General features: G+C 50.8%; 101 protein-coding genes, 2 tRNA genes and 14 pseudogenes (1 of these 117 running past the window's edge). 66 read left to right on the top strand and 51 right to left on the bottom strand.

The features are described 5' to 3' along the window. The first annotated feature begins 80 nt into the window (after positions 1 to 80). Positions 81 to 156 (top strand) — tRNA-Gly (locus tag ATN88_RS20160). Between the two features lie 181 nt (positions 157 to 337). Continuing rightward, positions 338 to 413: transfer RNA gene (locus tag ATN88_RS20165), tRNA-Gly, on the top strand. Positions 414 to 988: 575 nt separating this feature from the next. Here ATN88_RS20165 and queG read toward each other — a convergent pair. Next, on the bottom strand, positions 989 to 2,143 hold the full coding sequence (gene queG / locus ATN88_RS20170; protein ID WP_067419435.1) for a tRNA epoxyqueuosine(34) reductase QueG: 1,155 nt from the start codon (positions 2,141 to 2,143) through the stop codon (positions 989 to 991). Positions 2,144 to 2,166: 23 nt separating this feature from the next. On the opposite strand from queG, the gene ATN88_RS20175 reads away from it, so the two are divergent. The 15 genes and pseudogenes from ATN88_RS20175 to ATN88_RS20240 all read left to right on the top strand — a co-directional run bounded on the left by ATN88_RS20175 (position 2,167) and on the right by ATN88_RS20240 (position 17,258). Further along, positions 2,167 to 3,315, top strand: coding sequence for an NAD(P)H-hydrate epimerase (locus tag ATN88_RS20175; RefSeq protein ID WP_269748214.1), 1,149 nt, complete (start codon positions 2,167 to 2,169; stop codon positions 3,313 to 3,315). Positions 3,316 to 3,377: 62 nt separating this feature from the next. After that, on the top strand, positions 3,378 to 3,659 hold the full coding sequence (locus ATN88_RS28420) for an NAD(P)H-hydrate dehydratase (RefSeq protein ID WP_269748215.1): 282 nt from the start codon (positions 3,378 to 3,380) through the stop codon (positions 3,657 to 3,659). 36 nt (positions 3,660 to 3,695) lie between these two features. Then, positions 3,696 to 4,163, top strand: coding sequence for a tRNA (adenosine(37)-N6)-threonylcarbamoyltransferase complex ATPase subunit type 1 TsaE (gene tsaE / locus ATN88_RS20180; protein ID WP_067419436.1), 468 nt, complete (start codon positions 3,696 to 3,698; stop codon positions 4,161 to 4,163). A 4-nt stretch (positions 4,164 to 4,167) separates the two neighbouring features. Then, positions 4,168 to 5,880 carry an N-acetylmuramoyl-L-alanine amidase gene (locus ATN88_RS20185; RefSeq protein ID WP_198158429.1) on the top strand — a complete coding sequence of 571 codons (1,713 nt, stop codon included), beginning with the start codon at positions 4,168 to 4,170 and terminating at the stop codon, positions 5,878 to 5,880. A 2-nt stretch (positions 5,881 to 5,882) separates the two neighbouring features. Then, a pseudogene (gene mutL / locus ATN88_RS20190) lies at positions 5,883 to 7,987 on the top strand (DNA mismatch repair endonuclease MutL). Further along, on the top strand, positions 7,980 to 8,906 hold the full coding sequence (gene miaA / locus ATN88_RS20195; RefSeq protein WP_067419438.1) for a tRNA (adenosine(37)-N6)-dimethylallyltransferase MiaA: 927 nt from the start codon (positions 7,980 to 7,982) through the stop codon (positions 8,904 to 8,906). Before mutL ends, miaA begins: the two are co-directional and overlap by 8 nt. Before the next feature lie 96 nt (positions 8,907 to 9,002). Beyond that, positions 9,003 to 9,269, top strand: coding sequence for an RNA chaperone Hfq (hfq, locus tag ATN88_RS20200; RefSeq protein ID WP_067419439.1), 267 nt, complete (start codon positions 9,003 to 9,005; stop codon positions 9,267 to 9,269). Positions 9,270 to 9,295: 26 nt separating this feature from the next. Continuing rightward, complete coding sequence (hflX, locus tag ATN88_RS20205; RefSeq protein WP_067419440.1) at positions 9,296 to 10,585, top strand: ribosome rescue GTPase HflX; 1,290 nt, start codon at positions 9,296 to 9,298, stop codon at positions 10,583 to 10,585. Between the two features lie 53 nt (positions 10,586 to 10,638). Further along, a pseudogene (gene hflK / locus ATN88_RS20210) lies at positions 10,639 to 11,797 on the top strand (FtsH protease activity modulator HflK). Positions 11,798 to 11,799: 2 nt separating this feature from the next. Further along, entirely contained in the window at positions 11,800 to 12,687 is an 888-nt protein-coding gene (gene hflC, locus ATN88_RS20215; RefSeq protein WP_067419441.1) for a protease modulator HflC, read from the top strand. Between the two features lie 70 nt (positions 12,688 to 12,757). After that, a complete protein-coding gene (locus tag ATN88_RS20220) occupies positions 12,758 to 12,952 on the top strand; it encodes a DUF2065 domain-containing protein (RefSeq protein WP_067419590.1) in 195 nt (64 codons plus the stop codon). A gap of 122 nt (positions 12,953 to 13,074) precedes the next feature. Next, entirely contained in the window at positions 13,075 to 14,391 is a 1,317-nt protein-coding gene (locus tag ATN88_RS20225; RefSeq protein ID WP_067419442.1) for an adenylosuccinate synthase, read from the top strand. Positions 14,392 to 14,576: 185 nt separating this feature from the next. Then, a complete protein-coding gene (gene motX / locus ATN88_RS20230; RefSeq protein ID WP_067419443.1) occupies positions 14,577 to 15,197 on the top strand; it encodes a flagellar protein MotX in 621 nt (206 codons plus the stop codon). A 244-nt stretch (positions 15,198 to 15,441) separates the two neighbouring features. Further along, positions 15,442 to 15,999, top strand: a complete 558-nt coding sequence (locus tag ATN88_RS20235) for an NAD(P)H-dependent oxidoreductase (protein WP_067419444.1) — start codon at positions 15,442 to 15,444, stop codon at positions 15,997 to 15,999. A gap of 14 nt (positions 16,000 to 16,013) precedes the next feature. After that, entirely contained in the window at positions 16,014 to 17,258 is a 1,245-nt protein-coding gene (locus tag ATN88_RS20240) for a NupC/NupG family nucleoside CNT transporter (protein ID WP_067419445.1), read from the top strand. 63 nt (positions 17,259 to 17,321) lie between these two features. On the opposite strand, the gene hmpA is transcribed toward ATN88_RS20240, so the two are convergent. Further along, positions 17,322 to 18,512 (bottom strand): NO-inducible flavohemoprotein, encoded by a 1,191-nt coding sequence (gene hmpA, locus ATN88_RS20245; RefSeq protein ID WP_067419446.1) that lies wholly within the window; start codon positions 18,510 to 18,512, stop codon positions 17,322 to 17,324. Positions 18,513 to 18,781: 269 nt separating this feature from the next. Between hmpA and nsrR the strand changes: the two genes are divergently transcribed. The 3 genes and pseudogenes from nsrR to rlmB all read left to right on the top strand — a co-directional run bounded on the left by nsrR (position 18,782) and on the right by rlmB (position 22,574). Continuing rightward, the gene (gene nsrR / locus ATN88_RS20250) at positions 18,782 to 19,216 is read left to right on the top strand and encodes a nitric oxide-sensing transcriptional repressor NsrR (RefSeq protein ID WP_067419447.1); all 435 of its coding nucleotides are present in this window, start codon (positions 18,782 to 18,784) and stop codon (positions 19,214 to 19,216) included. Positions 19,217 to 19,329: 113 nt separating this feature from the next. After that, positions 19,330 to 21,833 (top strand): annotated as a pseudogene (gene rnr / locus ATN88_RS20255) (ribonuclease R). Between the two features lie 3 nt (positions 21,834 to 21,836). Further along, positions 21,837 to 22,574, top strand: coding sequence for a 23S rRNA (guanosine(2251)-2'-O)-methyltransferase RlmB (gene rlmB / locus ATN88_RS20260; protein ID WP_067419448.1), 738 nt, complete (start codon positions 21,837 to 21,839; stop codon positions 22,572 to 22,574). Between the two features lie 57 nt (positions 22,575 to 22,631). On the opposite strand, the gene ATN88_RS27790 is transcribed toward rlmB, so the two are convergent. The 10 genes from ATN88_RS27790 to ATN88_RS20305 form a co-directional block, all read right to left on the bottom strand. Beyond that, positions 22,632 to 23,219 (bottom strand): PTS sugar transporter subunit IIA, encoded by a 588-nt coding sequence (locus ATN88_RS27790; protein ID WP_232313443.1) that lies wholly within the window; start codon positions 23,217 to 23,219, stop codon positions 22,632 to 22,634. A 29-nt stretch (positions 23,220 to 23,248) separates the two neighbouring features. Next, on the bottom strand, positions 23,249 to 24,535 hold the full coding sequence (locus ATN88_RS20265; RefSeq protein WP_232313444.1) for a BglG family transcription antiterminator: 1,287 nt from the start codon (positions 24,533 to 24,535) through the stop codon (positions 23,249 to 23,251). A 126-nt stretch (positions 24,536 to 24,661) separates the two neighbouring features. Then, the gene (gene dagF / locus ATN88_RS20270) at positions 24,662 to 25,405 is read right to left on the bottom strand and encodes a 2-dehydro-3-deoxy-phosphogluconate aldolase (RefSeq protein WP_067419449.1); all 744 of its coding nucleotides are present in this window, start codon (positions 25,403 to 25,405) and stop codon (positions 24,662 to 24,664) included. Between the two features lie 6 nt (positions 25,406 to 25,411). Further along, the gene (locus tag ATN88_RS20275; RefSeq protein ID WP_067419450.1) at positions 25,412 to 26,521 is read right to left on the bottom strand and encodes a DgaE family pyridoxal phosphate-dependent ammonia lyase; all 1,110 of its coding nucleotides are present in this window, start codon (positions 26,519 to 26,521) and stop codon (positions 25,412 to 25,414) included. Next, positions 26,505 to 27,641, bottom strand: coding sequence for an amidohydrolase/deacetylase family metallohydrolase (locus ATN88_RS20280; protein ID WP_067419451.1), 1,137 nt, complete (start codon positions 27,639 to 27,641; stop codon positions 26,505 to 26,507). The genes ATN88_RS20275 and ATN88_RS20280 overlap by 17 nt, the downstream gene beginning before the upstream one ends. A 42-nt stretch (positions 27,642 to 27,683) precedes the next feature. After that, the gene (locus ATN88_RS20285; RefSeq protein ID WP_067419452.1) at positions 27,684 to 28,331 is read right to left on the bottom strand and encodes a DUF4310 family protein; all 648 of its coding nucleotides are present in this window, start codon (positions 28,329 to 28,331) and stop codon (positions 27,684 to 27,686) included. A gap of 11 nt (positions 28,332 to 28,342) precedes the next feature. Continuing rightward, a complete protein-coding gene (locus ATN88_RS20290; protein ID WP_067419453.1) occupies positions 28,343 to 29,119 on the bottom strand; it encodes a DUF4311 domain-containing protein in 777 nt (258 codons plus the stop codon). A 19-nt stretch (positions 29,120 to 29,138) separates the two neighbouring features. Next, complete coding sequence (locus tag ATN88_RS20295; RefSeq protein ID WP_067419454.1) at positions 29,139 to 29,438, bottom strand: DUF4312 family protein; 300 nt, start codon at positions 29,436 to 29,438, stop codon at positions 29,139 to 29,141. Continuing rightward, the gene (locus ATN88_RS20300) at positions 29,435 to 29,803 is read right to left on the bottom strand and encodes an SFCGS family glycine-rich protein (protein WP_067419455.1); all 369 of its coding nucleotides are present in this window, start codon (positions 29,801 to 29,803) and stop codon (positions 29,435 to 29,437) included. The genes ATN88_RS20295 and ATN88_RS20300 overlap by 4 nt, the downstream gene beginning before the upstream one ends. A gap of 2 nt (positions 29,804 to 29,805) precedes the next feature. Further along, a complete protein-coding gene (locus tag ATN88_RS20305; protein ID WP_067419456.1) occupies positions 29,806 to 30,156 on the bottom strand; it encodes a transcriptional regulator in 351 nt (116 codons plus the stop codon). A 436-nt stretch (positions 30,157 to 30,592) separates the two neighbouring features. Here ATN88_RS20305 and rpsF point away from each other — a divergent pair, with 436 nt between their 5' ends. From rpsF to rplI, 4 genes and pseudogenes are all read left to right on the top strand, one after another. After that, complete coding sequence (gene rpsF, locus ATN88_RS20310; RefSeq protein WP_017012404.1) at positions 30,593 to 30,979, top strand: 30S ribosomal protein S6; 387 nt, start codon at positions 30,593 to 30,595, stop codon at positions 30,977 to 30,979. A 9-nt stretch (positions 30,980 to 30,988) separates the two neighbouring features. Then, a complete protein-coding gene (priB, locus tag ATN88_RS20315; protein WP_067419457.1) occupies positions 30,989 to 31,291 on the top strand; it encodes a primosomal replication protein N in 303 nt (100 codons plus the stop codon). A gap of 16 nt (positions 31,292 to 31,307) precedes the next feature. After that, on the top strand, positions 31,308 to 31,535 hold the full coding sequence (rpsR, locus tag ATN88_RS20320) for a 30S ribosomal protein S18 (protein WP_002539422.1): 228 nt from the start codon (positions 31,308 to 31,310) through the stop codon (positions 31,533 to 31,535). A 33-nt stretch (positions 31,536 to 31,568) separates the two neighbouring features. Then, positions 31,569 to 32,017, top strand: a pseudogene (rplI, locus tag ATN88_RS20325) (50S ribosomal protein L9). 105 nt (positions 32,018 to 32,122) lie between these two features. Here rplI and ATN88_RS20330 read toward each other — a convergent pair. Further along, entirely contained in the window at positions 32,123 to 32,866 is a 744-nt protein-coding gene (locus ATN88_RS20330; protein ID WP_067419458.1) for a DUF481 domain-containing protein, read from the bottom strand. Between the two features lie 165 nt (positions 32,867 to 33,031). On the opposite strand from ATN88_RS20330, the gene ATN88_RS20335 reads away from it, so the two are divergent. From ATN88_RS20335 to ATN88_RS20345, 3 genes and pseudogenes are all read left to right on the top strand, one after another. After that, positions 33,032 to 34,441, top strand: coding sequence for a replicative DNA helicase (locus ATN88_RS20335; protein ID WP_067419459.1), 1,410 nt, complete (start codon positions 33,032 to 33,034; stop codon positions 34,439 to 34,441). Between the two features lie 12 nt (positions 34,442 to 34,453). After that, positions 34,454 to 35,529, top strand: a pseudogene (alr, locus tag ATN88_RS20340) (alanine racemase). A gap of 48 nt (positions 35,530 to 35,577) precedes the next feature. Then, positions 35,578 to 36,797: pseudogene (locus tag ATN88_RS20345) on the top strand (BamA/TamA family outer membrane protein). Positions 36,798 to 36,839: 42 nt separating this feature from the next. Here ATN88_RS20345 and ATN88_RS20350 read toward each other — a convergent pair. Together ATN88_RS20350 and ATN88_RS20355 are read right to left on the bottom strand one after the other, a co-directional pair. After that, positions 36,840 to 38,603, bottom strand: coding sequence for a diguanylate cyclase domain-containing protein (locus ATN88_RS20350; RefSeq protein ID WP_067419460.1), 1,764 nt, complete (start codon positions 38,601 to 38,603; stop codon positions 36,840 to 36,842). 113 nt (positions 38,604 to 38,716) lie between these two features. Further along, the gene (locus ATN88_RS20355; RefSeq protein ID WP_067419461.1) at positions 38,717 to 39,136 is read right to left on the bottom strand and encodes a secondary thiamine-phosphate synthase enzyme YjbQ; all 420 of its coding nucleotides are present in this window, start codon (positions 39,134 to 39,136) and stop codon (positions 38,717 to 38,719) included. Between the two features lie 319 nt (positions 39,137 to 39,455). On the opposite strand from ATN88_RS20355, the gene pgi reads away from it, so the two are divergent. Beyond that, positions 39,456 to 41,108, top strand: a complete 1,653-nt coding sequence (gene pgi / locus ATN88_RS20360; protein WP_067419462.1) for a glucose-6-phosphate isomerase — start codon at positions 39,456 to 39,458, stop codon at positions 41,106 to 41,108. A gap of 72 nt (positions 41,109 to 41,180) precedes the next feature. Here pgi and ATN88_RS20365 read toward each other — a convergent pair whose 3' ends face one another. The 11 genes and pseudogenes from ATN88_RS20365 to nhaC form a co-directional block, all read right to left on the bottom strand. After that, positions 41,181 to 41,642 carry a chemotaxis protein CheX gene (locus ATN88_RS20365; protein ID WP_067419463.1) on the bottom strand — a complete coding sequence of 154 codons (462 nt, stop codon included), beginning with the start codon at positions 41,640 to 41,642 and terminating at the stop codon, positions 41,181 to 41,183. Positions 41,643 to 41,659: 17 nt separating this feature from the next. After that, on the bottom strand, positions 41,660 to 42,118 hold the full coding sequence (gene zur, locus ATN88_RS20370; RefSeq protein WP_067419464.1) for a zinc uptake transcriptional repressor Zur: 459 nt from the start codon (positions 42,116 to 42,118) through the stop codon (positions 41,660 to 41,662). A 227-nt stretch (positions 42,119 to 42,345) separates the two neighbouring features. After that, positions 42,346 to 43,200 (bottom strand): tagatose bisphosphate family class II aldolase, encoded by an 855-nt coding sequence (locus ATN88_RS20375; protein ID WP_067419591.1) that lies wholly within the window; start codon positions 43,198 to 43,200, stop codon positions 42,346 to 42,348. A gap of 134 nt (positions 43,201 to 43,334) precedes the next feature. Continuing rightward, the gene (gene agaF, locus ATN88_RS20380; protein ID WP_067419465.1) at positions 43,335 to 43,772 is read right to left on the bottom strand and encodes a PTS galactosamine/N-acetylgalactosamine transporter subunit IIA; all 438 of its coding nucleotides are present in this window, start codon (positions 43,770 to 43,772) and stop codon (positions 43,335 to 43,337) included. Positions 43,773 to 43,866: 94 nt separating this feature from the next. Continuing rightward, on the bottom strand, positions 43,867 to 44,751 hold the full coding sequence (gene agaE, locus ATN88_RS20385) for a PTS N-acetylgalactosamine transporter subunit IID (protein ID WP_067419466.1): 885 nt from the start codon (positions 44,749 to 44,751) through the stop codon (positions 43,867 to 43,869). Beyond that, complete coding sequence (agaW, locus tag ATN88_RS20390; RefSeq protein WP_067419467.1) at positions 44,741 to 45,511, bottom strand: PTS N-acetylgalactosamine transporter subunit IIC; 771 nt, start codon at positions 45,509 to 45,511, stop codon at positions 44,741 to 44,743. The genes agaE and agaW overlap by 11 nt, the downstream gene beginning before the upstream one ends. A 12-nt stretch (positions 45,512 to 45,523) precedes the next feature. Continuing rightward, on the bottom strand, positions 45,524 to 45,997 hold the full coding sequence (agaV, locus tag ATN88_RS20395) for a PTS N-acetylgalactosamine transporter subunit IIB (RefSeq protein WP_067419468.1): 474 nt from the start codon (positions 45,995 to 45,997) through the stop codon (positions 45,524 to 45,526). Between the two features lie 23 nt (positions 45,998 to 46,020). Beyond that, positions 46,021 to 47,223: an SIS domain-containing protein gene (locus ATN88_RS20400; protein ID WP_067419592.1), complete on the bottom strand. Its 1,203-nt coding sequence runs from the start codon at positions 47,221 to 47,223 to the stop codon at positions 46,021 to 46,023. Between the two features lie 219 nt (positions 47,224 to 47,442). Then, a complete protein-coding gene (agaR, locus tag ATN88_RS20405; protein ID WP_067419469.1) occupies positions 47,443 to 48,216 on the bottom strand; it encodes a transcriptional repressor AgaR in 774 nt (257 codons plus the stop codon). 486 nt (positions 48,217 to 48,702) lie between these two features. Continuing rightward, the gene (locus ATN88_RS20410; protein ID WP_067419470.1) at positions 48,703 to 49,872 is read right to left on the bottom strand and encodes a MalY/PatB family protein; all 1,170 of its coding nucleotides are present in this window, start codon (positions 49,870 to 49,872) and stop codon (positions 48,703 to 48,705) included. A 72-nt stretch (positions 49,873 to 49,944) separates the two neighbouring features. After that, positions 49,945 to 51,388, bottom strand: a pseudogene (gene nhaC, locus ATN88_RS20415) (Na+/H+ antiporter NhaC). Between the two features lie 178 nt (positions 51,389 to 51,566). On the opposite strand from nhaC, the gene ATN88_RS20420 reads away from it, so the two are divergent. After that, positions 51,567 to 52,553: a LacI family DNA-binding transcriptional regulator gene (locus ATN88_RS20420; RefSeq protein ID WP_067419471.1), complete on the top strand. Its 987-nt coding sequence runs from the start codon at positions 51,567 to 51,569 to the stop codon at positions 52,551 to 52,553. On the opposite strand, the gene ATN88_RS20425 is transcribed toward ATN88_RS20420, so the two are convergent. Then, a complete protein-coding gene (locus tag ATN88_RS20425) occupies positions 52,554 to 53,009 on the bottom strand; it encodes a hypothetical protein (RefSeq protein ID WP_067419472.1) in 456 nt (151 codons plus the stop codon). It abuts the gene before it with no gap. A gap of 272 nt (positions 53,010 to 53,281) precedes the next feature. On the opposite strand from ATN88_RS20425, the gene ATN88_RS20430 reads away from it, so the two are divergent. Beyond that, a complete protein-coding gene (locus ATN88_RS20430; protein WP_067419473.1) occupies positions 53,282 to 54,430 on the top strand; it encodes an iron-containing alcohol dehydrogenase in 1,149 nt (382 codons plus the stop codon). A 56-nt stretch (positions 54,431 to 54,486) separates the two neighbouring features. On the opposite strand, the gene ATN88_RS20435 is transcribed toward ATN88_RS20430, so the two are convergent. Continuing rightward, positions 54,487 to 55,059 (bottom strand): MarR family winged helix-turn-helix transcriptional regulator, encoded by a 573-nt coding sequence (locus tag ATN88_RS20435; protein WP_067419474.1) that lies wholly within the window; start codon positions 55,057 to 55,059, stop codon positions 54,487 to 54,489. 133 nt (positions 55,060 to 55,192) lie between these two features. On the opposite strand from ATN88_RS20435, the gene ATN88_RS20440 reads away from it, so the two are divergent. Beyond that, positions 55,193 to 55,927: a hypothetical protein gene (locus ATN88_RS20440; RefSeq protein WP_067419475.1), complete on the top strand. Its 735-nt coding sequence runs from the start codon at positions 55,193 to 55,195 to the stop codon at positions 55,925 to 55,927. 8 nt (positions 55,928 to 55,935) lie between these two features. Further along, positions 55,936 to 56,190, top strand: coding sequence for a DUF2024 family protein (locus tag ATN88_RS20445; protein WP_067419476.1), 255 nt, complete (start codon positions 55,936 to 55,938; stop codon positions 56,188 to 56,190). Between the two features lie 610 nt (positions 56,191 to 56,800). Here ATN88_RS20445 and ATN88_RS25910 read toward each other — a convergent pair. After that, positions 56,801 to 56,962, bottom strand: coding sequence for a hypothetical protein (locus ATN88_RS25910; RefSeq protein WP_157490781.1), 162 nt, complete (start codon positions 56,960 to 56,962; stop codon positions 56,801 to 56,803). A 674-nt stretch (positions 56,963 to 57,636) separates the two neighbouring features. Here ATN88_RS25910 and dusA point away from each other — a divergent pair. The 3 genes from dusA to ATN88_RS20460 all read left to right on the top strand — a co-directional run bounded on the left by dusA (position 57,637) and on the right by ATN88_RS20460 (position 59,856). Then, on the top strand, positions 57,637 to 58,617 hold the full coding sequence (gene dusA, locus ATN88_RS20450; protein ID WP_408607725.1) for a tRNA dihydrouridine(20/20a) synthase DusA: 981 nt from the start codon (positions 57,637 to 57,639) through the stop codon (positions 58,615 to 58,617). 193 nt (positions 58,618 to 58,810) lie between these two features. Then, positions 58,811 to 59,077, top strand: coding sequence for an envelope stress response protein PspG (gene pspG, locus ATN88_RS20455; RefSeq protein WP_067419478.1), 267 nt, complete (start codon positions 58,811 to 58,813; stop codon positions 59,075 to 59,077). A 137-nt stretch (positions 59,078 to 59,214) separates the two neighbouring features. Then, the gene (locus ATN88_RS20460; RefSeq protein WP_067419479.1) at positions 59,215 to 59,856 is read left to right on the top strand and encodes a TIGR04219 family outer membrane beta-barrel protein; all 642 of its coding nucleotides are present in this window, start codon (positions 59,215 to 59,217) and stop codon (positions 59,854 to 59,856) included. 71 nt (positions 59,857 to 59,927) lie between these two features. Here ATN88_RS20460 and ATN88_RS20465 read toward each other — a convergent pair whose 3' ends face one another. The 5 genes from ATN88_RS20465 to ATN88_RS20480 are packed head-to-tail and all read right to left on the bottom strand — an operon-like array spanning position 59,928 to position 63,665. After that, positions 59,928 to 60,716 (bottom strand): ABC transporter permease, encoded by a 789-nt coding sequence (locus ATN88_RS20465; RefSeq protein WP_067419593.1) that lies wholly within the window; start codon positions 60,714 to 60,716, stop codon positions 59,928 to 59,930. Beyond that, complete coding sequence (locus ATN88_RS27795; RefSeq protein WP_232313445.1) at positions 60,716 to 60,880, bottom strand: hypothetical protein; 165 nt, start codon at positions 60,878 to 60,880, stop codon at positions 60,716 to 60,718. Before ATN88_RS27795 ends, ATN88_RS20465 begins: the two co-directional genes overlap by 1 nt. Beyond that, positions 60,877 to 61,440 (bottom strand): ATP-binding cassette domain-containing protein, encoded by a 564-nt coding sequence (locus ATN88_RS20470; protein WP_232313446.1) that lies wholly within the window; start codon positions 61,438 to 61,440, stop codon positions 60,877 to 60,879. Before ATN88_RS20470 ends, ATN88_RS27795 begins: the two co-directional genes overlap by 4 nt. A 9-nt stretch (positions 61,441 to 61,449) precedes the next feature. Then, positions 61,450 to 62,442, bottom strand: coding sequence for a YVTN family beta-propeller repeat protein (locus ATN88_RS20475; protein WP_067419480.1), 993 nt, complete (start codon positions 62,440 to 62,442; stop codon positions 61,450 to 61,452). Positions 62,443 to 62,453: 11 nt separating this feature from the next. Next, positions 62,454 to 63,665, bottom strand: coding sequence for an ABC transporter substrate-binding protein (locus ATN88_RS20480; protein ID WP_083539556.1), 1,212 nt, complete (start codon positions 63,663 to 63,665; stop codon positions 62,454 to 62,456). Positions 63,666 to 63,857: 192 nt separating this feature from the next. Between ATN88_RS20480 and pedF the strand changes: the two genes are divergently transcribed. From pedF to ATN88_RS27800, 13 genes and pseudogenes are all read left to right on the top strand, one after another. Continuing rightward, entirely contained in the window at positions 63,858 to 64,310 is a 453-nt protein-coding gene (pedF, locus tag ATN88_RS20485) for a cytochrome c-550 PedF (RefSeq protein WP_067419481.1), read from the top strand. A 250-nt stretch (positions 64,311 to 64,560) separates the two neighbouring features. Then, a complete protein-coding gene (locus ATN88_RS20490; protein WP_232313447.1) occupies positions 64,561 to 65,304 on the top strand; it encodes an amino acid ABC transporter substrate-binding protein in 744 nt (247 codons plus the stop codon). 129 nt (positions 65,305 to 65,433) lie between these two features. Further along, positions 65,434 to 67,202 (top strand): annotated as a pseudogene (locus ATN88_RS20495) (PQQ-dependent methanol/ethanol family dehydrogenase). A gap of 63 nt (positions 67,203 to 67,265) precedes the next feature. Further along, positions 67,266 to 67,928: an MOSC domain-containing protein gene (locus tag ATN88_RS20500; protein ID WP_067419482.1), complete on the top strand. Its 663-nt coding sequence runs from the start codon at positions 67,266 to 67,268 to the stop codon at positions 67,926 to 67,928. A 202-nt stretch (positions 67,929 to 68,130) separates the two neighbouring features. Further along, positions 68,131 to 69,639, top strand: coding sequence for an acetaldehyde dehydrogenase ExaC (gene exaC / locus ATN88_RS20505; RefSeq protein ID WP_067419483.1), 1,509 nt, complete (start codon positions 68,131 to 68,133; stop codon positions 69,637 to 69,639). A 153-nt stretch (positions 69,640 to 69,792) separates the two neighbouring features. Continuing rightward, positions 69,793 to 71,884, top strand: a pseudogene (locus ATN88_RS20510) (4Fe-4S binding protein). Between the two features lie 147 nt (positions 71,885 to 72,031). Next, on the top strand, positions 72,032 to 72,103 hold the full coding sequence (gene pqqA / locus ATN88_RS25665) for a pyrroloquinoline quinone precursor peptide PqqA (RefSeq protein ID WP_081796241.1): 72 nt from the start codon (positions 72,032 to 72,034) through the stop codon (positions 72,101 to 72,103). 110 nt (positions 72,104 to 72,213) lie between these two features. Continuing rightward, positions 72,214 to 73,131 (top strand): pyrroloquinoline quinone biosynthesis protein PqqB, encoded by a 918-nt coding sequence (gene pqqB / locus ATN88_RS20515; RefSeq protein WP_067419484.1) that lies wholly within the window; start codon positions 72,214 to 72,216, stop codon positions 73,129 to 73,131. An 8-nt stretch (positions 73,132 to 73,139) separates the two neighbouring features. Then, the gene (gene pqqC / locus ATN88_RS20520; protein ID WP_067419485.1) at positions 73,140 to 73,898 is read left to right on the top strand and encodes a pyrroloquinoline-quinone synthase PqqC; all 759 of its coding nucleotides are present in this window, start codon (positions 73,140 to 73,142) and stop codon (positions 73,896 to 73,898) included. 12 nt (positions 73,899 to 73,910) lie between these two features. Further along, positions 73,911 to 74,174 carry a pyrroloquinoline quinone biosynthesis peptide chaperone PqqD gene (gene pqqD, locus ATN88_RS20525; protein ID WP_067419486.1) on the top strand — a complete coding sequence of 88 codons (264 nt, stop codon included), beginning with the start codon at positions 73,911 to 73,913 and terminating at the stop codon, positions 74,172 to 74,174. Continuing rightward, positions 74,146 to 75,276, top strand: a complete 1,131-nt coding sequence (pqqE, locus tag ATN88_RS20530; RefSeq protein WP_067419487.1) for a pyrroloquinoline quinone biosynthesis protein PqqE — start codon at positions 74,146 to 74,148, stop codon at positions 75,274 to 75,276. The genes pqqD and pqqE overlap by 29 nt, the downstream gene beginning before the upstream one ends. Positions 75,277 to 75,285: 9 nt before the next feature. Then, positions 75,286 to 76,884, top strand: coding sequence for an insulinase family protein (locus ATN88_RS20535; protein ID WP_232313448.1), 1,599 nt, complete (start codon positions 75,286 to 75,288; stop codon positions 76,882 to 76,884). Between the two features lie 73 nt (positions 76,885 to 76,957). Further along, positions 76,958 to 77,320 (top strand): hypothetical protein, encoded by a 363-nt coding sequence (locus tag ATN88_RS27800; RefSeq protein ID WP_232313449.1) that lies wholly within the window; start codon positions 76,958 to 76,960, stop codon positions 77,318 to 77,320. A gap of 20 nt (positions 77,321 to 77,340) precedes the next feature. On the opposite strand, the gene ATN88_RS20540 is transcribed toward ATN88_RS27800, so the two are convergent. Then, complete coding sequence (locus ATN88_RS20540; protein WP_067419488.1) at positions 77,341 to 78,006, bottom strand: response regulator; 666 nt, start codon at positions 78,004 to 78,006, stop codon at positions 77,341 to 77,343. Between the two features lie 306 nt (positions 78,007 to 78,312). Here ATN88_RS20540 and nosP point away from each other — a divergent pair, with 306 nt between their 5' ends. From nosP to ATN88_RS20570, 7 genes are all read left to right on the top strand, one after another. Further along, positions 78,313 to 79,533, top strand: a complete 1,221-nt coding sequence (nosP, locus tag ATN88_RS20545) for a nitric oxide-sensing protein NosP (RefSeq protein WP_067419489.1) — start codon at positions 78,313 to 78,315, stop codon at positions 79,531 to 79,533. 1 nt (position 79,534) lies between these two features. After that, positions 79,535 to 80,770: a PAS domain S-box protein gene (locus ATN88_RS27805; RefSeq protein ID WP_232313450.1), complete on the top strand. Its 1,236-nt coding sequence runs from the start codon at positions 79,535 to 79,537 to the stop codon at positions 80,768 to 80,770. Further along, entirely contained in the window at positions 80,767 to 82,170 is a 1,404-nt protein-coding gene (locus ATN88_RS27810; RefSeq protein WP_232313451.1) for an ATP-binding response regulator, read from the top strand. The genes ATN88_RS27805 and ATN88_RS27810 overlap by 4 nt, the downstream gene beginning before the upstream one ends. Positions 82,171 to 82,271: 101 nt before the next feature. Beyond that, positions 82,272 to 82,502 (top strand): thymidylate kinase, encoded by a 231-nt coding sequence (locus tag ATN88_RS20555; RefSeq protein WP_067419490.1) that lies wholly within the window; start codon positions 82,272 to 82,274, stop codon positions 82,500 to 82,502. Between the two features lie 222 nt (positions 82,503 to 82,724). Next, on the top strand, positions 82,725 to 84,548 hold the full coding sequence (locus ATN88_RS20560) for an assimilatory sulfite reductase (NADPH) flavoprotein subunit (RefSeq protein ID WP_067419491.1): 1,824 nt from the start codon (positions 82,725 to 82,727) through the stop codon (positions 84,546 to 84,548). Then, entirely contained in the window at positions 84,548 to 86,266 is a 1,719-nt protein-coding gene (gene cysI, locus ATN88_RS20565; protein WP_067419492.1) for an assimilatory sulfite reductase (NADPH) hemoprotein subunit, read from the top strand. Before ATN88_RS20560 ends, cysI begins: the two co-directional genes overlap by 1 nt. Next, positions 86,259 to 87,020, top strand: a complete 762-nt coding sequence (locus tag ATN88_RS20570; RefSeq protein WP_067419493.1) for a phosphoadenylyl-sulfate reductase — start codon at positions 86,259 to 86,261, stop codon at positions 87,018 to 87,020. The genes cysI and ATN88_RS20570 overlap by 8 nt, the downstream gene beginning before the upstream one ends. 78 nt (positions 87,021 to 87,098) lie before the next feature. On the opposite strand, the gene ATN88_RS26245 is transcribed toward ATN88_RS20570, so the two are convergent. From ATN88_RS26245 to ATN88_RS20610, 9 genes and pseudogenes are all read right to left on the bottom strand, one after another. Beyond that, positions 87,099 to 87,260 carry a hypothetical protein gene (locus ATN88_RS26245; RefSeq protein ID WP_198158431.1) on the bottom strand — a complete coding sequence of 54 codons (162 nt, stop codon included), beginning with the start codon at positions 87,258 to 87,260 and terminating at the stop codon, positions 87,099 to 87,101. An 85-nt stretch (positions 87,261 to 87,345) separates the two neighbouring features. After that, positions 87,346 to 87,861, bottom strand: coding sequence for a DUF2380 domain-containing protein (locus ATN88_RS20575; protein ID WP_067419494.1), 516 nt, complete (start codon positions 87,859 to 87,861; stop codon positions 87,346 to 87,348). 48 nt (positions 87,862 to 87,909) lie between these two features. Further along, positions 87,910 to 88,739 (bottom strand): annotated as a pseudogene (locus tag ATN88_RS28665) (quinoprotein dehydrogenase-associated putative ABC transporter substrate-binding protein). A gap of 48 nt (positions 88,740 to 88,787) precedes the next feature. Beyond that, on the bottom strand, positions 88,788 to 89,162 hold the full coding sequence (locus ATN88_RS20585; RefSeq protein WP_067419495.1) for a hypothetical protein: 375 nt from the start codon (positions 89,160 to 89,162) through the stop codon (positions 88,788 to 88,790). Between the two features lie 18 nt (positions 89,163 to 89,180). Next, positions 89,181 to 89,633, bottom strand: coding sequence for a plastocyanin/azurin family copper-binding protein (locus ATN88_RS20590; protein WP_067419496.1), 453 nt, complete (start codon positions 89,631 to 89,633; stop codon positions 89,181 to 89,183). 119 nt (positions 89,634 to 89,752) lie between these two features. Beyond that, positions 89,753 to 91,500, bottom strand: a pseudogene (locus ATN88_RS20595) (methanol/ethanol family PQQ-dependent dehydrogenase). Positions 91,501 to 92,079: 579 nt separating this feature from the next. Continuing rightward, positions 92,080 to 92,862 carry a quinoprotein dehydrogenase-associated SoxYZ-like carrier gene (locus tag ATN88_RS20600; protein WP_067419497.1) on the bottom strand — a complete coding sequence of 261 codons (783 nt, stop codon included), beginning with the start codon at positions 92,860 to 92,862 and terminating at the stop codon, positions 92,080 to 92,082. Positions 92,863 to 92,878: 16 nt separating this feature from the next. Further along, positions 92,879 to 93,682, bottom strand: coding sequence for a quinoprotein relay system zinc metallohydrolase 2 (locus ATN88_RS20605; RefSeq protein WP_232313454.1), 804 nt, complete (start codon positions 93,680 to 93,682; stop codon positions 92,879 to 92,881). Between the two features lie 112 nt (positions 93,683 to 93,794). Continuing rightward, positions 93,795 to 94,325: a rhodanese-like domain-containing protein gene (locus ATN88_RS20610; RefSeq protein ID WP_332308949.1), complete on the bottom strand. Its 531-nt coding sequence runs from the start codon at positions 94,323 to 94,325 to the stop codon at positions 93,795 to 93,797. 166 nt (positions 94,326 to 94,491) lie between these two features. Here ATN88_RS20610 and ATN88_RS20615 point away from each other — a divergent pair, with 166 nt between their 5' ends. Continuing rightward, a complete protein-coding gene (locus tag ATN88_RS20615) occupies positions 94,492 to 95,436 on the top strand; it encodes a LysR family transcriptional regulator (RefSeq protein WP_067419498.1) in 945 nt (314 codons plus the stop codon). Between the two features lie 69 nt (positions 95,437 to 95,505). Here ATN88_RS20615 and ATN88_RS20620 read toward each other — a convergent pair whose 3' ends face one another. Continuing rightward, positions 95,506 to 96,126 carry an FKBP-type peptidyl-prolyl cis-trans isomerase gene (locus ATN88_RS20620; protein ID WP_067419499.1) on the bottom strand — a complete coding sequence of 207 codons (621 nt, stop codon included), beginning with the start codon at positions 96,124 to 96,126 and terminating at the stop codon, positions 95,506 to 95,508. 224 nt (positions 96,127 to 96,350) lie between these two features. On the opposite strand from ATN88_RS20620, the gene ATN88_RS20625 reads away from it, so the two are divergent. After that, positions 96,351 to 96,974: an OapA family protein gene (locus ATN88_RS20625; protein WP_067419500.1), complete on the top strand. Its 624-nt coding sequence runs from the start codon at positions 96,351 to 96,353 to the stop codon at positions 96,972 to 96,974. Positions 96,975 to 96,995: 21 nt separating this feature from the next. Here the strand turns inward: ATN88_RS20625 and ATN88_RS20630 are convergent, their stop codons facing one another. Both ATN88_RS20630 and cpdB read right to left on the bottom strand, forming a co-directional pair. Continuing rightward, on the bottom strand, positions 96,996 to 97,448 hold the full coding sequence (locus ATN88_RS20630; protein ID WP_067419501.1) for a GNAT family N-acetyltransferase: 453 nt from the start codon (positions 97,446 to 97,448) through the stop codon (positions 96,996 to 96,998). 153 nt (positions 97,449 to 97,601) lie between these two features. After that, a pseudogene (gene cpdB / locus ATN88_RS20635) lies at positions 97,602 to 99,553 on the bottom strand (2',3'-cyclic-nucleotide 2'-phosphodiesterase). 286 nt (positions 99,554 to 99,839) lie between these two features. Here cpdB and cysG point away from each other — a divergent pair. From cysG to cysC, 5 genes and pseudogenes are all read left to right on the top strand, one after another. After that, positions 99,840 to 101,260 (top strand): annotated as a pseudogene (cysG, locus tag ATN88_RS20640) (siroheme synthase CysG). A 14-nt stretch (positions 101,261 to 101,274) separates the two neighbouring features. After that, complete coding sequence (cysD, locus tag ATN88_RS20645; protein ID WP_067419502.1) at positions 101,275 to 102,183, top strand: sulfate adenylyltransferase subunit CysD; 909 nt, start codon at positions 101,275 to 101,277, stop codon at positions 102,181 to 102,183. A gap of 10 nt (positions 102,184 to 102,193) precedes the next feature. Further along, positions 102,194 to 103,627, top strand: a complete 1,434-nt coding sequence (cysN, locus tag ATN88_RS20650; protein ID WP_067419503.1) for a sulfate adenylyltransferase subunit CysN — start codon at positions 102,194 to 102,196, stop codon at positions 103,625 to 103,627. Between the two features lie 6 nt (positions 103,628 to 103,633). Next, entirely contained in the window at positions 103,634 to 105,361 is a 1,728-nt protein-coding gene (locus ATN88_RS20655; RefSeq protein WP_067419504.1) for an SLC13 family permease, read from the top strand. Positions 105,362 to 105,378: 17 nt separating this feature from the next. Beyond that, complete coding sequence (gene cysC / locus ATN88_RS20660; RefSeq protein ID WP_067419505.1) at positions 105,379 to 105,999, top strand: adenylyl-sulfate kinase; 621 nt, start codon at positions 105,379 to 105,381, stop codon at positions 105,997 to 105,999. 27 nt (positions 106,000 to 106,026) lie between these two features. On the opposite strand, the gene ATN88_RS20665 is transcribed toward cysC, so the two are convergent. Both ATN88_RS20665 and ATN88_RS20670 read right to left on the bottom strand, forming a co-directional pair. Then, on the bottom strand, positions 106,027 to 106,938 hold the full coding sequence (locus ATN88_RS20665) for a TIGR03899 family protein (RefSeq protein ID WP_067419506.1): 912 nt from the start codon (positions 106,936 to 106,938) through the stop codon (positions 106,027 to 106,029). A 289-nt stretch (positions 106,939 to 107,227) separates the two neighbouring features. After that, positions 107,228 to 107,781, bottom strand: a pseudogene (locus tag ATN88_RS20670) (YtfJ family protein). Positions 107,782 to 108,180: 399 nt separating this feature from the next. On the opposite strand from ATN88_RS20670, the gene ATN88_RS20675 reads away from it, so the two are divergent. Beyond that, positions 108,181 to 108,390, top strand: coding sequence for a DUF1107 domain-containing protein (locus ATN88_RS20675; RefSeq protein WP_067419507.1), 210 nt, complete (start codon positions 108,181 to 108,183; stop codon positions 108,388 to 108,390). Positions 108,391 to 108,471: 81 nt separating this feature from the next. Here the strand turns inward: ATN88_RS20675 and msrA are convergent, their stop codons facing one another. Further along, positions 108,472 to 109,113, bottom strand: coding sequence for a peptide-methionine (S)-S-oxide reductase MsrA (msrA, locus tag ATN88_RS20680; protein ID WP_067419508.1), 642 nt, complete (start codon positions 109,111 to 109,113; stop codon positions 108,472 to 108,474). A gap of 153 nt (positions 109,114 to 109,266) precedes the next feature. Here msrA and tamA point away from each other — a divergent pair, with 153 nt between their 5' ends. Genes tamA through ATN88_RS27825 form a run of 3 tightly spaced genes read left to right on the top strand, consistent with a single transcriptional unit; the run spans position 109,267 to position 114,709 of the window. Beyond that, positions 109,267 to 110,988, top strand: coding sequence for an autotransporter assembly complex protein TamA (gene tamA / locus ATN88_RS20685; RefSeq protein ID WP_408607726.1), 1,722 nt, complete (start codon positions 109,267 to 109,269; stop codon positions 110,986 to 110,988). After that, entirely contained in the window at positions 110,985 to 113,834 is a 2,850-nt protein-coding gene (gene tamB, locus ATN88_RS20690) for an autotransporter assembly complex protein TamB (protein WP_232313455.1), read from the top strand. Before tamA ends, tamB begins: the two co-directional genes overlap by 4 nt. Next, positions 113,750 to 114,709: a translocation/assembly module TamB domain-containing protein gene (locus tag ATN88_RS27825; RefSeq protein ID WP_232313456.1), complete on the top strand. Its 960-nt coding sequence runs from the start codon at positions 113,750 to 113,752 to the stop codon at positions 114,707 to 114,709. Before tamB ends, ATN88_RS27825 begins: the two co-directional genes overlap by 85 nt. A gap of 46 nt (positions 114,710 to 114,755) precedes the next feature. On the opposite strand, the gene fbp is transcribed toward ATN88_RS27825, so the two are convergent. Continuing rightward, positions 114,756 to 115,343: the 3' portion of a class 1 fructose-bisphosphatase gene (fbp, locus tag ATN88_RS20695; protein ID WP_067419596.1), read on the bottom strand. Its footprint extends 429 nt past the window's final position; 588 of the gene's 1,017 nt are visible here — the last part of the coding sequence; its start codon lies off the right edge, out of view; it ends in the stop codon at positions 114,756 to 114,758.

Below are 115,343 nucleotides of genomic sequence, written 5' to 3' on the forward strand. Positions count from 1 at the left end.
GCTCCCTTTTGGGAATCGCAGTACAGGCAATGCCTAAGCTGCTAAAAACAATAAAAAATCCAACACTGTTGGAATACAATGCGACACTAGCTCAGCTGGTAGAGCGCAACCTTGCCAAGGTTGAGGTCACGAGTTCGAACCTCGTGTGTCGCTCCAATTTTACTTCCTTTAGGAAGTGCGAAACGCAAGGAACCTTGCCAAGGTTGAGGTCACGCCTAAGCCTTGAAGATCGGGAACCTCGTGTGTCGCTCCAAATTTTCTTTCGATAAGAAAGCTCGAATGGCGAACATCGCTGTTTGATTCAAGTTTACCGAAGCATTTCGGACGCTCTTTGAATGCGACACTAGCTCAGCTGGTAGAGCGCAACCTTGCCAAGGTTGAGGTCACGAGTTCGAACCTCGTGTGTCGCTCCAATTTCCTTACAGGGAATCACCTGTAAGCACCAACACTTCGCAATAAACGTATCAGTTGATTTACAGGATACGGCGAGTCGTTGTCTTTAATGCTGTGAAGCATTATCTCTGGGCAAGGTCTAGCCCACTACAATCAGTCAATCTTCTTTGTCGCCGTCTGCTAACTTAGCGTCAAAGCACCATTATTTCGTGTTTCTCAACAGAGTTATCCACACAGGGCTACCTGTGGGTAAAGTCGTTGATTAATATTTAATGAAGTGGTTTTATCCGGTGTGTTTTGAGCGGAAGTTGATCAGATCACTGCGCACGCATGTGTGTAACTTTTTCTGTAACTATATGTTTATAATGAGCTTTATTCTAGAGTTTGTTCGCTTTTCAAACTGATATCCCCAGCTTCTTCATTATCCGTGACGTGCGTCATTAACTACCCACAGCGTGTGTTTAACTTTATCGATATGCACCTGATTACGGTGTACTGAAAAGGTTTTCCACATTGCGCAGCAGAACTGAATATGTGTCTTATTTTTGGAAAAATGTCTCTGGAAAATTGAGTTAGCTATCAAGGTTTGAATGGATTAGGCATCTCGCGGCAATCCCTTTTTGACTATGCGGACCAATCGTTTTGTTGAGGCTGGCAGCACATCAATGGCCAGTGCTTCCTTACTTTTCAATTGTTGGGTGATAGCCCAATCAATATGCTGATCAAGCATAGCAGAGGATCCCTGCGCCGATTGTAAAAGCGCAACAATTTCTGGATCATAGGGGGCATTACCCATAGCGACAGACAGGTTCCTGCGCCACTTTTCATGGCCTATGCGACGAATGGCAGAACCTTCAGTTTCTTTTAAAAATGTGACTTCATCCCATGAGAAAAGCGTTTTGAGAGATTGCTGGGCAAGACTCGGGCGCGCATAAAAATCCGATTCTTTTGTCAGATCAGATTCCCGGTTGAAAGGACACACCAATTGGCAGTCATCGCAGCCATAAATGCGATTCCCCATGGGTTTACGAAACGCTTCAGGGATAGGACCGTCAAGTTCGATCGTGAGGTAAGAGATACAGCGTCTGGCATCCACAATGGTTTCGCCCACGATGGCACCTGTGGGGCATGACGTCATACAAGCAACGCACTTGCCGCATTGGTTTTCAACGGGCTGATCAACAGGAAGTGGCAAATCAATCAGCAGCTCACCAAGGAAAAACCACGAGCCCGCATTTTTATCTAGCAGCAGAGAATGTTTGCCTGTCCAGCCAAGTCCGGCTTTTTCAGCCAGTGGACGTTCCAATACGGGCGCAGAGTCAACGAAAGGGCGGTAGCCAAACTTGCCGACTTCTTCTTCAATACGCTCCCCTAATTTTTTCAGGCGATTACGCACCAACTTATGATAGTCGCGTCCCAGCGCATAACGACTGATGTAAGCGATGTCTGGGTTACCGAGCGTTTTGGCAAAACCTGCGTGCGGTGGTAAATAATCCATACGCGCACTGATCACACGAACGGTGCCTTCGACTAACTCTTGTGGCCTTGCACGCATCATCCCGTGGCGTGCCATCCAATCCATATCGCCATGATATCCCTCATCAAGCCAACGCTGTAAAAGGGCTTCATGCTGACGGAGATCAACATCAGCAATACCAATATGCTGAAAACCTAGTTCATGCCCCCACTGCCTGATATTTTCAACAAGGTGGTTTAGGTTGAACGACGATGTGGATCGAGAGTCGGACATAAGATCAGAATGGAAAGCTGAAGATGACGGCAAGTTTACCATACTCACTCTACCGAACGGATCAGGTTCGAGACGGAGAGCGCAAGATCGCAGCAGATCTTGGCGTGGAAATGTACACCTTGATGGATCGAGCGGGACAAGCCGCCTTTCAGACTCTACAAGAACGTTGGCCTGAGGCGAAAACGATCCTGATTGCATGTGGTGGCGGAAACAATGGTGGCGATGGCTACGTGGTCGCAAAGTTAGCCATTGAAGCGGGCTTTAACGTGCAGGTGTGGGCCGCAGTGGATCCTTCTTTGCTGCAAGGCGATGCCGAACTGGCATTCAAAGCGTTTGTAGCCGCGGGCGGAAAGGCAGAGCGAGGATCGTTTCCCGATATAGCGTGTGATCTTCTCGTCGATGCGCTTCTCGGCACGGGATTGAATCGACCTGTCTCCCCTGACTATGCTGAAGCGATTACCGCGATAAATCAGTGTCCTTGTCCTGTGCTTTCCATTGATGTCCCGAGTGGCTTGGATGCCAATAAAGGCGTGGTGCTCGGCAAGGCGGTGCGCGCCACGGCGACCATCACCTTCGTTGCCCTCAAACAGGGCATGTTTACTGGCGTCGCCAGAGATTATTGTGGTGATATCGTCTTTGATGGATTGGGTATCTTTGCAGCTTTTGAAGCAAACATCGCGCCTTCTGCCACGCTCCTTCTTGCAGACAATGTTCAACACCTAGAGCCTCAGCGAAAACGCAGCGCACATAAAGGCCAGCTCGGTCGCTTGATTTGCATCGGCGGTCAAAAAGGCATGGGCGGTGCCATCATTTTGTGTGGCCAAGCCGCCCTTCGCACTGGTGCCGGTTTGGTCTCTTTGCTGACAGCAGAAGTGAACATGCCCGCGATACTGGCTCGCCAACCGGAGTTGATGACCATGTTTTGGCGGGAGAGACAAGGCGGAGAAATACTCGAACATACTCTGTCTTGGGGTGACGTTATCGCGATTGGTCCAGGTCTAGGATTGTCGAGCTGGTCGCGTCATCTGTTCGATGGGGCATTGGCGATGAACGTGCCAATGGTGCTCGATGCCGATGCATTAAACCTGCTTGCGCAGTATCCGTGTCGCTACGGAAATTGGGTGCTCACACCACACCCGGGAGAAGCAGCTCGGCTATTGAGTAAAGCGTAAGAGAAATTGAACGGGATCGGTTTTCTGCCGTCAAAGAGTTACATAACGTTTACGGTGGTGTTGTGGTGCTTAAAGGTGCAGGCACAATCGTTTATGATGGCACCACTTTTTCGGTCGTGAACGCAGGCAACCCCGCGATGGCGTCCGGAGGCATGGGAGATGTGCTGACTGGCTGCATTGCCGCGCTCATCGCCCAAACAAAAGATATAAGCAGATCAGCGGTTTATGGCGCGTACTTACATAGCCATGCCGCTGATGTCGTTGCACAGCAAGGGGAGCGAGGTTTACTCGCGGGTGATTTACTGCCGTTGCTGGGAAAAAAGATAAATCAAATGCCGACTTGATGGAAGGTCCCATCAGGCGAAAAAGCAGTGAGAAACATGACCAAGATTTTTAATACTGCGCTTGCAGATGAGCAGGCGACTGTCGCTTTTGGCGCGGCCATCGCCGCGGCATGTAACCAACAAACAACCATGTACCTTCACGGTGACTTGGGCGCAGGTAAAACCACCTTCTCTCGCGGTTTTATCCAATCTCTGGGTCACGCGGGAAATGTAAAAAGCCCAACGTATACCTTGGTAGAGCCTTACCAACTGGCAGACTGGCAAGTTTATCACTTCGACCTTTACCGTCTTGCCGATCCTGAAGAGCTCGAGTTTATGGGGATCCGTGACTACTTCACACCTGACGCATTATGTCTGGTCGAATGGCCAGAAAAAGGCCAGGGTTTGTTGCCTGAGCCGGATCTTGATATCACACTGAAATATAACGGTGAAACACGCACTGTGCAGGTAGTGGCGAACACATCTGCCGGGGAAGCGTTGCTAGATAAACTGGAGTGGAACTGACGATATGCTTTGGCGGGGCGCGCTGGCAGGAGTATTGTGTTGGGTAGGGTCGATGTCCCTTGCGTGGGCGAACGCATTGGAAAACGTTCGAGTCTGGCCTGCACCGGATGAAACACGAGTTGTGATGGACATGGCCGATGTGCCTGCCTATTCCTTCTTCACACTGACCAAACCTAATCGCCTGGTGGTGGATCTCAAAGACACGTCTTTGGGGATGAAACTGCCGCATGCGGTCTCTGGCAGTAAAATCCTGACCAAGATCCGCAAAAGCAGTCCGCCAGAAAAAGGCACTTACCGTCTGGTTTTTGAACTCAAAGACAAAAGCTTGCCGCGTATTTTCACGCTGGCACCGGGTGGCGAATACGGTCACCGTCTGGTGATTGACTTGCCGCATGGCAAAGCTGCAACGCCACCTCCTGTGGCGAAAAAGCCAACGCCGACTGAAACGCAGGCCGCCCTGCCATTTGGTACCGATGACATCATCGTTGCCATTGACCCTGGCCACGGCGGTAACGATCCAGGCGCTATCGGTCCTCGCAGAAAATACGAAAAACACGTCACGCTTTCTATCGCTCGACGTGTCGCTGCGAAAATCAATGCTGTGCCGGGGATGAAAGCAGTACTCACGCGAAATGGCGACTATTTCGTTGACCTTAACAAGCGCTCAGAGATTGCCCGCAGGCAAGGTGCGCACCTGTTGGTGTCCATCCATGCAGATGGTTTTCATAAACCGCAACCAAACGGCGCATCGGTGTGGGTCCTGTCGCGTAAGCGTGCGAACAGTGAAATCGGTCGTTGGATTGAGAAGCACGAAGAGCAGTCAAACCTGTTGGGCGGTGGTGCGCTGCTTGATGACAACCAAGACGAATACTTAAGCCGAGCGGTACTGGACTTGCAGTTCAGTAACTCGCAAAAAGAAGGCTATGACGTGGCAGTGCGCGTTTTGAAAGAAATGGGCAAGGTCACCAAGCTACACAAAGCGAACCCTGAGCACGCAAGTCTTGCCGTACTGAAATCGCCAGACATTCCATCGCTCTTGGTAGAAGCAGGGTTTATCACGAACCCGCAAGAAGAGAAGCTGCTGTTGAGCGCGAGTCACCAGCAGAAAATCGCGAATGCTGTGTACAAAGGTGTCTTGGGTTACTTCGAAGAATTCCCGCCAGATGGCACCTTGATGGCTGCAAGAAAGAACGGCATCAAACACAAAGTGACCTCGGGTCAGTCGCTGTCGGTGATTGCGAGCAAATACGGCAGTTCAGTGTCTGCAATCAAAGCGGCGAACGGATTGAAATCAAACTCGCTTCGCATTGGTCAGGTGCTGACCGTGCCAAACGTGAACCTTGATGCCTTGTCGAGTTCATCTCGCTCAAAACCATCCAGCAGCAAGGCGATTTCGTCCGTATCAACGGCGACAACCTCCGCGGTACACACGGTTAAACGTGGTGAGTTCCTTGGCAAGATTGCCGCGAAATACGATGTGTCAGTAGCAAGTATTCGCAGTGCCAACAAGTTGCGTTCGGATGAATTGGCGATCGGGCAGAAGCTCAAAATCGTTGGCATTAAGCCGAAAGACAAAAAGCACAAAGTGAAACGTGGCGAGTATCTGGGTAAGATTGCATCAAATTACGGCGTTTCCGTCGACAGCATCCGACAAGCCAACAAGCTGCGTTCGGATGAGTTGGCGATTGGCCAGACCTTGATCATCCCCGGGAGTTAGTCATGGCAATTCAGATATTACCTGCGCGTCTGGCCAACCAGATAGCGGCAGGCGAAGTGGTTGAACGCCCTGCCTCGGTGGTAAAAGAGCTGGTAGAAAACAGCATCGATGCGGGCGCAACCCGCATCGATGTCGACATCGAAAAAGGCGGCAGTAAACTTATTCGCATTCGCGATAACGGCTCCGGTATTCCTAAAGAGGAGCTGGAGCTAGCATTAAGCCGCCACGCCACGTCCAAAATCTCCTGTCTTGACGATCTTGAAGCCATCATGAGCCTCGGCTTTCGCGGGGAAGCATTGGCGAGTATCAGTTCGGTTTCCCGTTTAACCATGACCTCACGTACTGTGGCGCAGGCCGAAGCTGGTCTGCGTATGCGGAAGGTCGTGATATGGCGGTGCAAGTCAAACCCGCTGCACACCCTGTTGGCACAACGGTTGAAGTGGTGGATTTATTCTTTAATACACCCGCCCGTCGCAAGTTTCTTCGCACAGACAAAACAGAATTTGGCCACATTGATGAGCTGTTAAAGCGCATTGCGCTGAGCCGATTCGACGTTGCCATTACGCTTCGTCATAACGGCACTGTGGTGCGCCAATATCGCGCTGCGTCCAATGCGGTGCAAAAAGAACGTCGATTGGCGGCCATTTGCGGCAACCAGTTTGTAAAAACGGCCGTAGAGGTGAGCCTTGAACACCAAGGTTTGACGCTACACGGCTGGATTTGTACGCCGGAAGGTGCTCGCGCGCAAAACGATATTCAGCATTGTTTTGTCAATCAGCGCATGATGAAAGACAAACTCATCAACCATGCCATTCGCCAAGGCTACGAGGCGTCGCTGCGCCCTGATCAGTTTGCGGCCTACGTGCTTTATATAGACATTGACCCGCACCAAGTGGATGTTAACGTTCATCCAGCCAAGCATGAAGTGCGTTTCCATCAAGCCCGTCTCGTTCACGACTTTATCTATCAGGCCGTTGCTGATGCACTGATGCAAGTGATGGCGGAGCAACAAGCCGAGCTGGCAGGTATGGCGTCGGAAGACGCGCAGCAGCCAGAGAAGCAAGACGCGTCTGACTACACGTCTTCAAACGAAGGGTATGAAGAGGCAAACTATACCGCTTCGCATCATGTGGCTGAAGTGGCAGAGGCGTCATACTCTGCGACAAACCAAGAAGCAGTTTGGCGTCCACAAACGCCGTCATCTGCGACTCGCGGCGCGGCAAGCTACAGCACAAGTGAGCGTTCAAGCTATGGTGCGAACAGCGACAGCTATGCGGGCCGTGATAGCTATGCGGGCAGTGGTGCTTCACAAGGGTATTCGTCAGGCGGTCAATCATCAGGAAACCGCGCGTCAGGCAGTCACTCTTCCCCTCGTCAGGAACGCTTTGGTGAAAGTGCGCCGTCCAAGCACGAGCAGCGCGTTTACCGGGAACTGATGACAACGCCCGTTGTGCCGCATGAGGCGGCGGAACAGACAGCGCCAAAAGAGACAACCCCAGCGTCCGACGGCTTTGCGCCTGTTTCTGTGGGGCATGCTGACAAAGGATTGGGCAAGGCACTGACCATCATGTCCTCCAAATACCTGCTGCTCCAGCGTCAGGATGGGTTGGCACTGCTGGATCTGGATGCGGCAACTGAGCTCAATATGCTCGGGCAGTTTCGCGCGGGGGAGCAAGAGGGACTGAAAGCCCAGCCGCTTTTGATCCCGCAAGCGATCCCATCATCTTCTGAAGAGATCGCGTTATTGACGAAATGTGATGGCTTACTGGCACAGTTTGGTATCATAATTCGCCAAAAATCCACCAATCAAATCATGGTGATGGCAGTGTGTCAGGCGTTTCGCCGACACAATCTGCAGCAGTTTGTACCGGCATTGTTGGCGCAGCTAAAGCAGTTGGACGAGCAAGAGATGTTGTCGAGTGGCAACCTCGCCCAGTGGTTGGCAAGCCAAGCGACGCAAAAAACAGACGCCTATGGGCTATCGCAAGCCGTTACACTGATCACGGAATTGGAAAACTGTTGGCAAGGTGAGCTGGCAGCACATTTTTCACTGTTGTTGCGTCCGGTTGACGTGGCGGCAGCAATAGAAGCTTTTAAACATGAGTAACGCATTGCCGAAGGCAATCTTCCTGATGGGGCCGACCGCATCAGGCAAAACAGATTTAGCAATCGCACTGAGAAAGCAGTTTCCAGTGGAGATCATCAGTGTCGACAGTGCGCTGATCTACAAAGGTATGGACATAGGTACGGCCAAACCAACGGCAGAAGAGTTGGCATTGGCACCGCACCGCCTGATCGACATTAAAGATCCGTCAGAGGCCTATTCCGCCGCAGATTTTCGTGCGGACGCCCTGCGAGAAATGGAAGAGATTGTCGCAAAAGGGAGAATTCCTCTTTTGGTTGGTGGTACCATGCTTTATTTCAAAGCATTGTTGGAAGGATTATCTCCTTTACCATCAGCGGATCCGGTGATCCGAGCTAAAATTGAGCAAGAGGCTAAAGAACAGGGTTGGCAAGCCTTACACGACGAGCTTTGCCGTATTGACCCTGTCGCAGGCGCGAGGATCCATCCAAATGATCCGCAACGCCTGTCTAGAGCGCTGGAAGTTTTTCGTATTTCGGGTAAAACTCTGACTGAGTTGACCGAAACCAAGGGTGAACCGTTGCCATATGAGGTTCACCAATTTGCAATAGCCCCTAAGGAAAGGGGAGAACTGCATCGCCGAATTGAGCTGCGTTTCGACAAGATGATCGAAGCCGGTTTTGAGGAGGAGGTTCGTGCGCTTTACGATCGAGGTGATCTCAACCCTGACATGCCTTCGATCCGATGCGTGGGATACCGACAGATGTGGGACCATTTGGCGGGTAGCTGCTCACTTGAAGATGCAGTTTATCGCGGAGTTTGCGCCACTCGTCAGTTGGCCAAGCGGCAGATCACCTGGCTACGTAGCTGGGAGAATTTGACTTGGCTTGATAGCGACGACGCTCAGCTATCGTTACAAACAGTCACAAAGAGTTTGACCTGATCGTTGTTTGAGCAGGGTATACTCGGCTGGTTGTTGGCAGCGTTGTTGAATTTTTTGTTGCTTTATACAACTACAAACCAATAAGGAAAATTAAAAATGGCTAAGGGGCAATCTCTACAAGACCCATTCCTGAACGCACTGCGTCGTGAACGTGTACCTGTTTCTATCTACTTGGTAAACGGAATTAAACTTCAAGGCCAGATTGAATCTTTTGACCAATTCGTGATCCTGCTGAAAAATACTGTTAACCAAATGGTTTACAAGCACGCCATTTCAACAGTGGTCCCTGCTCGCCCAGTGAATCACCATCACAACAATACAGATCGTCCACAAGGCGATCGCCCAGAAAAGACAGAGGAGTAAACATCCTTTGGTAAGGAGTTGATTGCTTGTTTGACCGTTATGAAGCCGGTGAACAGGCTGTTTTAGTTCATATCAACTTCACCCAAGAAGGCGAATGGGAAGACCTCAGCGAGTTTGAAATGCTGGTGTCGTCTGCGGGGGTTACGAAGCTGCAAACTATTACTGGCAGCCGTCAAGCCCCGCATTCCAAATACTTCGTCGGTGAAGGTAAAGCCCTTGAAATCGCTGATGCAGTTCGAATGACCGGTGCCGAGATTGTCATATTCAATCACGCACTGTCTCCTGCACAGGAACGAAACCTGGAACGTCTGGTCAAATGTCGTGTACTCGATCGTACAGGCTTGATCTTGGATATCTTTGCCCAGCGTGCGCGCACACACGAGGGTAAGCTTCAGGTTGAACTTGCACAGCTGCGTCACCTTTCTACCCGTCTTGTTCGTGGTTGGACGCACCTTGAGCGCCAAAAAGGCGGTATCGGTCTTCGTGGCCCGGGTGAAACCCAGCTTGAAACAGACCGTCGTTTACTGCGTGATCGCGTTAAAGCGATTTTGCGTAGACTTGATAAGGTTGCAAAACAGCGAGAACAAGGCCGACGCGCTCGAAACCGCGCAGAAGTACCTACAGTATCATTGGTTGGATACACCAACGCCGGTAAATCAACACTCTTTAACCGTATCACCCAAGCGGGTGTTTATGCCGCTGACCAGCTGTTTGCGACACTGGATCCGACGCTGCGTAAAATCGATGTTGAAGACGTGGGTGATGTTATTCTGGCGGACACCGTGGGATTTATCCGCCACTTGCCACACGACTTGGTTGCTGCATTTAAAGCAACGTTGAAAGAGACACAAGAAGCACAACTGCTGCTACATGTTGTCGATGCAAGTGATGAGAGATTTCGCGAAAACATTGATGCGGTAAACGTTGTACTCGAAGAGATCGAAGCAAACGAAGTGCCTGTCTTGTTGGTCATGAACAAGATCGACAATATGGAAGATGCTCAGCCACGTATTGAACGTGACGACGAAGGCGTTCCACGTGTTGTATGGGTTTCTGCACTTGCAGATCGGGGCATAGATCTTCTTTTTGAGGCACTGACCGAGAGGCTGTCGGGGACTATGGTAAACTATCGTTTACGTATCCCACCTGCAGCTATTGGCAGAATGCACAGTAAATTCTGTCAGTTGCGTTGTATTTTGCATGAAGAATACGAGCAAGACGGACATTTGCTGATCGATGTGCGGTTACCTCAAACCGATTGGTTGAGGTTAAAAAAACGGGAAGGCAGCGAGTTAGGCGACTTTATCGTCAGCTAGTAGGCTGTTAAAGTATAAAAACTATCGTCATATCATACTGATGGAGTGCTCTAATGGCGTGGAATGAGCAGGAAATAATGGCGGTCAGGACAAAGATCCGTGGGGTAACAATAACCGCGGTGGTCGTGACCAAGGACCGCCTGACCTCGATGAGGTGTTTGGCAAGCTCAGCCGCAAGCTGAGTGGTTTGTTTGGCGGCAAGGGTCCGTCTTTCGGTGGCAGCAGTGCCGCTGGTTTGGGCGCAATTGCCGTTGTGGGTTTGGTTGTATGGGGTGTGTCAGGTTTCTACACCATCGGTGAAGCAGAGCGTGGCGTTGTTCTTCGCTTTGGTGAATACGACCGCATTGTCCAGCCGGGTCTGAACTGGAAACCAAACTTCGTTGACGAGGTTATCCCAGTTAACGTTGAAGCGATTCGTTCGCTGCGTGGTTCGGGTCAGATGCTGACCAAAGATGAAAACATGGTCAACGTCGAAATGGATGTTCAGTACCGTGTTTCGAATCCGGAAAAATACCTGTTCTCGGTGACAAATGCTGATGACAGCCTTCGTCAAGCGACCGACTCTGCGCTGCGTGCGGTGATCGGTGACGCAGAAATGGATGAAATCCTGACGACGGGTCGTCAACAAATCCGTGAACGTACTCAGGTGGAAATCAACCGCATTATTGACCGCTACGACATGGGTCTGTTGGTTGTTGACGTGAACTTCGATGCTGCACGTCCACCAGAGCAAGTTAAAGATGCATTCGATGACGCGATTGCTGCGCGAGAGATGAAGAGCGTTTCATCCGTGAAGCGGAAGCATACCGCAACGACATCCTGCCAAAAGCAACGGGTCGTGCTGAGCGTCTGAAGAAAGAAGCATTGGGTTACAAAGAGAAAATCGTTAACGAGGCAGAGGGTGACGTTGCTCAGTTCGACAAGCTGCTGCCAGAGTATCAGGCTGCACCGCAAGTAACGCGTAACCGCCTGTACTTGGAAACGATGGAAAACGTCTTTGGTAACACAAGTAAAGTGATGATCGATTCGTCAGAAGGCGGCAGCAACCTGCTGTACCTGCCTTTGGACAAGTTGATGTCTCAATCGCCTCAACAGCGTACGGCGGTAGATAACACGGCAAGTGACTACGGTATTGAGCTGGAAAGCTCACAGCCAGTTGCGCCAGTGAATAACAATTCCCGTCAGTCGACAACGCGTCAGGGGAGATATTAATTATGCGTAAACTATTAATTCCTCTCATTATCGTCTCGATTGTCGTGGGCTTGATGTCTGTGTTCGTCGTGGATGAAGGTGACCGTGGTATCGTGATCCGTTTCGGTCGAGTACTGAAAACCGATGACGATCTGGCGAAGATCTATCAACCAGGTCTGCACTTTAAAGTGCCATTGTTTGACCGTGTTCAGGTACTGGACGCGCGTATTCAAACCATGGATGACCAATCTGACCGTTTCGTAACGTCAGAGAAAAAAGACGTGATCATCGACTCCTACGTGAAGTGGAAGATCCAAGACTTTGGCCAATACTACCTGTCTACAGGTGGTGGTAACCGTCTGACTGCAGAAGCGTTGTTGCAACGTAAAGTGGCGGATGGTCTACGTGCAGAAATCGGTTCTAAGACCATCAAAGAGATCGTGTCTGAGAAGCGTGAGCAGGTTATGGCTGACGTTCTGACTGAAGTTCAGGCAAGTGCGAACGACATTGGTATCGAAGTGATTGACCTTCGTATCAAGAAGATCAACCTGCCAGAAGAGATCAGTGAATCTATTTACGCACGTATGCGTGCAGAGCGTGAAACAGTAGCGCGTCGTCACCGTTCACAAGGTCGTGAGAAAGCGGAAGTTATCCGTGCTCAGGCTGAACTGGAAGTGGCAACTGTGCTGGCAGAAGCGGAAAAAACGGCGCGTGTAACACGCGGTGAAGCAGACGCAGAAGTTGCACGTATCTACGCAGACTCTTTCAACCAAGAGCCTGAGTTCTACAACTTCCTGCGCTCTTTGCAAGCGTATGAGAAGAGCTTTAACAACAAGGGCGACATTTTGGTTGTTGACCCTAACAGTGAGTTCTTCCAGTACATGAAAGAGCCAAACGCAAGCCTCAACTAAGACGCTGCGATGACAAGAAAGACAAGGCACAATGCCTTGTCTTTTTTTTTGCCTGAACATTGAGGGTGATATGAATAATACGCTGTTAGTTGCACTCGGATTAGTGCTGGTGGTTGAAGGTTTGGGGCCGATGTTAGTGCCGAAAAAGTGGCGTGAGATGGTCAGCGAAATGAGTGCGTTACCTGATACCACATTACGCCGAATTGGTGGCTGTTTGGTCGTGGCTGGGGCGGTGATCGCATATATGATGTGGCCGTCTAAGTAAATGAATACTGGAAAGAAATGTGACAGTCGGATGCTCGAGAACGGGACGACGGTTAAAAAATGACTGCATCGTTTAATCGAAGGTGCTAGAATCCCGTTTTAATCATCAACTGACTGGAAAAGATGAGTAATAACGTAGTCGTTCTCGGCACCCAATGGGGTGACGAAGGTAAGGGTAAAATCGTCGATCTGTTGACTGAAGACGCTCAGTACGTGGTTCGCTACCAAGGCGGTCACAACGCAGGTCACACTCTTGTCATTGACGGTGAAAAAACCGTTCTGCACTTGATTCCTTCTGGCATTCTTCGCAACAACGTGAAATGTATCATCGGTAACGGTGTTGTACTTTCTCCTGACGCACTGATGAAAGAAATGGGTGGCCTTGAAGAACGCGGTATCCCGGTTCGTGAGCGCCTGTTCCTGTCAGAAGCTTGTCCGCTAATTCTTCCTTATCATGTTGCTTTGGACATGGCTCGTGAGAAAGCGCGTGGTTCGAAAGCAATCGGTACTACCGGTCGTGGTATCGGTCCTGCGTACGAAGACAAAGTTGCACGTCGCGGTCTGCGCGTTGGCGACCTGTTCGATAAAGAAGCGTTTGCCGAGAAGCTTAAAGAAGTGATGGATCTGCACAACTTCCAGTTGGAGCATTTCTACAAAGCTGAGCCAGTGAGCTACGAAGAGACTCTGGCGAAAGTGATGGAACAAGCAGACATCCTGACCAGCATGGTTATCGATGTAACTCAAGAGCTTGACGACGCACGTCAACGTGGCGACAAGATCATGTTCGAAGGCGCACAAGGTACGCTTCTGGACATCGACCACGGTACTTACCCATACGTTACTTCTTCTAACACCACTGCTGGCGGCGTTGCTTCTGGTTCTGGTTTTGGTCCTCGCCACCTGGGTTACATCCTGGGTATCGCGAAAGCATACTGCACCCGCGTAGGTTCTGGTCCTTTCCCGACTGAGCTGTACGATGGTCAGGAAAAACAAGATCCAGTTGGTAAGCACCTGGGTACTGTTGGCCACGAGTTTGGTGCGACTACCGGTCGTCTGCGCCGTACTGGTTGGTTTGACGCCGTTGCTATGCGCCGTGCAATCCAGATCAACTCTATCTCAGGCTTCTGTCTGACTAAGATGGACGTTCTGGACGGTCTGGAAGAAATCAAGATTTGTACTGGCTACCAAAAAGCTGACGGTACTATCCTGAACGTTTCTCCAATGGCGGCAGACGAGTACGAAAACATCACTCCGATCTACGAAACCGTTCCTGGTTGGAGCGAGAAGACTTTCGGTGCTAAGTCTATCGAAGAACTGCCACAAGCAGCTCTGGACTACATCAAGCGCATCGAAGAGCTGACTGGCGTGCCTGTAGACATCATTTCTACTGGCCCAGACCGCAACGAGACCATCATCAAGGTTCATCCGTTCGCGTCTTAATCGGTTCGAGATTGAGAAAAACCAGCCTTCACGGCTGGTTTTTTTTTATCCAGCTGGTTCTATACTTTTGAAACAAGCAGCACGAAAAAAATTGTCATTAAAGGTAAAGTTGCTCTGACTGGTGCCGATACAAGTTAGGTAAGACGAACAGTCTCAAATAACATCACCGTCAAAAGTGGGAATGCATGAAACTGCGAACACTCTTTTTATCAATCATATTAGCCAGTGGCACGGCACGCGCGGAAGTGGGGCCTGCTTTACCTGTGTATGATGATTCGCAGTTGATTAGACTGTTTGAAACCAATACCCACCTCAATAAAGTGAAAGACGACGACTGTCAGCTTTTACAAGATATCGAAGCACGTGCGCTGCGTGTCGAATCCCCTGCGTATCAGTTCCTGTACGGCGACATGCTGGCTTGGGGCGTGTGTGTGGATCGTGATGTGGAAAACGGTATCTACTATATGCAGTTGGCCGCTCAGCAAGGCTTGCCAGCCGCATTAGAGCAGCTTGGCCGTTATTACTCTCGTGGCACCTTGGTGCAGCAAGACAGAGAACGCGCGATTCCGTATTTCCGTGAAGCGGCTTCTTTGGGGGATACCCGCGCAAGGCTGCAACTTGCCGAGCTTCTGGTGAACGATTACGGCAGTCCACTCGATTACGAAGATGCCTATCGCTGGCTCTATCACACTATCACTGCAGACCAATCCACGCACAACCGTATTTCCTCGTTGCGAAAAGCACTCGAAGACAAAATGCCGCGTAATGTGATCGCTCGCGCAAAACGCCGTGACACCTACTGGTAAGCCAGTAACCCTTTCTATTTTCAGCTAAAAATCTAACTCGTTGTTTCTCAAAAGAACGCCGATTTTCGGTGTGATTTCACCGACATTTCGCGACAAATTCGTTATTTGATTGTCCGCTTTTGACATATTCTCTCGCCGATTTTGAGTGGGTCAGAAAGATGACGATGTACACGCACGTCATGAACAGGATGTTCGCGATCTCCAAGGAACGTCCCAGAGTGTTTATGTACGGAGTGTAGTTACAGTGAGTCGTATTTTGTTGGTTTCAGGTCACCCGGATCTGAAAGCTTCTCACGCTAATATTGCGATCCTTAATGCGCTGAGCAACGTCTCTGATCTGAGCGTGCGTAAGCTGGATGTGCTTTATCCTTCTTTTGATATTGATGTGGCCGCCGAGCAACAGGCTTTGGTGGACGCTGAGTTGGTCATTTTTCAATTCCCACTTTACTGGTCAACCTACCCAGCCATCATGAAGCAGTGGTTTGACGCTGTGTTTACCTATAACTTTGCCTTTGGCCCAGAAGGGGACAAGCTGAAAGGCAAAAAGGTGATCCTGTCTATCACCTGTGGCGCGACCGAGAACTCTTATGCGGAAGGCGAATTTAACTTCTTCGCACTAGAGCGTTACCTGGATGCGGCGATGCACCCAGCTAACGCGGCACAAATGGATATCGTCGATGAGGTGATCACCTTCGAAATGAACGCGATCGTCGAAGAAGGTGGCGATAAATCTCTGGTTAACACCTTGTCACTGGCACACGCAGAAAAACTGAAAGCGGCCATTCAACAACACATTTCTTAACGGGTAGTTTCTCCATGCTTCAATCTCTTTTGGGTGTAGCGATCCTTATCGCTATCGCTTTCGCGTGCTCGTCGGCGAGAGACCGCGTCAATTGGCGTACCGTAGGTGGTGCACTGGTTATTCAGCTTGTGGTGGCAGGCTTTGTACTCTCTACTTCGTTTGGTGCAGATGTGCTGCTGTCGATTTCAAACGGCGTGTCGAACGTGCTGGGATTTGCGTCGAAAGGTATCGCGTTTGTATTCGGTAACCTGGTGACGTTTCAGGTGGAAAACCTCGGCTTCGTCTTTGCTTTCCAAGTGCTGCCTGCCATCATTTTCACAGGCGCATTGGTCAGCCTGCTGCACTACCTTGGCATCATGCAGATCTTCGTTCGTATCTTTGGTGGTGCGCTGCAAAAGCTGCTGGGTACCTCAAAAGCAGAGTCAATGAATGCCATTGCCAACACGGTATGTGGTCAAACGGAAGCCCCGCTTTTTGTTAAACCTTGGCACCCTTATCTGACCAAATCAGAAATCTTCGCCATCATGGTGGGTGGTCTGGCATCTATCGCAGGCTCCATTCTGGCCGGTCTTGCGGGCATGGGCGTAGAAATCAAATACTTGGTCATGGCGTGCTTTATGAGTGCACCAGCAGGCCTTTTATTTGCCAAACTAATGATGCCGGAAGTCGACACACCAGTGAACGACGTGCCAGAGCTGCCGGATGATGAAAAGCCGTCAAACTTCATTGATGCGGTGGCAAAAGGCGCGATTGCGGGCCTGCAAATTGCGGCGGTAGTGGGCGCGATTTTGATTGCCTGTATCGGCCTGATTGAGATGTTTAACGGTCTCTTAGGTTGGGTTGGCCTGCAAGTTGGTATCGAAGGTCTAACCCTTGAGCGCATTCTGGGCGTGCTGTTTGCACCTGTGGCGTGGGTGATTGGTGTGCCGTGGGCGGAAGCGCAAATTGCAGGCTCATTCATTGCGCAGAAACTGGTACTGAACGAGTTTGTGGCATACGCAGGCTTTGCGCCTTACATCAGCGGCGAAATCGTAGAAGCGACAGGTCAGGCGATGTCGGCGAAATCTGTGGCTATCGTGACTGTGGCACTGTGTGGCTTTGCCAACCTTGGCTCGGTGTCGATGGTCGTTGCCGCTCTCAGCACTATGATCCCGAAAATGTCAGGCTTCATTGCCAAAGTCGGTATGCGTGTGCTGCTGGCAGCGACGCTGGCAAACCTGCTGTCGGCCACCGTCGTAGGTATTTTCGTGTCTTTGTAAGCGCAAACCCATACCCAAAGAAAAGCCCACTTAGGTGGGCTTTTTTGTGTCTGTTAATCGGGCTTAGCCAATCACTTTATGTGGGCCGAAGCACTCGTAGAAGATGCGATCTGCGGCGACACCTGCATCGGTAAGCTGCTTGGCGACATACTGCATAAAGCCAACAGGGCCACACAGATAGAAATGACGGGTCGTTGAGTCCAAAAGGCCTTCTACTTGCGTCAGAACCATGTTTCCTGAGTGGTCAAAGTGCTCACCCGGTTGGTCGTTATCTTGCGGCTCACGGTACCACACGGCGCGTTGTACATTGGTGTCTTGGTGCATTAGTTCACCAATGCGGTGTGAAAACGCATGGTGCTGACCGTTCTCGGCAGCGTGCAGCCAATGGATGCCGGCTTGGTGATTACCTGTCAGGGTCTCAATCATCGACAACATAGGGGTTTGTCCAACGCCACCTGAAATCAGCGCGACAGGTGTGTCACTTGTCGATTGGAAGAAGAAGTCGCCTGTTGGCGGCGCAAGTTCAACTACATCACCTTCTTGAACATGGTCGTGCAGGTAGTTGGATACCGTGCCTTGTGGGTCGCGTTTGACCGAGATGCGATAGGTCTTGCCGTTTGGTTTATCGGACAAGCTGTACTGACGAATTTCGCGGTTCTCAAATACCTCTGGCTCGAGGTAAATACCAATGTATTGACCCGGTTTGAATGACGCGACTGGCTTGTCATCTTCAGGGGCGAACACAAAGCTGGTGATTACATCGCTCTCTTTTCGCTTTTCAATCACGCGGAAGCGACGCGTACCACGCCAGCCGCCGTTCTCGTTTTCTTTCTCTTGGTAAATTTCTTCTTCACGGGTAATGAAGACGTTGGCAAGCACACCGTAGGCTTCCGCCCATGCATCCAGCACCTCTTGACCAGGTGAGAACATCTCATCAATGGTCGCCAACAGGTTTTCACCCACAATGGCGTACATTTCTGGTGTGATGGCGAAACTTGCGTGTTTCTGGGCGATTTTCTCCACCACTGGCAGCAGGGCTTCGAGGTTATCAATGTTTGCTGCATAGCCATGAACGGCGTTAAACAACGCTTCTCGTTGGGCACCCGTGAATTGGTTGCTCATGTTGAAGATGTCTTTGAGCTCTGGGTGACGGCTGAACATGCGGTCATAGAAATGCGCGGTCAGTTTTGGGCCAGTAGCAGCAAGTAAAGGGGCAGTAGATTTTACGATCTCGATAGTTTTCGCGTTGAGCATATGAAGACCTTTTTATATTTTTAAAGTGACATTTAAAATGCATCTTTAAGGTTGTATCTGAAATGAATGTTTAGATCAACCGTTAAAAGTAAGGTTTGAAAAACAACGCCAGAAGACGTGAGCCAAAAGAGATAGTTGTTGAGTAAGGATGTTTTGATTGCGGTGGTTGTGCTCTAATTCAGTGGTAGGGTAAGCAATTGAAAAAAATGTGAGCGCACGCGCCTTTTGCTTCAGATCAGAGTACAATGGCGCCGAGGAGATTTGAAAACGTGCAATTAACCAGTTTTACAGATTATGGCCTGAGGGCGCTCATGTATCTGGCTATGCTTCCTCCCGATGAGTTGACCAGTATTACTGTGGTCACAGAGAAATATGGGGTGTCACGAAACCATATGGTGAAAATCATTCATCGTATGAGTCAGGCCGGCTACGTTGAGGCTGTTCGTGGCAAGAACGGGGGGATTCGGCTTGGTAAGCCAGCGGAAGAGATCATTATTGGTGAGGTGATCCGATCGTTGGAGCCACTGCAAATCGTTAATTGTGGTGCCGATAATTGCCATATCACACCTGCCTGTCGCCTGAAAAAAGCGATTGCCGATGCCGCAAACGCATTTTTGGCTGAAATGGACAAACACACTCTTCATGACATGGTGGCGGGCAACGATGACCTGCGCCATCTTCTAATCCCGGTTCGCCCGTCCTAAAACACAGAAATTGAGACGACTAGAGAGTTTTTTGTCGCAATCGTGGCGGGCACCCATTTTCTTTAACACAAAGCGATATACTGAGTAACACATATCGCTAACGGGAATCATATATGTCTAAGGACAAACATCTACATAGCAACGATCCGTTTAGCGGTCGTGAAGCAGAAAAATACGAAAACCCAGTTCCTAGCCGCGAGCATTTGCTTGAGGTGATTAAAGGGTTCACGACACCTGTAAACAGAGACCAACTTTTCGAAGTGTTGGGCCTGAAAAGCGACGAAGAATACGAAGCTTACGCCGCCGTCTGCGTGCCATGGAGCGCGATGGACAACTGATTTTTACCCGCCGTCAGTGTTATGCGCTGCCTGAGCGTCTAGACCTCGTAAAAGGTACTGTTATTGGCCACCGTGATGGGTTTGGCTTCCTGCGTCCAGAAGGTAAAGGCAACCGTGAAGACTGGCTGCTGCCGCATCACCAAATGAAGCAAGTGATGCATGGCGATTTTATCCTAGCGCAACCTGCGGGCACTGACAAACGTGGTCGCAAAGAAGCGCGCGTGGTGCGTGTGCTAGAAGAGCGCAAAGGCCAGATTGTTGGCCGTTACTTCGTTGAAAACGGCATGGGCTTTGTCGTGCCGGATGACTCGCGCCTAAGCCAAGACATCGTGATCCCTCAAGAGGATCGCAAGGGCGCACGCATGGGTAACGTTGTGGTGGTGGAAATCTTCCAACGCCCAACCCGTCAACACAACCCTGTTGGTCGCGTGGTAGAAGTGCTGGGTGAGAACATGGCACCGGGCATGGAAATCGAGATTGCCGTGCGTACCCACAACATCCCACACGAGTGGCCACAGGACGTTGAAAAACAAATTAAAGGCTTCACCGAACAAGTCCCAGAAGAGGCGAAGCAAGGTCGTGTAGACCTGCGCGAACTGCCGCTGGTCACCATTGATGGTGAAGACGCACGTGACTTCGATGATGCCGTGTTCTGTGAGAAGAAAAAATCTGGCGGCTGGCGCCTATGGGTCGCGATTGCTGACGTCAGCTACTATGTGCGCCCAGACTCAGCGTTGGACAAAGAAGCAATTAACCGTGGTAACTCGGTGTACTTCCCGTCTCAGGTCATTCCAATGCTGCCGGAAGTGCTGTCGAATGGTCTTTGTTCGCTGAACCCGCAGGTTGATCGCCTGTGTATGGTGTGTGAGATGACCATTTCTGAAGCGGGCAAGCTGTCTGGCTTCAAGCACTACGAAGCGGTAATGAACTCCCATGCTCGTCTGACTTACACCAAAGTAGCGGCGATGCTGGAAGGTGATGAAGAACTGCGTGAGCGTTATGCGCCGCTGGTTCCGCACCTTGAAGAGCTGAGTAACATGTACAAAGCGCTTCGTGCATCTCGTGAACAGCGTGGTGCAATTGAATTTGAAACGGTAGAAACCAAGTTCATTTTCAATGCGATGCGCAAGATTGAACGCATTGTGCCGCTTGAGCGTAACGATGCGCACAAGATCATCGAAGAATGTATGATTTTGGCCAACATCGCGTCTGCGCGTTACGTGGAAAAGGCCAACGAGCCTGCACTGTACCGCGTACACGAAGCGCCGGGCGAAGAGCGCCTGACGGGCTTCAAAGACTTCCTGAAAGAGCTGGGTTTGGCACTGGAAGGTGGTTTGGAGCCATCGCCAACCGATTACGCAAAACTGGCGCACGCGATTGCAGGTCGTCCGGATCAAGAGCTGATCCAGACCATGTTGCTGCGCTCAATGAAGCAAGCGGTATATCAAGCGGATAACTCGGGCCACTTTGGTCTGGCGTTGAAGCAATACGCGCACTTTACGTCGCCAATTCGTCGCTATCCAGACTTGTTGTTGCACCGCGCCATCAAGTATCTGATCGCGAAAGAAGAAGGCCGGAATACGGACCGTTGGACCCCAACCGGTGGCTTCCACTACTCCATGGATGACATGGACGTAATGGGCGAGCAGTGTTCAATGACTGAGCGCCGTGCGGATGACGCGACCCGTGACGTGTCAGACTGGCTGAAGTGTGAATACATGCAAGACCACGTGGGCGAAGTGATGGAAGGGACCATTGCTAACGTGACGGGTTTTGGCTTCTTCGTGCGTTTGAACGAATTGCACATTGATGGTCTGGTGCACATCTCGAATCTGGATAACGACTACTACAACTACGACATGGTGGGTCAGAAGTTGGTGGGCGAAAGCTCGGGTCGTATTTTCAGACTTGGCGATCAGGTCACAGTCAAAGTATTATCCGTCAACCTTGATGAAAGGATGATCGATTTCGAACTTGAAGGAACCACGCGCAAGGCACGAGGAGCAGGTAAAACCGCTCGTCAACATGCCAAGAAAGGTCGTGCTGAGTCAGGCAAAAATGCCGAGGCCAGCAAAGAGCGACTGTCAGTGCGTCAGCAACTGAAGCGTGGCGCGATTCCAAAAGTGGATGGCGATAAGGCTCCGGAAGGTAAGCGCGGCGGCAAAGGTAAGAAACCAAAAGCTGCGAATCCGGCTAGAAAGAAAACCAAGGCTGAAAAGGTGCGCAAGAAAAAAGCGCAAAAAGGCAAAGCTGCCAAAGCAGATAAAAGTAAGAAGTAATCCATGAGCAATGAAATGATTTACGGCATCCACGCCGTCAAAGCCGTACTGGAGTCTGATCCGTCTCGCTTTATCGAAGTCTTCGTGCTGAAAGGCCGCCAAGACGATCGTGTATTGCCTGTGTTGAACGAACTGACTCGCCTTGGTATCACCATGCAGGAAATGGGTCGTAAAGCGCTGGATGACAAAGCGAAAGGTGCGTCTCACCAAGGTCTGATTGCCCGCGTGAAGCCGGGTCGTCAGTACAACGAGAACGATCTGGACATCATTCTGGATGGTAAAGAAAACCCATTGCTGTTGGTACTGGACGGTGTGACCGACCCGCACAACCTAGGCGCATGTCTGCGTAACGCAGATGCCGCAGGTGTGTGTGCGGTTATCGTACCAAAAGACAAATCGGCACAACTGAACGCAACCGCGCGCAAAGTGGCTGTGGGTGCAGCAGAAGTCGTGCCTTTGGTTCGCGTAACTAATCTGGCGCGCACCATGCGTGCTCTACAGGAAAAAGGCGTGTGGTTTGTAGGTACCGCTGGTGAAGCGACGCACGATGTGTACGACGCGAAACTGACTGGTCCTCTGGCTATTGTTATGGGTGCTGAGGGTGACGGTATGCGTCGTCTGACGCGTGAAACCTGTGACGATCTGATCAGCATCCCAATGGCGGGCAGCGTATCAAGCCTGAACGTGTCGGTAGCCACCGGTATTTGTTTGTTTGAAGCCGTGCGTCAGCGCCGCGGATAATACGCCAAGCAATGAAAAAGGAGCCTCATGGCTCCTTTTTTGTTTCTGGCGTTCTGCTTAAACCAACTCTTGATGCGCCAGGGTTTTAAAGCATTGGAACTCACTGCACTGTGACAGGTTTTTCCCCGCCTTGTTGTTCACCAGGGTCAGGAAGAGATCGTAAAGTCCCATCGCTTCTTCATAGTCGTTTTTACTCAGTGCCATAAAGAACACTAAGTAGGCTTTCTCTCCATTGCCCCAATCGATGCCCTTTGGTGCCGCCACCGTATAAACCAAGGAACGTTTTGCAAACAGCTCAATCGAGTGAGGCAAGGCAATGTGCTCGCCCATCATGGTCGAGACAATCACTTCGCGCTCCTTGAGCGAGTCGCCGTAGCCTGCTTCCACCAAGCCTTCTGTTTCCAATTGCTCGCACACCATGTCGAACAAAGAAGTCTGGTCGATAGGCTCGTCGATATAAAGGAACTGATCGGCAGAGAAGTATTTCTCCAGCATGTAAGGACCGGTACGGTCGACCAGCACCAGCTTACCCAGCTCTTCAAGTTGATGCTGAGTCGGGAAAGGATCGAGTACAAACACCGGCACAGAAACACCGTCAGGCACGTTAGTCGTGATGATCATGTCCACCTGTGGTTGCTGCGCCATCCGCAGTAGCTCGGCAGAGTGCACCGTCTCTAACTCCAATTGCGGGTAATGGCGGCGAATAATGGCTTCCAGCCACGTGAAATGGCATTACCCGCATCGCAGTACAGCATGGCTTTGGGCGCGCGATGACCGAGGTAGTGGTTTCGCTCAAGCCCGACGCCGACATGGATAACCAAATAGCCAATCTCATGCTGCGTCATGCAATAACCCGTTTCGCGAATCCAGTCTGCAATGGCCGCAAGGGTAATGTCGTAGGCTAGCGGGTAGTGCTGTTTGATGTGTTCGGCGAGCGGGTTCACGGTTGCCACGTGATGCTTCACGCGCACAATCATCTTGCTGATGTGGCATTGCAAATCGCGGCGAAGTTGCATGTCTTGGCGAATGTCGTATGGGTAGTGCCTGTGCACGTAATCCAGAATGTGATTAACGAGCTTTTCCGCCTCGATCTGACCGCGAATGGTCTGGGCGTGTTGGCTGGCGGAGATACGCGCCTGAATATTGATGGCAAGGGCTGCTATCTCATGTTCATTTGCGGGCAGCAGTGTCGGCAGCGCATCAAACATGACTCTCGCGACAGGAAGGATTTCATTCACTACATCATCCGATGGGAAGTCTTCGAGTGCTTGTCCGCTGGCAAGGCGCTGAAGGGCGACAGCCGCGTACACGGAAAGCCAGTGTAGGCCATCATCGTTGATGTAGAGCTTGTTCGCCGAGAGGATTTCACGAAAGCGGGCGGCGAAGACTTCTTGGGATTTGCTTGGAAAAAGAGTGCCAATCAGGCCGCGAGCGCGCTGGGCTTCTTTGTGTTCGGAATAGATGATTTGTGACAGCCTTGCACGAATGGCGGTTTCACTGCCTTTAAGGCGCATGCCGAGGCGCGGCTTGCTGTCGATACTAATACCAAACGGGGAGAGCTGTGCGCGCACATCCGCCATGTCACCTTGCACCGCGGCCCGGCTTAAATTCCACGTATCGGCCAAGTCTTCCAGTTTCACCCAATCATCGGCGGTCAGCAGCAGCACCTGAATTTGAACGATACGTTCTTTACTGGTGCGTGGCGCTGGGTCGGAATCGCGCGCGGCCAATTGAAACGCATCAAAGGCTTCTTGGTTATAAATTTTGAGTTGATAGCCAGAGCCGCGCTGGTGGATAAGGTGCGCGCCGTGGTTGACCATGACATTGTTTAAGGTCGCGACGTCAGTGCGAACGGTTCGGGTTGATACGTTCAGACGCTGAGCAATTTCTTCTTGGGTTAAAGGTGAGTTGGAGACGGCGTCAAGCAGACGAATAAGGCGAGGATGCGGTAATTTCGGCATTGCGTATTCCTGTTGCTGCACTGCCAGTTTGCCGGGGAGGTCCAACGTAAAGGGGGAGAAGGAGTGCTGTCCCGGCAAAGCTAAAATCTTTAATGCACGCAGCTTATGCTGCGTGCCGACACATGCTTAGCGAGCAAGCAGGCGTTTAGAGATTTCTAACAGTGTTTTTACATCTTCTGGGCGGGTCTCGCCAGTCGAAGAATCGATGATAGAGCTGTACACGTGAGGTATAACTTTCTCAACGCCAGCATCCAAAGCAATTCGCAAAATCTCTTCGAAATTTGCTAGGTCTATCCCACCCGTTGGTTCCAGCCAGAAACCGTTGCGTGCACAGGCCTTTGCCACTTCTTCAAATTCGTCGCGGCTGTCCAGTCCACCCATCGGGAAATACTTAACAGAGCTGCAACCCATGTCTTGCAACATGGCAATAGCGGTATCAACTGGGACGATGGCATCTTGCATCTCTGCGCTCTTAGGACCGGTAGAGATTTTCACCATGCCAACAGTGCCTGTTGGTGAAATCAGACCGTTTACTACGGTCTCATTTTGACCCAGTGCGTTGCGGCTTTTGCCCACGCCAGTGAACACTTGGTTCACGTGCTGAGGCTGAAGAATACCCGCCAGCTCAGTCACCATGTCAGATTGTTTTGGATCGCCAGCACCCAGACCGATAGACAGGGCGTTGTTGATTTTTTCCGCACACGCTTTCATGTCTTCCACTGCGCTTGGTACGTCTGGGTAGTTCTTTGACAGCATGCCAACCAGCACGTGGCCTTCTGCCGCTTCATAAACATCCACAGCGTTTTGGTGAGAGCCAGCCAGAACGTTAAGACAAACGCGGTCAGCGATATATTTTGGGCTTAAAGACATGGTTAATTACTCCTGAGTCAGCTTGGTCATGGCAGCGAGAATTTGTTCAAGTTCTTCTTTTGAAACGCTGCGGACGTCAAATTCAATGGTGCCTTCGTTGGCTTTGTAAGCGCGGCAGTAAACCGCTGGGTTACCGTTTTGCAGTTTGGCAACCGCGTCTTTGGCATTCATGCCGAAGGCGTTTGCGTCGAAATTCACTTCTGCACGGGCGATGTCGCGGCCTGCACTGTCCCACACCACACGGGAGGTGATGCCTTGCAGCGCGTTAAGACCATCGATGAATGCGCTCATCTTGTCGACCATCGCAGCGCCGGTTTCTTGCTCGCGCTCGAGGTAAAGTTCAATCGCGTGAGTCAGACCCAGAATGCCTTCTTTGCCGACTTTCATTGCGCGGCCAATGCCCATGGATTGTTGCTTCACCCACTCCACGTATTGGTGCTTACCCAGCACCAGACCGCTGGTAGGGCCTTCAATCGCTTTTGCGCCAGAGTAGATGACCAGATCCGCACCTTGCTGGTAGTAAAGACGCAGGTCTTCTTCCGCCGCCGCATCCACAATCAGTGGTAGATCGTGTGCTTTTGCTACCTCAGCAGCGTCAGCTACGGTCAACATGCTCTTTTGCACACAATGGTGAGATTTGATGTAAAGGATGGCTGCGGTGTTAGGGTTGATGGCTGCCGCCAGTTGCGCTGCCGAACACTCGTTTGCCCAACCGGCTTCCACCAGTTTGCCGCCACCTAAGTTCACCATGGTGCCGACCGGCGCACCAAAGTTTACGTTGTGGCCTTTTGGCATCACGATTTCAGATGGAACGTCGTGCGCATGAGCGTGCAGGTTTTCTAAGCGGTATGCGTCTCCACGTACGATCACCGCAGCCACACTTTGTGAGATACCGGCTGACGCACAAGAGACGACAACCGCGTTTTCTACGTCCAGCAAACGGGCAATGTATTCGCCAGTTTTGTTCACCAGATCTTTCATTTCGAAGTAGCTGTTAATGCCGAAGTTAACGGTCTCTACCACTTCAGGCAGTGGCGTAGACACGCCCAACGCGGTCATGCGACCAGACGCATTGATCACCTGTTTCAGGTTATATTTTTCAAGAATTGAAGACATGGTGAGTTTGTCCTTTTTCTGTCAGTGTCATCTCGCCGCCCACGATGGCAGCAAGAGGTGCAAAGCGCTGTTCACCGGTGCGGGTATCACCCTCGGTATCGGTGAAGGTCACTTGTGCGTGTTCAATGTTGTACAGGGTCAGGTCTGCATCGCAGCCGACAACCAGTTGGCCTTTGGTTTCAAGACGAAGTGCACGGGCAACCTTGGTGGTCACGCGTTCAATAATTTGTTCGTGGCTGAGGCCAAGGGTGAAGAACATCGACATCAGGTGTGCCAGGCCATATACCGGACCATTGATGCGGTTCTTGCAGTAAATGTCAGAGCTGATGGTGTCCGGCAAAATGCCTTGAGCAATCGACATCTCTGCCACGTCAAAGCTGAAGCTTGCGCTGCCGTGGCCAATGTCTAGCAACATGCCGCGCTCCATCGCTGCTTTGACGGCATCACGCAGCTTGCCTTCAGGCGTCAAAATGCGGTTTGGTTTGCCGTTGAAGCAGTGCGTCAGGATGTCGCCTTCGCCCAGCAGTTCAGCAATGTCGTCCAGCGTTGGTGGCGCGTTACCTACGTGAACCATTAGTGGCAGGCATCCGCATTCGCATTGCAGTGCTTTTGCAGATTTCAGCGGCGTCAGGCCGTTCTCGCCGACCACGCTGCCACTCATGCGGGCTTTCAGGCCAACCACGAAGTCAGGGTGACGCTCCACCGCGTTTTTTGCCAAGGTCAGATCGATATCGTTTTTATCAGCCAGTTCGTTCTGACGTAGCAGACCAATGCGCGAAATGTTCAGAAGCGCGCGTACCTCGGTTTTGCAGTTTTTCGCAATCTCTGCGAAGTCATCCACGTCATCAGCACCTGTGCTGCCTGCGTCGATAACGGTAGTGACGCCGCCAGTCACGCCAATTGCGTCTGGCTCATCATTGTAAATTGGAGAATTTGGATAGCAGTGTGTATGTCCGTCAATCCAGCCTGCGCTAACGAAGACGTCGTTGTTCAGAGTCAGCGTCTTAGTGGCTTGTGCATCGGCCAGTTCGCCGATGGCTGCAATCTTGCCGTTTTGAATGGCAATGTCTGCGCATTCGCCTGAGACAAGTCGGGCGTTTTTAATCAGGAAATCGTACATAGGGGTATCTCGATAACCCCGCCCGAAGGCGGGGTAGAAGTATTACAGAGCGACTGGGAACATGGTGCCTAGTGCCATTGCGCCTAGGATTGCACCACCGGTGATTGGCTTGCCCCATACGTAGAAGATCAGCGCGCCAAGCAGAGAGCCAAGACCGATTGGAATTGACGCACCCATTGCAGACAGGATGATTAGAGGACCCAGGAAACGGCCAGAGCTGTTACCTGCACCCATCATGACGTCAGCGCCGTAGGTAGAGTTGCTTTGGTTGATGGTGAACTTACGCGCCAGGATGATGATTGCGCCGATAGCCAGACCTGCAACCATGCCCGTTGCTAGTGCCATTGGGAAATTCTCAACCGGGTAAGTGATGCCCGCGCCCAGCAGCAGTGCAGGGATACCCAGACCAACGCCAGTCATGATGGCACCACCGATATCCAAGATACCGACCAGTGAACCTTCAATGATACGGGCGAACAGGAAGCTTGCACCGAATGCGGCTACCGCGCCGTAAGCACCGGTATCCATACCTGCACGCAGCATAGATACGAAAGCCACTTCGTTGAATGCGCCTACGCCGTACAAGTAGTACATGTGCGTACCCGCGAATACACCGGCAGACAGCAGACCCACGATGATTGGGAAAGACCAGTCGGCGTACCAGAAGTTATTCTTCATTTTCTCATCCATGGTAGTTCCCCTTATTTACCGCTCATCATGAGGTGGATGTTTTCAAGCCACATTGGAACTTCCATGTGGAAAGATTTAATCAGTTGCATGTCGAAGCCACGGAAGAAAGCACTCATTGCGAACAGCGCGATGATGGCTGCCATCATGATCTTGGTAACTTTGTTCCAGCCGCCGTCTTCTACGCCTTTACCGATCAGGATACCCAGTACCAGACCCGGTACGGCGTTACCCATGATTAGCTGAGCCAGACCACCGAAGATGGTTGCCCAGAAGCCAGATTTCTTGCCCGCTTCAATCGCTGCCAGCCAGAAAATGACAGGCATCACAGTGTTTACCAGCAGGTTTGCCGCAGGAACAAGTACCTTCACAGCCGTTACCTGAAGGGCTTCAGGAACTGCCGCTGCCGTGGTGTTAAGGAACGCAACAACCAACGCACCCAAGATGGCACAGGTGATACCCATGCGTTTTGGATCGTGCAGAGTGGTCGCCAAATCGCGGTTTTTCATCATCAGTACCGCTGCGCCCCAGTGAGGCAGTACGCGGTGGTCGATGTCTTGCGTAAACGCACCGGCAGCAACGGTTGATGCCCATGCGTTGAAGAAGAAGCCAAGGCCGAAAGAGAAGTGAGACGCAGGGTCACCTTCACAAGAGTTCAGCTCGCCCAAAGTACGGAAAGCACCCATACCTTGTACGGTTGGTGCGTGGAACATTCGCGCTGCACCGACGCCGACACCGATGCCGACTAAGCCACCAATAATGAGGGACTTCAAAAGAATGACAGTGAACATGTCATGGGTTCCTTAGAGATTAACGTAAGATTTGGAAGTCAACTTGCTCCACATCGATGTAGGTAAGGCTGACGGTAACCTCCAGTTTGACGCGGCACTGGCGTCGTTCTCTGGGTAAAAAGAAGAACAGGAACTTGTCCATCGTGATCTTCTCTTCGGCTTCCAGAACCTTGACGTCTTGAGGCTCAATCCGGAGTAAGACTTTCTGATTTTCTTTCAGCAAAGTCGGTTGAATCTGGCTAAAGGCAGCAGCAAATGCCTGCTGCCTTGTTTCGCCTTTTCCACTGACGATGACTTCAGTGGTCAGCTGTTGTTTCATGCACCGATACCGTGTTTCGCGATAAACGCTTTCACCAGTTTCTCGCCCAGCTCTTCTTTGTCCATGAAACCGAAGCCCAGCACGACGCAGCCTTCGTTGATTGCTGCGATACCTTCTTCGATAGAACGCATGCCGTAGCGGCACTTGTAGCCGTATTTGGTTTGTGCAGTGATTGCACCTGCACCGCCTGAGCCACAGAAAGAAATGCCCATGTGCGCTTCTTGCTGGTTCATGATGTCACCCAGCTTCATGTCCGCAGCCATACCTGGGATCACAGTCACTTCTGCACCAGCCGCTTCTGCGCCAGCACCTACTTTTTGGCCTTTACCCATACGGTCGCCGATTACAAGTTTCAATACAGACATGGTTATTCTCCTTTGGCAGTGCTTAGTTCGTTTTCTTTTGCCACTTCAAAGTGGACAGATAAAAGGTGTGCTTCTTCGTAAGCCAGGTTGTCCATCAAGCCGCAAACTTGTTCAGCAAGTTTCAGCGACAGGGAAGAAATCTCTTCGAACATTTCCAGCTCTAGCTCTGGCAGTGATTCGCCGCTGTGTGAGCGCCATGCCATTGCTTTGATGTGTGTTGCCAGCATTTTTTGTTGCAGGTCATCAGGGTAGATGCCGTTTTCGCCAAGCAGCACAATCGCGCGTTCAGTTACAGATGCACCGTGTTCCACGATTTCAGTGCTATCTGGGGTTAGGGTCGTTGCCGTTTGCAAAGGTGTCTCTCCAGACGTTTTGTTGCGTTGAGTGAAAGATAAAGTGGAAGGGCACGTTGGAGCAGACGCTGTTTTTCCACTTCAAACTGGAAACGAGGCGGAAATTGGGGGAAATCCGGAAAAAAGTGTGAAAGGGCGCAAGAAAATTAGGGGGAATCCCCCAAAAAAACGTGATGAAAATGGCTAATGCTGCCTTTCCAGTTTGTAGACGGGAATCTGCGTGCCATCACAAAAAAGCGTTTTTACTGGAAAATTGTTGCCTTCTGGCAATCAGTTGGTGGGAGTTTCGTCTTCAACCGCGAATAGTGATTGCTAATATCGTCGATTCTCTGTACTATTCCGCCTCCAAATTCCCGGTCTTTTACTTTAGTTCCTTGCTTCCGCTGGTTTTGACCGGGCCACTGTTGGAAGCTGAATAATCCGTAAGGAGCAACCAATGCGTCATTACGAAATCGTATTCATGGTGCACCCTGATCAAAGCGAGCAAGTTGCTGGCATGATCGAGCGTTACACTGGTTCTATCAAAGAGTCAGGTGGTCAGATCCACCGTCTAGAAGACTGGGGCCGTCGTCAACTGGCTTACCCAATCAACAAACTGCACAAAGCTCACTACGTTCTGATGAACGTTGAAGCTGACCAAGCTGTTGTTGATGAGCTGGAAACTGCGTTCCGCTTCAACGACGCTGTGATCCGTAACATGGTCATGCGTACCAAAGGCGCTATCACTGAGCCATCTGTAATGATGAAGGCTAAAGAAGAGCGCGCACCACGTCGCGAAGAGCGTGCAGAAGCACAATCTGAAGACGAAGCAGCAGCTGAGTAATTTGATTTGATGACCAATCGGATTGAGCTAGCCGGTGTTCTCACCCAAGGCCCGATTCGAAAACAGAGTCCTGCCGGGATACCGCATTGTCACTTTGTGATAGAGCATCGCTCGGAACAACAGGAAGCTGGATTGCCAAGACAAGTCTACTGCCGATTACAGGTAGTGATGAGCGGGCAAGGGTCGCAAACCAAAACACAGCATTTAGCTTTAGGCAGTAGCATTAAGGTAGGTGGGTTTCTCGCTTATCAGACCGGCCGTAACGGCGCAGGCAAATTAGTGTTACATGCTGACGAAATCATAGATATTTAGATCAGGAGATAGCCCCATGGCACGTTTCTTCCGTCGTCGTAAATTCTGCCGTTTCACTGCAGAAGGCGTACAAGAGATCGATTACAAAGACGTAGCGACTCTGAAAAACTACATCACCGAAGCTGGTAAAATCGTACCTAGCCGTATCACTGGTACCCGTGCTAAGTACCAGCGTCAGCTGGCACGCGCTATCAAGCGTTCACGTTACCTGGCTCTGCTGCCATACACTGACAAACATCAGTAATCGGCACTGTCCAAGTTAATAGAGGAATAGATAATGCAAGTTATTCTGCTTGATAAAATCGCTAACCTGGGTGGCCTAGGTGATCAGGTAACAGTTAAGTCTGGTTACGCACGTAACTTCCTTATCCCACAAGGTAAGGCAGTAATGGCTACTAAGTCTAACGTTGAGCATTTCGAAGCTCGTCGTGCAGACTGGAAGCAAAAGTTGCTGAAACTCTGGCTGCTGCAGAAGCACGCGCTGAGAAAGTTGCTGCTCTGGAAGTTGTAGAAATCGCTTCTAAAGCTGGTGACGAAGGTAAACTGTTCGGTTCTATCGGTACTCGTGACATCGCTGACGCTGTAACTGCAGCTGGCGTTGAAGTAGCGAAGAGCGAAGTTCGCCTGCCAGAAGGTGCACTGCGTAACACTGGTGAGTACGAAATCAGCCTGCAACTGCACTCTGAAGTATTCGCTACTGTTAAGCTGAACGTTGTTGCTGAGTAATTCAGACACACCGTCGCTTTGAAAAAACCGGCCTTTGGGCCGGTTTTTTTGTATCTGTTATTTGAGTATTGGCGTCGACGAACTGGATGCTGAGACTGCCTGTCTTTAGAAGGCATACACCATATTGATGGTGAAAATCGAGTCGAGGTTCTTCAAGCCCGGCGGGACGTCATTGATGTATTTCTGGGTCGTCGACAGCTTGATGCCCAAGTCCGCGATAAGGCTGGTGGCCATCGACGCCCTTGCTTCGAGACTGGTATTGCTTGAGCCTGAAATCATGGTGATACGGCCTTCAAACTTGGCGTTTTTATTGATTTGCCATGAAAGCTCCGCCTGTCCACGCACAATGAACTCCTGCACGTCGTAGGGCATGATGAGGTCATCATCATCGATTTCATCTATGTTGGGGCGCTGGTAACGGTAGCCGGGGCCCAGCTCCAAAAGCAGCGACAAATCCTCTCGCCAAATGGCCTGATAACCCAAACCAGTCGCAAAGGTCAGGTCCGTGTAATAGGGGCCGTACTTGTCATCCAAATAGCTGACGTTGCCCAGCACGTAGCGTTTAGGGTCAAACTTGTAGTTAGCCTGACTTTCCGCTTCGGTCTTTCGTTTGTCTTCCTCGCCATCTTTCTCGACTAACAAAAAACGCGCCTCTGAAGTGTGTCGATACGGGCCAGAGATATAGTCACTCGCCAAGCGGCTGTTAATGGTCATCGAGTCTGAGTTGCCCGTCAGTGCCTGAAACCCCAGCTCCACTTCGGACTGCCACGGGTCAGAAACACTTGCGTGCGCAAAAACTGGTAGTGTCACCAGACAAAACAGAGATGCATTCGACAGCGCAGACGCCATATGGGTTACCATTACAATACGAGGAGCGACATTCTATCTGAATCTTTCATTTGTGCGTCAGCAAGATGTTAAATTGGCTAAAAAATAAATCAGCCATGCACTGGGTCGTGCGTCTGAAAGCGATTCGGATATAATGACCTGCGTAGAGGCAAGGTATGAAGTGATATGGCAGAGCAACGCAGCAAGCAATTTAATTCCAACAAGCCAAAAGACCGTCAGGTAGATGCCCTGAAGGTGCCGCCGCATTCATTAGAAGCGGAGCAATCGGTACTGGGTGGCCTGATGCTCGATAACGAGCGTTGGGACAGTGTGTCTGAGAAGGTGATTGCTAGCGACTTTTACAGTCGGCCGCACCGTCTGATTTTTGAAAGCACCAAGCGATTGCTCGATGATGGCCATCCACTCGATCTGATCACCTTGTCCGAGCATCTTGAAAAGCACGGTTCGCTGGAAGATGTTGGCGGTTTTGCCTATCTGGCAGAGCTGGCGAAAAACACCCCAAGTGCGGCAAACATCGTAGCCTATGCAGACATCGTTCGCGAACGAGCGATGGTGCGTAATCTGATTGGCGTGGCCAATGAAATCGCTGATGCGGGTTATGAGCCAGATGGCCGTACCTCAGAAGATCTGCTGGATATGGCAGAGAGCAAGGTGTTTGCGATTGCCGAATCTCGCACGTCAGAAAGTGAAGGTCCGCAGAACATCGACAACGTATTGTCGAAAACCCTTGAGCGTATTGAAATCCTGTTCAAATCTCCGCAAGACGGTGTGACAGGTGTGTCGACGGGCTTTGCCGACTTGAACAAGAAGACCGCGGGTCTTCAAGGGTCGGATTTGATTATCGTGGCAGCGCGTCCGTCGATGGGTAAAACCACCTTTGCGATGAACTTGTGTGAAAACGCCGCGATGGATCAGGAAAAACCCGTTCTGATCTTCTCCCTCGAGATGCCCGCCGAACAGCTGATGATGCGTATGCTCGCATCGCTTTCTCGCGTTGATCAAACCAAGATCCGTACCGGCCAGTTGGATGATGAAGACTGGGCGCGTATTTCATCGACCATGGGCATCTTGATGCAAAAGCGCAATATGTACATCGATGACAGCTCTGGTTTGACGCCGACGGATGTGCGCTCGCGTGCGCGTCGTGTGGCGCGTGAGCACGGCGGTCTGTCGATGATCATGGTCGACTACCTTCAGTTGATGCGTGTACCGGGTCTGCAAGATAACCGTACTCTTGAGATTGCGGAAATCAGCCGCTCGCTGAAAGCACTGGCAAAAGAATTGAACGTGCCCGTTGTCGCCCTGTCGCAGCTTAACCGCTCGCTGGAGCAACGTGCCGATAAACGTCCTGTTAACTCCGACTTGCGTGAATCGGGCGCAATCGAGCAGGATGCTGACCTTATCATGTTCATCTACCGTGATGAGGTTTACCACCCAGAAAGTCCGCTGAAAGGCATTGCAGAAATCATCATTGGTAAGCAGCGTAACGGTCCTATCGGCTCGGTGCGACTGACCTTCCAAGGCCAGTTTTCTCGCTTTGATAACTACGCTGGCCCTGCATTTGATGAAGAGTAAGTCTGAGGTGTTATGAAAGCGGCGACCGCTCTTATCCATACTGGTGCGTTGAACCACAATATCGACATTATCCGAGCCATGGCACCCAACAGTCGCACGTGGGCGGCGGTGAAAGCCAATGGCTATGGTCACGGCTTGGTGGAAGTGGCGAAAGCCTGTCGTGCCAAGCGGATGGCTTCGGTGTCGCGCGACTTGAAGAAGCTGTTCGCTTGAGAGCAGGCGGTGTTATTAAGCCTATCATGTTGCTCGAAGGCTTCTCTTCGCCGGCGGAGTTACCGATGCTGCAAGCGCACAACCTGCAAACGGCCGTGCACTGCACCGAGCAACTGGAAGCACTGGAAAAAGCCAACTTGGAGCACCCGCTGCAAGTGTGGCTAAAGATTGATACCGGCATGCACCGTCTTGGCGTTCGTCCAGAGAGCGTACCTGAGTTTATCGAGCGTTTGAATGCTTGCCAGAACGTTGCCAAGCCGCTGCACTTTATCAGCCACTTTGGCTGTGCGGATGAGCCGGAAAAACCGTTCACTCAACAACAAATTGATGTCTTCAAAACCCTCACCAATGGACAACCTGGCTTTAAGTCGCTGGCGGCCTCGTCTGGCTGTTTGATCTGGCCAGAAAGCCATTTTGACTATGTACGTCCGGGGATCAGCCTTTACGGTGTATCGCCGATGGCAGAACGTTGTGGTGCCGATTTTGGCTTAAAGCCAGTGATGACCATGACATCGAGCTTAATTGCTGTGCGTGAGCATAAGAAAGGTGAGCCTGTGGGCTACGGTGCGCGTTGGTTTGCCGAGCGCGATACCAAAATTGGTGTGGTGGCGATCGGATACGGTGACGGTTACCCGCGCGTAGCACCTGATGGCACGCCTGTGCTGGTCAATGGTCGTCGCGTTGCGCTGGCAGGTCGTGTTTCGATGGACATGATCACCGTTGATTTAGGCCCTGATTCGACGGACCGCGTGGGCGATGAAGTCGTGCTCTGGGGCGATGGCCTTCCTGTTGAAGAAGTGGCGCGCCACGTTGGCACTATCGGCTATGAGCTGGTGACCAACCTGACCTCTCGCGTCAAACTCGTATACACCTGATTTATGCCGTAGGTTGTTTTGAAAAAATCTCTGACTAAAGCCGCAACGCTGGTTGCGGCTTTCTTTTGCTCGCCGGTTTTGGCGCAAGCAGACCGCGAGGCTCCGAAAGCCCTCGATATCGAATTTGTTCCTTTTGCATTCTCCACCGAAGCCATGGGCTTCTCTGCGGGCGTGGCAGGACTTTGGAAAGGGGCGGGGCAGCCACAAGCGTCTATCTTTGCTGCGGGTCTTGGCTCGTCGAAAGGCACTTGGCTGACGTTTCTTTCTGCCAACAACTATGCGCTTGCGGCTGACAGCCGTTGGCTGTTTGGTGGTCAGTTTTACGAAGCAGACTATAAACAGTTTGATTACTACCTCGGTGACGCGGCCTCGAACGATTCTGCCTTTGACGACAGAATCAAACTCGACAGCCGAGAAGCGCAGCACCATCTCTCTTTTCGCTACATTCTGCCTTGGGGCGCTGCAAAGTCGTCACCCATCCGTGCTGCACTGAGCCCGAAACGGCATGTCGAAGGCAATGCGCCATGGAGCAGCGGCGTTTCCTCCGTCACTTCCGTCCTTTCTACAAAGCGCAGCACCTGACAGGTATAGGTGCTGACACGCCAAGCGATTTTTCCGATGCGTCAGAAACGTGGGGGGTGGAAACGCGCTTTAAGTGGGATAACCGCGACAGCAACACCAATCCAACCCAAGGCAGTCTGAGTGAGTTTATCGTCACGGTCGATCCAGGCTCTGACAGTCGCGCGAGCTGGTGGAAATGGGAAGCCAGCCAAAGCTGGTATTGGAGCATTGGTGATTGGGAGGAGATGGCAAAAGAGCAGGTGTTCGCTTTTAACATCTACACCGCGGATACTCCAAGCTGGAACGACACGTCAGAGATTGACGGTAAAAAGGCGTTCAATCGACCGCCGGAATTTTCCAGTGTCAGACTGGGCGGCCTTTACCGTCTAAGAAGCTTCCAAACAGGCCGTTATGCCGACCGCTCCGCGCTGAGCTACAGCATGGAATATCGCGTGATCCCTGAGTGGCAACCATTGGGCGGTGTGCCCGTGTTCAATTGGTATGACGTGCCGTGGTGGCAATGGGTGCTGTTTGCTGACGTTGGCCGTGTGGCGGATGATTACAACCTGAAAACCCTGCATCAAGACATGAAATGGAGTGCCGGTGCGGCGATGCGTTTTCAAGTCGAAGGCGTGGTAGTGCGCTCAGAAATGGCGTGGGGAAGCGAAGAGGGCTTGTTCCGCGTGATGATCAACCAACCGTTTTAAGAATTGATTTTAAAAAAGGCGAACTGAGGTTCGCCTTTTTGTTTAACGACTGCAGCAGTTTTTAGTTTTCTGTTTCGCGCGATACATGGCTTCATCGGCATGGCGGATGAGCGAGGTGGTGTCTTCGGCGTCTTCAGGACATACCGCTACCCCAAGGCTTAATGTGACCGGAATGGTCGCACTCACTAGCTTCAGGCCAGTCTCAATGGCGACCACGATCCTTTCTGCAATGACCAACGCCTCATCGGCATTGCTGATGTTTGTGATAAGCAACACAAACTCATCACCGCCAATACGCGCGACAAAATCACCCTCTCTTAATGTGCCCTCAAAAATACGCGCCGCAGACTTCAATACTTCATCACCAATGTGGTGTCCAAGCGTGTCATTCACGGTTTTAAAGTTATCAAGGTCGGCGAACATGACTGCAAATGGTAAGTGTGACCGGTTGTAGTCTTTGGTCAGGTCTTGCAGCTTTTCGGTAATGAGCTCTCGGGTAGGAAGGCCCGTTAGCATGTCGTGGTGTGCCATATAAGTCAGCTCTTTCTGGAGCTTGTCCCGTTCAATGGCGTTGCCCTTAAAGACTTCGAGGGATTTCGCCATGTCGCCCACCTCGTCTTCGCGCTCTGACACAGAGATATTGATGTCGAGTTCATTGTTCGCGAGGCGGTGCATCATCTGCGACATGCTGGCGATGGGCTTTGCTATGTTATTAGCGAGGATGTAACCCACCACGAAAATGACCACTGTGCCTATGGTGACGGAGATCGCCAGTGCCGATACGAAGGCGTTGAGCGGCGCGAGGATCTCTGCTTTTTCGATTTCCGCAATGATTGCCCAGTTCAGTGTCATGAAATTAAACGGGGTGTAAGCACTCAACACTTCGACGCCACGGTAGTCGGTCTCGAATTGTGCCCCTGTTAGTCCTTTTAAGGCTTTGCCAGCAGATTCGGTATGTACCGAGGCATCCAAAATGTTCTCGCCGTTGAGAAAGCGTGAATTGCTGCGCATCAGCTCATCGGAGCCGACAAGAATGGTTTCACCGGTTTCTCCCATGCCAGCACTGACTTGCATGACGCTATTGATGTACTTGATGGGCATTTCAAAGATCAATACACCAATATACTGTTCGCCGTTTCGATGAACGGGCACCGCAAAAAACGCTTCCGGCTGGTTAAAGCTGGGTTCATAGCGTTGAAAATCCGTCAGAAAGGAAACGCCTTGTGACGGGTTCTTATTTACGATGGAAAACGCGCGGGCTAGGTGGGTATCTCGCCATCGCCCGTTTAAAAGATTGGTGGCGAAGTCCTCTTCCTTTTTCACCGAGTAAACGACATCGCCTTGGGTGTTGACGAGGAAAATGTCGAAATAGCCATGCTCTGCCGCAAGGCTTCGAAAGAAGGGGTGGTACTTATTGTGCCGCTCGCTATACACGGTGCCATCTTTGGCATCAGTCAGGGCTTCTTTTTCGCCAACATCGAAGGGGTTTTCTTCGATATACGCGTTTTGCAGCTTGGAGGTCTGATTTTCTTCTAACATCTCCCAAGCGACGGAGAGCTCAACCAGTGCGCTTCGAGTCTGCAATGAACGGCTATGGATAAACAAATCGCGCTGAACGGTTTCAAAATACTGTTCAAGCGACTCTTTTCGCGACTCGAGCAAGGCGATCAGCTTGGACTCCGCAGAGGCTGTAAGCTGCTCGGAAGCAAATTTATAACTCATAAAGCCAGTGGCTATCGAAGAAAGAAGCGCAAAAGAAATGATTACCAGCGGAAGCTTCTTCGTTATTTTAACGTTCTCAAGCATACAACCTCCCTAAACTCAGTAAAAAGTATAGGTGGTAGTGAGCAACCTATTGAATATATTGCTCACTTTATGACTTGAATATCACTGTCTCTGCAAGTGCGTGGCAAAAGGCCTTATTCGCCCTGAATCGTCGCGACCAAGCGGCGCGAGCCGCCGTGGTCGCGGTGCTCGCCAAGGTAAATGCCTTGCCATGTGCCTGTTGCTAATCGTCCGTTGGTGATGGGTACGGTAATGCTGGCACCCAATATGGAGGCTTTGATGTGAGCTGGCATGTCGTCATCGCCTTCGTAAGTGTGCTGGTAATAGGGCGCACGCTCTGGGACGAACTCGTTGAAATGGGCTTCCATGTCGCTGCGAACCGTCGGGTCAGCGTTTTCATTCAGTGTCAGACTTGCCGAGGTATGCTGGATAAACAAGTGCAAAATGCCGACGTTAATATCGCGAAGCTCAGGGAGGTGTTGCACCACTTCTTCGGTGACAAGATGAAAGCCACGAGGGCGAGCACGGAGATTAAAGGTTTTTTGTTTCCACATTTAAAACACTCTGCTGTTCTGAAACTGGTTAAAGTCTTGGGCGTCGATGAATACTAAATTGGTGATGATACGAACACTGACCTAGCGCAACATTATCACCCTATAATTCTGACAACATTTACACCCGCTCAAAATGAAGATGTTGCCTGTTTCGGTTTAGCGCCAAGGGCTGTTTCTGTATAGACCCTAGCATCAGTGCGAATGACATCGTAACATTACGCGAAGAATCTGGCGGCCGCTTATGAAAAGCGGTCGACCTCTGTAAAACGTGGAATGACAGTATCCACGCACAGACTCTGTCTACGAAGGAACAATAATTATGTTGAAGTCTATCAATCCGACGCAAACAGCAGCGTGGAAAGCGCTGACTGCTCACTTTGAAGATGCGCAGGATTTGACCCTCACCTCGCTGTTTGCCAACGATCCAAACCGTTTTGACAAATTCTCCGTTCAGTTCGGTAACGACATCCTGCTGGACTACTCTAAGAACCTGATCAGCGAGCAAACGCTGGACAAGCTGTTCGCTCTGGCAGATGAAACCGAGCTGAAAGACGCGATTAGCGCGATGTTCCGTGGCGACAAAATCAACCAAACTGAAGACCGTTCAGTTCTGCACGTTGCACTGCGTAACCGCAGCAACACGCCAATCATGGTTGATGGCGAAGACGTGATGCCTGCGGTTAATGCGGTACTTGAGAAGATGAAATCTTTCTCTGATCGCGTTATCGGTGGTGAGTGGAAAGGTTACACCGGCAAAGAAATCACGGATGTGGTGAACATCGGTATCGGTGGTTCGGATCTGGGTCCTTACATGGTGAGCGAAGCACTGGCTGCGTACAAATCTCGCCTTAACCTGCACTTTGTGTCTAACGTTGATGGCACCCACATCGCGGAAACACTGAAAGGCCTGAACCCAGAAACGACCTTGTTTTTGATCGCGTCTAAAACCTTCACCACGCAAGAAACCATGACCAATGCGCTGTCAGCGCGTGACTGGTTCTTGGCAACAGCAGAAGACCAAGCGCACGTAGCGAAGCACTTTGCTGCGCTGTCTACCAACGCGACCGCTGTGTCTGAGTTTGGTATCGATACCGAAAACATGTTCGAGTTCTGGGACTGGGTTGGCGGCCGCTACTCACTGTGGTCAGCGATCGGCCTGTCTATCTGCCTGTCTATCGGCTACGACAACTTCATCGAACTGCTGTCTGGTGCGCACGAAATGGATCAACATTTCCAAAGCACACCATTCACCGAAAACCTGCCTGTGCTGCTGGCACTGATTGGTATTTGGTACAACAACTTCCACGGCGCAGAGTCTGAAGCGATCCTGCCTTACGATCAGTACCTGCACCGTTTCGCAGCGTACTTCCAACAAGGCAACATGGAGTCTAACGGTAAATACGTTGACCGCGACGGCAACCCTGTTGATTACCAAACTGGCCCAATCATTTGGGGTGAACCAGGTACGAACGGTCAGCACGCGTTCTACCAGCTGATCCACCAAGGCACCAAGCTAATCCCTTGTGACTTTATTGCACCAGCAATCAGCCACAACCCACTGAGCGACCACCATCCTAAACTGATGGCAAACTTCTTCGCGCAAACCGAAGCACTGGCATTCGGCAAGACTCGCGAGCAAGTGGAAGCGGAATTCGCAGCAGCGGGCAAATCAGCAGAAGACGTGGCGGCACTGGTTCCATTCAAGGTGTTTGAAGGTAACCGTCCAACCAACTCTATTTTGGTGAAACAAGTTACGCCAAGCGTACTGGGTGCACTGATCGCCATGTATGAGCACAAGATCTTCGTTCAAGGCGTTATCTGGAACATCTTCAGCTTCGATCAGTGGGGCGTAGAGCTGGGTAAACAACTGGCGAACCAAATCCTGCCTGAGCTGGCTGACCAAGAAGAAGTGGACAGCCACGACAGCTCGACCAATGGTCTGATCAACGCATTCAAACAATGGCGCGCGTAATCGCCGCGTGTTGAAACGTTGAAACAAAAAAACGCCGCATGATGCGGCGTTTTTTATTAGTTGAGCTCAAGATCAGTCGAAACAAATTTCGATGTAAGCTCGGCCATATTCTGATTCGAACGGCATGATAATGATTTGACCTTCACTCTTGTGGGTGATGGTGTGCTCACGGCCAGATACAACGATCGGTGTCGCCATATCGAAATCAAAACCTTTCTCGGCCAAAATGCGTTTTGCACCGCCGGTCACCATGTTGGTGATTTCACCTACCATGTCGGTCACGTCCGCATTGATAGACGTTGGGCGCTCACCCAACATGCGGCTCATGATTTCAAGGGCCAAGTCTTCTTCAAACGTCACTGAAAAAGAGCCTTTGGTTTGCGCCCCTACCATCCCAATAAGACCCGATACGTCGCCTTTCGCAACTTCGGTTTTTTTTATTTGTGGCTTCTTAGGCGTGATGTCGAGTTGCGCCATTGTGGTCAGTACATTGACCAATGAAGACAAAAAAGGGTTTACAAATTCTGCGCGCATAATGTTAGTTCACCGTCCTACTGCATTTTCTGTGTCGACGTCTGACAGACGTGACAAGTTCCATGTGTTTCAACGACGTGATGATTCACTTTAAAGCCAACCTGACTTGCTCTTTCCTGCAGTGCCTCCGATAACGCATCGGCGTGACACTCTTCCACCGTACCGCACGAATCACAGATTAACAATTGAGAACAATGCTGATCGTGACCGATATGGCAGCAGGCAATAAAACTGTTTGTCGACTCTACTTTGTGAACAAACCCTTGAGAAAGCAGAAAATCGAGTGCTCGGTAAACCGTTGGCGGCTTAGCCTGAGGCTCGGTTTCTCTCAGTTTATCCAGCAAGTCGTACGCACTGATCGCGCGCTTGCTCTGGATAATAATTTCATAAACCCGCTCACGTTGCGTCGTCATTCGCACGCCGCGTTGTTCGCATAGTGACTGCGCTCGGGTAATTAGCTGTGCAAGATTGGCCATAAGACCTCAGAAATCAGGCTGAAGGCTTTATTCTATCACAGCATTTTTAACGCGCACTCGTTGCGCCGTGACCGTGGTTCGCCTTTGGATAATTGTAGATGATGAATATCAATAAGTTGGTGTGAGCTAGAGAAGATAAACGTGTTTTTCACAAGGTATAGAGAATCCGTCGCGTGCGCAAAAGAAAAATGGGAGCGGGGGCACTCCCATTTTGGTGTCACGAATGATTAGGCTTTTCCTTCGCTGCCACACATTCTAATTTTGGCTTCGACAACCTCCTTCATCGCTGCTTTGCCAGGAATGATGTATTTGCGCGGATCGTTAGCGTCTGGATGCTCACCAAAATACCCTTTCACCGCATCGGCAAACGCAATTTTTAGCTCTGTTGCGACATTCACCTTGCAGACGCCAAGCTCGATGCAGCGTCTTACCATGGCATCGGGGATCCCTGACGCGCCATGCAGAACCAGCGGAATATCGACAACTTCGCGAATGGCGGCCAAACGGTCGAAATCAAGCTTTGGCTCACCTTTATAAAGGCCATGCGCTGAGCCGATCGCCACGGCCAAAGTATCAATGCCCGTGCGTTTTACAAACTCGGCCGCGGCGGCTGGGTCTGTCAGTGCTGCATCGGCACTGTCGACAATCAAGTCATCTTCTTGACCACCCAAACGCCCAAGCTCTGCTTCTACGCTGACATCGTGACGACCACAGTAATCGACGACCTTGGACACGATATCGATGTTTTCTTCAAACGGATAATGCGAGCCGTCAATCATGACCGAACGTATCCCTGCGGCGACCTTGGCTTGAATATCTGCAAACTCCTCGTGATGGTCTAAATGCAGCACCAAGGGCATCTTGTGTTTGTGCGCTGCTTCTTTACAGATGGCGACGATGTAATCAACACCTGCATAGCCATAGGTGCCTGGCGTCCCTGCCAAGATCACTGGAGAGCGCATTTCCGCTGCCGTTTCTACGACAACTTGAACGGTTTCAAGGTTGTGAATGTTAAATGCGGGCACAGCGTATCCGCCTTTTTGAGCACGTTTTAGCATTTCGCGAGAAGAAATCAGGTACATAGTTTGGCTCCAAAAATCGTTATCTTTGCGGGCGCGGAAAGGAAAGTCCGTGCCGTTGACGTTGTTCGTTTTCACCAACACATGCGCTGGTGGTTGTATCGATGTGAAAGGCGACACCGACCCTGTGTTCAAACTCAGATCCCGTCGTCTGCGGTGATCTCTTCTCGTTGTTTTTCTTCCATTTGATCGAACAGGGAAGTGATGCCGCGATGCCCGCACTGCAAGGCTTCTTGGCGAAACTCAATCAGTGACAGGCCTTCTCGTTCAAGCAGCATTTCCGCTGCCATCTGCAAATTCGTGCCAGTGACCACTTCAATATTGTCTATCTGCTGGCTGAGTAGCGATGCGGTGCGAAACGGTGTACCGCCGAGTAAATCTGTAAGAAAGACGATGCCTTCACCACCGTCGACATGATCGATGGCTTGACGCATTGCATTGTCCAGTTGTGCGGTGGTCATCGCTTCAGGGAAGTCAATGGCCACGAACTGTGGCTGCTCGCCGATCACTTGTGTCAGTGCCTGACTGATCCCACTGGCGAAACCGCCATGACCGCTAAGAATGACTCCAATCATCTTGATTCCTTTTTGTCGAGAGAGGGGGAGGATTGCTCCTCCCGACCTTCATACTTTTGTTTGCGTTATTGTGTGAATCAAAGAGCGTTGAGAATTACAGGATGCCTGCGAAGCGGCCGACAATACCGATGGTGACGGTGATGATGATCAGACGCACTGGGCTCCAGCCGCGTTTCACCAAGCCGAACATGCAAAGGGTGTAAACCAATGGCAGGAAAGCTGGCATCAGTTTGTCGATAACGTCTGCCTGCAGTTTGACGACCGCATCACCGGCAGTGATTTCTGCGGTAGTAGACAGGCGAACATAAGTCGCAACCAGCGCACCAATCACCGTCATACCCACGATGGAAGCGGCGTGGCCGACTTTCTTCGTGTTGGCTTTGATCATCGGAATCGCTGCCACACCCATGTTGTAGGCGTAATGCGCCAGACCAAAGCGCAGACCAAAGTGGAATACGTTAAAGACAACGAAGAAGATAATCGCGCCCATGATGGAGCCTTGCAGCGCAAGGTCTGCACCGATACCGCCACAGATTGGTAGTAAGGTCAGCCAGAACATGGCGTCACCGATACCACCGAGTGGTGCACCGACAGCGATCTTGGTGCTTTGGATACTGTTTACGTTCTGTTTGGAACGTTCCATCGCCAAGATGATCCCCATGACGAAGGTCACCAAGAATGGGTGAGTATTGAAAAAGCCCATATGGCCGCGCATGGATTTCGCCAGATCGCTCTTGTTGGTGTGGATCTTCTTCAGCGAAGGCAGAAGTCCGTACAACCAACCCGCAGCTTGCATACGTTCATAGTTGAACGACGCTTGTAGCAGCAGGGAACGCCATGCCATGCGGTTAATGTCTTCTTTTGTCAGCTCTGCACCGACACTTTGATCTTCATAGACGTCGCTGTTGATTTGAGAAACGGTTGGCGCGTCGTCTTTGTGGGCATTCAGATGGCCCATGGTGTTTGCATTAGATTCCATCTTCCAGCTCCTCTTTGATTGGTGCGCTTTGCTCTGGTTTGCGCATAAAGTCGATCAGGGCGATAGCCAGTGCGGCTGCTGCAATGGCCAGCATTGGCAGTTGAAGCCAAGCCGCGCCAACGAAACCAAGAATGAAGTAAGGGATGTAGGCGTTTTTCATCATGATCTTCATGAGAACCGCAAAACCGATCGCTGGCATCATGCCGCCCGCAACACCTAGACCGTCGATCAGTTGTTGTGGCAGGGCTTCAACCATTGGCTTGGCGTGCTCGGCACCGAAGAAAATCGGGAGGAAGGCACACAAGAAATAGAAGGAGCCCAGTACCGCTAGCGCAAAATAGTTAACTTTTTCAATGCCGTCTGTGTCAGCTTCGTCTGCCATCTGGTCACATTTAGACATAACAGGCGACATGGCCGAGAACAGGAAGGTGATACCCATCTGTACGGCAACTGCAAATGGCACTGCGATACCGACAGCGACGTTTGGCTCCACATTGGTGGTGATAGCGAACGTTGCACCCACAATGGTTCCGATGATGACGTTAGGTGGCTGAGCACCGGCTAAAGGTGCCAGACCCATCCAGACCAGTTCCAAGGTACCGCCAACCAAAATACCCGTTTCCAGATCGCCCAAGATCAGGCCAACCAGAGGACCGAGCACCACAGGTCGGTGCATGTGAGTGAGACCGTTAAAGAGGTCGAGACCGGCGATGAACGCCAGGATCCCGAGCATCAATGCTTGCAAGAAACTGATTTCCATTACAGTTACTCCTTACAGAAGTTTGAAGATGTCGGTAGCAGGTTCCGTAGGAACACCTTGGACATAACATTCCACGCCTGCTTCTTTCAGGGCGGTGAAGGCATTGATGTCGTTAGCGTCAACGGAGACAGTTTTGTGGATCTGATTTTTCCCCTCAGCAAAGTGCATGTTGCCGACATTGATCCGGTCAATCGGCACACCACCTCTGACTAAGGCAAGGAAATCGGTGGGGGTTTTACACACCAGCAGGATCTTTTGGCGATCCGCGGCTTTGTGGATGGTGTCTATGGTTTTTTGCACCGTCCAAAAACGAATGGCGATCCCGTCAGCCAGCACCATTTCCATCAGGTTTTGCTGGATCTGATCGTCGGCGACTTCATCGTTGACCACGACAATGATGTTGGCGCCTGCAAAGCCGACCCACTGCACGCCTACCTGGCCGTGCACAAGGCGTTCGTCAATGCGACTAAGTACGATATTTGGCATGATGAAACTCCTTAACCTGATGATTAATGGTGACTAAACGGATAAATGGTGACGCCTTGAACCACGCGGTTTACTTCGCCGGTTGGGCAAGGGTTATCTGGGCTGTAACCCAACTGCAGTGACTTCGACATGGCGAGCATTTGGGCGAAAACCACGTACGGGAAGGTCAACCACACATCCGAAAACGCTGTGTCTGAAACGGAAACCACGTCACCATCAAGACCAGCAGGATTACCTACTGTCAGAGCAAGTTGGTGCATGGCCTGGCTGTTGGCATGTATCTCGCGATACATGTCTATGTCGTATTGCTGGGTGTAGCTGTCTGAGGAGATGAACTGAATAACCAAGGTCTGTTCATCAATCATGAATTTCGGGCCATGACGAAAACCAAGCGATGACTCAAATGTCGTGGCGACTTGCCCTGCGCTGAGCTCGAGCGACTTCAACGATGACTCGCGTGCGACACCGGCCAAACCGCCGCTGCCAAGGATCACCAGACGTTGATAGTCTTTGTCCGCCAGGCTATTGGCTGTGTGGGTCCATTCTGTCATGCCCGTTTCGACCACTGTCGCGATGCTGTCGACGCGCTGAGAAAAGGTATCTCTAGGGATGCGGCCTATCAGTGCCATGGCGGCAAGAGTCATGCAGGTAAAGCTTGATGTCATGGCAAAGCTCTTGTCGTTAGAACCTTCAGGCATCAGATGACACAGGGCATTGTCGTGTGTCAGTGCGTAGCGGTAGAGTTCGCCTTGCTCATTACAGGTAAGGATCAGATGCCAGAGGTTATTCACGACCTGATCGGCGATGGTGACAGCGGCGACACTCTCAGGGCTGTTACCTGAGCGAGCAAAAGACACTAACAAAGTTGGAACGTTGGCATCGAGGTATTCGGTGGGATTGGACACAATATCTGTGGTGGCAACAGCGCGCGCGTCCATACCTTGGGTACGAAGCCAAGGGGCGAGTGCGTCACCCGCGTAAGCGGATGTGCCAGCACCGGTAAGCAAAACACGAAGCGTTGATTGAGCGAAAATGGGAGCAAGAAACGCGTTGTCGTTTGCGTCTCGGTTTGCCAGTACAACGGCGAGCTGACGCCAGAGGTTTGGTTGCTGAGCAATTTCAGTGGCGGTGTATTCTGCGCCGTGTTGAGCCAGCCATTCCGCGCTGTAGCTGGGTAATTCATGGTGTCTTCCTCGGTCATTCTTCTCGCTGGCAATCGCCGGCATCACATCGAATATCGCGGTCACTGAGGCCGCATCTTGTTATGTGTTATCGAGGTAGGTGACGTTCACGGGAACGGTCTGCCTCCGCATGCCAAAGACAAGATCCTTGGCTGGGATAGCCAGATTGAGTGGGAAGCACGGAATGGCGTTATGTTTCCATTACGTGTTGCTGCCAGGCGTTTCCTGTGCAGGCGAGAGCAAGAGGGCGAACCCAATCAGTGTTTAGTTGTCCTGATCGGCGATGATGACGTCTACACCCATGGTGGTCAGTGCCTGTACATACTCGTTCGGGATCCGGCTATCGGTAATCAACTTATCGATACCCCCGGCGTGGCGGATCATGCAGAAGCTTTTGCGACCAAATTTGCTGGCATCGGTTACCGCGATAACCTCTCGAGCGACGTCGCACATCACACGGTTGATGTGTGCTTCGCCTTCGTTTGGCGTGGTAATACCTGCATTCAGGTCGAAACCATCTACACCCAGAAACAGCTTGTCGAATCGGTAGTGCTTCAACAGCTGTTCACCTGCCGGGCCATGAAGCGAGAAGGACTGGCGTCGAAGTGTTCCCCCGGCCACCATGACTTCAATGTTGTCATAGCTGGCGAGGTCGTAGGCAATGTTGAGCGAGTTTGTCATCACGACCAGTCCGTTTTTCTCCGCTAGGTGGCGGGTGATTTTTGCGGTGGTCGAGCCTGAATCGAGAATGATGGCATCACCGTCACGCACTAGCTCGGCGGCCTTGGCTGCAATGCGTGATTTGATGTCGGCGAACATGCGGCCTTTGTCTTGCACCGGCTGGTCAAAAGCAAAATGTCGATTGACCATGGCACCGCCGTAACAGCGCACTATGCAGCCTTTTTTCTCAAGGTAGTTCAGGTCATTTCTAATCGTCACGGTAGACACGTTAAAGCGGAGGGACAGGTCCTCAACCTTGACGGTATTGTTCATTCGAGCAAGCTCGACGATCTGTTCTCTGCGTTCTACTGTGGACATGATGTAACTCTCTCTTTCACTGTCTTGCGATCGAGTTGCGAGTCTTTCGCTTCATTTCGAGATTCATTTCAGCACACGAAAGAAAACGAAAGTTAATGGCCGATCACATTCGATAGAAACCTGAAAAAAGCCTAAATTTCTTTCACTTGATAAGAAAGTGAAAGGTTTTGGTTTGTGATTTATATCGTCCGTTCACAAGGAAACTCACGAGTTTCCTAGAGGTCGGTTTTAGGGAGTGAAAGAGCGGAAATCGAAAGGTCAACTTTTCGCCTTTCGTTGTCAGATTTGATGAAAATCACACATTGAAAAATTGGGTGATTTTTACGCTTTCATTTTCTTTTTATCGATAACGTCGTTCATGGAAGGGGTATCACAAACCAATGTAGCAGGGGGGGGATAAGGCTATGAGGGCAGAATAGAAACAACCAAAGAGAGGGGAGCCTTTCGGCTCACCCAGAGGAAATAGAGGGGAAATCTCGGTGTTGATTATTTCAATACAGTGCGAAGGCGACGGATTTTTTCTTCCAACACGGATTTTGGACAACCCAAATTCAAACGAATAAAGCCGCGGCCTTCTTCGCCAAAGTTGTAACCCATAGTAGGGATGACGCCAGCAGCATGAAGCTGCTTTTCTAGCTCTTCATCAGCAAGGCCCATGTCACGACAATCAACCCATGCCAGATAGGTCGACTCTTGAACGCGGTAGGTCACTTGCTTCAGTTCGTTACCAATAAAATCGGCCAGCAGCTGATTGTTAGCATCGAGGTACTTCAGTGTGTCGTCTACCCAAGCTTTACCGTGACGGTACGCAGATTGGTTAGCCAAAATACTGAACGCGCTATAAACATCAATGCCGTAAGCGAGAAGCTTGGATTTCAATGCTTCGGCTTCTTTTTCATTCGGGATCATGGTGTTAGTGAGGCGAAGTGACGGCAAACCAAAGGTTTTCGTGCCCGCAATGCACACGGCCATTTTTTCGAAGTAGATAGGGTCGACACGCAAGCAACTGAAGAAGGTGTTTTCACCAAACACGATGTCTGCCCAAATCTCATCAGAAATCAGGTAAACGCCATATTGGTGGCAAAGCTTGCAAAGGCGCGTAACTTCTTCTTCTGTCCAAACACGACCACCTGGGTTGTGCGGATTACAGAAAATCATCACCTTCACGCCGTCTTTGAATTGCGCTTCCAGATCGTCAAAGTCGATGGTGTAGTAGCCGTTGTCATTGTGCATTTTTGAGGTCGCTACGGTGCGGCCAGTGTGCTCAATGGTGCGGTAAAACGCATGGTAAACCGGACTTAAGATCAAAACCTTGTCGCCTTCTTGGCTCCAGCGTTCAACCAACATGGCAATAGCTGGCAGGCTGCCCGGTGTGGTGTGGAACCATTCTTTTTTCAAGGTCACTTGATGGCGTTCTTGCCACCAGTCAATCACAGAGTTGAAGTATTCGTCTCCACGCTCTGAATAGCCGAAAATGCCGTGCTCCAATCGCGCTTGCAGCGGCTTGGTAATGAATTCTGGGGCTTTGAAATCCCAATCAGACACCCAGCTTGGCAGTGCTTCACCTTCCGGCACGCCCAGCCATTTTTCCATGTAGTCCCATTTCAGGCAGTCGGTGCCGTAGCGGTTAATTACTGTATCCAGTTCGTGAGCCATAACGTCCTCAAAAAAAGTGGGAAGCCTTGAACAGGTCAAGGCTTCGATTTGTTATTGTTTTAGGTCTTTCTTCTACACTGCCGCTGCAGGCTGCGCGCTTTTCATGTGCTCTTTAGCTTGCGCAATACCGATACCGGTGACTGCCCAAATCATTGCAAAGAAAATCGCGGAATAGTTTTGAATTGCCCATGGTAGGTAGTCCAGCGTCGATACACCCAAGGTTGCAGCCATGAATACACCCGCGTTGGTCCAAGGCACCAAAGGTTCGATGATGGTGCCTGCATCTTCAATGGTGCGAGACAGGTTCTTCGCATCCAGTTTCATTTTCTTGTAAGTATCACGGAACAGCTCGGATGGGATAAGCAGTGCCAGCTTGCCATCAGAGGTGGTGCATACCACGGTGATGGTAGTCACTATGGTTGCGCCAATCAGGCTGGTGGTGCCTTTGATGCCTTTAGCCATGGTGTCTACCAGCACTTTCAGGCCGCCAGTCAGAGCCAGTGTGCCAGCAAATGAGAAGGCACAGAAAACCAGTAACACCACGCCCATCATTGACGTCATGCCACCACGGTTAACCAGAGTCAGCACGTCTTTAACAATGTCTACATCACCCAGACCTGCTGTTGCGAACATGCTGGCGTTAAAGCCACTGATCATTGCAGTCAGTGCGGTTTGAAGGCTGAAGCCTTGGAATACAACCGCATTCAATACACCAATTGCGATGGCTGCCAGCATCAAAGGAATGGTTGGCAACTTGTGGATAGCACCCCACAAAATGAGGCTGGTGGCAAGATGAGGAACACGTTCAGTGAGAACAGTTGCTCAAGGTTTGCCAGAATCGCCGTCACTTTCTCTGGTGTGTCTGCCGATACATCGCTGCTGCCAACAAAGAAGAACACAACGGCAGAGAGGATGAATGCAGGAATGGTTGTCCACAGCATGTGCTGAATGTGTGAGTACAAATCGGTGCCGGCAACAACCGGTGCAAAGTTGGTGCTGTCTGACAGCGGAGAAATTTTGTCACCAAAGTACGCACCTGACACCACGGCACCCGCAACGGCTGCCAAGTTTGCATCCATACCTGCTGCAACGCCCATCAGTGCGACACCGACAGTACCTGCCGAGCCCCAAGAAGTGCCCGTGCACAGCGATACCATGCAGGTAACCAAGAAAGACGTCAGCACCAAGTATTCAGGCTGATGATTTTCAATCCGTAATAAACCAGCATCGGAATGGTACCGCCGACCATCCAGCTGCCAATCAGGCCGCCTACCAGAATGAGAATGAACACCGCAGGCAGGGTTTGCGCCAGACGATCGATAATTGCTTTTTGAATGTCGTCCCAGCTATAACCCATTTTCCACGCAACGCCAGCGGCTACGATTGCCGACGCCAGAAGAAGACTTTCGATTGGTAGACCGAATACGCCGTATCCAATCACCAGAAAACCAAGCATGGCAACCAATGGCAGCAATGCTAAAACCTTGGATGGAGCAGATATTACTTTGTTATTCATGTAATTTACATCCGATAGGGCAGGAAAAAACAGAGATAAATAAAATTTCAAATCAGTTCTAAGTCGCATTATTAAAATAATCTGTTAATTCCCTGCGATCCGTGATGGATTTCACCAATGCAAAACAATATGATTGTCATGTAATTTACATGATTAAAAAGTATGATCGAGGACACAAATGGCGACCATCAAGGACGTTGCTAAAGTGGCTGGCGTGTCGATAGCCACCGTATCGAGAGTGATTAATCGAGCGAACAATGTGGTACCAGCGACCGTTGCCAAAGTGGAAGCGGCGATGGTGGAGCTAGGTTTTGAAGTGCAGGGAAATCGCCGCCTGACCATTAACCAAGGAAATGATCTGCTGGGCTTAGTGGTAAGTCGCTTCAATTCACCGTTTTATGGCTTGTTGACGCAGGGCGTTGAAAAAATTGCCCGCAAGCACGGCCGTAATCTTATGGTGTTGAGTGGCGAGTACGACGAAGCGAGAGAACAAGAAGCCATTGATGTCTTATTGGCAAAAGGTTGTCGTAATATCGTGCTGCACAGCAAAGGCATGTCAGACAAAGTGCTAACCAAACTGGCTAAACAGTTGCCGGGATTGGTGTTGGTAAACCGTCACGTGGAAGGCATGGAAGAGCAATGCGTTTGGCTGGATAACGGCGAAGGCACGTACCTTGCGACCAAACATTTGATTGAACAAGGCCACCGCGCCATCGCCTATATCTCTTGTGAAATGGCGGTAGATGACAAAGCTGACCGCTTTAACGGCTATTGCCGCGCGCTTGAAGAAGCGGGTATCTCGCTGGATCCTGATTGGATTGAAGAAGTGCCGTTTGGCGAACAAGGTGGTGTCACTGCGGCAAACAATCTACTCAACAAGGGGCTACCTGTTACCGCGTTAGTCGCGTTCAACGATTTCTTTGCAGCGGCAGCCATGCAGGTCTTTAAAGAGCAAGGCATTAGCATTCCAGAGAGACTCTCGATTGTCGGGTTTGATGATGTGCTGCCAGAGTGCTATTTCAGCCCAAAACTCACGACCATTAGAAATCCAATCGAAAGCATGGGAATGAACGCGGCAAGACTGTCAATTGAAGGGAAGGACAGTGCATTGGTAAGGGCGTTCCAACCGCTTTTAATCAAGCGAGATTCCGTACATTCGCTGTAGTTACTGTACTTTTTTCGACATTTCACAAAACAAAGGGGCACCTCGCTGTGAGAGTGCCCGGACAATTTTCATTGCCACAAGCGATTCTTGAAACTCTTCAATAGGAAAGCTCTCTGAGCGTGTTTTCCCTTCACCTGCAAAAATGTATCTCGCTTCGACGTCTATTTTTCCTTTTTGCGGATTGGCCGAGATTGAGAGGATCTCTCTGTCGTGCACCAGCAGTTGGTATTTCTTGTCATAGTTTAATTGGCAACACTTCACCGTGCGTTTGTTAACGTCGTCATAGCGGTGACTGACAAGCTCCATGGCCGGTGAGATAACTTTGTTACTCACATGCTTAAACTTCTCAATGAATTCAGCCTCTAGAGCTTTTTTCTCCAGCTCTTTCTCGAGCTCCTGCGCCTCTTTTACTTTTGATTCAGCGACGCTCAGCAAACGCTTTAGGTTGTCAGTCATGGTGAGTTTCCTACCAAACATTGCACGCTTATCCCAAATATAGGAAACATATTGCTGTCAAGCTAATCGTACATGTTTTATCCAATTGGGCCGACTGGCGAGGAACAGGAAACGCGCGCCTTAGTCCGGGGCAGAAACGCTTTTTTACAAAGGTCGTGATGAGCCATTTTCCGTTTCGGATTATTGTTGCAGCCACCCAGAAAAGGGGTACGATCCGGCAAAGCAGGGATCCTTAGCCCCACATTCTCAACGGCGTTTTATTAGGACAAGACATGCATTTTACCTACGTCAATCCAACCGTGATCCATTTCGGCCAAGGCCAAATCGCGGCCATTCAAACCGCAATTCCCGCTAACAGTAAAGTGTTGGTGATTTACGGTGGCGGCTCCATCAAGCGTAACGGCGTTTACGATCAAGTTTCTGCAGCTCTCGAAGGCCACGATTGGCTAGAGTTTTCTGGTGTAGAGCCGAACCCGACTCGTGAAACGCTGGATAAAGCGGTCGCGATTGTCAAAGCGCAAGGCGTGGATTTCATTCTGGCCGTTGGTGGTGGCTCGGTCATTGATGGCTCGAAGTTTGTGGCGGCAGCATCAAAGTATGACGGCGATAGCTGGGACATCATGACCGGAGAGCACGTTGTGACAGAAGCAACGCCGCTTGGCGCGATTTTGACCCTGCCAGCAACGGGCTCTGAGTCAAACTGCGGCGCGGTGATCACTTACGCAGCCGAGCAATCAAAGCTCGACTTTTTAACCCCTGCGGTTCAGCCAAAGTTTGCGGTACTTGATCCTGATGTCATGAAAACCCTGCCGGAACACCAACTGATCAACGGCATTGTGGACGCATGGGTACACATCTGTGAGCAATACATCACTTACCCGACAGGCAACATGGTGCAGGAAGGTTACGCTGAAACCTTGCTGAGAAATCTTCTGGTGCTGGGTAAAGCGTTTGACGAGCGAGACAATGATGCGTGGCGCGCGAATCTCATGTGGACGGCAAACCAAGCACTGAATGGCATGTTGGCCTCTGGCATTCCGCACGATTGGGCAACACACATGATTGGCCATGAGATCACCGCGTTGTGGAACGTTGACCATGCCCGCTCTTTGGCCATTGTTCAACCGTCATTACTGCGTGACCAAATCACTGACAAACAAAGCAAGCTTGAGCAAATGGGCCGCAATGTCTTTGGTTTGGTTGATGGGGCTGATCTTGCTTCTCGCACCATTGATGCGATTGAAAGTTTCTACCGTTCTTTAGATGTTGATACCACCTTCTCTGCATCTGACATGTCGAAAGAAGAAGCGGTTGACGCCGTGGTTTCTAAGCTTGAGAAACATGCTATGACGGCGTTGGGTGAGCATGAAGCGATCACGCTTGAGGTTTCTCGCCGTATTTTGAATAACGCGTTTATGTAAGACTAAACGGAAACGAAAAAAGCCGGGCATTGCTGCAATGTCCGGCTTTTTTGCGCTTAATTTTCGCGAGATTGTGAATGTTCGCGACAAATAAGATCCGCACCAGAAATGTTCAGGGTCATTTTGGTTAAATCGCAGAAGAAGGTTTGATCGCTGTCAGGCTTATGAAAACGGCAGGTTTTACACAGACCGAAGCTTGCGCTGTTGGTTGATGTTTGAATGTCTCGGAGCAGATTTTCCAACTGCGTTTTCAAAGCATCTTGCGCATCACCAAGGTTGTCCAACCCACGGCGTAAAGAGGCTGGCGGAATGGCGTCTTGCGCGATGGCTTGCCCTTGCTCTGTCAACACCAAGTGGGTGACGCGGCGATCGACCGGATCTTTTTCTTTTTTCAGAAAGCCTTTCTTCTCTAACAAAGTGATCGACTGAGACGTTGTGCCTTTCGTTATCCCTAAAAACTCGGTGACCGCAGCAGGCGTATCACTGAACTGGTTACAACGAGAGAGGTAGTAGAGCACTTCAAGATGCACGGGATGCAAACCGTGTTCAAGGCCAGCCAATCTCACTTCGTTTCTGAATAATGTTGTGATGCGTTCAATAATGTCGCAGATCGGATCCACATCCCTCATGCACGTTTCCTTAAAAAGTTTTTTGTCGAAACTATGTTGACAAGCATAACAGCCTTCTTATACTGAATAAAGTTTCGAGGCGAAACCAAGCTAACGAAAATACCGTTAAATCAGACAAGAGAGGGAATTCACCATGAAAAAAACGCTTATTGCTCTACTCACTGCAACGGTTTCTGCATCTGTGTTTGCACACGACAAACACCAGGGTCATATCGTTTCACCCAAAAATGCCGACGTGACACCGACCTTTGATATTGTTCACGCCAAAGTCGTGAAAAATGGCAGCAAACTCACCTTTCAAACTGAAGTGGTCGACGAGATTGGAGAGATAAAGCCTGCTGTCGTCGGCGAGCTTGCTGGCTCCAGCGTGTATAGCTATGTATGGCCAACGGCACTTAATTCCGCTGACATTGGTTTTGGTAAAGACAAAGGCATCGTCGCACTGGCGGTGACGGCGCATCCCGATTTTGATGACACGCCGCGTTACGATGAAAACCAAGATGGCGACTATGCGAACGACGGCAACGAATGGCACTCTCACTGGGTAGTACTGGTTGAAGATAAACAATGTCCTGCGGGGCTCAAAGTGCGCGACATTCCTGAAGGCACGGCTCCCATCGTTCCAGTGACTTGGCCTGACCTTCCCATTTATATCGACAGCCCAGGTTACGAGCCAAGGTTTACTAAAACAGAACTGACCGTCGATGTACCGACCAAAGACATAGCCTTTAAAGATGACTTCAATTTTGATGCAGTGACAGCGGTGTTAAAGGTGAATGCCAGTGTTCATAACCCCTTATTGTGTGTAACAGGCGTGGATGACATTGCTTCAGGCGATCTGTCTTTACCTGGCGTGGTGAAAGGGTAGGAGGGGAGATGGCGATTCATGTTTACGATACGTATGCGACAGCATCGTCCGGGAAAATTCTTCATTTTGATGTGTTGCAGCGAGTGAAAGATGACGTGCTGGCGGTGAAATATGCCAAAGCATGGCTGGCTGAAATTGGCGAACCTGATGCAAACGTGAAATCTGGCAATTGCGCGTTTTGCCATACCACCGCTGACTTACCCCAGTTTGAGCATGACTTAAATGAAAAGGGCTATGCGATTTACAAGCTGGAGGGTTGTTAAGTGTCAGAATGTTAGAAAAGAAAAAGCCAGCTTGCGCTGGCTTTTGCTCCCATATTATCAACCAAAGAGCTAAGCAGAGCGACTGATTGATAACACAGATAACTATTGATACCCCATTCCTTGAGGCCTGTGTCAATGCGGACATTTTATGGAGTAAATATCTGCATATCGCACAGGTGTGCAATCTAACACTGTCAGTGGCTCAATCAACCAATTCAGAAAGCTTATGCGTAAGTGACATATAGTTCTGCGCAAAATGCAAAAAAAAGCCAGCATCAAACATGATGCTGGCAAAACAAGATAAATATGCAATAAGAAATAGAGCTTGTAGTTAGCTGGAACTACAATGCGAGGATATGCGATAAGTTGGAATGCAAGTGAGATCTAGAACTCGCTTTTTTTTGAGATGCACAAAGCTGAATTCTTCATGCACGTAACAATAGAAAATTGTTCAAAATTCATACTTGTGGGTGTTTGGGCTGGCTGTTTGCAAGACATTGTTTTGAGTTGTTAGTCGTTGCCCCACGCATTCTACCTAGCTAAAAAATCCCTCAGCAGAACTCAGGGATTTTTGCGTTAAACGGAAAGTCCGTTTAAGACGTTATCTGGATTACAGGTAGTAACAAATACCCAGTTTCCACTGGTTGTTGTTATCTTCTGAACCGTCAACAACTTCTTTTGTTTTGCTAGTGCTGTGCTCGCCTTGCCAGCCTGCAGCCAGTGTTAGCGATTGGTTTTCAGCCAGTGCCAGTGTGTTGATGTAGCTCACCATCTTGTCAGCACGGCCTGTGCCTAGGTTTGCGTGGTCGTTGTAAGTGAAGTCACTTGCGTAAGAGATAGGCTTATCAGTTGCTGCAACAGCATTGTAGTAAGGTGCCCACTGAGTTTTTATTCCGTTTAATTAATGGTCTGTTATGTCCAAAACAGCCAATAGGCGTCTCAAACGCCCTTGGCTACTTAACAGGCTCGAACCGGAATGTATTCCATAAGTGAATGATTTAACTCATGAAACAATCTCAATAAATGAAAAATATAATAAATGACATATCTATCAATTGGTTATGGGCGAACTGGTTGATATTTGATTTATCTTGCTGCTCACTTTTTTATCTATTTGTACGCGACGTCGGCGGCAGGAAATTGCTGGAATTGAATTGCGATTGACTGTTCATTGATATGGAAAATGAAGGAGAGAAGTACAAGTAAGTTGCGATAGAGATCTTTAATTTTGACGATTTTGACGGAGGAGGGCCTTTGCGTTGACTAAATTTGAAGCGGTAGAGGGGGGTATGTATAATCCCGCCTCCAAAGGCTCGAAACCCGCTCTTTAACGACGTTCATCATGAGCTCGTTAAGAGAAAAATCCCGAGTCATGACGAGAAATTACATTGCTTCGCCGAAGTGGAATATATAGCTAAGGCGCTGAAATTTAGTGAGATGTTAACTATGTATCCTACTGCCCGCTTTTCCGTTGCGCCGATGTTGGACTGGACGGATCGCCATTGCCGCTACTTCCACCGTATCTTGTCGAAGAATGCGCTGCTGTACACCGAGATGGTGACAACGGGTGCGATCATTCACGGTAAAGGCGATTTTCTTCAGTTCAACGAAGAAGAACATCCGGTTGCATTGCAGTTGGGCGGCTCAAACGTGGCGGACTTGGCGCATTGTGCGAAGCTAGCGCAAGAACGTGGCTACGATGAAATCAACCTGAACGTCGGTTGTCCTTCTGATCGCGTTCAAAATGGTCGTTTCGGTGCGTGCCTGATGGGTGAAGCTGATCTGGTGGCGCAGTGTGTCGCGGCGATGAAAGAAGTGGTCGATATTCCAGTGACGGTGAAAACCCGTATCGGTATCGATGACCAAGACAGCTATGAGTTCTTGGTCGATTTCGTTCGTACAGTGAGCGAGAAAGGTGGCTGTGATGATTTCACGATTCATGCGCGCAAAGCGTGGTTGTCGGGTCTCAGCCCGAAAGAAAACCGTGAAATTCCGCCGTTGGATTATCCGCGCGTGTACCAACTGAAGAAAGACTTTCCACACCTGACCATGGCTATTAATGGTGGCATCAAGTCGTTGGAAGAAGCAGAAGAGCACCTGAAATTTATGGATGGTGTGATGATCGGCCGCGAAGCCTACCAAAGCCCGTACTTGCTGGCAGAAGTGGACAGCCGTTTGTTTGGTAGCGATGCGCCAATCATTAAACGCTCTGAAGCGGTAAAAGCCATGTTCCCTTACATCGAAGAGCAGCTGAGCAAAGGCACCTATCTGAATCACATCAGCCGTCACATGCTGGGCATATTCCAGAACATGCCGGGTGCACGCCAATGGCGTCGTCACATCAGCGAAAACGCGCACAAGCCGGGTTCAGGTATCGAGGTATTGGAAGCTGCTTTGGCGAAAATCCCAGCTCACTTGGACGTGTAACCTTTGCTAGTGTGAGTGGTTGGTTAATTTTGCCGCACTTTCTGGCGTAAAATACCAAGAATAACGAAGCCGCAGTTCTATTAGAACTGCGGTTTTTCTTTATCTGCTTGAAAAATAATAATAAATAAAAGTTGGCCTGCTTCGTGCAATAACATCAGAAAAAGAAAGTCTCTGTGTACCTTAGGAGGGTCTGATGATTGAGTTTCTGTTTCTGGTTGGTTTTACATTAGTGCTGTTGGCAACAGGTATTAGTTTCCTTGGCATTGTCGCAGCGATGGCGGTGGGCTTTATCGTAATGGCGCTGGCCGGCATGATTGGCTTGGTGTTTAAAATGCTGCCTTGGATTATCTTGATTGCGGTGATTGTGTGGCTACTGAAAGGGCGAGATAAAACCGCAGAAAACGCACGTGATTACTGCTACAAGCGTTCCCGTCGCTACAACCGAGCACGCCGTTATTAAGGCAAATTCCAGTAAGATAGTCTGGATTTAACTGGATGATTCCGCATAAAAAACCGTCAGTTTTGTGCGGAATCTTTGGTTGTTTTTTGCTATAGTGCCCGCAAACCATAATCCAAAATGTAAGGCGGAGCCTTTCAATGAAAAAACTAAACCTATCTCTTGCTGCACTGGCAGTGGCCGGTACGTTTGCACTTCCTGCACAAGCAGCAGTTCTTTTAGGGGCAAAAGTTGGCGCAGATGCGTGGTACGCAGATGCAAAAATTAACGATGTTCGTGCTGATGATGCAAACGTACAGATGTCTTACTACGCGGCGTTTGAACACTTCATCCCACTGGTTCCTAACGCAAAAATTCGCCACACCAGCGTTGAATCAAACAAGTTCAACACTGACTTCAATCAAATCGATTTCATTGCTTACTACGAAATTCTGGATAACGACCTGATCTCTTTTGACGTTGGTCTGAATCTACAAAAATTCGATGGCCGTTTTAACAACCAGAACTTCGATGAGTGGCAACCAAACGTATACAGTGACGTTCGCCTGGGCATTCCAGCAACGCCTCTGTCTCTGTTCGGTACTTTCAGCTTCGGTAGCTACGATGACACCAGCACTGTCGATGCAGAAGCAGGCGTTCTGTTCACTCTGGGTCTCGTTGCAGCGGATCTAAACATGAAAGCGGGTTACCGCGTTCAAGATTACGACTTCAACTACTTCGGCGCGAACAACGGTAAATTCATGAACGACGGTTTCTTCGTTGGTGCTGAATTTAACTTCTAATTCGCTGCTTATCAGTTGAAATGAAAAACCGCGCCTTAGCGCGGTTTTTTTGTGCCTGTTTTAAATCAAACCTAACCGCCTTTCTTGCCTTGATCTCTTGTTGGTTGGAAGCCAACGACCGCCAGTACGATAAACACCAGAGTACAAGCTGACACCACCAGCAGTGCCGTCAGATTAAGTTGCTGATAGAGCGCGAAGCGAATGAGTTCTACCCCAAAAGTAAAGGGATTGAAGCGGCAGATGTCATAGAGCCAAATACTCGCTTCTTGCATCTTCCAAAGCGGATACAGCGCAGAGGAAAGAAAGAACATGGGGAAGATGACAAAATTCATCACGCCAGCAAAGTTCTCTAACTGTTTGACTCTAGAGGCGATGACGATACCGAGTGCGCTTAGCATCAGTGCCGTTAAAAAGAGGGCGGGGAGTGCCATGATGTAACCCATGGCAGAAAGCGGTCTGTCATACAGCGCAGCAATCACCAAAAAGGCACCCACCTGCAGCACACTAACCAAAGCACTGGCGATTTGCTTTGAAAGCAGCAAAAATGGGCGCGGAAGCGGACTGGTGAGCAAGACTTTAATGCTGCCCATTTCCCTGTCGTAGACGATAGAAAGCGAGCTTTGCATGCCATTGAACAACAGAATCATGGCGCAAAGGCCGGGGAGAATATATTCCTCGTAATTAATGTAGGTGGCGTAAGGCTCCATGATGGCGATGCCAAGCGCAGCGCGAAAGCCTGCGGCGAACACAATCAACCACAGCAGCGGACGCACTAAACTTGCGGCAAAGCGAGCACGTTGTTGGAAAAATCGCAGCCACTCTCGATAGCAAATCCCTTTAAACGCATACCAATATTGCATCATCGGCTGGCCTCCGGTGCATTATCGGCGGTCAGGTTGGCAAAGACTTTCGCCAGCGTCGGGTGCTGATGAATTTCCCTCAAGGTATGCGCGACATTGTGGGCGCGAAGGGTGCCGCGATGCAGAATGAGCACGTCGTCGTCGTCATCCACCTCTTCAATCAAATGCGTCGCCCAAAGCACGCAAAGTGGCTGCTGCTCGCAAAGGGCGCGAACCGCATCAGAAAGCGATGCTCTGGCTTTGGGGTCCAGTCCGCTGTCGGTTCATCAAGCAGCAGGATCTCCGGAGAGTGCATTAACGCGCGAACCAGTTCGGTGCGTCTTCGATGGCCGCCGTTTAGCGCGCGGATTTTGTCATTCAGCCTGTCTTGCAGGGCGAAGTGCTCCAGCAGGGGCGCGGCTTTTTTCAGGCTTTGCGCTTTGCTATAGCCATGCAATGCACCGTAGTAACTGAGGTTTTGCGCGACAGTGAGGTCCAAATCGAGGGTGTTTTGCTGAAAAACGACGCCAAGTTTCGCCATGGTTTGGCGTTTGGGTATTTCACCAAGTAGGGTTATTTCACCGCTTTGGACGGGTGTAAGGCGAGTGAGCAGGGAAAACAAGGTGCTTTTCCCTGCGCCATTGGGGCCCAGCAACATATGCAAGCCACGCCCCAAGGACAGCGAAATGTCCTGCAGAGCGTGGCGCGAGCCATAGTGGTGGTTGAGATGGGTGACCTCAATCATACGGTGCCGTTATTCGACAGTGCGAACAGCAACACCCCAAGGGTAACGACCCACTTTCACGGTTTTAATCACTTCACGGTTTGGCACGTCAATGATCGACACGTCACCGCTGACACCGTTGGTTGCCAGCAATCTGTCTTCTGCCTCATTGAACGCCATCTGCCATACGCGGCGACCGACCAAAAGGTAATCTTCAACTTCCAAAGTGTCGGTATTGATCACCGCCACATGGTTAGCAGGGCCTAATGCTACAAAAGCTGTTTTGCCATCAGAGGTCAGTTTTACCCCCACTGGCTGCACTTTGTCTTTGTGTACGCCTTTCGGTGCGAAACCAATTTTTTTGATGATTTCTTTGCTGTCGGTATCAATCACTGACACCGTGCCACCAATCTCAGAGCTGACCCAAAGTTGCTTACCGTCAGGGCTGAACTGGGCATAACGCGGACGTGCATCCACCAAAGTGTTATGGAACATCTCGTTGGTGTCGGTGTTTATCCAGTGCGCCATGTTCGAGGTTTCAGAGGTGATGATGGCTGTTTTCCCATCAGGACTTACCGCCACACCTTCTGGCTCAACACCCACTTCCACTTGGGTCACGACGCTAGAGGTGGGAATATCGATAACCGTCATCAGCGCATCGTCTTCGTTGGCGACATACAAGCGATTGCCGTCTGGCGAGAGTGCAAACAGCTCAGGATCTTCGCCTGAAGGAAGGTCGCCAATGATGGTGTTGTTCGCGACATCCAACACCTGAACCGTGTCATCTTCACTGGCACAAATGTAGAGGTATTTGCCGTCTTTACTGACTTCGATGCCACGCGGACGGTCGCCAACATCCACAGTGTTGATCACTTCCATGGTATCCATGTCGATTATGCTAACGGTGTCATCCTTTTCGTTTGCCACGTAGGCAAGCTCTTTCGCCATCGCTTCTGAAGAGAGAAGCGGCGAAGCCATCAGCGTTGCAAGTGTTAAAGCGAGAATCGATTTGGCCTTTTGCATAGTCGGTATCCTTACTGATTGTCTGTTGCGTTCATTGTGAATAATCGGCACTGGCTTTGTGCTTCATCGATGCCCAAAGAGTCGAGCTCATTGCGAGGATGAAGGAAGCCTTCGAAAGGGGCTGTAGCAACCAGTGCCTGTGAGTCAAATAGCGGTACAGTTTGACGAAGTTGACCATTCCATGGTCGGTAAGAAAGCTTGCGTCCTTTGTAGGCCGCAAGCTGAAAACGGTCGCTCATGATGAAAGGTAATACTGTCTCTACATCGCCTTTGTTGAGCGCAGTAACCGCTTCATTGACCGAACGAACGGCCACCCAGGCGGCATAGTCTTTCGCCGTCATGTAGCGGTCAAAAAGCTTGGTAAATCGGTTTTGAAACTGAATCGCGGCCCATTGCTCAATCACATAACTCCAGCCATCGGCACGCAGGCCGTGAGTGCCAATCACAGGGCGTGGAAGCCACGTGTTGTAGGGCAGGTGCTGACCGAACAGGTTGCTTTCATCAATCACCAGCACGGCATCGTAGTTACTGGCTTGCGTGAACAGCGGGATCTCTGCAGAAGCGGAGCGACGAAGGTCAGTGTCGAAGTTCCATACCTTCTCTTCGACGACCTTGTGGTTGTATTTCCTCAGTGTGGTTTTGACAGCGTCTAGGTAGGCGTTATCTGCCTCGGTCACACCGGAAACCAAAAAGACGTTATTGAGGCGTTTTACCCTGAGCCATTGAGACAGCGCATCGCCTTGCATGGCGTAACTCAGCGAGGTTTGCAGTGTGTTTGGTAAGCAGATTTCGGTGCGCAGTGACACGTCATGATTGCCCACGTTGAACAGCAGGGCGTCGTCGGGAATCGCTTTTCTCAGCGCAACAAGATACGGGGTATCGACATCGACAAGGAAGTAGCGAATCCCTTCTTTGTACCAAGTGCTCGCAGTGTTTTTTAGCTGCTCGACATCGTCAGAGGTTTCCACCACTAAGGCGTAATTTTGTTTGAGGAATTTGCCTGTGCCGTTGGCATCTTTGATGGAAAGCTCGGCACCTGCAAGCCCATTATTTTCGGGCTCTCTGAGGTATTCAGGTACGGCGCGCGTTTCTTCTACGGGCAGGCGAAGCATACCAATTTGTACGTTCACTTCGGCGTAAACGCGCAATGAGAAAAACAGACCAGAGGCCAGAAAGAATAGCGCAATGAAGCGATTAAGCATGTTGACTCGGTAACTTTCCATAAAGTACTGCACTCCGAAAAAGGCAACGTTTTTAGGGTAAGCAGGGACTGAGATTTTTGCCAAATCAGCACGTCTAGGTAATAAGAATATCCTTCCAAAGAATGAGGTTTCCCCCCGCCTTTGTAGCATGTCATTGATGTGCTGCCGCTCCTACACTTTTCCCCAAACCTGAGTGCAAAGGAGTTTTGTAACATGGAAAAGGTTGAGCGAAAGATTTGTATATTCACGGCATTAGCACTGGTGGCAGGGCTGACTTCCCAATGGGCATTTGCCCACGGCGACGTCACGCCACAGTCTATCGACACCTCCTCAATTCCGGTGTTAGGGGCAGAGTGGACGGAGACCAATCCTTACCGTGAGCTAGACGGTGATGTCCGTGTGGAGGTCGAGCGAGTAGGCGCATCTGCCTACAACCAAAACTGCGCACGTTGCCATGGGCTGGAAGGCATTTCAGGCGGTTTTGCGCCGGACTTACGCTACCTCGCGCCAGATTATGACGGTGACGAGTGGTACATCTACCGAGTTCAAAATGGCGCGGTGCGTGACGGTGCTGTGTACATGCCGAAGATGACAGAACACCTCAATCAAGAAGCCCTGTGGGCGATCAGAACCTGGCTTGAAGCGGTTGCACCGGAAGACAGTTAAAGCAGGGAATGATGGAGGAAACGGACATGGCTATGCTCAGCAACTACAGGCAAGTAAGCATCAGGTTTAGAGAGGGCTTGATGATAGTCGCACTCTGGTTTGGACTGGCCATGTCGGCACACGCTCTGTCATATGACCGCATTCAAGAACGGGGTGAAATTCACATCGCCGTCTACGCGGACTTTCCTCCTATTCGTTTACAGACAACAACGGCGAACCTGCGGGTATTGATATCGAACTGGCGAATGCATTGGCGAAAGGACTCAATGTCGACTTGACACTTCATTGGATGACACCCGATGAAACGCTGGAAGATGACATGCGCAACTACGTTTGGAAAGGCATGAACTTGACCAGTGAAGACGGGCGACGCATCAAAGCCGATGTCATGTTGCGTGTGCCTTACGACAGAGAGTTTGCCATGCAGCGCGATGATGTTGGGCATCCTGCGCATGAACGTGTGCACATGTTCGCGCCGTATCAGAAGGAGCGTTGGCGTATGGCGTATGACGCCAACAAGCTCGATGCACCAAAAACCGCCGCCCGATTTATGTATCACCCTGTTGGCGTGGAAGTCGATACCGTGCCGCAGTTCTATCTCACCACAGCCTTTGGTGGTCGCCTTCGTGAAAACAGCCGCACCTATCCCTCAGTGTCTGATGCCTACGCCGCTCTTGGTCGCGACGTATCCATCGTGATGGGCATGAGCTCGCAACTGGAGTGGCTGCAAACACAAAACGCATCGGCAACAGATGCGAACGCTTCTCTCACCGAGCTTGCTTTCCCGCTCTTAGGTCGCTCGAACTGGGAGATTGGGATGGCAGTGCAAACCGAATATCGTCAGCTGGCTTATGCACTGGAAGACATTGTAATGGCACACATTCAAAACGGTGACTTCGTCCGTTGGGGCGAGAAGTATGGCGTGGATTACCGCTTGCCAGCTCGCTTTCAAACCGCAACTGAAGGCACAGAGGCCATTGCTCAAACCCCTTAACTTGAACGCCTGTCATCCGAACCGTTACCTGAATTACAAACCCTATAAGGACAGTCGGGGTAGCACAGGCAGGAACCCGCTAACGAGCACAAAGGCTTGAAGGCAATTAGCCAATAAAGAGGTATCCCTATGACCGTTATGTCGTTCAAACGGTGCGGATTATTCGCCGCGCTTTCGCTCGCTCTCGCTGCATCACCTGTGTATGCCGGTGTCACTGACGAGGACATTCAAGCTGATCAGATGACCGTGGATGACGTGGTGACCTACGGCATGGGCTTGCGCGGACAGCGTTACAGTCCGCTGGAAACCATCAACAAAGACACGGTCGCGGAAATTCGTCCCGTTTGGGGCTTCTCGCTGGGCGGTGAAAAACAGCGTGGACAAGAAAGCCAGCCGATGATCAAAGACGGTGTCATGTACATTACAGGATCTTACTCTCGTGTGTATGCCATGGATGCCAAAACCGGCGAAGAGCTTTGGCAATATGACGCGCGCCTGCCAGATGGGATCATGCCTTGCTGTGATGTGATCAACCGTGGTGTGGCACTCTACGACGATCTGGTAATCTTCGGCACCTTAGACGCTAAGCTGGTGGCACTGGATGCCAAAACGGGCAAGGTTCGCTGGAAGAAAACTGTCGATAACTACCAAGATGGTTACTCGATCACGGCGGCACCCATCGTGGTGAAAGGCAATGTGATCACCGGGGTATCGGGCGGTGAATTTGGGATCATTGGTAAAGTGAGGGCCTACGATGCCAAGACAGGCAAGCTGGTGTGGGAACGTCCGACCGTTGAAGGCCACATGGGCTATGTCTGGAAAGACGGCAAGAAAATCGAAAACGGTATTTCCGGCGGTGCGCCCGGGAAAACCTGGCCCGCGGATCTTTGGAAAAGTGGCGGGGCAGCCCCTTGGTTAGGCGGTACGTATGATGCTGATACCGACTTGCTGTTCTTTGGCACGGGTAACCCTGCACCTTGGAACTCTCACATGCGTCCGGGCGATAACCTCTTTTCTTCTTCTCGTCTTGCGATAGACCCGGATGACGGCAAGATTGTTTGGCACTTCCAAACCACGCCGCATGATGGCTGGGACTTTGATGGGGTGAACGAGCTGATTGCCTTTGATTACGACCAAGATGGCAAGATAGTTAAAGCAGCCGCGACCGCTGACCGCAACGGTTTCTTCTACGTGCTTAATCGCACCAACGGTGAGTTCATTCGCGGCTTCCCGTTTGTCGACAAAATTAGTTGGGCGTCAGGCTTGATGATAAAGGCCGCCCGCTTTACGTCGACGCCAACCGTCCGGGTAACCCGACTGCCTCGAATGACGGCAAAAAAGGTCAAACCGTGATTGCTGCGCCGTCTTTCCTTGGCGGTAAAAACTGGATGCCCATGGCGTACAGTCCGAAATCAGGCCTTTTCTATGTGCCATCAAACGAGTGGCAAATGGACATTTGGAACGAGCCTGTGGCCTACAAAAAAGGCGCGGCGTACCTCGGTGCAGGCTTCACCATCAAATCAATCAATGACGATTACATTGGTGTGCTGAGAGCCTATGACCCGAAAACCGGCGAACGTGTTTGGGAATACAAAAACTACGCGCCGCTTTGGGGCGGCGTCATGACGACCGCGGGGGGGCTTGTGTTCACGGGTAATCCCGAAGGGTATCTGATGGCCTTTGACGATAAAACGGGCGAGTTGCTTTACAAGTTCAACACTGGCTCTGGCATTGTCGGCACGCCTGTGACCTGGGAGATGGATGGCGAACAATACATCTCAGTCCTCTCAGGTTGGGGTGGCGCGGTGCCGCTGTGGGGCGGTGACGTGGCCAAGCGCGTGAAAAGCTTCAACCAAGGTGGCATGGTCTGGACATTTAAGCTGCCGAAACAAAGTTAGTTCGCGTTTTACTGAATCCATGCCGGGCTCTCGCCCGGCATGCGGCGATCAGGAGAAAGCATCATGTCGGAGTTCTCTAAGTTAAAGGTATCCGAGTTAAAGTTACCCAAATTAAACACCGTATGCATTGCCACACCGTCAGTGATTGGCCCTCGCAGTGTATCGACAGGCATTGTGAAGCCGCCAGTTGAAGGGCAAGTCCAAGTCGAAGAAATGGGGCTGGAAGGTGATTTTCAGGTCGACAGTCGTGTACACGGAGGGCTGGATAAAGCTGTCTATCAATTCCCGTTTGAAACCTACGCCACTATGTCTGAGGCGTTGCCGCATCTGGCGCAGCGATTCTTATCACCTTGCGTGGGAGAGAACTTTTCTTCCACAGGCATGACGGATGAGACTGTTTTTGTGGGCGATATCTACCGCGTAGGCACGGCATTACTGCAAGTCAGCCAGCCTCGCATGCCGTGCTGGAAGCTCAATCAGCACGTCGGTAACAGTCATGTCATGGCGATGTTGGTCTCTTTGAAACGCACGGGTTGGTACTACCGTGTGTTGGAAACAGGACACGTTGAGGCTGGAAACGCATTCATACTGGAAGACAGATTACAGGACGCATGGACCGTTGAAGCCATCTGGACACATTGGCTCGACCTGCGGGCGCAGAAAAAGCAGGTTGTGGGTTCCGTCCCTGTGCCCGGTCTCTCCACTCAGTGGCGATTTGACTGGTGAAAGTGCTTATTTATCAATAATTTTGTCAGTAATGCAGCTCCGCGAAAAACCTCCGTCGAAAGTATGAGATTTTGTCGACCAAGGGGTGATGGTGAGAACGGTTCGGTCTTCTTACTCTTTATGTTAAGCGCCTGACGTCGTCCCCAAGTGTGGGCACTTCAGGGATGAAACAAGGAACAACGCCAACATACAGAGGTGGAAAATGATTTACGCAAAACCGAATACCGACGGAGCTGTCGTTAATTTTAAGGCGCGTTATGGAAACTACATCGGCGGTGATTGGGTCCCGCCTGTTAAAGGGCAGTACTTCACCGATACGTCGCCTTGTACAGGCGATCCGATCGCAGAGATCCCACGTTCCAGTGCTGAAGACATTGAGCTCGCTCTCGACGCCGCTCATCAAGCAAAAGCCGCTTGGGGGGCTACCTCGGTTACTGAACGTTCCAACATCCTGCTCAAAATCGCTGATCGCATCGAAGCCAACCTTGAGTATCTTGCCGTCGCTGAAACCTGGGAAAATGGCAAGGCTGTGCGCGAAACCCTTGCCGCTGACATCCCGCTTTGTGTCGACCACTTCCGCTACTTTGCAGGGGCGATTAGGGCGCAAGAGGGTTCTACGGCTGAAATTGATGCCAATACCGTGGCCTACCACATCCATGAGCCCCTTGGTGTCGTGGGACAAATCATCCCGTGGAACTTCCCGCTCTTGATGGCGGCATGGAAAATTGCACCCGCACTGGCCGCCGGCAACTGTATCGTATTAAAACCCGCTGAACAGACACCAACCACGATTCTCCTGTTGCTGGAAATTGTCGGTGATCTGCTGCCACCGGGTGTGCTGAATGTGGTTAACGGTATGGGCCCAGAAGCGGGTCAGGCACTGGCAACCTCTAACCGTATCGCGAAGATTGCGTTCACCGGCTCTACTGCCATTGGTAATCATGTCCTTCGCTGCGCGGCAGACAACCTTATCCCATCGACCGTTGAGCTCGGCGGTAAATCACCAAATATTTACTTTGAAGATGTGATGGATCAGGAAGAAGAGTTCATCAGTAAAGCCGTTGAGGGGTGTGTGCTGGCGTTCTTCAACCAAGGTGAGGTGTGTACCTGTCCGTCTCGTCTTCTGGTGCAGGAAAGCATTTACGAAGAGTTCATCGCCCGCGTGATTGAACGCGCCAATGCCATCAAACACGGCAACCCGCTCGATACCGAAACGCAGGTGGGTGCGCAAGCGTCTGATGAGCAATTCGACAAGATCATGGGTTACCTCGATATCGGCCGCGCAGAAGGTGCAGAGGTGCTGCTAGGTGGTCAATCCGCTGACTTTGGTGGCGGATACTACGTTCAGCCAACCATCTTGAAAGGCGAGAACCACATGCGCGTCTTCCAAGAAGAAATCTTTGGCCCGGTTGTCAGTGTGGTGACGTTCAAAGATGAAGCGGAAGCACTGGCGATTGCGAACGATACCGAATATGGCTTGGGTGCAGGTCTTTGGACCCGCGACATGAACCGCGCTTACCGTATGGGGCGTGCCATTCAAGCGGGTCGTGTGTGGACCAACTGTTACCACCTCTACCCAGCACATGCTGCATTCGGTGGTTACAAGAAATCAGGTATCGGCCGCGAGACACACAAAATGATGTTGGATCATTATCAGCAGACCAAAAACCTGCTGGTGAGCTACGACATCAATCCACTGGGTTTCTTCTAGTCCTTCGTCCTTGTCCGTCTGAACGATGGCAGTGTGAACCTCCCGACGCTGTCGGAAACAGACGTATTGCGGGGCCGTCAGCCCCGCTTTTTTCATCTGAAGGTTATCGAGTAACTCAAGCCTTCAACGTTGTGCTTGTTTCGCGGGGTTGTCATGCAGTGGCGCAGTACCTGGTTAATCTGGCTTTTGCTCATGTTGTTGCCGTTTTTTGTCTCCGCAGAATGGCTGGAATTGAGCGAAGAAGCTGAAGCACTTTTCCCCAGCGCAACGCGCATGAAAGCCTCTGAAGACCACCTTCCCGTTACCGACATCTACCAACTCGACCAACCTCTGGGGTATGTGTTTGAAACGGACGACCTGACTGATTTTCCGGGCTTTTCTGGCGAGAGCATCAACCTGCGTATGGGGCTCGACACCGAAGGGCGCATTGTGGGCTTAGTGTTGCTTCGCCATCATGAACCGATATTTCTTCATGGCTTAGGCGAGGCGTCGTTGCTGGATTTTATTGACCAGTATCGAGGTTTATCCTTAAACAGCAGGTGTTTGTTGGGGACAATCAGCCCAGAATCGAAAGTGACAACATTGCATATTTTGATGGCGTTACGAAAGCGACCGTCTCCGTGCTAGTGGTGCACGACACCATTTTGGCTGCGGCGAGAAAAGTGGCGCAGGCGCGGCTGGCAGGCTTTGGTTCTGCCACCAAAGCCAAACTCAATATGGAGCTCTTTGAGCCCAAGGCGTTAGGCCATCTTTTAGAACAAGGCTATGTCCACCAGTGGACGGTCAGCGACAGTGAAGCAGCCAGTCTGCTTGATAAAGATATTGGCCTGCTTGAGGATGCGCGAGACAACGAGTACGCAGACAATGCGCCCTTTATTGACCTATCAATGGCAGTGCTTAACGCGCCCTCGATTGGCATCAATGTGTTGGGTGAAGACGAGTATCTTCGCATTATGGATGCGCTTGCACCTGGTGAGGTGGCCGTGCTGGTTGGCTCAAGTGGCGGTTATCAATTGGTGAGCGATGATTTTGTCAGAGGCACCACGCCGACGCGCTTTACCTTATCTCAAGCGGGGAGCCCGCTGCCGCTCAGAGACTCGGATCTTTACCACATCTCTGATCCTTCTTTTTCGTCTCCGCTGCTCGATTTTGATCAGGTCTACATCTTCACGTTTTCTGACCAAAACGGCTTTGATCCTTCTGTGCCGCTTACCGTGGGTATGCGGGTGCAGCTTCGAAAGAATTTCCTTGAATACGAATGGGCAGAAACCTACACCCGCTTTTCATTGCCCGACTCTTTGCTGGTGGCTGTTGACCCCCCGCCGAAGCCGCTTCCTTTGTGGCATCGTATTTGGCTCGACCGACAAATTGAGCTTGCCGTTCTTGCCGTGTATCTCCTGATTCTTGCTGGTGTGTTTACTTTTCAGCATCGGCTGTCTGGTTACGGAAAATACTTGGCACCAGTGCGCTTTGCCGCATTGGCTTTCGTGGTGTTCTTTATTGGTTTTTATGCGCAGGGGCAGCTGTCGGTCGTCAATATTTACACCTTACTGCTCTCACTATGGCAAGGCTTTGACATCAAGGTGTTTCTTCTCGATCCCGTTTTATTTGTGCTCTGGAGCTTTGTTTTCGTGAGCCTCTTTTTATGGGGGAGAGGGCTGTTTTGCGGCTGGCTTTGCCCATTTGGCGCGATGCAAGAGGCGGTAGCCGCCATTGCCGACAAGCTTCGGCTTCGGCAATGGAGCATCGATGAAGCCTTACATAACAGGCTTATCTATCTTAAATACATCATCCTGCTGGTGTTGGTCGGCACGGCGTTCTTCAGCCTGTCTCTTGCCGAAACCATGGCGGAGATTGAGCCGTTCAAGACCGCCGTCACCTTGATCTTTGAGCGCAGTTTTCCCTTCGTGGCTTACGCTGTGCTGTTGCTGCTCCTTAGCGCGCGGGTGCACAAAGCCTATTGCCGTTATCTCTGCCCACTCGGTGCTGGCCTTGCTGTACTGGGGCGTTTTCGTGTTTTCAGTTGGTTGCCACGGCGCAGTGAATGCGGCAGCCCTTGTCGGCTATGTGAAAAAAGCTGCGGTATTCATGCCATGCGAAAACAGGCGAGATTGATTACAACGAGTGCATTCAATGCCTTGAATGTGCAGCGATTTACCAAGATGACAATCGCTGTGTGGCGCAGCGATACGGCAAGCGAAAACGCAAACAAAAGCAGGTGGAAGTGTTGAATGTGTCGGTTTGATGCTGCCGTTCAAAAGACTTTTGCCAGCGAGAGTGTCTTAGAAAAGGGAATTCATCACAAAGTAGGATTGGTACTTTTAAAGAGAAGGCTAGGCTATCTAAGAGGCAAGAAATGCCTCGTTGTATCTGGATACAAGGAGTAAAGCTTATGTGGAAAAAACCCAGCTACACCGAACTCAGACTCGGCTTCGAAGTCACTTTGTACATCAGCAACCGCTGAGTCTGCGTGAAAATGGGATGAGGCCAGCCCCGGACTCATCCCTTTTTTATTTTTTAGGCCATTCTTTCTTTATAAAAACAAATGGGGCAGTGTGTTGAAGGGAGTAATCGATGCAGATTGTAGTACTAGGTTCAGCAGCTGGCGGTGGGTTTCCTCAGTGGAATTGCCATTGCAGAATGTGTCAGTCCGTCCGCAATGGCACCAGTCGTGCCCAGCCTCGCACCCAAAGTTCGATTGCCGTCAGTGATGACGGGGAAAACTGGGTGATCATCAACGCGTCTCCCGACATTCGCCAACAAATTAATGCGTCACCGCAACTGGCCAAAGCCTCGGGCGCGAGAGGCTCAGGGGTTCGTGCGGTGATCGTGACGGACGCGCAAATCGATCACACCACGGGTCTGTTGATCTTGCGTGAGGGCTTACCCCTCGACCTGTATTGCACCAAAGAAGTGGCGGATGAACTCAGCACCAGCTACCCGATCCTGTCCATGATGAAGCATTGGGAAGGCGGTTATCGCACCACCACGGTCGACCCAGCATCTCCAGAGGGTTGGCAAATTCCCAGTGTGCCTTCGCTACGTTTTGTGCCGATCGTGTTGGACTCCAATGCGCCGCCATTTTCCCCTTATCGCGACCGTCCTCGTCCGGGCGACAACATTGGTTTGCAGATTGTTGATACCCGTACAGGCGCATCCTTGTTTTATGCGCCGGGATTAGCATCCCCAGCCCCTGCGGTATTGCGTGCCATGGATAACGCCGATTGCGTCATGATGGACGGCACCTTGTGGACGGATGATGAAATGATCCGTGAAGGGCTCGGTACGTCGCTTGGCAGTGAAATGGGGCACCTTTCAGTGTCAGGTGACGATGGCATGTTGGCCTTGTTGGCAAACTTCAGTAAGCCGCGCAAAGTGCTGATTCATATAAACAATACAAATCCCATTCTCGACCCCGACTCCCCAGAATACCACGCAGTATTAGCGGCGGGCGTTGAGGTCGCGTTTGATGGCATGGAAATCCATATTTAGGAGGGGTGATGAGCAAGGCAATGAGTAGAGAGGAATTCCAACACAAGTTGTTGGAAAAAGGGCAGTACTACCATATCCATCATCCCTTTCATAAAGCCATGTACAGCGGACAGTGCACCAAGCAGCAAATCCGCATGTGGGTGGCGAACCGCTTTTACTATCAAACCTCGATTCCAGTGAAGGACGCGGCCATTTTAGCGAACTGTCGTGACCCTGATATCCGTCGCGAATGGGTGCAACGTATTCTCGATCACGACGGGCATAAATCGCTGGATTGCAAATGGGGTGGCATTGAAGCTTGGTTGAGATTGGCCGAAGCCGTTGGTCTCGACAGGCAGGAAGTGATTGAAGAAAAGTGGGTGCTACCTGGCGTGCGCTTTGCCGTGGATGCTTACGTCAATTTTGCTCGTCGAGCGACTTGGCAAGAAGCGGCGTGTTCGTCTCTCACCGAACTTTTTGCGCCAGAGATCCATCAATCTCGTCTTGATTCGTGGCCTGAGCATTACCAATGGATCGATCCAGAAGGACTCACCTATTTCCGCCAGCGACTTAGCCAAGCAAGGCGCGATGTGCAGCATGGTCTGGCGATCACGCTTGATCATTTTAAGACCGCTGAGCAGCAAGCGCGCGCATTGAATATACTTCAATTTAAGCTCGATATTTTGTGGTCACTGCTCGATGCCATCAGCATGGCGTATGAGTTTGAACGTCCGCCTTATGTTGGGATCACCGAAGAGCCCGTTTGGCATCATGCATTAGACAGATAAGGAGAGCGTGTTATGGATGAGGTCGTTTTGCAGCGTAATCCGCTTTTCCGTCTTCAGTTTGAAAAAGCGCAGGATTGCCACGTGCTTTTGTTCCCCGAGGGGATGGTAAAACTCAGTGACAGTGCCGCTGAAATCTTGCAGCAATTTGAAGAGCCCAGTTCTGTCGATGCGGTGATCACCCGACTAGAAACCAAGTTTCCTGGCGTCGAGCTGGCGCAAGATGTCAGAGAGTTTGTGGAGGTCGCCCGTGACAAAAAATGGCTCGAACTCCATTAATCCGCCCCTGTGGCTGTTAGCTGAGCTGACGTATCGCTGCCCGTTGCATTGTGCGTATTGCTCGAATCCGGTCAACCTTGGCGATCCTGACGATGAGCTTTCCACCGAACAATGGAAGCGTGTCCTAGAGCAAGGGCGAGAGTTAGGGGCAGTGCAGCTTGGCTTCTCTGGCGGTGAGCCGTTGCTTCGCAAAGATCTTGAAGAGCTGGTGGCGCATGCCCATCAGCTTGGTTATTACACCAACCTCATCACCTCCTCGGTCGGTATGACAGAAAAACGCATTGAAGCGTTAAAGCTGGCAGGGCTCGATCATATCCAGATCAGCTTCCAGTCTGCAGATCCCGATCTCAACGATGCCATCGCGGGCAAGCGAAACGCTTTTCAGCACAAAAAAGCCATGTTCAAGGCGGTGAAGGATCATGGGTTTCCCATGGTGATGAACGCGGTGATCACGCGGCAAAATATCGAGTCCATTGAAGCCATCATGGCACTTGCTATCGAGCTTGATGCGGATTATGTGGAGCTAGCAACGTCGCAATACTACGGCTGGGCACTGCACAATCGCGATGCTCTTCTGCCATCTCGTGAACAGATTGAGCGGGCAGAAAATCAGGTCAACGCCCTGCGTGACAGGCAGCAAGGCGTTGGACCCAAGTTCATTTTTGTCACGCCCGATTACCATGAAGATCGGCCTAAGCCTTGTATGAGCGGCTGGGGAAACATCTTTCTGAACGTCGCGCCGGATGGAAAAGCCTTGCCTTGCCACAGCGCAGCCATGCTGGATTTGCCGCACCCAAACGTGAAAGATCACTCAATTTCTGACATCTGGTATGACTCGGAGAGCTTTAATCGCTTCCGTGGATTTGACTGGATGCCCGAACCTTGCCGAAGCTGTAATGAGAAGGAAAAAGATTTCGGCGGCTGTCGTTGTCAGGCGTTGTTGCTAACCGGGGATCCGGCCAATGCGGATCCTGTCTGTAGTAAGTCACCGCATCATCATGTGATCGAAGAGGCTGTGCACAGAGCCAATCAAAGTTGCCACAGCGAAGCACTGGCAAGAACCGTGAAGAACAGCCAACTGATCCTGTCCGTAAAACCGTGAGGGAATTGAATGGCGAAACCGCATCCTGCTGCTCCAGACTGGTTGTTGCTGCCGCCAGAGCAACAACAGTTGGAAACGGGGTGGGTAGGGTATCAACACACCAGCGGCATGTTGCATTGGCACCATGCCTCTTCCGATGAGGATCGTCTCAGCGCCTCCATCATCATTCCAACGCCCGTCAACGACGATAGCGGGATCACCCATGCGCTCGAACATATGGTTCTGCGCGGATCGATGCGCTATCCGGATCCTGAAACCTTTTTGACCTTGCGATCAGAGCTTGCGCTGATCGAGTTCAATGCCACCACCAAGCTCGAAAGTACCCGTTTTCATTTGTCAGGCTACGATCCTACCTCGGTACTTCGTGGGATCGGTTTTTTCGCAGACAGCGTCTTTTCGCCGCAACTGACAGATGAGGATTTCGAGGAAGAGATCATCCGCGAGCAGGGTAACAGCTTTGACGGTGCCTTGTACCGCGAGCTTGAAGAGTACATCAGCTATCCCACGTTTCGAGAATCTATCGTTCGCGCCAAGCACAGCGCGCCGAAAGCGGCATTGTTTGGCGGTATGCCAGATACGCTGCCTGAGCTCGATATATTGGCACTGCGGCGCTATCACCATCAGTATTACCGCCCAGAGCGCGCCATGATCATCACCGCGGGTTCTTGGCCCATGGTGGCATTGTGGCGTCAGGTGTCGAAAGCACTTGAGGGCGTGGGCGACGCCTTGCCTATGCCGTCTTCGGATTTTTGTTATGAAAGCCATTACCTCGACGATGACTTTCCAGAGATTGAAACCTTGCCCTACACACCCGAGTGGGCGGCGATCCTCCATCCGTCTTTAAGCACCTTTCGAAGTCAGCAGAAATTGCAGGATATAGGTGCAACCCTGCTCCCACTGATGAGCGATTTTCAACCGACACCCGCACTGCGTTTTGTGGTATCGCCGTCGACCGATATGGACCGATTGCATTTGTTGGTTGAGGAGATGCAGCGGCGGATACCTTCCAAACGCGCAGCGTGGCAATCGGGTTATTTCGCTATCCAGCAAGGCCGAGACATGGTGAACCGTTACGGTGATGGACTGCAGCGGCTCTATCATGACTTTTCCATCACGCCGTTTGCGCCTGAGTTTCTGCAAGGCAAGCAGAGCAATGACGTGCTGAATGTCCCTTGCATCCAAGACGCCGAGCAAAACAGAGAGTGGATATCCCCTTGTCAGCCGCTGAGAAGAATGGCGATTTTGTGTCGCTGTAATGCCCGCGATGAAGAGACCAAGGAAAGCCTAAAACGCTGGCTGGTGCTTTGTCAGCAACGTACCTTGCGTTGGGCATGGATGCAGAACAAACCCATGCTGGGGTCAATGGGCGAATGGCTTTGCGCTAACTCGCTGGTGTTGGGGTACACAGTAGATTTGCGTTCATCTGACGTGCGTGCGCTTCGCCATTTTTGGCATAACACACTGAGCGATTCGGAAATCAGTGCCATTGATGGTGACTGGCAACATACTCCAGACGGTATGGTGTTCACCGGCACTAAGAGTGAGCCAGTCTTTCGCACGGGAACCATCATGCAAGCCATCGCGATGACGAGCATGCCATGCATGTGACCTTGGCGTTTCCACATACCATAGAGGCTGGTGCCATTGCGGTGTTAGGGCAGGCAGTGATGGCACATCATTGGTGAAAAAGCGGCGTTTGGGTGGACGCTGTTATAGCTATGGTGTGGGACTGGATTTGATGAACTATGAGCTGACCTTCGATACTGTTTCTGATGGCGATCCTAGTGTCAGCTTTATCGCATTACTCAGAGCGTTTGAGACGCTCGCCAAACCCATGGATGAGCAGCAATTTGAAAAAGCCTGCAAAGGTGGGTTAGGACTGGTTTCATCCCGTTACAACAAGTCGCAGGCGCGGTTTCACCGAGCGTTGTTGAGCATGGTGGGACTGTCTGCGGCAGTAGATTTCGCAAGTATCACACCGAACACCCTTGCCCAACTCGCCACTAAAGTGCTCTATGCCCTCAAGCACCCCACCGTGCACTGAAATCAGAAAGACGTGATGCTTTAGCGTTTTAGATAGCGGTCAAAGTCGATGTTAGTGACACCCACCACGGCTTGAATACGGTTGTGAACTCCGAGTTTTTTGAGGATCGCAGACACATGCGATTTCACGGTGGTTTCTGAGATATTGAGATCGTAGGCGATCTGTTTGTTCGCTGCGCCTTGTGCCATGGATTTCAATACCAGCAACTGGCGGCGTGTCAGCGTGTGTAGCATCTCAGGCGAAAACTGTGGTTCCTCGCGGCGGTGGATGCTGTCTTTCTCGCTTTCGGCGCGGATGATATCGGCTGGCAAATACACGTGCCCATCTAAGATCTGCTCAAACGCTTCACGCATTTTTTCCTTCGGCGCACTTTTGGCAATGAAGCCCACCGCGCCATAGGCGATGGTTTGCAAAATGATCTGCTTGTTGGTTTCTGCTGAGATGATGGCGACAGGGATGGTAGGGTATTGATTTCTTAGCTCAAGCAAGCCTTTGAGACCCGCCATGCCGGGCATGTTGAGGTCGAGCAAGACAAGGTCGAGATCTTGATGATCTCGGACTGCTTCTAATGTTCTTTCAATGTCTTCAGACTGGATTATCTCGCAGTTCTCGAACCTTGCGCGGATCACCGCTACCAAAGCATCTCTGAACAACGGATGGTCATCAGCAACAAGAAACTTGTGCATGGCTCAATCCCTTATTTCTTCCCTACAACTGCCTCTCATCCAAAGAGGTCCGCGAAAGTTTTTATACCCTTGGGTATCTAGTACCTAATAAACAAGACCCTACAAGGTGAATGTCTATTCTCCAGTGTAGTGACCAGCGTACCACTTGTGACCTTTTATGTGTCACATTCTTGAAACTTTTGATCTGCTGGGTTTGCAAAATTGTAAAATTCCTCCTTTGGTAGGAGCGTTTCTCCGACGTTCAGGGCGTAAACTAAAGGCTGACAGTTTGAAGGGACACTCCCTTCAGTGAGCGGGAGAGGAAACATGGTCACACCAACATCCGCCAAACGCGAATCTGCCAAGGCGCATCATCAAGCGATTTTTAGTGCTGCGACTTATCAGCTGGAAGCGACGAAAGCGGCACGTGAATTGGCCACGCAGCTTGATCGCGAAGAAATTGGCTTTGTCCTGTTCTTTTGCTCCTCTGGCTATGACTTGAAAGCACTCGGCAAAGAGATGAAGCAAGCTTTCTCTCATTGTGACGTGATGGGCTGTACCTCGGCGGGAGAGATCACCGAGTCGGGGTATGCCAAAAGCAGCATTTCTGCCTTGGGCTTTTCGCGACGAGATTTTCAGGTCAGTGGGATGCGTGTGCCGCTGGAAGATTTCGACCTTCAATCGGCGCAGCTTTGTGTTACGTCTCTGATAGAGGCCTGCCAGAGCAACCAAAAAGCCCCCATCAACACTGGCTCGTTTGTGTTAACCCTGATTGATGGGTTGTCGCCAATTGAAGAGCGTTTCCTTGTGACCTTGGACACCGCACTTGGCCGCTTGCCGCACTTTGGCGGTTCAGCAGGTGATGACGTGAACCTTGCCAATACTCACGTCTACAGCGAAGGGGCGTTCCACACAGATTCAGCCATCGTGGTGATGTTCAACACCCACTGTCCATTTGAAGTGTTCACCACCCACCACATCGAAAGCCTGGATTCAAAACTTGTGGTGACACACGCCGATTGTAATGCTCGCCGCGTGTATGAGTTCAATGCAGAGCCCGCCGCCGCCGTTTATGCCCGTGAGATTGGCATAGACTTAAGTGAGCTGAGGCCAGAAATTTACGCTTTGCATCCGCTTGCCGTGTTGATTGGCGATCAGTATTACGTGCGTTCGATTCAGAAGGTTAATGAGGATCTGAGCCTCGATTTTTACTGTGCGGTGGACGACGGCATTGTGGTGACGGCAATGCGTCCGGGTGACATGTTTGCTGACATGGAAAGCAAGCTTGAAGCCATTGTATCTCGCGTGGGTGAGCCTGAATTGACCTTGGGGTGTGACTGCTTTCTTCGCCGATTAGAGATAGAGCAGACCATGACGCGAGACAGGGCGAAAGATATTTTCCGCCGTTTTCGTTTGTTGGGTTTTAACACCTATGGCGAGCAGCTTAATGGCATCCACATGAACCAGACACTGACAGGCGTGATGATAGGTCACCCACCAAGTGGTACCTCATGGGCAGCACCGTATCTCAATAAAAAGGCGGGTTGAATTGGCAGACAACGACAAGGATTTGGAAAAGCAGCTTGCTGAGTTAAAGGCCGAAAACGAGCGGCAGAAAAAGATGATTGATGCCTTGGTGCATCGCGTCGAGCAAGGCAGCAGCCCGCAGGTGGACGCTTGGGGGGCATTCCAACATTCTGTCGTGTTGGCCGATCAGGTGCGGGATAAAACCGAAGAACTCAACCAAGCGCTGCAATCTATCGAGTCCACCAACCGCCAATTGTCTCTCGCCAAATCACAAGCAGAGCAAGCCCACCAACGCTTTATCGACGCCATCGAGTCTATTTCTGACGGGTTTGCCTTGTATGGGCCAGACCGCGAACTCATCTATTCCAACAGTCGATTCCAACGTTACTGGCAAGACAATGCGGTGTCGTTAAATACGCCTTCTCTGACGCCGGAGAAAATCCGCAAGCTTGCCAAAGAGCACGGGCTCATCGTTCGTGAGATGCAAGGACGGCGCAACGGCCAAACCATCAAGATCCAAGGCAATCGCTGGTTGCAGGTCAAAGAGCGTGAAACCAGCGATGGTGGCTTGGTCATGCTCTACTCCGACATCACCCAGTTAAAGCTGGCTGAAACGGCACGCTTTGAAGCGGCAATGGCGGAGAAAAGCCGACTGCTGCAAGCCATGGTGGATAACCTTTCCCAAGGGGTTCTGATGGTGAACAAGGACGGCGTGGTGCAGGTGTTCAATCAGCGCTTTTTGGCGATATCCGGTTTTACACAAGAGCAGCTGACGGGCGTGAACATTGAAGCGTTAATGGGCGAGTCGCCAGTGACGCTTTGGCGCATCGGACGAGGAGGAAAGCTTCCCCCTGAGGGTGTGCGGGTGCAAACGCTACCCGATGGGCGCGTGATTGAGGTGCGAAGCCATGCCATGGATGAGGCGGACTACGTCAACACCTACACCGACATTACCCAGCGCTACCTTGATGCCAAAGAACTTCGCGAAACCGAGCAATGGCTTCGTCTGATCACGGATAACGTGCCTGCGCTTATCGCTTATGTGGGTGATGATCTTCGCTATCAATTTACGAACCGCGCTTATGACCAGTGGTATGGTTTTCCGCGCGGAGAGTTGATGGGAAAACACATCTCTTTTTCTCGCAGTGAGTCCAAGTTTGCGGCATTAAAGCCCTATGTCGACCGGGCATTGGCGGGCGAGTCTGTGGTGTTTGAAATTGAGGAAATCGATGCCAACGCCGGCCAAGATATGTGGTGAAAAGCTATGTCCCCAACCAATCGGCATCGGGCAAGATTGCGGGGCTTTTCGTCCTAAACTGGGACATCACGGAGCGCAGACAAAACGCCGAAGAGCTCGAAAGGGCATATCAAACGTTGGAACTTCGGGTGCAAGAGCGTACTGCCCAGCTTCAAGAATTGAATGATCAACTGATCGATGAAGTAGAAGAGCGGCGGATCGTGCAAGAAAGGTTGCTGGAAACCAAGCAAGAAGCTGAGCGCGCGAATCTCTCGAAAACTAAGTTTCTCGCCACCATCAGCCATGACTTGTTGCAACCGCTCAATGCGGCGCAATTGTATTTAGGGTCACTGCAAAGCCACCGCATGTCGCCTTCGGCGCGAAAGCTTGTCAGCTCCCTTACTCACTCGTTAGAGGATGTGGAGTCTCTCATCACGACCTTGGTTGAGATCTCTAAACTCGATGCAGGTGTCGTGCGGGCAGACAAGCAGTCTTTCCCGGTTCGAGAGTTGCTCGATAACATCGCTGACGATTTCACCCATGCCGCTGACGGAAGCCGAGTGGATGTGCGCTATGTACAAAGCTCTGCCTATGTGTACACAGATTCTCAATTGCTGGCGCGTATTATCCGAAACCTGATGACCAACGCGATTCGCTATACCAGTGAAGGCAAGATTTTACTGGGTTGTCGACGCTGTCGTGACGGCGTGCGTATTGAGGTGCTCGACACGGGCGTTGGCATTCCAGAAGACAAGAAGAAGGAAATTTTCCACGAGTTCAAACGCCTAACTAACGAGCACGACCATCACCATACTCAGCTCGGTTTGGGGCTGGCGATTGTCGATAAGATTGCGACCGTGCTCGGTCATTCTGTGTCTGTTGACTCAGAGCCTGGCAAAGGCTCTCGATTCTCTGTGTTGGTGCCGTATGGTAATCGGGAAACGCCAGTGGCACCCACCGTGGAAGCATTGGTGTCTGATGGTGGTGTCGTGCTTCAAGGTGCTCGCGTGTGGGTGGTGGACAATGACCAAAACATCTGCGACGCCATGGAAGGTTTACTTACGCGCTGGGGCTGTGAAGTGACGACAGCAGGTTCGCTTCAAGCCCTGCAAATTGGTCGCGACACGGTGAAAGACCCGGTTGAGCTCCTTATCGTCGACTATCACTTGGACACAGATCTGACTGGCCTGAACTTGGCGCAGATGCTTAATGCCCAGCGAATGCAGCCCGTGCCGACAGTGATAGTTACGGCTAATCGCAGTGAGGAGCTGCAGTATCAGGCGAGGGAGTTGGGCTACATGGTGTTGCATAAACCCGTCTCGCCCATGCGCCTTAAAATGACGCTTATCCATATGCTGAGCGGCGACAACCACTCCAGTGAATTCCCTAAAGCCGCCTCGGGCATGTCTCACAATCGATAAGGGCCTACGTGGCGTATCACTCTCCCGACGTCTAAGCTTAACCACATAATTACTAAAACTATCCAGCTTAAATCATTGATTTTACGGACTAGGATTGAGCAATGACAAAGAATGAACTGCGCTCGCTTTACAGTCAGCAAATGCTGGTGGAAGCGGTTGTCGAGCCGTCGCTGTCGAGTGATGGATGGATTGTAGAGTTTCGTCATGCCAGAGGCGGTTTAGTGCCGCTAACGGACGGAAACGGCATTGAGCAGTGTTTCGGTGATGTCGATATGGCGACCGAAAACGCGCTCGAAATCGGGTTTCATCAGGTGCGAATCGTCGACGCCTGATTATCGCTCCACCGCAATACTCTTTTCCTTCGCCGCGCTTTATCGGCCCTGCTGATAGCGCGATCCGGCTTTTCAGTCCAAATCTTCACGACTTACACCCACCTTGTTCTCTTATCGCTTTTTGTTCTAACCGAGAGTTATAAAACATGCGTTTCTATTATTTTTAGTTATTACGCGGAATGGCTAATCTATGCTCACGTAATAATAAAGGAATGTCGTGACATGTTACTCAAGGAACTTTCTGCGTTGGCAAGTCCGCTCAATGACCAACAGATTGGTCAGTTGCAGCAAGCCGTGGCTGAGTTGTCGCCGCAACAGCTGGCGTGGATCAGCGGTTATTTTTGGGGCTTGAGCCAAACGCCAGCTGCCGCAGGCAGCAACCCTCAACCTCTGGCACAAGCCGTCGCTACCGCAGCAAACCCTGCGGGTAAGCTCACCATCATTTATGCCTCTCAGACCGGTAACGCGAAAGGCGTTGCAGAAGCACTGGAAGGGAAAGCGAAAGCTGATGGCATCGAGGTGTCGCTGTTTTCTGCGGACGACTACAAACCGCGTGATCTGGCAAAAGAAACGCACCTGATCATCGTGGCATCGACCAACGGTGAAGGCGAGCCGCCAGATAACGCGATTTCTCTCCATGAATTTCTGCAGTCGAAGAAAGCTCCGAAGCTCGATAAGCTGCAATACGCGGTATTGGGTTTGGGGGATTCCAGTTACGAGTTCTTCTGTCAGACAGGTAAAGACTTTGACACCTTCCTATCTAAACTCGGTGCGAAAGCCATTGCGCCGCGTGTTGATTGCGATGTGGATTACGACGCAGAAGCGGAAACGTGGAGCGCAGACGTACTGGGTAAAGTGAAGGAAACCCTCGGTGGCGGTGCTGACGAAGTGGTTGTTCCTTTGCATGCAGCGACGTCGGCAGGCGCGGCATCTGCTTACAACAAGCAAAATCCTTATGCAGCTGAACTGGTAGCAAACCAGAAAATCACGGGCCGTGATTCCGGCAAAGACGTTCGCCATATTGAAATCGATTTGGGTGAATCGGGTCTGACTTACCAGCCGGGTGATGCCTTGGGTGTGTACTACACCAACAGCCCTGAGCTTGCCGATGAGATTCTGGCGAAAGTGGGTTTGAAAGGCGATGAAACCGTTGAGGTTGCGGGTGAGTCGCTATCACTTCGTCAGGCGTTGATTGAGAAGTTTGAAATCACGGCATCGAATCCACAGCAAGTTGCTGCGATTGCAGAGCTGTCAGGTAGCAAAAAGCTGCAAAAGCTGGCGGAAGACAAAGACAAGCTGCGCCAGTATGCGAACAACACCCAAGTGGTGGATGTCCTTGGCGAGAAGAAAACCACACTGACGGCTGAGCAATTAGCGGGTCTTCTTCGTAAACTGACGCCACGTTTGTACTCGATTGCATCAAGCCAAGAAGAAGTCGGTGAAGAAGTGCATCTGACTGTTGGTCTGGTGGAGTTCCAAAACGGTGATAACACCCGCTTTGGTGGTGCTTCAGGCTTCCTGTCACAGCGCGCTGACGACGCTGAGTCTGTGAAAGTGTTCATTGAGCACAACAACAACTTTAAGTTGCCAACAGACGACAATGCGCCTGTCATCATGGTCGGCCCAGGTACGGGTATCGCGCCATTCCGAGCCTTTATGCAAGAGCGAGATGCACGCGGTGCAGAAGGCAAAAACTGGCTGTTCTTTGGTGACCGCACCTTTACCCAAGATTTCTTGTATCAGGTAGAGTGGCAGAAATTCCTGAAAGACGGTTTATTGAGCAAAATCGACCTCGCCTTTAGCCGTGATCAAGCCGAGAAAGTCTATGTTCAGCATAAGATTGTCGAGCAAGGCAAGGAAGTATGGCAGTGGCTGCAAGATGGGGCATACCTCTACATCTGTGGTGACGCGACCTACATGGCGAAAGACGTACATGAAGCATTGATTACTGTTGCCGAGGAGCACGGCGGCAAGAGCCGAGAAGACGCAGAAAACTATTTGAACGAACTGCGTAAGGCGAAGCGCTATCAAAAGGATGTGTATTAATGAGTGACAAGCAAGTCGTGTTGGGCGAAGAGTTGGGCCCATTGGCGGACAACGAACGCCTGAAAAGAGAGAGCAATTTTCTTCGCGGCACCATCGAGCAGGATCTGTCTGATCCGGTAACAGGTGGCTTTACCGCAGATAACTTCCAGCTGATCCGATTCCACGGCATGTATCAGCAGGACGACCGAGACATTCGTGCCGAGCGTCAAAAGCAGAAGCTAGAGCCGCTGCATAACGTGATGCTGCGTGCCCGTATGCCAGGTGGCATCATCACGCCAAAACAATGGCTGGCGATTGATGAATTCGCGACCGAGCACACCATGTACGGCAGTATCCGTCTGACGACGCGCCAGACGTTTCAATTCCACGGTGTGTTGAAGCCAAACATCAAGCTGATGCACCAAACGCTGAATAAAATCGGCATCGATTCGATTGCAACAGCTGGTGATGTAAACCGTAACGTGCTGTGTACCACGAACCCAGTGGAATCTGAGCTTCACCAAGAAGCCTATGAGTGGGCAACGAAAATCAGTGAGCACCTGCTGCCGAAAACTCGTGCGTATGCAGAAATCTGGCTGGACGGTGAAAAGGTAGAAGGCCATCAGGATGAAGAGCCAATTCTGGGCTCTAACTACCTGCCACGTAAATTTAAAACCACTGTCGTGATCCCACCGCAAAATGATGTGGATGTGCACGCCAACGATCTGAACTTCGTGGCGATCGCCGACAACGGCAAGCTGGTGGGCTTTAACGTCTTGGTTGGTGGTGGTCTGGCGATGACACACGGCGACACCAACACCTATCCGCGTAAAGCGGATGACTTGGGATTTATCCCACTGGATAAAACCTTGGATGTCGCGGCAGCGGTGGTGACCACACAGCGTGACTGGGGTAACCGTTCTAACCGTAAGAACGCGAAGACCAAATACACGCTGGATCGCGTCGGCACTGACGTGTTCAAGGCTGAAGTGGAAAAGCGCGCGGGTGTGAAGTTTGAAGCAAGCCGTCCGTATGAATTCACTGACCGTGGTGACCGTATTGGTTGGGTAGAAGGCATTGATGGTAAACATCACTTGGCGCTGTTTATTGAAAACGGCCGACTGCTGGATTACCCGGGCAAGCCGCTAAAAACCGGTGTGGCTGAGATTGCGAAAATCCACAAAGGCGATTTCCGCATGACCGCGAACCAGAACTTGATTGTGGCGGGTGTTTCTAAGTCCAACAAAGCCAAGATTGAAAAGATTGCTCGTGCTCATGGCCTGATTGATGATGGCATCAGTGAGCAGCGTAAAAACTCAATGGCCTGTGTGGCGTTCCCAACCTGTCCATTGGCGATGGCGGAAGCAGAACGTTTCCTCCCAGGCTTTGTGACTGAGCTGGAAGGCGTGATGGATAAGCACGGCATAGGCGATGACCACATCATCTTCCGTGTGACGGGTTGTCCGAATGGCTGTGGTCGCGCCATGTTGGCGGAGATTGGCTTGGTGGGTAAAGCACCGGGTCGGTACAACCTCCACTTGGGTGGTAACCGTGAAGGCACCCGTGTACCAAAAATGTATAAAGAGAACATCACCGATGCGCAGATCCTTGAAGAGATCGACGCACTGGTCGGTCGCTGGGCAACTGAGCGAAACGACGGCGAAGGCTTCGGTGATTTTGTTATCCGTGCGGGTATTATCGCAGAAGTGAAAGTCTCTAAGAGGGATTTCTATGCCTAAATTTCAACTGTCCGATCTGCTTGGCCGCACCAAGGCTGAGCAAATATTAGAACTGGCGCCAATCAATGCTGAGCTAGAGAGCATGTCAGCGCAGGAGCGGGTTCGCTGGGCGTTGGAAAACCTGCAGGGCGAGTTCGCCCTGTCATCAAGCTTTGGCATTCAAGCAGCTGTGATGCTGCATCTTGTTACCCAAGAAAAACCGGACACGCCTGTTATTTTGACCGATACAGGTTACTTGTTCCCAGAAACCTATCAGTTTATTGATGAGTTAACTGACAAGCTGTCGCTGGACTTACGCGTTTATCGCGCAGAGCAAAGCTCGGCTTGGCAGGAAGCCCAATACGGTAAGTTGTGGGAACAAGGCGTGGAAGGTATCGAGCGATACAACCGCCTCAACAAAGTTGAGCCGATGCGCCGTGCATTAGATGAATTGAATGTGGGCACTTGGTTCTCGGGACTTCGCCGCGACCAATCCAGTTCGCGCCAAACGTTACCTATTTTGGGTATTCAAAATGGCGTATTTAAGTTCTTGCCAGTGATCGACTGGACGAACAAAGATGTTCACTATTACCTAAAAGATCACGATCTGCCGTATCACCCATTGTGGGATCAAGGTTATGTGTCTGTCGGTGATGTGCACACGACGCGCAAGCTCGAAGCGGGGATGAGCGAAGAAGAAACCCGTTTCTTTGGCCTAAAACGCGAATGTGGTCTTCATGAAGATGACGTGAGCGGAGATGGCGAAGGGATCTAAACGTCTCGCAACGAACAGAAAGTGACGCTTTATAGCGTCACTTTTTTTATGCCTTCTGAAAGCCAAGGTGTTTAGCTATCAGTAATTGCGAAACGTTCTGTCGACATCGTCAAAGCACTGCTGACGATCTTTGTTGTTGCGGATTTTATAGCATTCGTCTTCAGCCATGTTTCTGCCCGCTTCTGGGGTACACGCTGAGAGGAGAAAAACGGCGGCGAGAGTCAGGATGATGTGTTTCATGAGTTGCTGTGTCGCTGGGTGAACATGGTCATAGTCTAGGTGGTGAAGGTGGCACCTCTCAAGTGACAGTCTTGAGACCCGCGCACTAGTCTGGGTGATTGGCGATTTGCTGGGCAATTTGCTCGCTGAGTTTGTTTATTCCGCGTTGATTGAGTTTCTCTTGTTGTCCTTTGATTTCAACAATACGTTCAGGCAATGCCTTACCAGAGGGAACATGGACCGCATGGGCCATCAAGTAGGCAAACAGGAAGCTGGGTTTATGTAATCGGGTTACCACCACCCAATCGGCTTGTTTGCTTTTGCCAAGCTCAGTGACGGCGTTAGCGTGCTGATATAAATAGCCAAAGCCTTGGTTTGCGGCGAGATACTCCTCATCACGGAGTGAGATGAGATGAAGGTGTGGACGCTTGCTCAATGCCTCTCTGAGTAACGGCGCGAGTGTGGCTGTGCGGGCGACTTCCGCCTGATTGTTCTCTGCGTAGGTCAGATCGTTAAGCTCAAAATCGAGCACGACAACTCCTTGCGAGGAGGCGGCAAAGGCAGATGAAACAAACAGCAGGAAGAGAAACGCGATGCCGTATTTTACGCTTGAAAGAGACATGGCTGAATGCCAAAAGAGCACGGCACTCGAAAGTGCCGTGGTAGGGATTTAGTCGTCATCATCGTCTTTGCGTGGTTTGGATGAAGCGGCAACCACAGGCACGCCATATTCCTCCAAGATCATCGCAATTTGAGGGGCGTTGGCGTCCATGGCCATTTCAACCGTTTCTTTCCAAGGTCGCTCACCGTATCTCACGCCCATGGAGATAGCGAAATCAAACACATTGCTGCCTTCAGACGTCATCGGGATGACGGCCAAATCTGGTTGAGGTTTGGCGAAGTAGCCCGCAATAGGACCCCAGATCACCAGCACATCGTACTCACCCTCAGCTACGCGCTTCACCATTTTTCCGGGGTAATCTTCGGGATCGCCGTTCATGATGCGGAAAAATTCGGTGTTGTCTTTAAACCCGTTGTCTCGAAGCCATGAAACAGCAGGTGATGGCTAAAGGCCGCGACTTTGAGCTTTTTCTTTACATCATCAGGCAAGTTGGCGAGGTCTTGCTGCGTTTTCACGTTCGCTAACTCGCCGTCATTGCGGATCAGCAAAGAATACGCCGAGCGATAGTAAGGCTTGGTGGTGGCGGCAATATCAAATTGTGCTGGTACACCAATTACCAAATCACAGGCAAAACGACCGTTGTCGTCAGACCAATTTTTTAGGGTGTTGCGAATAAAGCCCATGCGCTGTGGAAACCAAACGTATTCCACGTCTAACCCAAAATAGTCACCAAGCTGTTCGGCAATCTTGTTCTCAAACCCCTGTTGGTCACGATTGGAGTAAGGCAGGTTGTTGGGGTCAGCACAGACGCGAAGCTTGTCTGGGAGCGGCGACGGGAAAGCAGGCTCCGCTGCTCCGGCCGACACCACAAACAGCATCGAAATCGCGATAAGGAGGCGATGGAATAATTGTGTCATTGTCGCCTCCTACTTCGCTTGTGTGATTTGCTGACCAACGAAACACTGTTCTTCGGCTTCACCTTTAATGGTGAGATAACCTTTTCGCGCGCTTCTACTGTCTTTGGAAGAGCGGAAGTAGCCGCCTCGCTCACCACGCATGTTACGAAGACGCACAAACGCGTCGGCATAGGTGTATTCATCAAACGTCATTTGGTTGGCGATTTTGTCGATGACACAGCTGCATCCATACATGTTGACGTAGTTTGGCCCACCTTTAAGGGCCATACACTCTTGAACGAATTTCACTCTTTCAACGGTAGGGAAATCGTTGGCACTGGCAGGTGCGCTAAACACACCCATCAGCAAAATGAAAAGCGAACTTACTTTGACGACTTTGACCATAAGTTGCCTCCTGCAAGGTTATAGCAGACCTTCTTTTTCTAGATGTTTTCTGAATTTTTTCAGCAAGCCCTTCGCGGGCAGCAAGGATTTGTCTTTCTTAATTTCTTCGAAGTAAGCATCAATGATGCCGTTGATGTTGTCGGGATTGCCGACAAGGATGATGCCGCCCATTCGAGCTCCCCAATGTGGCGTGCACTTGTAGACATACACACCTTCATTGTCGAAGACAAAGCTGACATCGACACCCATTTCAGTGAGGATTTTATCCGTGCCTTCCGGCACCATGACGTCAATGGTCTCGATAAGGTGGGCGGGCATGTTGGTCCAACTCACCCGATCTCCGGGCTCAATTACCACAAATAGCGGGTCGAATTTCACCCCAACAGCACGAATTTCATATTCTTCTTCAGCAACGCTTTGTCCGACCAATCCCCAGAATAAACAGAACGATAGAATGATACGTTTATACATATGAATTCCTTTTTCATAACCAATTTGAGTGTAGAAGGCGGGGCGCAAATTCAACCTGATGCATTGCTTCAGGTTTGAGAAAAAGGGGGAGTTAATCTCCCCCTTGTTGTTTTTTATACTTAATTTGGCAGTGCGAAGACGGTGAGCACACCACCTAGCTGGGTGTAGTCAGACAGCTTACGATAAGCACCTACCGCACCCAGACCGTCAGTGTCACCTTCGAGGCCCGCAGCCATACCGATACCAGCCCAACCACCAATGCCGGACAGCACTGCGATGTACTGTTTGCCGTTGTGCATATAGGTGTTCACGTTGCCGATAATGCCGGATGGGGTTTTGAAGCGGTAAAGCTCTTTACCTGTCTTCTCATCCACGGCTTTCAGGTAGCCTTCTAGCGTGCCGTAGAAGACAACACCACCGCCCGTTGCGAGCGCGCCACTCCATACAGAGAATGGCTCTGGCACTGACCATACGATTTCGCCTTTCTCTGCATCCCATGCGATGAAGTTACCCAAACCGCCGTGGCTGTCAGGTGCTGGGAACATAGAAAGTGTCGCCCCTACATACGGTTGACCTGCCGTGTAGGAAACTTCGAATGGTTCATAGTTCATGCACACATGGTTAGTGGGTACATAGAACAGACCTGTTCGAGGGCTGTAGGTCGCAGGTTGTTGGTCTTTCGAACCCAATGCAGCAGGACAGATGCCTTGGGTGTCGACGTCTTCCCCGTTGTATTGGGTGGAGTACTTGTCAACAACCTGAGGGCGACCGGTTTCCATATCAACATGAGTTGCCCAGTTCACTGCAGGGTCAAACTTCTCTGCCACTAAGAGTTCGCCAGTGACGCGGTCGAGGGTGTAGCCGAAACCGTTACGGTCGAAGTGCACCAGCAGCTTGCGGTCTTTACCGTTGAACTTCTTATCAACCAGAATCATCTCGTTGACGCCGTCGTAATCCCACTCATCGTGTGGCGTCATTTGGTAGACCCATTTCGCCATGCCCGTATCGGCATCACGTGCATGATGGTCATGGAGTAACGGTTGTCACCTGGGCGTTGAGAAGGGTTCCACGTACTTGGGTTACCCGTTCCGTAGTAAACGAGGTTGAGCTCAGGATCATATGAGAACCAGCCCCAGGTCGTACCGCCACCAATCTTCCACTGGTCGCCTTCCCAGGTTTCTAGGCTGGAGTTTTTGCCAATTGGCTTGAGCATGGCGGTGGTTTTCTCTGGGTCAACCAGCATTTCCGCATCAGGACCTGTGCTGTAAGCACGCCATGCAACGCTGCCGTCTTTGATGTTGTATGCGGTCACATAGCCGCGCACACCAAACTCACCACCACTGATACCTGTGATGATTTTGTCTTTCACAACCAAAGGTGCGTTGGTGTTGGTGGCACCGACTTTCGGATCGCCATTGACCACTTTCCAAACCACTTCACCGGTTTTCTGATCCAGCGCGACCAAGGTGGTGTCTGCCTGTTGCAAGAAGATTTTGCCATCGGCATAGGCCAAACCACGGTTTACGGTGTCACAACACATCACCGCGATAACAGAAGAATCCTGCTTTGGTTCGTACTCCCAATTCAGTGCCTTGGTATTCAAATCGATTGAAAACACTTTGTTTGGGAAAGGGGTGTGGATGAACATGGTGTCACCCAGTACCAAAGGGCCGCCCTCATGTCCGCGAAGGACACCGGTTGAAAACGTCCAAGCAACCTGAAGATCTTTGGCATTTTTCGCGTTGATCTGATCCAGAGGGCTGTAACGGGTACCGTCATAGTTACCCCCCCACATGACCCATTGGTTGGGATCTTTTTGAAGCTCGAGCAGTTCATCGTTTGCCTGAGCGACTGTCGGAGACAGCATGGCAAGTGAAACCGTTGCGACGGCAAATACTCCGCTTCGCAACCTATCTACAACTAACATCTTTACTTCCTCCATGACGGCATGCACAAGATCAGTAGCGATTTGTACATGATGCCGTGTCGTTGCAATTTAGTGGCGCAATCCGCGAGTTGTGAAGGGTCGCTCTTATCACCAGTGCTTGATGTTGCCTTGAAGCGTGAGTGGCGTGTCTGGCGAACTACAACAAAGCGGTTTAGCGTTTTAGCATTGAACCCGAATGCCAACTTACATCCAGCATTTCTGGCTCAGCAGCAACGCGCCGCCAAACCTTGTTAACAAAATGTTGGTGTTTTGAGTTTATGGCAGCTTTTCGGCTTGTGTGAGCGGGAAAAAGACACAACACTTTTGTTCCGGGGCAACAATGTCTTGCTCCTAAAAAATGTGGCTTAGTGCTTTGATTAATAGCTATTTTTTGTTGTGGTCGTCGAGTGATTTTCATGACTGAAAGTCACGGATTGGCCAGACCAAGTTGCAATTAAATCAGTTGGATATAACGGTCGGCCAATCCTGCGTTTTTATTGAGACGGATGACGGGTTGAATCAAATGTCCCATTCGCTGGAAAATTCGCGCCCAGTCGAATCTTTCACGTCAGCTTTGAGTTTTCCCTGTTTGTCTTTATCGACATGGAAGGTAAACGTTGGGTTTTCACTGATGGAGATCCCACCGTTAAAACTCATCACAGGCTCCCCCTCGAGCGTAATGTTTACATCACTCACATAATCTGACGGGATCCAGTGGCGAGTCAGTTGATCAATTTGCAGCCCGCTGTAGTTAGGGTGGCTGATGAGAAGCTGCAACTGTCGGGTATCATCACTGCCTAAATCCTTGAGTTTCATGCGTCCCATACGCTGGCGTGCCAAAACATCATCGGCACCAGCAGGTGCTGAGCAACCGCCGGAGGCTTTGACAAAATTACTGGTGATATGCAGTTTGCCGTCGGCGGTTTGTGCGATAGCACGCACAGGGCTATATGCGTTGATCCTGACTCGGGTTGAGATATTTGCGATCCCGCTGTTGGGAGTCAGATCGAAGGTGCCCACAATGGGTGACGGGTTGTTATCGACGATCAGATAGATTTTCTCAACGGGATTGGGATCGTCCTGCTTAACGTTTACTTTGATGTCCAACGGGACAATTGCAGCATCAATCGCGCGTTTTGGTGAGATGAGGGTAACGACGTCATCTTCAATCAGATCGCCTTGGTTGGGAAACAGGCTGTCTCTGATCAAGGGCCAATTGGCACTTTCCAAGTCGTCTTGAGCGTGTGTGGTGACTGGCAGAACAAACAGCAGTGCTGACAGCATGGCGATGGCGGACTTCATGGTCTTTCTCCTTACGTTACTCCCACTCCAGCTCTTTGTAAGCCTGAATGACATTGCGCGGATGGAACAACTCAAACAACTTCCATTCTGACGACTGGGAGGTGAGTACGGTCTCGCTGGCGGTGTTGATATCGATGTTTTTCTGAATAGCGGCACGTACTTCCTGTGCCAATGAAGAGAGATAGCGCGTTTGTTGTTTGAAGGCGTCAGGCCCCGTTTGCACGGCACCATGCCCCGGAATCACTTGTTTGTAGGGAAGGGCTTCCAATTGTTCGGTGACTTTCAGCCATCCCAACAGGCTACCGTCGAGTGTCGGCGTGTGTTCGACAAACAAGAGATCGCCAGCGATCAAAGTACCGGTTTGCTCATCAAATACCGTGAGATCGTGGCGGGTATGTGCGCGTTCGTGCGCCGTTAAAATCAGTGGGCGATTGCCAAGATCAATAACCGTTTCGGTTTCGACCAACATGGTTGGGGCGACAGGTTTTGTGCCTTTAAACCAAGGGCTGTTGAGCCTTTCCATGTAGTAGCTGACCTTGGCTGCGAAATCGCCGGGATAGCGGGTATGCGCGACAAACTGAGGCTTTTCCTGCACAAAAGCCTGATTGCCAAAATGGTGGTCGGGATGCACATGGGTGGTAACGACATACTTAATGGGTTTATCGGTTTCTTTACGGATCGCTTTTAGCAGGGCTTCTCCGGTGCGCTGACTGCCGCCGGTATCGATGACAGCAACTGCCTCGTCTCCAACAATAAAGGTCATATTGGCAACGGGGTCGGTTTGAGTGGTGAACAGGTCGGCGATTTTGCTTGGTGGCAATACACTCCCGAAGCTACTTCATCTAAGGTCAAATCATGAGATTGACCAACAGCTTGGGGAGTCAAAGAGAGAAACCCCAACAGCACGATCAGTATCTGCCTAATAAAGCCGTTCATGGGCGCACCGGGGTGTGGGTTTCAAGCTCGTATCCCGCGTCTTGCCACCCTCTGACGCCAGCGCGGTACCAATAGACATCTTCTGCACCTAACTCAATGGCGCGCTTGCCCGCATTCCAAGAGTGCCAGCAACTGGGTTCACAGAAAATCACCACAGGCCTATCTGCAGGCAAGCTGTTTTTGAGCAAGGCAATCAGTGAATCCGGCACGATCCCATGACCCACGTTGGCAAGCCAAAGGGACGCAGGAATAGTGTCGCGCTTAGGTTCAATCCATAAGGTATCTTTGGTGAGCGTATCGGGGCGATTGGGTGCGGGGTAAACATCAATCAGCAATGGATTGCGCTGCGCAATGAACGATTTCAGCACTTCAGGCGTATTGATCACCTGCGCTCCCTTTAACGTTTCCGGAACAGGAGCACGGTACTGCGAATTTCGATAGTCGGCCGGTTCTGGAACTGTCTCTGCATTGATGCTAATGACGCAAAAATAAAGAAAAATCCCACACTTAACACGTAAAGCCTTAATTAGATTGTGGACTTTCATACTACTTTCTTCCGATAAATCTCCTACCTTGGTAGGAGAAGGGCGGAGAGTTACCCATTATGGATTAACATTAGGATAACAATCAGACCGTCAAGGGGCGGGTTTTATTGTTGCAGCCATCAATAAACTTCTTTTCAGTGGAGCAAAGATGAACCGTTGGAGTGGTGTTGAAGAATTTGTTGAAGTTGTCAACAGTGGCAGTTTTACCGCCGCCGCAAGGAAGCTCGGCGTGTCGACTTCTCATGTCAGTCGTCGAATAGATGCATTGGAAAGCCGATTAAGCACGAGACTTCTCTACCGTACAACGCGACAAATAACGCTGACTGAGGTCGGCAAGATGTATTTCGATCACTGTAATAATCTGATCGAAAAGTTTGCTGAAGTGGAAGCACTGGTTACCCAGATGCAGACGGAGCCCGTGGGGACGTTAAAAATCACCGCGCCGTCAATTTTTGGGGAGAAGTACATTGCGCCTTTAGCCAATGACTTTATCAAGGTGCATCCCAAACTCAGTGTGGAGTTTCACTTTACCAATGATGTCGTAGACATAGTGCATGACGGCTATGACTTAGCAATCAGAACCGGTGAATTGAAAGACAGCACGCTTATGGCGAAAAAACTCGCCCCACGCAAGCTGTATACCTGCGCGTCTCCGTCTTATCTCAGAGAGCATGGCGTTCCCCAATCACTGGAAGATCTGCAGTCCCACAACTGTTTGGTCGGATTGGTCGACACGTGGGCGTTCTCGGAAAACGGGACCTGCGTGCAGTTCAAACCCAAAGGCCGTTGGCACGGTAACAGTGGAAGCGCAGTGTTAGATGCGACGCTGCGGGGGTTAGGTTTGGCACAATTACCTGATTATTATGTGAATCAGAAGATTGAGTCAGGCGAGCTGGTGGAAGTGCTGACAGAGTTTCATGCGCCGGACTCAGCGGTGTGGGCGGTATACCCATTTAACCGTAACTTGTCCGCCAAAGTCAGGTTGTTCGTGGACTTTCTCTCTGACTCTTTCTCGCACCATTTGCCGTGGTTAGAGGAAGAACATCACGATGACGCTCATCATGGTGAGACGCCCAATCAAGAAGCGAGCTGACGTTTAGCCTCGCTCAGCGACCAGGCATAAAAAAAGCCAGCACAGAAGCTGGCTTTTTTTGTGTTGGGCTTACAGAATGTCCAGTAGCTCAACTTCGAATACCAGTGCAGCGAATGGTGGGATTGCTGCACCCGCACCGCGCTCACCGTATGCCAGGTCTTGTGGGATGTACAGTTTCCACTTAGAACCTACAGGCATCATTTGCAGTGCTTCAACCCAGCCTTTGATTACGCCAGTTACTGGGAACTCAGCTGGTTGACCGCGCTCTACAGAGCTGTCGAACTTAGTGCCGTCAGTCAGAGTACCGTGGTAGTGAACACGTACTTGCTTGTCAGAAGTTGGGATTTCGCCGTTACCTTCAACCAGAACTTCGTACTGAAGACCTGACTCAGTCACGTTTACTTCTGCACGCTTCGCGTTTTCAGCCAGGAATGCTTCGCCTTCTGCTGCTGCTTCTTTTGCCGCTGCTTGACGAACTTCTTCTGCTTTCATGTGCAGTTCACGCAGAGCGTTGTTGATTTCGTCAACTTCGATTTCAGGCATGTTACCCGCCAGAGCGGTCGCGATACCTTTCGCAATTGCATCAACGTTCAGACCTTCCAGGCCGCTGCCAGCCAGTTGCTGACCCATTTGCAGGCCGATGCCGTAGCTTGCTTTTTGCTCTACGGTCTCCAGTTTTACATCAGACATGTCGTCTCTCTTTATTTGCGGGTTTAAAGTAGCGAAGGATAACAGGTGCAGGTAGTCAGGGACAAATCGGGTTACAGATTGGTTATTGAATATGCGCCCGAAATACAGGAAAGTACAAATGTCAGTCAGTAGATTGTGGTTGCTGACAATTTGCTGATAAAAGCCTTTTAGTATGCAAAATTTTTGCGACTGGAAGAATCCTGATGAGGAAATTGGGAGAGGTTATGACCTTGAAAGGAAAACGCGTTAAGAAAAGTGCATCCGCCACGCCGCCTATGGGTGAGGCAATCAAAGCCGCGTTCGAGAAAGTAATTGCCCAAATAAAGCCGTTGTTCGAAAAAGTGAAACCCCATTGGGAGGCATTACCTAAGCCTCATCGTATCGGTGTTTCCGTGATTGCTGCGTTGCTGGTGGTTTTGCTGATCTGGCCGTCGAGTGACGAGACGGCAGAGCCGGTGGTGACAAGTGGTGAGCGTGTGTCAGTGCCGTTGGATTTAACTGGCAATACGCAATCAGCCCAACAAAGTGATGATGCTGGGTTCGATAACAATGCTGCACCGGTTGTGACTAACCAGACGGTCGACACGGATTGGGTGAACTATGAAGTGCAGCGCGGAGATACGCTGTCTAATATCTTCCGCGACCAATCGCTGCCACTGCCTGATCTCTATGCCATTTCGGCGATTGAAGGCACAGACAAGCCACTCAGCCGTATTCAGCCGGGCCAATTACTGCGCTTTAAGCGCAATCCGCAAGGCGAGTTGGACATGCTGCAAATCGAGGCGAGCAAAGACAAATCGGTGATCTTCTTCCGCTTGTCTGACGGCAGTTTCGCCCGCCGTAATTGATTTGCTGAAAATGGCGGTCTATCAGGCCGCCAGTCTTCGCATGTCAATATGCGGGATACCATCTTCCAGATACTGCTCTGAAATTTCTTCAAAGCCGTGACGACGGTAAAACTCACGCAAATGGTACTGCGCACCAATGGTGATTGGGGCGTGCGGCCACACATCGTGTGCTTGCAGCAGTGCCTGACTCACCAAATCATGTCCACAGCCGTTGCCACGTTCTGTGTTGGCAGTAACGACGCGACCAATGCTGATGTCTTCATAGGTTAGCCCTGCTGGCAGAATACGCGCGTAGGCGGTCATCTTGTCGTCTCGATAGCCGAGAAGGTGCAAGGTTTCCGGATGGGTGTCATGACCATCCAGCTCTGGGTAGGGGCAATTTTGCTCTACGACGAACACGTCAGTACGTAACCTTAAAAGGTCATAGAGCTGTCGGGTCGACAGCTGACCGAAGGTCAGGGTTATCCATTGCATTTTTATTATTCCGATTAATTTTTAATCTTGGGCTACCTTGGGTGTAGCTCATAGTGCTGCTTGTCGTCCGTCAACATATAAAAAAACCGCGACCTAAGCCGCGGTTTTTTTGTCTGCAAAGCGAGATTTTTCAATAATTAAACATTTCGTTAATTATTTTTTCAAATCAACGCTGTAAAGCGCAAAACCAATGTCGTCAGTGCCGACTTTCTTCATTGGGTATTGGCCTTTTTCCGCGATGAACTTGGCTGCTTTCTCGCTTGGCGAGGTTTCAAACACGATGTTCAGATCCTTGTCTGACTCAATAGGTGAAAATGACCAGTTGTTGTCAGCGGTCGGTGTGACTTCGCCTTTCTCTGCGGTCACTTTACTGATGTAGTTTGCGACCACTGTGCGGTTTTCATCCGGTGATGCGAACGCGATGAAGTCGTTACCTGTGCCAGGGAACTTGCCTAAGTACGCACGGTAGTTGTTTGCCGCCACCAAGAAAGGCTGCGCCGGATCGACTGGCTTGCCGTTGAACGTCAGTTGGGTAATACGTTCTGATTCTGGGTTGATCAGATTACATTCGCCGTCGTAACGCGCAGCTTGTGTCAGGTCGATTTGGTAGTTCACACCGTCGATCACGTCGAAGTTGTAGGTGCGGAAGCCGTCCCAATTGATCAGCGATTGCTGCGCTGAAGAGTTTGGATCGATTTGGTTGAACTGACCCGCAGTACATTCCAGCCACTCTTTTACTTCTTTACCGGTCACTTTCAAGGTCACCAGCGTGTTCGGGTAAAGGTACAAATCTGCCGCGTTACGGAAGGTCAGTTCGCCCGATTCCACTTCGGTGAAGTTTGACGGGTCGTCTTTACGGCCGCCGGCTTTAAACGGTGCAGCCGCCGACAGAACTGGAATGCCTTCCAGATCCGGATCGCCTTGGATAAAGCGCTCAACGTAGTCCTTCTGCGCCATGTTCACGATCTGAACCGTTGGATCGTCCTGAACCAGTGACAGGAAGCTGTACATCACATCGTTCGCTTTACCGATTGGTTGGTTAACGAACTCGCGTGTCGCTTTGTGGTCAGCCAGCAGTGCTTTACGCATTTCTGCGTCAGCGGCTGCCATTGATTTACCGTCAAAGATAGGACGTGATTCGGTTTGAACTGGCGTTACAACCCAGTCGTCGCCTTGCTTGTCCAGTTGCAGGTCCATGATACCTACGTGGCTACCCCAGCGGCCAGGCATCACAGCGGCAACATCTTTGATGGTGCCTTTCTTGTTGTCTACGCCAGGGATGTTATCAAAGCCTTTACCCGGGAATACCGCGTGCGAGTGGCCGAAAGCGATCGCATCGATGCCATCGACGTCAGCGAGGTAGTAGACCGAGTTTTCAGCCATGGCTTTGTATTCGTCTTGTGACAGACCCGAGTGCGGGATAGCTACGATAACGTCAGCACCTTTGGCTTTCATTTCTGGTACCCACTTCTCGGCACTGGCTTGATGTCTTCGGCAATCACTTTGCCTTCAAGGTTTTTCTTATCCCACACCAGAATTTGAGGTGGAACGAAGCCGATGTAACCCACCTTCACCAGATGCGCTTTGCCATCGGTGTCTGTCATGGTGTGTTCTTTGATGATGTAAGGATTGAAGTATGGTTTGCCGGTGTTGGCGTCGTAAACGTTGGCTGAGATGTAAGGGAATTTCGCGCCTTCGAGCGTGATGTCGAGGAAGTCCAAACCATAGTTGAATTCGTGATTACCAATGTTACCCACATCGTAATCCAACTGGTTCATTGCTTTATAGACAGGGTGGATTTCACCTTTCTCAATGCCTTTTGCAGCCATGTAGTCGCCCATTGGGCTGCCTTGGATCAGGTCGCCGTTGTCGACCAGTACGCTGTTTTCGACTTCATCCTGAGCCGCTTTTACCAGCGTTGCTGTACGAACCAAGCCAATTTTCTCGCTCGGTGTGTCCTTGTAGTAGTCATAGTCCATCACATTGGTGTGAATATCGGTGGTTTCGATAATGCGCAGTTTGATGGTTTCTGCCATAGCTGGGCCTGCCATCGTCATCATGCCTGCGAGGACGGCGATAGAAAGCGGTTTAGCTGTCGGTTTCATAGATGCTCCATAAGGATCAAGGACGGAAAACATGCGTATTTTGCATACTCATAGCAGCAAAAGGTTACATTTCATCTGATAGTGTGATCTCTATCGTTACATTGATGTCCTTATATCAAAGCATGATGACTAAAAAAATATACACACATAGTATTTTGTGGCCGAAAAGAAGGCTTGTTTGTGAAAGGGTAATAACCAAAGCGTTATAAAAAATGAAATTTTAGAATTTCAGGTCATATCGCGAAATCTCTATAGTGTCTTTCAAAGGACGGAAAAGGCTTTCACTATGGATTACTTGCCAATATTCGCAAAACTGGATGGACGACCGTGTCTCGTGGTTGGAGGCGGCGAAGTTGCGTGGCGCAAAACACGTATGCTGCTCAAAGCGGGTGCCGCGGTCACTGTTGTATCGCCAGATGCCGACCACGAAGTCGTCAGTGCCGCAGAGCGTGGCGAGTTGGTATGGGTAAAAGAAGCCTTCTCCCCACAGCATTTAGACAGTGTCTTTTTGGTGATTGCCGCTACCGACAATCCGTTGGTTAACGAGCTGGTATCTAATGCCGCGAATGCCCGCAATGTGTTGGCGAACGTGGTAGATGACACACCGAAATGCAGCTTTATCGTTCCCTCTATTGTTGATCGCAGCCCGATCGTGATTGCGATTTCTTCCGCCGGCAAAGCACCGGTGCTTGCAAGATTGCTTCGCGAGAAGCTTGAAACCCTTATCCCTTCTCACATTGGTCGCATGGCAACCTTAGCCGGCGAGTTTCGTGACACGCTGAAAACCAAAGTGAAAACTCTTACTGGCCGTCGCAAGTTTTGGGAAATGGCGTTTGATGGCCGATTTGCCTCTCTTGTTGCTGCGGGCGATGAAAAAGGGGCGAAGGCTGAGCTGGAAACTCTGACATCTGGCGTGTCGCTGCAAGGCGAAGTCGCGCTGATTGGCGCAGGACCGGGTGACCCGGGTTTGTTGACCTTGCGTGCGTTGCAAGTGATGCAGCAAGCAGACGTGGTGCTTTATGACTATTTGGTCTCAGATGAAATCATGGAGCTTTGCCGTCGCGATGCAGAGCTGATTTGCGTCGGTAAGCGTGCGAGTTACCACAGTGTGTCACAGGAAGAAACCAACGCCATGTTGGTCAAACATGCACTGAAAGGCAAACGTGTTGTACGCCTGAAAGGCGGTGACCCATTCATGTTTGGTCGTGGTGGTGAAGAGCTGCAAGTGTTGCAAGAAGCTGGCGTGCCGTTTCAGGTGGTACCTGGCATCACGGCAGCCGCTGGGGCAACCGCGTATGCCGGTATTCCGTTGACGCACCGCGATTACGCACAAACGGCGATGTTCATCACGGGCCACCTGAAAAAAGAAGACGACAGCTTCCGCTGGGCCACACTGGCGCGTGGTCGTCAAACCCTAGTGATCTACATGGGACTGATGAAAAGTGCCCATATCCAGCAGCAACTGATCCAACACGGCCGCGCACCGGACACTCCTGTTGCCATTATCGAGAATGCACCCGCGCAAATCAGAAAATCTATAAAGGACAATTAAGCGAGCTCGAATCACTGGCAGAAGGCGTGGGCTCTCCTGCACTTATCGTTGTCGGTGAAGTCGTTGAACTCGCAGACCAGCTGAGCTGGTTTGGAAAGCAATCATTCCATACGGCAGGTGATGCTCATGCACCTTCTGTGGTTAATTTAGGCTAAGGAAAGTACGAAGAATGGAAGCCAAGACTCTTACCCACCTCAAACAGCTTGAGGCAGAAAGTATCCACATCATTCGTGAAGTGGCGGCGGAATTCGATAACCCGGTGATGATGTACTCCATCGGTAAAGACAGCTCCGTCATGCTTCACCTTGCGCGCAAAGCGTTTTATCCGGGCAAGATCCCTTTCCCGCTTCTGCACGTCGACACCGACTGGAAGTTCAAGGAGATGATCAAATTCCGTGATGAGACGGCGAAGAAATACGGCTTCGAGCTTTTGGTACATAAGAACCCAGAAGGTCTGGCGCAGGGCATTAACCCGTTTGATCACGGCTCGTCTAAGCACACTGACATCATGAAAACACAGGCGCTGAAACAGGCACTGAACAAATATGGCTTTGATGCTGCATTTGGTGGTGCTCGCCGTGACGAAGAGAAAAGCCGCGCGAAAGAGCGCGTATACAGCTTTCGCGATAAAAACCACGTTTGGGATCCAAAGAACCAGCGTCCTGAACTTTGGCACACCTACAACGGACAGGTGAACAAAGGCGAAAGCATTCGTGTGTTCCCTCTGTCGAACTGGACTGAGCTCGATATCTGGCAATACATCTATCTCGAAGGCATCGACATCGTGCCACTGTACCTGTCTGACGTGCGTCCAGTGGTTGAGCGTGACGGTATGCTGATCATGGTTGATGACGACCGTATGAAGCTGCAAGAAGGCGAAGAGATCCAACAAAAGAGCGTTCGCTTCCGCACCTTGGGTTGTTATCCGCTAACCGGTGCTGTGGAGTCAGAGGCCAACACCTTGACAGGGATCATCGAAGAAATGCTGGTGGCGACATCCAGTGAACGTCAGGGACGTGCGATCGACCACGATCAGTCCGCTTCGATGGAATTGAAGAAACGTCAGGGATATTTCTAAGGGATTAAGCATGAACAGTGTTATTGAACAACAAGTGGCCGAGCTGGGTATAGAGGCCTATCTGGATCAACATCAGAACAAATCCCTGCTTCGCTTTCTGACCTGTGGCTCAGTGGATGACGGCAAGAGTACCTTGATCGGTCGTCTGCTGCATGACTCGAAACAAATTTATGAAGATCAACTGGCCGCGATCCACGCAGACAGCCAGAAGGTCGGTACCACGGGTGAAAAGCCGGATCTGGCATTGTTGGTGGATGGCTTGGCCGCAGAGCGCGAGCAGGGCATCACCATTGACGTAGCCTATCGCTACTTCTCAACCAAGAAACGTAAGTTCATCATCGCGGATACACCGGGACATGAGCAGTACACCCGTAATATGGCGACCGGTGCATCGACCTGTGATCTCGCCGTGATCTTGATTGATGCGCGTAAAGGCGTACTGGACCAGACTCGTCGTCACTCGTTTATCGCCAGCTCGCTCGGTATTCGCCACTTTGTGGTGGCTGTGAACAAGATGGACTTGGTTGACTTTGACCAAGCGCGTTTTGAATCTATTCGTGATGACTACTTGGCGTTTGCCGAGAAGCTCAATGCAGACATCGACATCAAGCTTGTTCCTCTTTCCGCACTGGAAGGCGACAACGTGGTAGACCGCAGTCCAAGCACCCCTTGGTACGACGGTGATACCTTGCTGACCATGCTGGAAGACGTCAACGTTACAGCGGAAAAAGACAAAAGTGCATTCCGTTTTCCTGTGCAATACGTGAACCGTCCAAACCTCGACTTCCGTGGTTTCTCGGGCACGATTTCTGGCGGTGAAGTGCGCCCTGGTGACGAAATTAAAGTGTTGCCATCAGGCAAAACCTCCACGGTTGAACGTATTGTGACTTTTGATGGTGACTTGGATTACGCACACGCAGGTCAAGCTGTCACGCTGACACTGAAAGATGAAATCGACATCAGCCGCGGTGATTTGATTGTGCCACTGAGTGATGCGTCTGAAGCCACTAACCAGTTCGCGGCACGCATTGTTTGGATGGCAGAGCAACCGCTGGAAGTCGGTCGTCAGTACGACATCAAAGTCGCGGGTAAGAAAACTGTGGGTGCGGTGAGCAAAATTAACCACCAAGTGGACATCAACTCGCTCGACACTTTTGCGACCGAAAGCCTACCGCTTAACGGTATTGCAGAATGTGAGGTCGAATTGACGGAAGCTGTGCCGCTTGACCTTTACACCGATTGCGCTGACACAGGTGGCTTTATCCTGATTGATCGTCTGACCAATGTCACCGTGGGTGCAGGCATGATCAGTGCGCTGCGCGAAGGCGCCGCCGCTGCAACCAATGGCGTTGATATCTCTGCGTTTGAGGTTGAACTCAACGCGCTGATCCGCAAGCACTTCCCACATTGGAATGCGCGCGACATCAGTAAGTTGTTGGGTTAATACACTATGACGTGGGATCAATCTCTTGTATTGGTATTGCTGCTGGGCATTGTGGCAGGCTTGGTGTTCACCAAGATCAAACCTGCTGTCCTGTTTGCAGCCTCAGCGTTTATCGCGTTCCAATCTGGGTTGATCAGCGTGGAAGCCATGGCGGGGAACTTCACCAACAGTTCCCTGCTGACTCTGGTGCTGCTGATCCTCGCATCAGCAGCACTGGAGAAAACGCGTTTGGTAAGCTGGGTGAGTGGTCAGTTGTCGAGTGGCAAACTCGGTACTGTGGTTGCCAAGCTTGGTTTGTCGACGGCGTTTTTAAGCTCCTTTACCAACAACACGGCAGTGGTGGTGTCCTTGATTGGTGCGATTAAACGTAATCGTCGTCATGCACCGTCAAGGCTGCTTATCCCCTTGTCTTATGCTGCCATCTTGGGTGGTACGCTCACCCTGATTGGCACCTCGACCAACCTTATCATCAACAGCTTTGTCGAAAGCTCTGGTTTACCTGCCCTCGACTTCTTTGCACCGTCAACCATTGGCCTTGCCGTGCTAGCGGGTGGTTTACTGGTGTTGATCCCGTTTTGTTATTTGCTGCCTGACTACGACGATCACAGCGAAGACGATCTGCCCTATGTCCTAGAAGCGGCGATCACCCGAGGCTCTCCATTAGCGGGCAACTCGGTGACAGAAAACGGCCTGCGTGCACTAAGACGTTTGTATCTTGCTGAGATTGTGCGTGATGGTGAAGTGATTGCGCCAGTTTGCCCTGATACCGTCTTGAAGGAAGGGGACAAACTGCAGTTTTGTGGTGACGTGGAAAGTGTGGCCACACTACAAGAAATTGAAGGGTTGGCGTTATTTGGTCAACACCACATCAACGGTCAGAACTTGTTGGAAGTTGTGGTTAGCCACAGTGCATCGATTCTGGGAAAAACCCTCAAAGAAGCCAAGTTTCGTGAGAACTTTGATGCGGTGGTGGTGGCGATACGCCGAGGACATGAGAAGCTGGAAGGCGGGTTGGGTAACATTCCCCTCTTGGCTGGCGATACCTTGGTGATTGTGCCGGGTAAAGGCTTTGCCAAAGAGCAGCAGCGCATGGAACGTGAGTTTGTGCTGGTGAACGGTTTGGACTCCAGTGTGCGCTTAGATGCCAAGATGAGTACTTGGGTGCTGGCCGGTTTCGCCACCATTATTGGCGCAGCATTGATGAACTGGATGCCTTTGCTTAACGGTTTGGCTGCGTATTTGATGGTGCTCTTGCTAACAGGTGTCGTCAACCTTGGTGAGCTAAGACGACGGTTTCCCGTCGAGATCGTGGTGATTGTCGGCTGTGCCTTGAGCTTGGCGCAATTGATGATCGACTCTGGTCTGTCGGCGCAAATGGGTGATTTGTTCATCCAGTGGTTTAACGGCTGGGGCGTTTACGGTGCCTTGATTGCGACTTACCTGCTGACCTTGGTGCTGACTGAGCTTGTCACTAATAATGCCGCTGCCGCACTGGCGTTTCCTATTGGTTACAGTTTGGCACTGGGCTACGGCGTCGATCCGATGCCGTTTATCATGGCGGTATTGTTTGGTGCCAGCGCGAGTTTTATTTCACCGTACGGTTACCAAACCAATCTTCTGGTCTACAGTGTGGGTAACTACCAGCTGACCGACTACTTGCGCATAGGATTGCCCTTGTCTTTGGTGTACTCAGCGTTGGTAATTGGGTTAATCCCCGTGTTTTTTCCATTTTGATTAACAAGGAATGAGTTATGAGTGCTGCTGATATGCCGCAGAAAGATGAAAACGTGATTTGGCATAAGCATGCTGTCGATAAGGCATTTCGATCTGAGCAAAAAGGTCAGCGTCCTGCGCTGCTGTGGTTTACTGGCTTGTCTGGCTCAGGCAAATCCACGGTGGCAGGCGCGCTAGAAAACAAACTGGCGGAGCTTGGTCATCACACCTATCTGTTGGATGGAGACAATGTTCGTCATGGTTTGTGCCGCGATTTGGGCTTTTCTGACCACGATCGCCGTGAAAATATTCGCCGAGTGGGCGAGGTGGCTAAGCTGATGACAGATGCTGGTCTTATTGTGTTGTCTGCGTTTATCTCGCCGTTCCGCGAAGAGCGTCAGCTTGTGCGCGATCTGCTGCCAGAAGGCGAGTTTATTGAGGTGTTCGTCGACACGCCATTGGACGTCTGTGAATCTCGCGATCCGAAGGGGTTGTATAAAAAAGCCCGTGCAGGGGAAATCAAAGCCTTCACTGGGATCAGCTCCGCATACGAAGCGCCGAAATCGCCTGAAGTGGTGCTTAAAACCGACCAACACGCAGTTGATGCGCTGGTTGAACAGTGCCTTGAGGCATTGAAAAAGGCCGGGGTTATCGCCTAACGCCAGCCTTTCCCTTAATCCCGCGTGTTAAGCGGTGGTGTCTATGGTTGAACCGAGTTCAACGACCACTTCAAACGCGTGGGACAGCATCGCCATCAACGCATCCATGTAATCTGGGTGCGTTTTTTGTCCCACCAGTTTTGCCAATTCATTACCCGTTGGACTGAAGCGATAGTAGTAAATTCGCGTTCCTTTTCTAAATGGCGTCAGCATGAAGGTTTTGCCTTGTCCGGTAAAAGGCAGCTTCTCAACAGGATCTAACGGACCAGATTCCAATTCAGTGCGAATGATCAGACCCAGATCCATCAAGAGCACCAGATCGTTATAAGGCAGTTTGAATTTACCCAGTGCCAGTCGTTCGGACTGATCCGGTTTGAAATAGCGCTTCACGCCACTTTCTGGCTGACGAAAGCCCGTAATGAGCTTGAGGGAAGCATCGTTACCAAACGAGCAAGCGAGGGCGCATGCACGTTGAAGCGATTGGGCTTCACGTTGCGTCATGGTTTCCAGCAAGGCCAGAGACTTCAGGGAGGTGCTGCCAGGGCGGATGATCTCTGTTTTCAGGATCTGCGCCCAGAGCTTTTGCATGCCGTCACCGTAGATCTTCTGTGCCATCTCGAAGAAGCGATACAGCCAATCGGGATCCGGCGTGCCTGCGGTCTCATCGCGACAGAGATCGTTAGTCAGTTTGATGATCTGCTCAAGGTTGGCCTGTTGACGTTGCTTCAGCTCTAGCTGGCGGTATCCGGCTCGGGCTGTTAGGTTGTCATGTTCAACACTGTGCAACTTTGCATCAATATGGTGATGTGCTGCAATGGACTTGAGGCGTTGCATACTCGAAATAAGGTGCGTTTCTTGCCGTTTGGCATTCTTCACCGCTTTTCGTTCTGACGCCGCTTCTTTGATGTCGACAACAACCGGTTTGCTTGCATCCACCATACGCTATCCCTATCTATCTGATTACGAGGGTATTCCAAGACGGCCTACATTCTTTCTCGCGCAATCAACCATGTTAAAATAAAATTAAATTTGTTAACATTTGGCGAGAGATAAGACGGCGAGGGAGGACCATTACAATGAAAAAATTCAGAGTAAACTCTGTCAATGCCCTGTTGGTCGCCTTTTATATCGGTACTTTGGTCTACCTTTCTCAGTTTATCGGCTGATCATCCCAAAACATTAAAAAACCCGCTCAAGGCGGGTTTTTAATGTTAAATAGTGATGGCTATCACTTGATTGATTTGTTCACCAAATCAATAGCCTGAGTAACCTCTTGCTCGCTCAATGGGCCTTCTTTCACAAAGCGCACAACGCCATCGGCATCAATCAAAATGATTGCGGAGCTTTCGTCCTTAAGAGCCATGCATCAGCCACTGCGCCGTTGGCATCTAGAACGATAGATGACCAGCTGAATTCTTTTTTGCTGTCTTCTGCTGACGATTTGACAAAGCTACCTGTACCCCAAATCGCATCATCTTGGTTGATGATGGTAGTGGTTTGGTATTTGTCTTCTGGGAAGTTCGCGGCAGTGATGGCATCCATCAACGGCGCATTCATTTCTTTTGCGCTGCTGCGGCCAGCAATGGCTTGGATGATGCGAACTTTGCCAGCAAGTTCAGCTGTGTTCCATGGCTGGTAGCCCACTTTGTCACCGTTCAGAGTCAGTTCACCGTATTTTTCTACAGACGCAGTAGGCAGCGGCTCGCCATTTGAAATGTTGTGTGCTGAGGCAAAAGTGGAAATGAGAGCGGTTGCCAGAGCAAGGGTTTTAATACAACGCATAGGGTTGGTGTCCCGTTTATTAGTCGTGTGGTTTTGTGTGATTGCTTTGCCTCTGAAATGCTTATAACAGAAGCAGTTACGGTAATTAAATATAGCTGATCGCCAACAAAGAACCGTATCAATAACAGATCCAACCACTCAGTTTTGTAAATTTCCTTGTGTCTCCTTTGAATCATTATTAACAGAATGTGTCTTATTTTTGCCAAGTGATTATTTTTTACTACGCTTAGGACGTTGTACGAGAAATGGGGAAACCGAGTAGTGAGATTTGTTGTCAAAGGTTTGTAGTTACCCCGCGAACAATTGGCATTTTGATTGCATTACACAAATGTCAGCCATGTTTGTAATCCATGGTGTGTGATGCCGGTCTTTTATCTTTGGCATGAAAGGAGTTCTTCAATGTTGCGTATTTTTCACCAGTACCGCCCACGACAAGTCGCTCGCTATGTGAAAGGATTCTTTCGCGGCAGAGTCTACATCGACGGTATCGGTGCGTTTGAGTTTGATGGGGGCAAATTGCTTCCGCCAACAAAGCAAGACAAACGCGCATTGGCGGTAATGACTGAAGTGAATAACGAGATCAAAGCCATGACGGCAGCAGCCGCTTGAGAGAAAACCTAACGATGCTTTGATTCTCATTGCGAGAAGCGATTTGAAAGAAAACGCCCGTCTAGACGGGCGTTTGTTGTTTTAACGTTCCCAAGGTGGCAAGCAGACACCTGTACCGCCTATTCCACAGTATCCATTAGGGTTTTTCTGCAAGTACTGCTGGTGATAGGTCTCTGCAAAGTAGTAAGGCCCAGCCTGCGCGATTTCCGTGGTGATAGGCGCAGTAATCCTTTCTGCTTTCAGTGCCGCTTGGTAGGCATCTCTGCTCGCCAGAGCAATGCGCTCTTGCTCATCGTTGAAGCAATAGATGGCGGAGCGGTATTGGGTGCCAACGTCGTTTCCTTGACGCATACCTTGCGTTGGATCGTGGCTCTGCCAAAATTGCGTCAGGATATCTTCCAGACGAATTTTGCTTGGGTCGAACACCACCTGAACCACTTCAGTGTGGCCTGTTTGTGCGGTACAAACGTCCTGATAGGTAGGATTGACGGTAAAACCGCCGCTGTATCCGACGGACGTGGAGGTGACGCCGTCGAGCTTCCAAAACAGACGCTCAGCACCCCAGAAACAGCCCATGCCAAGTAAAATCTGTTCTTCACTGGCATGTGCTGATTTGCTGAGTGCACGCCCATTGACGGCATGCGTCTCAGACGGAATAATTTCTTGCACTCTGTCAGGAATGGCTTGTTCTGCATTGATAGCGATTTGTTTTGCATTGAGCATGGCGTGACTCCTTGTCGACTGTCATCTTAGACTCAGTTTTATTATGCTTTGATGCACATTTGCAACAGCACTTTGCCCCGTATTCAAGGTCATACTGTGGTGAAATTTGTTTCATTATGACTTTCAGGATGAGAATAAGACGTACGACTGATGATAATTAAACGATTAATACCTTGGGTGATTTGTGGTGTACTGGGCGTTCCCGGGGTAGCAATCGCGGATGTTGATTTCAAAATCAAGGGCCTCGATGATGCCCTGAAAGACAACGTCGAAGTGTACCTCGATGCCATTTCAGATAACGATCGTCGTGTCGATTTCCGCCTTCAGTCCCGCGTGACTGACGAAGCGACCAAAGCACTCCAAGCCCTTGGCTATTTTGACCCCGTAATAAAATTCTCCGTCGAAGACAAAAAATCAGACACTGACGCGACCGTCGTGCTCAATATTGACCCGGGAAAACCGGTGATCATTTCAGACGTTGATGTGAAGCTGATTGGCGGTGCGGCAACAGACCCGGCTTTCAAAACGTTATTGCAAACGGCGCCGATGAAAGGCGACGTGTTAAACCAAGGGCAATATGACGCCCTGAAATCCTCCATTCAAAGCCTTGCGGTGCGCCGTGGCTACTTTGATGCCGAATACACGCTGGCAAAGCTGGAAGTTGCACCGGGGCTTCATCAAGCGTTTATTCGCCTGCATTTTGACAGTGGTGCGCGCTACCATTTTGGCCCGACTATCTATCACAACAGCCAAATTAATGAAGACCGCCTCGACAGCATGATGACCTACAAGGAAGGCGACCCTTACCTTGTGAGTGATTTGGGGGCATTTAACCAATCGCTTTCCAACACAGGCTGGTTCTCATCTGTGTTGGTTGAAGCGGGGCTTGATGATTTGCGCGATGATCGTGTGCCGATTTCAGTGAGCCTAGAGCCCGCGCCACGTAACCAGTTTGAAACCGGTATTGGCTATTCGACCGACACCGGACCTCGCGTCAAAATCGGTTGGCGTAAGCCTTGGTTTAACAGCCGCGGCCACAGCCTGAATACAGATTTGTACGTGTCTAAGCCCAAACAGACGCTGGAGTCGACTTACAAAATTCCGCTTGAGGATGTGCTTCGCGAGTACTACCAAGTGCAAGTCGGCTTGGAAAATCTCGATAACAACGATACCCAAAGTTTTGAGTTCACCTCGTCCATTTCCCGTCACTGGAAATACGATACGGGTTGGCAACGCTCTTTGTACGTGCGTTGGCTGTACTCTGACTATACCCAAGGCAGTGTGTCAGATGAGTCGAACCTGATTTTGCCAGGGATTAACTTTTCGCGCGTACGAAGCCGCGGCGGTGCCATGCCGTCTTGGGGGGACAAACAATCCATTACGTTTGAAGCGGGTGATCCTGCGTTGCTGTCAGATATCTCGCTGTTCCGTGTGATTGGTCAAACGGCGTGGATTCGTAGCCTCAATAACGATAACCGTTTCTTGTTCCGAGCTAATGCAGGCGGTGTCTTCACCGACGAGTTTGAGCGTGTGCCTCCATCGCTGCGATTCTTTGCTGGTGGTGACAACAGTATTCGAGGTTACAGCTACGAGTCTATCTCGCCAAAAGATGACGAAGGCAAACTGGAAGGCGGTAGCTATCTGGCGACGGGTTCGTTGGAATATAACTATCGCGTCTCAGGTAACTGGTGGGCTGCCATCTTCACCGATGCGGGTGACGCATGGACGACCAGTGATCCAGAATGGAAAACCTCCGCCGGTGTCGGCGTGCGATGGGAATCGCCAGTGGGGCCAATCCGTTTGGATGTCGCCCATGGTTTTGAAAATACAGATGATGACTTCATGATCCACTTTAGCTTAGGTCCTGAACTATGATGCGATGGGTAAAACGCCTGACCCTTGCGGTAGTTCTGTTGTTGGTCCTGATTGTGGTGGGTGTTGGGGCAATTTTGCTGACGCCTGTCGGTGTAAAACTGGCGGTGTGGGGCGCAGAAAAAGCCCTGCCAGAACTTAAGATTGAAAAAGGCAGCGGTGCGCTGCTCAATGGCTTTGCGCTTGATGGCGTGACCTTCACCATGCAGGGTGTGTCTGTGTCAGCCAACTCGATGTTTCTTGATTTGAACAGCAAATGTCTGACGGGCCCAGCTATCTGTATTGATGCACTCAATGCCGATGGTCTCAAGGTCAATGTCGGAGATACTGGCCCGTCTGAAGAGACGCCGCCCTCTGAGCCTGTCACCTCAATTTCAACGCCGATTCCTGTGTTTCTTAACGGCGTATCGCTGACAAATATCGATCTCGACATCCTTGGTAACAAGGTGCACTGGGATAGCCTGACCACTGCCGCACAAATGCAGCGCAGTAACCTGACGCTCAAGCCAACGCTTTGGCAAGGGATAAAAGTCGAGTTGGCGGAGTCGAAAGGCGAACCAGAAGCCAAATCCGAAAAATCGTCCGAGCCGAAGCAGGCACTTACTTTGCCAGAGGTGAACATTCCTCTAAATGTGGTCATCGAACGCTTTGAGTTGAAAGACGTCGATCTTCTGTTGCCTCAAGCGCAGAAGGTGCACCACCTGGTGCTGCAAGGCCGTGCGGCTGGGAACGATGTCAGTATTCAACAACTGTTGCTGGATGCCGAGCAAGGAAAAGTCGACCTAAACGGTGATATTGCATTGAAAGGTGAGTACCCACTTACTCTTGATGCAAACGCAGATATTCGCATGAAACCGCTTGGTGGGCATACCTTAACGCTGGACGCAAAAGGCGATTTGAGCGAGCTGGAGCTAAAGGCAGATTTAACCGGTACTTTGCAGGCAAAGCTTTCGGGCAAACTCAATGTCCTCGATCCTGATTTGCCGTTTGAAGCCTTGCTGACCAGTCGTAATCTTCAATGGCCAATCGATTCGGCACCCGACTACCGACTGGCGTCGTCGGCACTTCGAGCAAACGGCAGCCTTAACGGTTATCGCGCCACCTTGAAAACCGATGCGTCGGGCAAAGATATTCCGGACATTACCTTAAGAACGCAACTGAGTGGTGATCTCTCCAAAATCGCGTTGGGCAACCTAGATCTCGATACCTTGGGAGGCAACATCAAAGGTGCCGCCAGTGTCGATTGGTCGACCTTGGTGAAATGGGACACGTCATTGACCTTCACCGATATTCAGCCGGGTCTGCAATGGCCGGAAGCAGAAGGCAAGCTCAGCGGCAAAGTGAAAAACGATGGTCAGCTTACCCAAGCGGGCGGTTGGCAGGTGAATGTGCCAGAGCTGGATATTCAAGGTGACATACGCAACCAAGCCCTGACATTAAAAGGTCAGGTCGCGGCATCGGATGTGAAAGGCAAAGGAGATATCCAACTTGATACGGAAGGTCTGCTGTTAAGCCATGGACCAAACCAAATCGCGGTATCTGGTCGTGTGAACGAGACCTTGGATTTGGATGTGGGTATCAAGCTGCCCTCGTTGGCGGCATCTGTGCCAGACGCGAGCGGTGCGATTCAAGGTGACATTTCCTTGTCGGGCACGCTCAAAGAGCCAGTAGCCGCATTGAACCTTGCGGCCAACAAACTTCGCTATCAAGACTTGGTGTCGATTGCAGATGCCAAAATCCGTGGTTCACTCAAACCCTTACCTGTTGTGGGTGGCGGCTTGATTGTGGATGTAAACGGTATTAAAGCCGAAGGCGTGGATGTGAAGAGCCTAACACTTCGTGCCTCGGGTGATGAAGCCGAACAGACGCTATCGCTGAAAGTCGACGGTAAACCTGTCGGCGCGGACATTGCGCTGCGCGGCAGCCTCGACAGAGACACAGGTTGGAAAGGCACGCTCTATAACTCCACGCTTCGTACACCGGTTGGGCCTTGGGCACTGCAAAATGATGTGGCACTGGGCTATGACATTAAAAGTGGCAAAGTGAACGTTGGCGCATTTTGTTGGGGACAGAATCAGAGTCGTATTTGTCTCGATAAACCGATTTCGGTCTCTGACAGCGGGCAAGCGACGGTGTCTGTCGACAAGTTCAATCTCGACATTATTCAATCTTTCCTGCCAGCAACCACGACGTTAAGTGGTTTGGTCAATGCCAACGCGGATGTGGCGTGGAAGCCAAATGCGCTGCCGACAGTAAAAGCGACGGTTGCTTTGGGTAAAGGTAATGTGGTTGAGCAGCTAGACCAACCGTTTACCTTGGGGTGGGACAAGGTGAACGTCACGGCCAATTTGGTGGATGAAAAGCTTATGGCGACGGCGCAGCTTGATTTAACCAATAATGGCTCAGTGTCTTTGGATGCTGATATGTCAAACCTTTCCAGCGACAAGAAGGTGCTGAGAAGTACCTTCGGCATTGATGCGATCAGCTTGAAGATGCTAGAGCCTTTATTGGGTGATGACAGCAAGCTGGAAGGTGTGCTGAACGGTAATGTGGTGCTTAACGGCGATTTGGATGCGCCAACCGCAGACGGCAACATCACCCTGACGGGGTTGAAACTGCAAAGTCTTGCGGCGCCCGTTGAAGTGCGTCAGGGTCAGATTGCGATTGCACTGAAAGGCAAACAAGGCGATATCAACGGTAAGGTGGAAACACCCGACGGCGACTTGGTATTAAAAGGGCAAGCGGATTGGCGTGACCTCAATGCTTGGCTGGCATCGCTCAATGTGAAAGGGCAGAACCTGAAAGTGGTGGTGCCGCCAATGGTAGCCTCGAAGTCAGCCCTGACATGACGCTGAAAGCCACACCGAAACAGGTGGACGTGACAGGCAATGTGTCTGTGCCTTGGGGACGCATAATCGTTGAGTCGCTGCCGCCTTCTGCGGTGCAGGTGTCGAGTGATCTGGTGATCTTAAATGACGAGCTGAAACCCATCAGTGAAGAAGAGAAAGATCCGATCACCATCAATGCCCAGATCAAGGTCAACATCGGGGATGATGTTCGCCTTGAAGCGTTCGGTCTGAAGACCAACCTTGAAGGCAAGCTGGATGTGCAGAGTAACAAGAAAGGCCCGAGTGTCAGCGGTGACGTGAATCTGGTGGACGGTACGTATCGATCGTTTGGTCAGGATTTGCTGATCAAAAAAGGTCTGATTTTGTTTAACGGGCCACCAGAACAACCTTACCTTCAAGTAGAAGCGATCCGTAACCCGAACAATATCGAAGACGATGTAGAAGCGGGTATTCGCGTGACAGGCCCTGCGGATGCACCAGAGGTGCAAGTGTTCTCACAACCTGCTATGCCTCAGGCGAATGCGCTTTCGTATCTGACACGCGGTCGTAACCTTGATAGTGAGTCTGACGGCAATGCCATGACGTCCATGTTGATCGGCCTTGGTTTATCGCAAAGCGGTAAGCTGGTTGGTCAGATTGGTGAAGCGTTTGGTGTTCAAGACCTTACGGTCGATACCGCAGGCAGTGGTAACGATGAAAAAGTGGAAGTGTCTGGCTACATCCTGCCGGGTCTTCAGGTGAAATACGGGGTGGGTATTTTTACCAGCCTGCCAGAATTTACCGTGCGCTATCGCCTGATCAAGGACTTGTACCTTGAGGCCGTCTCCGGTGCCGACAACGCCGTCGACCTGCTCTATCAATTCAGTATCAAATAACAAAAAGCCCGCGACAGCGGGCTTTTTTTATCGCAAATATTGAGGATTAATCCTCGTCAGGGAACTCCGCCAAAAACGCCTCTGTCTTCTCAACCATGTTGGTCGAGCCAACGAAAAACGGCACGCGCTGATGAAGCTCAGTCGGCTTGATATCCATGATGCGCTGATGTCCGTTAGAGGCTTTACCACCAGCCTGCTCAATGATGAATGCCATTGGGTTGCACTCGTACAAGAGACGTAATTTCCCGCTCGGATACGCGGCGGTGCTTGGGTAGAGGAAGATCCCGCCTTTGAGCATATTGCGGTGGAAGTCCGACACCAAAGAACCGATGTAGCGCGAAGAATAAGGGCGGCCTTCTTCAGGTACGTTTTCCTGACAGTACTTGATGTACTTTTTGATCCCGAGAGGGAAGCGAATGTAGTTCCCCTCGTTGATGGAGTAAATCTTGCCATCTTCTGGGATCGTCATGCTCTCATGCGATAAACAGAAGGCACCAATGGACGGATCGTAGGTGAAGCCATGTACGCCGTTGCCCGTGGTGTAAACCAGCATGGTTGAGGAGCCATAGATGATGTAGCCCGCAGCAACTTGCTGGTTGCCAGGCTGCAAGAAGTCATCAATGGTCGCGGGCTG

Origin of the sequence: Enterovibrio coralii, from assembly GCF_001559595.1 — a bacterium.
GTDB lineage: Bacteria > Pseudomonadota > Gammaproteobacteria > Enterobacterales > Vibrionaceae > Enterovibrio > Enterovibrio coralii.

Excerpts from the sequence above, each read along its gene's own strand:
- queG (WP_067419435.1), bottom strand. The coding sequence starts at position 2,143 with ATGTCCGACTCTCGATCCACATCGTCGTTCAACCTAAACCACCTTGTT.
- ATN88_RS20175 (WP_269748214.1), top strand. The coding sequence starts at position 2,167 with ATGACGGCAAGTTTACCATACTCACTCTACCGAACGGATCAGGTTCGA.
- tsaE (WP_067419436.1), top strand. The coding sequence starts at position 3,696 with ATGACCAAGATTTTTAATACTGCGCTTGCAGATGAGCAGGCGACTGTC.
- ATN88_RS20185 (WP_198158429.1), top strand. The coding sequence starts at position 4,168 with ATGCTTTGGCGGGGCGCGCTGGCAGGAGTATTGTGTTGGGTAGGGTCG.
- miaA (WP_067419438.1), top strand. The coding sequence starts at position 7,980 with ATGAGTAACGCATTGCCGAAGGCAATCTTCCTGATGGGGCCGACCGCA.
- hfq (WP_067419439.1), top strand. The coding sequence starts at position 9,003 with ATGGCTAAGGGGCAATCTCTACAAGACCCATTCCTGAACGCACTGCGT.
- hflC (WP_067419441.1), top strand. The coding sequence starts at position 11,800 with ATGCGTAAACTATTAATTCCTCTCATTATCGTCTCGATTGTCGTGGGC.
- ATN88_RS20220 (WP_067419590.1), top strand. The coding sequence starts at position 12,758 with ATGAATAATACGCTGTTAGTTGCACTCGGATTAGTGCTGGTGGTTGAA.
- ATN88_RS20225 (WP_067419442.1), top strand. The coding sequence starts at position 13,075 with ATGAGTAATAACGTAGTCGTTCTCGGCACCCAATGGGGTGACGAAGGT.
- motX (WP_067419443.1), top strand. The coding sequence starts at position 14,577 with ATGAAACTGCGAACACTCTTTTTATCAATCATATTAGCCAGTGGCACG.
- ATN88_RS20240 (WP_067419445.1), top strand. The coding sequence starts at position 16,014 with ATGCTTCAATCTCTTTTGGGTGTAGCGATCCTTATCGCTATCGCTTTC.
- hmpA (WP_067419446.1), bottom strand. The coding sequence starts at position 18,512 with ATGCTCAACGCGAAAACTATCGAGATCGTAAAATCTACTGCCCCTTTA.
- rlmB (WP_067419448.1), top strand. The coding sequence starts at position 21,837 with ATGAGCAATGAAATGATTTACGGCATCCACGCCGTCAAAGCCGTACTG.
- ATN88_RS27790 (WP_232313443.1), bottom strand. The coding sequence starts at position 23,219 with ATGGCGCAGCAACCACAGGTGGACATGATCATCACGACTAACGTGCCT.
- ATN88_RS20265 (WP_232313444.1), bottom strand. The coding sequence starts at position 24,535 with ATGCCGAAATTACCGCATCCTCGCCTTATTCGTCTGCTTGACGCCGTC.
- dagF (WP_067419449.1), bottom strand. The coding sequence starts at position 25,405 with ATGTCTTTAAGCCCAAAATATATCGCTGACCGCGTTTGTCTTAACGTT.
- ATN88_RS20275 (WP_067419450.1), bottom strand. The coding sequence starts at position 26,521 with ATGTCTTCAATTCTTGAAAAATATAACCTGAAACAGGTGATCAATGCG.
- ATN88_RS20280 (WP_067419451.1), bottom strand. The coding sequence starts at position 27,641 with ATGTACGATTTCCTGATTAAAAACGCCCGACTTGTCTCAGGCGAATGC.
- ATN88_RS20285 (WP_067419452.1), bottom strand. The coding sequence starts at position 28,331 with ATGGATGAGAAAATGAAGAATAACTTCTGGTACGCCGACTGGTCTTTC.
- ATN88_RS20290 (WP_067419453.1), bottom strand. The coding sequence starts at position 29,119 with ATGTTCACTGTCATTCTTTTGAAGTCCCTCATTATTGGTGGCTTAGTC.
- ATN88_RS20295 (WP_067419454.1), bottom strand. The coding sequence starts at position 29,438 with ATGAAACAACAGCTGACCACTGAAGTCATCGTCAGTGGAAAAGGCGAA.
- ATN88_RS20300 (WP_067419455.1), bottom strand. The coding sequence starts at position 29,803 with ATGTCTGTATTGAAACTTGTAATCGGCGACCGTATGGGTAAAGGCCAA.
- rpsF (WP_017012404.1), top strand. The coding sequence starts at position 30,593 with ATGCGTCATTACGAAATCGTATTCATGGTGCACCCTGATCAAAGCGAG.
- priB (WP_067419457.1), top strand. The coding sequence starts at position 30,989 with ATGACCAATCGGATTGAGCTAGCCGGTGTTCTCACCCAAGGCCCGATT.
- rpsR (WP_002539422.1), top strand. The coding sequence starts at position 31,308 with ATGGCACGTTTCTTCCGTCGTCGTAAATTCTGCCGTTTCACTGCAGAA.
- ATN88_RS20330 (WP_067419458.1), bottom strand. The coding sequence starts at position 32,866 with ATGGCGTCTGCGCTGTCGAATGCATCTCTGTTTTGTCTGGTGACACTA.
- ATN88_RS20335 (WP_067419459.1), top strand. The coding sequence starts at position 33,032 with ATGGCAGAGCAACGCAGCAAGCAATTTAATTCCAACAAGCCAAAAGAC.
- ATN88_RS20350 (WP_067419460.1), bottom strand. The coding sequence starts at position 38,603 with ATGCTTGAGAACGTTAAAATAACGAAGAAGCTTCCGCTGGTAATCATT.
- ATN88_RS20355 (WP_067419461.1), bottom strand. The coding sequence starts at position 39,136 with ATGTGGAAACAAAAAACCTTTAATCTCCGTGCTCGCCCTCGTGGCTTT.
- pgi (WP_067419462.1), top strand. The coding sequence starts at position 39,456 with ATGTTGAAGTCTATCAATCCGACGCAAACAGCAGCGTGGAAAGCGCTG.
- ATN88_RS20365 (WP_067419463.1), bottom strand. The coding sequence starts at position 41,642 with ATGCGCGCAGAATTTGTAAACCCTTTTTTGTCTTCATTGGTCAATGTA.
- zur (WP_067419464.1), bottom strand. The coding sequence starts at position 42,118 with ATGGCCAATCTTGCACAGCTAATTACCCGAGCGCAGTCACTATGCGAA.
- ATN88_RS20375 (WP_067419591.1), bottom strand. The coding sequence starts at position 43,200 with ATGTACCTGATTTCTTCTCGCGAAATGCTAAAACGTGCTCAAAAAGGC.
- agaF (WP_067419465.1), bottom strand. The coding sequence starts at position 43,772 with ATGATTGGAGTCATTCTTAGCGGTCATGGCGGTTTCGCCAGTGGGATC.
- agaE (WP_067419466.1), bottom strand. The coding sequence starts at position 44,751 with ATGGAATCTAATGCAAACACCATGGGCCATCTGAATGCCCACAAAGAC.
- agaW (WP_067419467.1), bottom strand. The coding sequence starts at position 45,511 with ATGGAAATCAGTTTCTTGCAAGCATTGATGCTCGGGATCCTGGCGTTC.
- agaV (WP_067419468.1), bottom strand. The coding sequence starts at position 45,997 with ATGCCAAATATCGTACTTAGTCGCATTGACGAACGCCTTGTGCACGGC.
- ATN88_RS20400 (WP_067419592.1), bottom strand. The coding sequence starts at position 47,223 with ATGCCGGCGATTGCCAGCGAGAAGAATGACCGAGGAAGACACCATGAA.
- agaR (WP_067419469.1), bottom strand. The coding sequence starts at position 48,216 with ATGTCCACAGTAGAACGCAGAGAACAGATCGTCGAGCTTGCTCGAATG.
- ATN88_RS20410 (WP_067419470.1), bottom strand. The coding sequence starts at position 49,872 with ATGGCTCACGAACTGGATACAGTAATTAACCGCTACGGCACCGACTGC.
- ATN88_RS20420 (WP_067419471.1), top strand. The coding sequence starts at position 51,567 with ATGGCGACCATCAAGGACGTTGCTAAAGTGGCTGGCGTGTCGATAGCC.
- ATN88_RS20425 (WP_067419472.1), bottom strand. The coding sequence starts at position 53,009 with ATGACTGACAACCTAAAGCGTTTGCTGAGCGTCGCTGAATCAAAAGTA.
- ATN88_RS20430 (WP_067419473.1), top strand. The coding sequence starts at position 53,282 with ATGCATTTTACCTACGTCAATCCAACCGTGATCCATTTCGGCCAAGGC.
- ATN88_RS20435 (WP_067419474.1), bottom strand. The coding sequence starts at position 55,059 with ATGAGGGATGTGGATCCGATCTGCGACATTATTGAACGCATCACAACA.
- ATN88_RS20440 (WP_067419475.1), top strand. The coding sequence starts at position 55,193 with ATGAAAAAAACGCTTATTGCTCTACTCACTGCAACGGTTTCTGCATCT.
- ATN88_RS20445 (WP_067419476.1), top strand. The coding sequence starts at position 55,936 with ATGGCGATTCATGTTTACGATACGTATGCGACAGCATCGTCCGGGAAA.
- ATN88_RS25910 (WP_157490781.1), bottom strand. The coding sequence starts at position 56,962 with ATGGTGAGCTACATCAACACACTGGCACTGGCTGAAAACCAATCGCTA.
- dusA (WP_408607725.1), top strand. The coding sequence starts at position 57,637 with ATGTATCCTACTGCCCGCTTTTCCGTTGCGCCGATGTTGGACTGGACG.
- pspG (WP_067419478.1), top strand. The coding sequence starts at position 58,811 with ATGATTGAGTTTCTGTTTCTGGTTGGTTTTACATTAGTGCTGTTGGCA.
- ATN88_RS20460 (WP_067419479.1), top strand. The coding sequence starts at position 59,215 with ATGAAAAAACTAAACCTATCTCTTGCTGCACTGGCAGTGGCCGGTACG.
- ATN88_RS20465 (WP_067419593.1), bottom strand. The coding sequence starts at position 60,716 with ATGCAATATTGGTATGCGTTTAAAGGGATTTGCTATCGAGAGTGGCTG.
- ATN88_RS20470 (WP_232313446.1), bottom strand. The coding sequence starts at position 61,440 with ATGATTGAGGTCACCCATCTCAACCACCACTATGGCTCGCGCCACGCT.
- ATN88_RS20475 (WP_067419480.1), bottom strand. The coding sequence starts at position 62,442 with ATGCAAAAGGCCAAATCGATTCTCGCTTTAACACTTGCAACGCTGATG.
- ATN88_RS20480 (WP_083539556.1), bottom strand. The coding sequence starts at position 63,665 with ATGGAAAGTTACCGAGTCAACATGCTTAATCGCTTCATTGCGCTATTC.
- pedF (WP_067419481.1), top strand. The coding sequence starts at position 63,858 with ATGGAAAAGGTTGAGCGAAAGATTTGTATATTCACGGCATTAGCACTG.
- ATN88_RS20500 (WP_067419482.1), top strand. The coding sequence starts at position 67,266 with ATGTCGGAGTTCTCTAAGTTAAAGGTATCCGAGTTAAAGTTACCCAAA.
- exaC (WP_067419483.1), top strand. The coding sequence starts at position 68,131 with ATGATTTACGCAAAACCGAATACCGACGGAGCTGTCGTTAATTTTAAG.
- pqqB (WP_067419484.1), top strand. The coding sequence starts at position 72,214 with ATGCAGATTGTAGTACTAGGTTCAGCAGCTGGCGGTGGGTTTCCTCAG.
- pqqC (WP_067419485.1), top strand. The coding sequence starts at position 73,140 with ATGAGCAAGGCAATGAGTAGAGAGGAATTCCAACACAAGTTGTTGGAA.
- pqqD (WP_067419486.1), top strand. The coding sequence starts at position 73,911 with ATGGATGAGGTCGTTTTGCAGCGTAATCCGCTTTTCCGTCTTCAGTTT.
- ATN88_RS20535 (WP_232313448.1), top strand. The coding sequence starts at position 75,286 with ATGGCGAAACCGCATCCTGCTGCTCCAGACTGGTTGTTGCTGCCGCCA.
- ATN88_RS20540 (WP_067419488.1), bottom strand. The coding sequence starts at position 78,006 with ATGCACAAGTTTCTTGTTGCTGATGACCATCCGTTGTTCAGAGATGCT.
- nosP (WP_067419489.1), top strand. The coding sequence starts at position 78,313 with ATGGTCACACCAACATCCGCCAAACGCGAATCTGCCAAGGCGCATCAT.
- ATN88_RS20555 (WP_067419490.1), top strand. The coding sequence starts at position 82,272 with ATGACAAAGAATGAACTGCGCTCGCTTTACAGTCAGCAAATGCTGGTG.
- ATN88_RS20560 (WP_067419491.1), top strand. The coding sequence starts at position 82,725 with ATGTTACTCAAGGAACTTTCTGCGTTGGCAAGTCCGCTCAATGACCAA.
- cysI (WP_067419492.1), top strand. The coding sequence starts at position 84,548 with ATGAGTGACAAGCAAGTCGTGTTGGGCGAAGAGTTGGGCCCATTGGCG.
- ATN88_RS20570 (WP_067419493.1), top strand. The coding sequence starts at position 86,259 with ATGCCTAAATTTCAACTGTCCGATCTGCTTGGCCGCACCAAGGCTGAG.
- ATN88_RS26245 (WP_198158431.1), bottom strand. The coding sequence starts at position 87,260 with ATGAAACACATCATCCTGACTCTCGCCGCCGTTTTTCTCCTCTCAGCG.
- ATN88_RS20575 (WP_067419494.1), bottom strand. The coding sequence starts at position 87,861 with ATGTCTCTTTCAAGCGTAAAATACGGCATCGCGTTTCTCTTCCTGCTG.
- ATN88_RS20585 (WP_067419495.1), bottom strand. The coding sequence starts at position 89,162 with ATGGTCAAAGTCGTCAAAGTAAGTTCGCTTTTCATTTTGCTGATGGGT.
- ATN88_RS20590 (WP_067419496.1), bottom strand. The coding sequence starts at position 89,633 with ATGTATAAACGTATCATTCTATCGTTCTGTTTATTCTGGGGATTGGTC.
- ATN88_RS20600 (WP_067419497.1), bottom strand. The coding sequence starts at position 92,862 with ATGAAGTCCGCCATCGCCATGCTGTCAGCACTGCTGTTTGTTCTGCCA.
- ATN88_RS20615 (WP_067419498.1), top strand. The coding sequence starts at position 94,492 with ATGAACCGTTGGAGTGGTGTTGAAGAATTTGTTGAAGTTGTCAACAGT.
- ATN88_RS20620 (WP_067419499.1), bottom strand. The coding sequence starts at position 96,126 with ATGTCTGATGTAAAACTGGAGACCGTAGAGCAAAAAGCAAGCTACGGC.
- ATN88_RS20625 (WP_067419500.1), top strand. The coding sequence starts at position 96,351 with ATGACCTTGAAAGGAAAACGCGTTAAGAAAAGTGCATCCGCCACGCCG.
- ATN88_RS20630 (WP_067419501.1), bottom strand. The coding sequence starts at position 97,448 with ATGCAATGGATAACCCTGACCTTCGGTCAGCTGTCGACCCGACAGCTC.
- cysD (WP_067419502.1), top strand. The coding sequence starts at position 101,275 with ATGGAAGCCAAGACTCTTACCCACCTCAAACAGCTTGAGGCAGAAAGT.
- cysN (WP_067419503.1), top strand. The coding sequence starts at position 102,194 with ATGAACAGTGTTATTGAACAACAAGTGGCCGAGCTGGGTATAGAGGCC.
- ATN88_RS20655 (WP_067419504.1), top strand. The coding sequence starts at position 103,634 with ATGACGTGGGATCAATCTCTTGTATTGGTATTGCTGCTGGGCATTGTG.
- cysC (WP_067419505.1), top strand. The coding sequence starts at position 105,379 with ATGAGTGCTGCTGATATGCCGCAGAAAGATGAAAACGTGATTTGGCAT.
- ATN88_RS20665 (WP_067419506.1), bottom strand. The coding sequence starts at position 106,938 with ATGGTGGATGCAAGCAAACCGGTTGTTGTCGACATCAAAGAAGCGGCG.
- ATN88_RS20675 (WP_067419507.1), top strand. The coding sequence starts at position 108,181 with ATGTTGCGTATTTTTCACCAGTACCGCCCACGACAAGTCGCTCGCTAT.
- msrA (WP_067419508.1), bottom strand. The coding sequence starts at position 109,113 with ATGCTCAATGCAAAACAAATCGCTATCAATGCAGAACAAGCCATTCCT.
- tamB (WP_232313455.1), top strand. The coding sequence starts at position 110,985 with ATGATGCGATGGGTAAAACGCCTGACCCTTGCGGTAGTTCTGTTGTTG.